The sequence below is a fragment of the Sulfurimonas sp. C5 genome, from assembly GCF_029872055.1.
Lineage (GTDB): Bacteria > Campylobacterota > Campylobacteria > Campylobacterales > Sulfurimonadaceae > Sulfurimonas.
The window spans coordinates 114,689-230,031 of record NZ_JARXNQ010000002.1 but is presented as its reverse complement, the minus strand read 5'-3'; the positions used below and the strand labels follow the sequence as shown (position 1 = coordinate 230,031).

The following is a 115,343-nucleotide window of genomic DNA, read 5'->3' as shown; positions in this document are numbered from 1 at the left end:
TGACATGGATAAAAAAGTAACTACATTCTATGCATGGTCATACAAAAATGGTCAAGAGATTGCTAAAAGTTTAGGTTTCGTTCCACTTCCTGAATCTTTAACAGCTAAAATTGACACATACTGGGCAGAAAAAGGTATTAAATAATACCTTTTTCACCCCCTCCCCTTTTTCGTGTAATCCTCTTGTAATCTTATTTTATATATAATTCCGTAATTTTTTTAATTTTTAGGTTTGTCGATGGAAAAAATATTTCAAAAACTCTCATTGAGTAGTGCTTCTTTAGTTCTCGTTATTCTTATCGGGATATTCATTACTTTATTTCATGCTGCTAAGCCTGCAATAGATGAATTTGGTTTGGGCTTTATAACAGATCCCGATTGGAATAAAGAGGTAGTTATCGACAATGCTCCTGTGACTCCTGCTACAACAACCAATACAGATGAAACTGCTGATGAAGATGATTGGATGTTAGATGATGGCTTACTGAATAAAAATACAAAAACGGTGTATGGTGGATGGATCCCAATTGTCGGTTCAATTCTTTCAACACTTATTGCCCTTATTTTCGCTTTACCTATAGCAATGGGTATTGCCGTATTTTTATCAGAAATTGCACCTAAAAATATCTCAAATATAGTAGGTATTGCCATTGAGCTTTTAGCAGCTATTCCGTCGATTATTTTCGGTATGTGGGGACTTTACTATTTTGCACCTATTATCGCTGATATCGTAGGTGGCTATCAAGTTTCACTTTTAACGGCAGGTCTTGTTCTTGGCGTTATGATCTTACCGTTTATGGCAGCAATCACACGTGATAGTATGAATACTACACCGAGTGTTTTAAAAGAATCCGCGTATGCACTTGGTGCTACAAAATTTGAAGTTATTAAAGATATTATTTTTCCATACTCTAAAGTAGGTATAATAGGTTCAATTATTTTAGCCCTAGGACGTGCTCTTGGGGAAACAATGGCTGTAGCGTTTCTAATCGGTTCTGTTTTTTCTTTACCGGGTGCAATTAACGATCCGACAATTTCTATTCCTGTTGCTATGGCAAATAACTTCGGTGAAGCAAGTGGTATGGGAGAGAGTGCACTGTTTTATTTGGCACTTTTACTTTTTGTGATCAGTTTCTGTGTTATTTCACTTGCGAAATTTTATTTTCTTAGAAAGGCTAAATAATGAGACTTCTTTTAAATAAAATCTTTTTAGCACTCTCTATCCTTTCAGCACTGATAGGTCTTGCATTTTTAGGATGGATTTTAGTTACTCTGTTTATAAAAGGATTAAGTTCTTTTCACTTTAGCCTCTTTTTAAATGACTTGGTTGAAGGTGGTTTACGTAACCTTATTATTGGACAATTGATTTTAGCCGCTCTTGCTTCATTAATCGGTATTCCAATCGGTATGACTGCCGGTATTTATATTCAAGAATACGGTCGTGGAAGATATGCATCTTTCATCAGAGACCTTAGTGATGTGATGATGTCTGCACCTTCAATTGTAATCGGGGCATTCGTATATGCAGTTATTGTTGTACCAACTGGTGGTACAAGTGGATATGCAGGTTCTATTGCACTTGCCATTATGATGATTCCCGTTGTTATTAATACAACCGATTCTATGCTTTCACTTGTCCCTCGTGAACTACGTGAAGCTGGAATTGCACTTGGAGCCAGTAAATACAAAGTAATTATCAACATTGTTATAAAAGCGGCTAAAGTAGGTATAATGACAGGTATTTTACTTGCATTTGCAAGAATTATAGGGGAAACAGCACCGCTTCTTTTTACATCTGAGACATCAAACTATTTTAGCTTGAATCTTACAGAGAGTTTCCCGTCACTTTCGGTAAGTATTTATAACTTAGCGAACGAACCAGAACAATCTAGTAGAGATTTAGCTTGGGCAGCTTCATTTATACTAACAGTTTTAGTTCTGATCATCAATTTAAGTGGTAGATATATCACAAGACATAAGAAATAAGGATATAGCAATATGGCAATTATGAAAATTAAAAAGTTCTCTTTTACATACGCAGGTGTGGATAACCCATCATTAAAAAACATCAATCTACCGATCGAGCAAAATAAAATTACAGCTCTTATCGGTCCGAGTGGTTGTGGAAAATCAACACTGCTTCGCTCGCTAAATAGAATCCATGATCTATACCCTGGAAATAAATATGACGGAAAAATTGAACTTCTTGATCTAGAAAGCGGAAAATACAACAATATCTTAGATATCAAAAAAGAGAATGAATTTATCAAACTTCGTCAACAAGTAGGAATGATTTTTCAAAAACCAACTCCATTTCCAATGAGTATTTTTGATAATGTCGCTTATGGTCTTAAAATTGCAGGTATCAAAAATAAAACAGAACTTCAAGACAGGGTTGAAGCAGCTTTAAAAGGTTCTGCTCTTTGGAAAGAGGTTCACGACAGACTTGATAAGTCTGCAATGGGTCTTTCAGGTGGGCAGCAACAACGTCTTTGTATTGCAAGGGCTGTTGCAGTAAAACCTGAAGTTTTACTTTTTGACGAACCAACTTCTGCACTAGACCCTATTTCAACTGGTGCAATTGAAGAGCTAATTGTAGAGCTGAAAAATGAAGTAAGTATCGCTATCGTTACACACAACATGCAGCAAGCAAGCCGTATCAGTGATTACACTGCATTTATGTATTTAGGTGATTTGATAGAATATGACAAAACAGAAACTATATTCTTAAATCCTACAGAAAAACAAACAGAAGACTATATTACTGGTCGTTTTGGATAAAAAGGAGAGATGAGATGTTACAAACATTTAAAACAAGCGTAAATGAAGTTCAAGAGAAACTTATCAATATTGGAAATGATCTTGTAACGGCGAATGAGATCATCGTTGACGCTATTACAGACTGTAATGTAGAAAAATTCAATAATGCAAGAGATTATATTAAAAACATCTCTTCAAAAACAAATGAAATAGATAACCTGATTATCAAAATTTTAGCTCTATATACACCGGAAGCAAAAGATCTTAGACAAGTAGTGGCTTATTTTAAAATCACTAACGAACTTTCTCGTGCATGTGCAAATACGAGAAGCTTCATCAGAGGTTTTACGGATATTTGTACTGATTTGGAAGAAGATACTATTTCTGAATATGCTATCCCTATGCAAAACTCTACAATCAGAGCTGTTAAAACTGCTGTAAGCATGATAAGCTGTAATGATTCTGATGAATTAAGAGAAAGATATGAAGAAGTGTTAATCGAAGAGAATAAAACTGACGATCTTTACTCAATGATTGAGAAAAATCTAATTCAAAAAGCGGAAACATCAAGTGGAGAATTTGAAAAATACCATAGAATGTTAAGAGCTTTAAGAAAAAGCGAAAAAATTGCTGGCCGTGCTATTTCTATGGCAAATCTCCTGCTCTACGCTAACGTAGGCGGCTCATTACAAGCTTCATAAGACAAGGGTAAAAAGTGCTAAAGTTTCATGAAATAGTTCTAAGAAAATTTTTAGCACTTTTCTTCGTACTCTCTGTAATCATAGGCAGTATCGTCTATTTCTGGGAATACGATTTTTACCTTGAAAACACAAAAAAATCTCTTCTACAAGATATTCAGCTTATTACTCTTCAAATTAATAAAGATACCGATCTTGATAAGCTTGTACAACAGGTCAAAGAACAGCTCGGTATTAGAATAACGATTATCGATGCAGATGGTATTGTAATAGCCGAATCACACAAAGACAAAACCCAAATGGAAAATCATCGTTACCGCGAAGAGATTATGCAAGCCGATTTAGAGGAGTACGGTTTTAAAAAAAGGCACTCAAACACACTGAATCTCGATCTGCTTTATGTAGCAAAAAAATATACTATTCAAGAGAAAACAATTTACGTTAGAATGGCAGTAGAACTTCGAGGAATCATAGAAAAAATGCTTCAGCTTGCTCTAAAAATATTTTCTGCCCTGACACTCTTTTTTATTGCTATCTTTTACGTGACATATAAAATCAATTCCCAAGTTGAACATGAAGTAAGCAACATTATCAATTTTTTAAAATCGATGGTAAAAAAACAAAAATCGACTTTCATTCAATCAGAGTATTCACAGGAATTTGCACTCATTACAAAACTCTTAACAAAAGTTTCTCAAATCATTGTAAAACAAGAGAAGAAAAAATCAAAATATACAAATAAACTCAAAGATCTTAATAAACAAAAAGATGACATTATCTCGGCAATTTCTCATGAATTTAAAAATCCTATTGCCATTGTAAATGGATATTCCCAAACTTTACTTGAAGATCCTAACATTAATCAAAACATCCGACAAAAATTTTTAACAAAGATCCATAATAACGGAACAAAACTGAGTGAACTTATTGATACGCTTCGTCTTTCACTAAAACTCGATTCACATCAACAGTCTTTAAAAGTAAGTACATTCAGTTTAGGTGAACTTCTTGAAGATTGTGCAGAAAATATCAAGATTAACTATCCAGGTCGTGAAATACTTATTAACGGTCCAAAAGAACAACAGATCCATGCAGATCCTACAATGATGAGTATCGTCTTTTCTAATTTAATAGAAAATGCAATTAAATACTCTGAAGATGAAGTCGTCATCAATTTTGATCATTTACATATTGACATCATCGATACCGGAATCGGTATTAGTCAAAAAGACCTTGAAAATATCACTAGCAAGTTTTACCGTGTACATAAAAACACTTGGAACAATTCTCTTGGACTGGGACTATTCTTGGTTGACAACATCATTAAACTACATAGTTTTAAACTCACAATAGCAAGTGAAGAAAATAAAGGTTCCACTTTTACAATCCACTTCTAATCAACTCTTTTTGTAATCCAAATGTAATCTAGCTAGCTTATCATTTCATAATATTTCTAAGGAATAAACATGAAAATGCGTGAGTTTAGCATACAAACTAAGAAGCTGGAATACTTGGGATATGCTCAAGAAGAACTAAGCCTCAATGTTATCGAAGATCATTTGTATTATGAACTTGATGTTCCTCAAGAATATATAAAAAATTTAGAATTAACAGAAAATGCATTGTATATCAAACTGATAGACAAAGTAAGATATTTCAATGAAGATTGGTATGTTAATATTCAAAGAATTGCATAATGATAGATATAGAACAAACGCTGCTAAACAAATACCCAAGACTTAAAAACTCAAAACTTATAAAATCTGCCGTTTCAAAATTTGCAGATTCTGTAATTCACCAAGACGAAATCAACAAATTTATGGAAAAAAATGTTCATCTCGGTAGTTACGAGTTTATTGATGAAGTATTAGAATACTTTAACTTCAATTTCTATGTAAACGATAAAGAGATTGAAAACATTCCTGCAACAGGGCGTGTTGTAATCATCGCAAATCATCCTTTAGGTGCCCTTGATGCACTTTCACTTATCAAACTTGTTTCAAAAGTGAGAAAAGATATTAAGGTGGTAGCAAATGATTTTCTAGATATCTTTGAAAACCTTCGTCCTCTTCTTCTGAATGTCAATGCTTTTACTGCAAAACAGAAGAAGGAATCTATCGAAAAAGTATATGAAGCACTAGAAAACGAAGAAGCAATCATCATCTTCCCTTCAGGTGAAGTAAGTCGTGCTACACCAACAGGAATTAAAGATAAAAAATGGAAGAAAGGTTTTCTAAAATTTGCATATAGAACACACTCACCAATACTTCCTATCTATATCGGCGGGAAAAACTCAAAAACTTTTTATTCGGTTTCTGCGCTAAACAAAAAACTCTCAACTGCACTTCTGCCAAATGAGATGTTCAAACAAAGAAACAATACAATTGAGATGGTTGTTGGTGAACTTATTCCTTCAGAAAACACTATGCCTAAAGGGATTGAACAAGAGCAATTGATCGATCTTTACAAGAAACACCTCTATAGCCTTAAGTCTAAAAAAAACTACTTTTTAACTCAAAAGGCGATAGCCCATCCTGAAAATCCTAAAATGTTAAGAAAAGAGTTAAAAAGCTCTCAACTTCTGGGTGAAACGAAAGACGGAAAGTCTATCTACCTTTATTCAAGTGATGATAAAAACTCTATTGTGATCAATGAGATTGGCCGTTTAAGAGAAGTATCATTTAGAAAAGTTGGTGAAGGTATCAATAAAAAACGTGATATAGACAAGTATGACAGATATTACAAACATATCATTTTATGGGACAATGAAGAGCTTGAAATTGTAGGAGCTTATAGAATAGCAGAGTGTAAAGAGATTGTTGAAACAAAAGGTGTTGAAGCACTTTATACGACAACTCTCTTTGATTTTAATGAAAACTTTTTACCTTATCTAGATGATGCCATAGAACTTGGACGCAGTTTTGTTCAACCTAAATACTGGGGAAGCCGTGCACTAGATTATCTATGGTATGGAATTGGAGCATACCTCAAAAACAATCCACAGATTCACTATATGTTTGGTCCTGTTTCACTCAGTGCAGCCTTACCGAAAACTGCAAAAGACATGATCCTTTATTTTTACGATCAAACTTATAAAGACACACAAAACCTGGTTACTGCAAAAATTCCTTACAACTTTAAAAGTGACAAAGATTTGACTAAAACGCTTACAAAAGAATTCGCTTCAGACGATCAAAAAGAAAATTTTAAAATACTGAAAAGATCTCTGAGTTCTATAGGAGCTAGTGTCCCTACACTTTATAAACAATACAGTGAGTTATGTGAAGAAGGAGGTATACAATTTTGTGCATATAATGTAGATCCTGACTTCTCAGACTGTATTGACAGTTTTATCGTTGTCTCAATCGATAAGATCAAACAAAAACAAAAGGATAGATACTTTGGACTATAAAAGTACCGAATGTCATATCCATGATGATTGTAAAGAAAAACTTGAATTACTGGATATAGCCTTTCAACCGATTGTAAATATAAATACAGGAAAAATATATGCGGTTGAGGCACTCCTTAGAAACTTTAGAGATATTGGCTGTCGTTCAATCTTCGAAGTATTTGACATAATGTATAAAGAGGGACGTCTCTATTGCTTTGATTTAGCCCTCAGAAGAAAAGCGATTAAAAAATTTACTCTAATTGAAAACTATGACAATCTAAAACTATTTTACAATCTTGACAACAGACTTTTTGAGATGTCTGACTTTACTCCCGGAAATACAAGTAAAATTTTACAAGAACTCAATATTAAACAAGAAAATATATGTTTTGAGATCTCAGAACGCCACGAAGTAGCAGATATTTTTGGTATGGAACAAGTACTGCAACACTATAAAAATTCTAATTACTGTATTGCTATAGATGACTTTGGTGTAGGTTATGCAGGTTATAAACTGCTTTTTGATTCTACTCCAGATATTATTAAAATCGATAGATATTTTTTACAAAACATAGAGAAAGATACCAAGAAAAAGATGATGGTAAAAAGTATTACACATCTTGCCATAGATCTGGGAATCAAAGTGATTGCAGAAGGTGTTGAAACTGAAAAAGAATATCTTACCTGTAAAGAGATCGGATGCCATTTTGCCCAAGGATATTTTATTCAAAAACCGACTCTTAATGTCGAAGAAATCCAGAAAAAATATCCTCATGTTGTAGAGGTTATCAAAAACGACAAACGGGAAAAAAAAGGTGGAAATATTCTCAAATACATCGATCATATCGAACCGATAAAATCGAAATATTCAATGCAAAAAGTAGTAGAATACTTTAAAGAAAAAAAGAATATTCCTGTCGTACCTGTAGTCAATAACAGTAACGAGCCAGTCGGCATTTTTTACGAGTCTCAGATCAAAGAGTATCTCTATTCTCCTTACGGTATGTCACTCTTGTTAAATGAAAACAAAGATACTTCAAGGCTAAAAAACTTTATTGTCAAATGTCCTTCTACAGATATTCGCAGTGACATTACAACAATCATTGAACTATACTCAAACAATGCAGAATCAAGCGGTATTATTATCACACAAAATACAAGCTATGTTGGTTTCTTGTCGGCAAGTAACATTATTAAAATAATGCATGAAGAAAATCTGTTAGCAGCACGCGATCAAAACCCATTGACAAAAATGCCTGGTAACAGAGTTGTTGAGAAAACTATCTCTACACTTTCATGCCACAAACCTCATATATTATGTTATTTTGACTTAGATAATTTTAAAGCATATAACGACAAATACGGTTTTAGAAACGGAGATAGGATCATTCAACTTTTTGCAGATATTCTGCAAAAATATCTTCCATCCTCTTTTTTCAAAGGACATATTGGAGGCGATGACTTTTTTGTATGTTCCGAAGTGACTCAAGAGGAAGAATATAAACAGATAGAATCAATCCTTGCTACTTTTGAAAACCAAGCAAAAACATTCTATTCCCCGGAAGATCGCAAGCGAGGTCATATAACAAGTACAGACAGAGAAGGGAAGAAAAAAGAGTTTAAACTATTAAGTGTCAGTGCATCTGTTTTATATGTAAATCCAAATAATTCCTCTCAATATACAAATCTAATTAATAATATTCTTTCCGATCAGAAAAAAATAGCTAAAACAGACCAAAATAGAATAGTTTCATCATCTCTTCTCTAAAAACTACTGATTAATTTTTAAGCAACAAATTTGTCTTAAAATCAAAAAAAAATCCCAAATGATTAAATTTTAATCATTTTAGGGCTAGTGCTTTATTGCAAATTCAGCTATACTAACGGTAGAAAATTTTAGGAGAGAATTATAATGGGAAAATTCGTTAATAGTGTAGAAGAGTTTTTCACATTTTGTGAAGAAAATGACGTTCAGTTTGTAGACTTCAGATTTACAGACATTAAAGGTGCATGGCACCACGTAACTTACAGAATGAGTGCTGTAAGTGCTGATATTTTAAATAATGGTCTTCCGTTTGACGGTTCATCAATCGAAGCTTGGCAGCCAATCAACAAATCTGATATGCTTTTAAAACCAGATGTTCCAACTGCTTTCTTAGACCCTTTTACTGCAGATCCGACTATCATCGTATTCTGTGATGTTTATGACATTTACAAAGGTCAAGCATATGAAAAATGTCCACGTTCAATGGCAAAAGCGGCACTTGCTCATGCTGATTCTTTAGGAATTGCTGATGCTGCATACTTTGGTCCAGAAAATGAATTTTTCATTTTTGACGATGTACGTTTCATCGATAATATAAATGAAGCTGGTTACAAAATCGATACTGAAGAGGGTGAATGGAACTCTCACACTGCATATGAAGATATGTACAATACAGCTCACCGTCCAGGTACAAAAGGTGGTTATTTCCCAGTAGCTCCAACTGATTCAATGGTAGATTTACGTGCTGAGATGATGCAAATATTAGAGCAAGTTGGTTTAGAAGTTGTTCTTGGTCACCACGAAGTTGCTCAAGGTCAAGGTGAAATCGGTGTTGTTTTCTCTGACATTATCGGTGCAGCTGACAACGTTCAAAAATATAAATATGTTGTAAAAATGGTAGCACACCTAAACGGTAAAACTGCTACATTTATGCCAAAACCATTATTTGGTGACAATGGTAACGGTATGCACGTTCACCAATCTTTATGGAAAGACGGTAAAAACTTATTCTACAAAGAAGGTGGTTACGGTAATCTTTCTGAGATGGCTCTTCACTATGCTGGTGGTATCTTTAAACATGCGAAAGCTGTTGCTGCATTAACTAATCCATCAACAAACTCGTACAAAAGACTTTTACCAGGTTTCGAAGCTCCAAGTATCTTAACTTACTCTTCTCAAAACCGTTCAGCTGCTTGTCGTATCCCTTACGGTGCAGGTGAAAAAGCTACTCGTATCGAGATGAGATTCCCGGATTCAAGTGCATGTCCATACTTAGCATTCGCTGCTATGATGATGGCTGGTCTTGACGGTATCGCAAACAAAACTATTCCAACTGGTCCAATGGATATCGATTTATTCGAACTTTCATTAGATGAAATTCGTGAAAAAGGTATCGTTCAAATGCCACACACTTTACGTGAAGCAGTTGAAGGTCTTATCGCAGATAATGACTTCCTTAAACCAGTATTTACTCAAGAGTTTATCGATACATTCCAACACTACCAATTCGAGCGCCAAATTTGGCCAGATGAAGGTCGTCCAACAGCATACGAGTTCAAAACAACTTACCAATGCTAGTTTTTTAGTATCTATATGCAAAATGCATATAGATACGCTTTCTTTTTTTCCACATTTTAGATCTTTTTACTTCTTTTTTAAAATAATTTTTGGTTATAATAATTACTATGAAAAACAATCCATTTAGTAAAGCAAATGACATTGTTATTAAACGTCGTAAAAACCCTAAGGGTGAATATGCACACTTAAATACGACAGAACTTTTAGATGCTGTAAAAAAAAGTGCCCACTCAACACACAGGGCAGATCTTGACATTCTCCTTGAAATCTTCTTAGATCGTTATAATGCCCGCCAAGATGAACTTGATCAACTTAATAAAGAATTGGAACAAAGAATTAAGACAGAAGTTCAAAAAAGTAAAACTTATCATAAACGTTATGAACAGCAAGCCAAAATGGCAGCCATGGGTGAAATGATGGATGCAGTTGCCCATCAATGGAAACAACCTCTCAATGCTCTTTCAATGATGGGTGATCTTTTGGTTTCAGACTATGAATCCGGAGATCTAACATTAGAGTCTCTTAAAGAGATGCGTGAAGATATGCAAGCACAAATAGATCATATGGTAACTACCCTTTCAGAGTTTAGAAACTTTTTCCGTCCAAAAGAGAAAAATGAAACTTTCGGCATTAAACGTTCAAGTCAAAGTGTAACACTTTTGGTAAAAGATGAGTTTTTAAAAAATAATATCAATATTAAAATCCTTCCTGACTATGAACTTCTCATATACGGTAATGAAAATGAGTTTAAGCACCTTGTTTTAAATATTATCAACAATGCAAAAGATGCTTTCAATGAAAGAAATGTCGAAAACCGTGAAATCACTATAGATTTCATGAAAGACGACAAATGCACATATTTAGAGATCAAAGACAATGCCGGAGGAATTCCGGAAAAGATCATTAGAGATATTTTCAAACCAGAAGTTACAACAAAACCTGAAGGTAAAGGAACTGGTATTGGACTTTACATGAGTACCCAGATTGCACAAAAACTCGGTGGTGTTTTAAGTGTAAGAAACGGTGACAACGGTGCTATATTTCAACTAAAAATTCCCCTTCCCCTATAAATTTCCAAATAACTCTTTTTCAAAAACTTTTTTTGCAATAAATCTGTAACCTTATTAGATTACACTTTGCGCATGAAATATAAGTCAATATTTGTATCGGATATCCATTTAGGTACTCGCTTTTCTCAAGCGGATCAGTTCTTAGATTTTCTCAAAAACACAGAAAGTGAAAATCTTTTTTTAGTCGGTGACATTATTGACGGCTGGGCCATCAGAAGAAAATTCAAATGGCATCAAACCCATTCAGATGTCATACAAAAGATCTTGCGTAAGGCAAGAAAAGGGACTCAGGTGTTCTTTATCACAGGTAACCATGATGAATTTTTACGCCCGTTTTCTCCTATATTAATGGGTGAAAATCTCAAAATAATCACTGAAACAGAATACAAAGCTGTCAATAAAAAACGCTATCTCATAACACATGGAGATTTTTTTGACAGTATTACTATGACAAAAAAATGGCTCGCACTACTTGGAGACATGGGATACGATTTTATCCTTTATCTCAACCATATTTTGAACAAGATTCGTAAGCTTTTTAAAATAAAAAAATACTGGTCACTTTCAAAATATGTAAAAGATAATGTTAAAAGTTCTGTGAGTTTTATTACCGATTTTGAAGGAATTTTGGCAAACCATGCACAAAGACAGGGTTTTGAAGGTGTCATCTGCGGACATATACATAAAGCCGAAGCAAAGATGATTGAAAATATTGAATATTTAAACTGTGGTGACTGGGTAGAGTCTTGCAGTTGCATCGTTGAACATTTCGACGGAAAGTTTGAGGTATTACATTGGCACGAGAGATAAAAGAGATAGTATTGGCACTTTCAGGCGGAGGTGCTCGCGGGGCGTATCATTTAGGTGTGTTACATTATCTTGATGAACACAATATTAAAGTAAAAGCGATCTGTGCAACTTCGATCGGTTCAATCGTCGCAACCAGTTATGCAGCGGGTATATCTCCAAAACAGCAACTGGAGATTTTAAAGTCCAAAGAGGTGAAAAAACTTTTTAAATTCAACTGGTTTAAAACTTCTGTTTTTAACATCGATACAAATGCTGCTATACTTAAAAAACTTGTTCCGTTGACTGATATGTCTCAACTAAGCATTCCTGTTTATATCACTGCCGTTGATCTAGACGAAGCACAAGAGAGAGTTTTTAATAAAGGGGATATATATCAGCTTTGTCAAGCATCCTCGGCACTTATACCTTTTTTTCAACCTGTTAAAATTGAGGAAAAAACTTACATTGACGGCGGCGTTTTTAATCACATTCCGATTGCACCGCTTATTAACTGTAAAGTACCTATTCTAGGCGTCAATCTTCATCCATTTGTAAAAAATGTAAACCCTTTGAGTCTTTTTTCTTATTTAAAAAGATCTATAACCTCTACTATGCAGAAAAATACGCAAAAAGCAAAAGAGTTATGCGATTATTTTATAGAATCACCGAAGATTACAGATTATTCTATTTTTTCGCTAAAAAATTTTGATGCCTTATTTGAACTTGGATACCAAGAAGCGAAGAAAACATTATTCAGTGAGAATTGATTAGCGAATAAAACTTGCATATACGATTTTATGAGTATGCAGTCCTTATATTGTCACCATTGTAAAACAGAGTATCAGGTACGTCAAGAAGATTTGAATCTGATGCGACAACATTACGGCAACTTTGATTCTAAAGAGTATAGAGGGGGCTGCTTTTTCAAAAATCTGGGTCGAATTAAGCGATCGATGAAAGCAAGGGAGAAAAATGACGGTTGATGTATGTGTAAGCAACTACGATGATGCGTTTATAAACGGGATAGAAGATATTATAGAAGACACTCTTGTACAGATGTTTGTTTTACATCCAAAAGATTTAAATGAGCTAGAAGAGGTACAGGAGTTATCGGACGAGCATAATAATATTTTTTATGCCCTCCCTTTAGAACTTTTAGACAAAGCATGTAATAAATGTGTCGGTGTATATATATCTACTATTGAAGAGCTTGAAGGTTTGGAAGAGCGTGTACTTATGATCGAAGAATCCAATCTAAATGAAGAATTTTACAAAGCACTGGACAATCATAAAGGGATCATTCTCAATGCTACAAAAGGGCATGAAGAATTAGAAAACTTTTTTGTAAGTATCAGCCCAGGCAGTGTAGATCTCTTTGATAACGATGAACTGAACAAACTCTCTATGAAAAAAATTGTTCTACAAAGCGGCTATCCAAAACATGAGTTTGACGATGTATATACATGTGTTGAAAAAATATCCCATGCAATGTTTCGATCAGAGCAAAGCATCACATTAGAAGCAACAAAAAACACTTTGCAGCTTTTTTCTTTGATGGGATAACATTTACCAAAAAGTTTATCTTTTAAAATGCTAATTTAGATATAAGTGATATTTACTTAAAAATTAGCATTTCAATCTTTACATAAACTTTATTAAAACCACCCATTTCACTTTATCAAAAACTTTTCTAACCTTAGTTTTGCTATAATTCCAAAATTAATAAGATGTGTAAGAGTGTCTTATTAAAAATTTCAAGTTAAAAGAGGTTTCTTATGAAACATATTCCAAGTGGCAAATACCAGCCATATCCAAAAATAGACTTGCCAAATAGACAATGGCCTGACAATACTATTACAAAAGCTCCAATCTGGTGTAGTGTAGATTTACGTGACGGTAATCAAGCACTTATCAACCCGATGAACATGGAGAAAAAACTTGAACTTTTTACACTCTTACTCAAACTTGGATTTAAGGAGATCGAAGTAGGTTTTCCATCTGCATCGAAAGTTGAATTTGACTTCTTACGTAGGTTGGTTGACGACAACTTGATCCCTGATGACGTTACTGTCCAAGTTCTAGTACAAGCTAGAGAGCATCTTATCGCAAAAACTTTTGAAGCGTTAAAAGGTGTAAAAAAAGCGACTGTGCATCTTTACAACTCAACTTCAATCGCTCAAAGAAAGATCGTTTTCGGTAAATCTCAAGAAGAGATCATAGAGCTTGCTTTAGAGGGTGTTGACCTTGTAAAAAAATACGAAGCGGATCACGACGGGAAAATCTTCTTAGAATATTCACCTGAGAGTTTCACGGGAACTGAATTGGAATTTGCTGCAAAAATCTCAAATGCGGTAACTGCTCGTTGGGGGATAAGCGCTGAGCGTCCTGTAATCATCAATTTACCGGCAACGGTTGAAATGGCAACGCCAAATATCTATGCTGATCAAATTGAGTGGATGAGCAGACATTTAGATAACCGTGAACATGTTCTTATCTCTACTCATACGCATAATGACAGAGGTACTTCTATCGCTGCAACAGAGTTAGCACTTTTAGCAGGAGCTGACAGAGTTGAAGGGACACTTTTAAGTAACGGTGAGCGTACGGGTAATGTTGACATCATCACTTTGGCGCTTAACATGACTACTCAAGGTGTTGAGAGCGGTTTAGATTTCTCTAACGTAAACGAAGTTGTAGATGTGGTTGAGCGTGTAACTGAGTTACCGACGCACCCAAGACATCCTTACGTTGGTGATCTTGTATATACTGCATTCTCAGGTTCACACCAAGATGCGATCAACAAAGGGTTGGCATACCAACAGGCAAAAGAGCAACCGTTTTGGGAAGTTCCATACTTACCGATCGATCCTGCCGATGTTGGACGTAACTATGAGTCGATCATCCGTATCAACTCACAATCTGGGAAAGGTGGTGTAGCGTACATTTTAGAGCAAACTTACGGTTACCAGCTTCCAAAAGCTATGCATCCTGAGATCGGTCGTGCTGTACAGACTTTAAGTGATGTAGAGGGTCGTGAATTGTCAGCCGAAGAGATCTACAATGTATTTAAAGCTGAGTACTTTGAAATGGATCAACACATTAAGTTCAAAGACTTCACTTCATCTACTCAGAATAAAGTGGTAACTTGTACCCTTACATACGAGTACAATGGAAAAACTATCGTTTCAGATGGTCAAGGTAACGGACCGATCGATGCGTGTAAAAATGCATTGATGAAAGAGTATAAAAACCAGTTCACTGTAAAATCTTACTCTGAACACTCTTGCGGAGATCAAAGCTCGGCAAAAGCTGTTGCTTACATCGAGATCAAAACGCCTGAAGTTATCTCTCGCTTTGGTGTTGGACGTAATAACGACATCACTATCGCTTCTATCAAAGCGCTTTTCTGTGCGCTTAACAGAACGTTTAACAACTAAAAATTTCTCTAAGAGTTCTTCCTCTTAGAGAATCAAAACGCTAAATTCCATTTAACAAAATATCTTTCCGAGTTTTCATAACTACTCACAACATTACTGTCATAAATCATAGTACCCAAAGTAAAGGTATTATAATCATTCAAGGTATATTTTAACTGTGGTGAATAAAATCTGGATTTAATCCCGTCAAAACTCTCTATATACACACAAGAGCCTTCAAGATAGATATTAAACGGATAAGTTGCCGAAAGTGCACTAAAAAAATGGGCATTCACCATATTTTGTAAAATATCTGTATGTAGATTATTCAGAACATCTTGAGCAGTAAAAATTTTAGACGTGTACAAACCTTCAAGAACGACTGTCAAACCGTTTTCAAAACCGTAATCCAAACCGACTAGTCCTTGAAAAAAGTTTGAATTCTTGTTGTCAAAATAAGCCCCTTCGCTTCGAATTCCCATTCCAATTGAACCTATGCTGCCGTCAATCTCATACCCTGCCATTTTTGTCTCATCGGTACTGATGAGATCTATTGCTACATCAGCAACTTCTAAAAAAGCCTGATAACGAAGTGCATAGGCCGGTTTGTCATTTCGGTCAATAGAAACTATACCGCTTAGATGAGATGTTTCGTCAAAATATCTTGTATAGAGTACACCCATCACCCCAAAAGTCTCATCCGGTTCAAGAGCATAAATATTTATTGGATTATAGATATTTGTAGGCTGCCAAATACGCCCTACTCCCATAGAAATATTTTGCAATCCTACAATCACTCTGTTGTTTTGATCTTCGTACCCTCCGTATGCTCTGTAAACTTTTGCATACGCTTCTCCGCTTTTATATTTAAGATAATCTGTTTGTGTTTTAAAAGGGGTATTTGACTGCACTAGTTTTCTTATGTGATAAAGGTCCGAATCTATATATTTGTTTCCATAGTAATTTACACCGTCTGCTATAAGCGTTGTAAAATAGCCATCTTCTTTCCAATTAAGACTAAAGCGGAGACGATCGTAATTGTAAGTATATGCATCCTCTTTGATCGTAATATTTGTATTTTCTGTTTTAAAATCTATTTCTGCGAAAAGAACTTCACTCGAGAATATCAATAACAGAAAAAATATTTTACTCATCAACTATTTCGCCATCATACATATGAATTACTCGCCTTACGTTTTCTCTTACCATCTCATCGTGTGAAGCGAAGATAATAGTCACACCCTCTTTTTCATTTAAAGAACGCATCATATCTATAAGTATTTGAGAGTTTTTAGAATCCAAATTTGCAGTAGGCTCGTCTGCCAAAATAACTTTCGGTTTACTGGCAACTGCACGTGCAACTGCTACGCGTTGCTGTTCTCCGCCACTGAGATTGTTCGGCAAAGCATCAAGCTTATCTTCAATATCCAGTATTTTTGCCAATTCCTGAACTCTCTGAACTATAAACTCATTTTCAAAACCTCTTAAACGCATAATAAAGGCAATATTTTCACGTACATTTAAAACAGGAATGAGATTATATGCCTGAAAAACAAAACCGATATGTTCAAGTCTAAGAGTTGTTTTTTGCTCTTCATTAAGAGAACTTACCTCATCACTGTCAAAATAGATCTTTCCTTCATCCACATCATCCAGTGCACCGATAAGATTAAGTAAAGTTGATTTCCCGCAACCGGAAGGTCCGCTTAAAAGTGTGAACTCTCCATCTTTGATAGTTATATTGATATTATCTAAAGCATGTACTTCTCTAGGTTCATCTTTATAAAAATATTTATGCAAATTTTCTATACGTATCATTTTTCAACCTTTATAACATCGACAGGATTTAATTTCTTGATCTTTATCAGCGGGATTATAATACTTAATATTGATGCGACCATAATTGCTACGAACGTACTTGTAAAGTAATGGAGTTTTATAGTCCCGTATATCATTGACTCATATCCCCACATCTCCAAAGCATCTGAAAAAGCACTAAAGTCAAGCCCCACCATTTGAAGGTATAATAATAATCCAACTCCAAGTATGCTACCAAAAATATAACCTAAAATACCGACTATCAAAGCTTCTAAAACGATCTGTAAACATACATACTTGTAATAATAACCTACACTCAGCATAATTCCAAACTCTCTTATACGATCTAAAACAGAGACATACATTACTCCAAAAATCCCTACAAAAACAACAGCCATTACTATGGCAAAAGTAATAGAGTTAAAAATCTGCATAATGTCCTGCATTTGTTTCATCATAGGTAACAGATCTAAAAAGCTTTTAACGTCATATTGTTTATATCTTGTCTGTAATTGTTTTACAACCTGTTCATTTGATGCCATTACAGCTATCTGTGTTACTTGATTTGCATGTAAGCCTAAAAGCTTTTGTATCTTTCTTTTATCGACAAAAATAGCACGTGAATCGTAAGCTATGTTTGTTGTTTGTACAATACCGCTGATCTTATAAGCAACGGAAACTATCTCTCCGTTTATATCTTGTGTGGAGAAAACAACTTTTGAACCCAGTTTTACTTTGAGTTTTTTTGCAAGTTCTATCCCAATGAGTGCCGAATTTCTCTGTGTTTTTAATTCCCCTTGTTTTAAAAACTCTCCAAACCTTCCAAACTCTTTTTCTTTTTCCAGGTCTATCCCTACCAGCGTTATAAAAGCAGATTTTCTTGCAGTTGAAAGGAGTCCTTCGGTATCTACACGTGTAACTATCTTCTCAACCCCTTGTGTCTCTTGCAACTCTTCAAGGAGTTGGGAATCTTGTATATTTTTCTTTATCTCTTTATCGGTCAGATACTCTTTTGCATAAAAGCTCACATCACCGCTATATATACGTCTGTTTTTATCGATCATGTTTTCAGACATTCCGTCATATAGACCTTGAATTGAAAGCATCATACTCATACTCACTGCTATCATTACAATAAGTAAGAATGTACGAGATATTCTTGCAAAAGAGTTTTTCCAGGCAAGCTGTAATACTACATTAAACATGATGACTAGCCTCAATAGGAGTAAAAAGATTTACATAGATATACGGATAAAGAATACTCAGACAATTCAATATAAAAATAACTACCGTATTCCAAGCAATTGTAAAAAGATTAAAGTCAAAAGGTATCTCATCTGAAATAACCCCGTAATCTTTATACATCTCTGCTATCCCTTCTATAACAATTGGATGGACAGAGTAGTAGTAACATATATATGCCCCTATCGGTACTGCTATTAAAAGTGCCAATGCAGTTAAGATGAGTATCTCATACCAAAGTAATTGAAACACTTTTTTTCTTGAGAGCCCGATTGAGCGTAGAACACCTATCTCTTTGATTCTTGCACTGACATTAATAAAACCGTAGATCATAATCACAAAAAAGATCACGATCATAAAAAGTGCCAGTGAAATATAACCGAAAATCGAGTCAACCTCCATCGCTTCAACCATCGTCTTCATTAAAGTTTTCCACGTTACAGATTCTAAGGTCTTATCGGAAAGTCTCTTTTCTATCTCTTGGTTTATAGGGTCAACATCTTCAAGCTTATCTACGTTAACAACTATATAGGAAGCTTTATTCTGCGAATACAGTAATGTATCTAAATATTTTTTTGAAATAAATGTAGCACCTCCGTCAAATTCACCCATTCCCGTTTTAAAGACACCGCATAACTTAAAAATGTCAGCCGCAAATCCACCTTCACTGTCACTGCCGATAAACGAAAACTCATCTCCTAGTTTCAAAGAAAGTTTTTTTACAAGATCAACACCCATATATGCACATTTGCCACTTTCATCTGACAGGTACTCACCTTTAATGAGTGCCGATTTAAGCTCACTTATTTTCACTTCTGCTTCGGGTTCAATCCCTACAATTAAAGATGCACTTGAATTGTTTTTGTAAGAGAGCAGTCCGAAAGTTTCATATCTAGCTGCGATATCTTTGACACCCTGAATCGTAATAATCTTATTTTTTAATTTTTGTACATCTTCTAAAAAGTAGTCATATCCCCCTTCATCCCTGTATCCTATTTTATATACCTGTATTGCAGATGTATATATTTTGAGTGAGTTTTTCAGCATAGAGTTATGAGAACCGTCCATCATTGAGACATAAACAATAAAAAGAAGCGTTGAAAGAAGTGTCAGTATAAAAGTGGTGATTGAACGGGATTTATAATAAAGTATATTTTTCAGTGCTAAAGTGAACATAGATATATTCTACACTTTTTATCTAGAAAATCTCTTAAGTGCACTTTTTGTAAAGTATTCTTGCGAGATATCAATATCGTATGCAACCTTGTCTAAAAGAATCTCCGTATATTGATCTTTTTTATCGGCAGGTTCAATCCGCCAATAAGTAGGAATAAAATATTTTCCATATTTTTTTACATCTTTATAGATGAAGTAACGGACAATTTCTCCATCTTCATCATAGTAAGTATCTTTATTTGATGTATATGTGTTCGTATCTATCTCTAAAACTATTTTCCCCCACACTACTGCTGCATCCTCTTTAGGTGTGAGTTCTAAAGTTGTTATATTGTTTTTTTTGGAAAGAATTTTAGGAGTATAGTCTTCCACGATCGAGCTTTGTTTTACTATATCGTCATTGCTGATATCGCTTCCCATCCATTTTTGCAGCATCATCGAAGGGGGAATTTTTATAACCCTTTCAATTTTAGGGACATACTGCCACATATTATTATCGAGATTTAAAAAAGTGATCCCTTCATCTCTTGGAGGATAGGTTATTTTGACAAAACTTTTTTTATTCCCTTCGGCATAATTTTCAAGTTTTATAACCCTTTCGTGTGAATGGGAGACTACTTTCATTGTCAACTCGATATGTATCGTATTTCCACGCATATTATCATCGAGTTTTTTTATAATATCTTCTGCTTCACTTCCGAACAATGAACAATAAAATAAGGAAATGAGCAGTAATGTTTTCATCTTACAAATAGCTCCATAATTTACTCATAAAAATCAAAATAATAATTCCTCTGCGGCATCTGAATGATTTTCAGTTGTCGGTGGTTTTGAGATCTCACTGAAATACTCTTTTTTACCATCAATTGTTACTTCTCTAACACCTTCAGGCATATCAAATTCTCTTTTAATCTGTGGGTAAAGTTCTAAAACTTTTCCAAAAAAGTATCTAAATCCAGGAGCCGCAATTCTACCACCCGTTTCTCTTCTATACATTGGGGTATTGTCATCATTTCCAAACCATACAACAGTTTCAATAGTTGGAGAATATCCGGCAAACCAACCATCCATATTGTTATTTGTAGTTCCAGTTTTTCCTGCTAATTCAATACCTTTTACTCTTGCACCTCTACCAGTACCATGTTGTACGACATCTCTTAAAATCGTTGTCATTATAAAAGCTTGAGTAGCAGGCGATACCACTTCTCTTTTATCTTCTTTTTGGTAAATTTTTTCCTCATTTTTGTAAATTGACGAAATGAGGTGAGTATTTACTTGTGTACCGTAATTTGAAAACGATGTATAATATTGTGCCAGCTGCAGAGGTGAAATAGACATTGTTCCCAAAGAAATAGAAAGATCATTCGGTAGATTTTCTATATTAAACTTTTTTAGTTCTGAGATTAACTGAGGCAATCCTATATCGTTTACAAGATTGATAGTTGCCAAGTTTCTTGAGTGAATTAGTGCTTCTCTTAAAGGGATAAGTCCTTTATAGTTTTTCTCATAATTGTTTGGCTGCCACTTCATCTCTTCGCCATCTTTTTCATAGTCATATGTTTTTGCAATATCTACTAATTGTGTAACACCAGAATATCCAAGGTTTAATGCCACTTGATATATAAACGGTTTAAAAGCAGAACCCGGTTGACGGCGTCCTTGTGTTGCACGGTTGTAAGAAGATACAGTATAATCTACAGAACCTACAAGTGCCAAAATATCTCCACTGCTTGGTTCAATTGAAACAATTGCCCCATTCACTTTTGAAATATTTATATCTTTTGCCAATAAAAGATGATCTTCCCCCTCTTTTTGTTGAGGAGGGTATTTTTCTTCATTTTCTTTATACTTATCAACTCTTTGTAAAAACTGATCATATGCATATGTCAACGACTCTTTTGCCGCATTTTGAAGTTTAAGATCGATTGTCGTATGAATTTCATATCCACCTGTTCTTAAATCTGTTATCCCTAAATCACGCATACGACGTGCAACTTCGTCAACTATAAAAGGTGCTTTGTTTTGTGTAAGTGTATCATCATAAACAACCGGATTTTCTGCAAGTGCTTTTTCATATGTTTCATCATCAATCCACCCAAGGACATGCATTCTTGTTATAACTCTGTTTCCACGTCCCATTGAGATCTCATAGTTTTTTGTCGGAGCATACGATGAAGGTGCTTTTGGAAGCCCTACAAGAATAGCAATCTCTTTGAGAGTTAACTCACTCAGTTTTTTATGAAAATAGCCGTCAGCTGCTGTTTTAATTCCATAATAACCGTGTCCAAAATAGATCTCATTAAGATACCTTTCTAAAATCTGCTCTTTAGTTAAAAGTTTTTCTATTTTTATTGCATAGATAGCTTCTTTAATCTTACGAGAGAGTTTTTTCTCACGTGTTAAAAGAACATTTTTTACCAATTGCTGCGTGATAGTACTAGCACCTTCTACTGCATGCCCTGCTTTGAGTACTTTTATGGCTGCACGAAAAATTGCATCTATATTCACTCCGGGATGTTCAAAAAAAGTTGTATCTTCAATAGCTACCAGTGCTTCTATAACGCGTGGAGGAATCTCTTCAAACGATGCATAGTAACGGTGTTTTTCATCAAATATATTTGCTATTTTTTCACCGTCTTTATCGTAAATTCTTGTTGTTTGTGCAGGTTTATAATCTACCAGTTCAGATACATCGTAGTTAAATTTAATATAGTAATAACCAAATACTAAAAACGGTGATAAAAACCCTAAAATAAAAAGTGTAATTATTATCTTTTTTATCATTTTCTGTATTCCCTGTTTGCAAAATTTGCTTCAATTAATGTTTTTGTATATTCATTTTGAGGATTGTTAACTACATTGGTCATTTTACCACATTCAACCAATTTCCCCAACTTGATCACACATATATCTTCACATAAACTCTGAGCTGAAGCGATATCATGAGTTACAAATAACATTTTAAAATTCTCTTTTTCCTGTAACTCTTTTAGAAGTTCAATTATAGAAATTCTTGTCTGTGGATCAAGTGCAGTCGTCGGTTCATCCAATAGTAAAAGTTTAGGCTTTTGACTAATAGCAATAGCAATTACTACACGTTGCAGCTGCCCGCCTGAAAGTTCCGGAGGAAATCTTTCCAATAAAGCCAAATCAAGTCCAAGCTCATTAAAAAGCTGCTCTATCCTCTCCTTAGGAGCAAAAAACTGTTTTTTTATTTTTGTCAGAGGTGAGAGTGCCGTAAAAGGATTTTGTACAACTAAAGCGACATCACCGCTTCTTCCAATCTTTACATCACTGTCTATTTCAATTTTAGATTGCATTCCGTTTGGCAAAAGTTCTAAAAGAGCTTTTAGTGTTAAACTTTTTCCGCTTCCGCTTTGACCAACAAGTGCCAATGATTTGTTTACTTCAAATGAAATATCAACCAACTTTTTGTCTTGATAATCAATACTGAGTTTTTTAATTTTCACAAGACACCTCGGATTGGATCATTGTACAAACTTTTTGTAAATCTTTAGTACTTTCACCTAACCTTGCAATCACTCTAAGGATTGCACGCTCTACAGTCGGCTGGCGAATTGCACCTATGCTGTAGCCTTGTGCTAAAAGTTTATCCTTAATCTCGATTACTTTACGGTTATCACCTATAACAACAGGGAGGATCAAACCGTCAATTTCAATATTTAATATCTCTTTTACGATAGCTTGACGCTTTTGAATTTCCTCTTTTAGTTCCTCTTTATTCTCAAGTATATATCTTAAGGCATAATGACCTAAAAGCGTATCGTATAAAGAGAGAGATGTTGCGTATATAAGCGGCTTTGCACGGTTGATAAGATACTCGTTAATATGTGCAGAAGATAAAATATACGCACCGAAACTTCCGTACGCTTTGCCTAAAGTTCCCATTTTGATGTGGTTTGATTTAATGTCGATATCATAAAGATCATACACACCCATTAAATTCTCACCAACAACTCCGCTGCTATGTGCTTCATCCACTATTAAAACTGCATTATATTGATCGCAAAGTGAAAAAACCTCTTTTGGACACAGATCACCATCCATTGAGTAGATCCCTTCAACTGCGACGATATTTCTTTTTGCCGTTGAATTTTTTAGTAATCCTTCGAGCTCTGCCATATCGTTGTGTTTGAAAAAAGTAACATTAACATCTTCCAAATTTGTTGCCAATACTCCCGAAGCATGGTACAACTCATCCATAAAGAGCATATCCCCTTTACGCACTAAAGACTCGATTAAAGCTATGTTGGCATTAAAGCCGCTGCCTACTACAACTGCAGCTTCAAACCCGTTTACTTCACATAACTTATCTTCAAAATCTTTATGTATTTGGTGATAACCGTTAACCAGTAAAGAGGCTTTTGAACTGTTAACATCTAAGTTTTCCATAACTTCACATGTCTCTCGATGGAGCTTTTTCTTATGTGCAAGTCCGAGATAATCGTTTGAGGCAAAATCTTTAAACTGATAGTTTAAAACTTCACGTGTTCTGTAACGTCCTGAGCGTTTCAGGGCTTTGAGTTCATTTTCATAGAAATTCATTTACAGACTACTTGATTTCTACCGTTTGATTTTGCTTTATACAAGGCCTCGTCAACTCTTGTTAAAATGTGATCGGCATCTTCACCCTGTACATATTCCGTTACCCCGAAACTCATTGTAATAGGTAAAACAACCTTATGTTCCGCAACACGTTTTCTAATTTTCTCTGCCAGTTTTTCTGCCTTATTGCAATCTGCATACGGAACAATAATAATAAACTCTTCACCGCCGAGTCGACAGAATATATCCGCCTCTCTAATCATAGTAACAATTAATTTTGTGTACTCAATAAGAACATTGTCACCCACTCCGTGTCCATACTGGTCATTCACGTTTTTGAAATGGTCGATATCAGCCATAATGACAGACAATGGAAATTTATAACGTTTAGCAAGAGAGATGCTTTCTTCTATTTTTGTATTGTAAAAACGTCTGTTACCTATATTTGTAAGCGAATCGGTAATCGTAAGCTTCTCAAGTTCAAGCTTGTACATCTCCTCTTTTGTTACATCGGTAAAGACAGCACTATAATAATGTTGCTCTGGAGCAATTAATGACACACCTACAGTAAAATAGTAAATCTTGTCATCATAGTTTATTTTTACCTTATGCATTTTGTCGCGGTTTGCAAGGATATAATCAATCCACAACATCCCTTCCGTTTCTTTATGAACATACCCCTCTTCATTACTGAACAAGTCACATACGCAAGCATATTTTTTTCTAAAATCATCCAGATTTTTTTCTTTGTTAAAGTACTTGAAAAAAGATTGATTCACATCTAATATTGACTTCTTATCGTTAATAATTACAATATTTGTAGAGGAATCTATAATATTTTTGACATATGCTTTTTGTTTCGCCATGATATATAACAATACCATATTTACGATACCTGCTAAAATCAGAATGAAAATAAACCCTATTGCCAGCCATTTAAAAAGAAAAAAATCCTCATCAGTTTTTGATACATTTGCCAAAGACTTGAACATGATGTAATACCCTAAAGTTTTCCCATTATAAGAAACAAGCGGATAGTTTGTTATTATTTGCCCGTTTTCAATTATATAGCCTGATTTAAAATAGTTCTCAATACCATGTTTTTGAAGATACTCTAACTTCTCCTGAGGAGCAGCAAAGTTTGCTACATAATAACCGTCTATAAACTTTTCGGTGAAAGGGTACTGCAGGTTTTGCGTATAGTGTTTATTGAGAACTACAACCGAATCTATATGAAATTTTTCTAATGTAACAGCTATAGAATTAAAATGTGAAATAAGTTCTAAAATACCTACTACTTTTCCATCTTCTATTACAGGTATTGAAGCTTTAATAGTAACGGAAAATTTTCCTGAGCTGAGTGTGTTTGTTACATCTTTTGTGTTTAAAACTTTCAGCAAATCAGGTCGGGCATGTTTTAAATTGTCACCTTTTTTCTTAGTCCAACTTCTATAGATAGAATTTAGATCTTTATCGACAATATGTACCCAGATATTTTTATATTCAGTGTCTTTTCTCAGTCTTGCCACTAGTTCCTTATAAAAAGTATCTTTCACTGTTCTGTTTTTGATCTCTTGAATCAAATGTTTATCTTGTACAAGTACCAGACCAATTGCTGTAGTCGCTTTTTGTTTTTCATATATCATTTGAGCGACACGAGACTTCATACTTTTTTCCTGCGCCTCGTAATTCACCTCTTGAATATAAAGTTTTTTATTGTTTACGTAATAAAAATAGATAAACGAAAAAAATATTAACGTTATTAGAAAAAGTGCTAGGAATATATATATTTTTTTATTACTAAAAATATTCATATTATATAAACCTCTTGAGTACTTCTACACTTAGTCCCATAGCCGTACTCTCATATCCACGTACTTCTTTTATATACGATTTACAAAAACCTTCAACCATACAAGCACCGGCTTTACCACGCCATTCTCCACTTTGAAGGTATGCATCTAAAGCATCTTGATTAAAATCTGCAAAGATATAGTCTGTTTTTGAGATATCTATGATTTTTTGCTTTGTTGAATGATAAATAAGACAGGTAATGATACTCGTAATATTTCCGCTTTGTGTCATTAAAATATTACGGGCATCATCAACACACTTTGCTTTTCTAAGAATTTGATTTTGAGAAGTTACAACCGTATCAGCAACTAAAAGGGGATAATCTTCTATCCCGAAAGCTTTATAATTTGCTTCATATTTTCCTAAAGTTGCCTGATACACAAAGTTTTTTGGAGAAGTTGCGACAATAGTTTCTTCATCGAATTCTACACTCTCTTGGATAAAATCTATCCCTGCGTTTCTTAACAGTAGTGCACGAGTTTCAGATGAAGAAGCAAGTCTAATAGGCATTTCTAAGAGTTACCCCTAAATAAATTGCTACTATTCCTAAAATGATATTTACAGGGACCATATATTTTCCGATAAGCTCTAATGCTCTTTTAGCACCCGCCATGTCACCTGTTTCTATAAGCTTTTGTGCTTTATTCCGTCTTAGGATCATAGCACCCAAGTTCACTGCCATAAGCATCCAAATAACCTCTTTTACATGTACAAGGTTGTAAATATGCATTGCATAATCATCAATTACATTACCGTTTGCATCAACAGCAGCAGCACGAAAACCAAGACCTACTGCCATAATTACCGCAGTGATAATAAGTACTAGAACAAAAGGTGAAACAATCGTAAACAATCTTTTTAAACCGTGTGCAACTCTCGGTAGTCTTTGTGCAGGTTCAAGTTCCATAAATGAATGGTGTGCAGCAAAACGCATTGCGATCATTCCACCAACCCATACAACAGCACTTAAAATATGTAAAAAAACTATAATTGTCTTATGCTCTGCAAAAAGCTCTACTAAAAATTCTTTCATTACCCTAATACCTCTTGAATATATTTAAGTGATGCTTCTTTAGCTTCAGGTACTTTTGTCGTATCTTTTCCACCCGCTTGTGCAAAGTCAGGGCGACCACCACCGCCACCGCCTAAAATCGGAGCGATTTGTTTAATCCAGTCACCTGCTTTAGCACTACAATCTTTGATACCAGCTGCAATTAATACTTTGTCCCCTTTTACTTGGAAAAGCATTGCCGCTACTTTGTCGTGTTGATTTTTCAGTTCATCAATTTTCTCTTTGATATCACCACTTGGAAGCTCATCAACAATAACAGTCACACCGTTAATCTCATCTGCTTTAATCTCAACTTTTGCAGCTTCTTGTGCTTCTTTTACTTCAAGCTTCAACTCTTCAATATTAGATTTAAGTCTGTTAATACCAGCGAGAACATCAAGATTTTTTACTTCCATCTCTACACGTTTAAGTAGCATTCTTTGCTCACAGAAGTAATCGTACGCAGCTTTACCACATACTGCTTCAATACGTCTTACACCTGCACTTACACCGCTCTCTTTTGTAATAATAAAGCTTCCGATATTTGCAGTATTGTCAACGTGAACACCCCCACAGAACTCAACACTAGCTTTCTCAAAGCTAACAACTCTTACTTCATCGCCGTATTTCTCACCGAACTGGCTTTTTGCACCAGAATTTTTTGCTTCCTCAATCGGTAAAACTTCTGTTTTTCTTTCAATTCCACGTGAAATAAGTGCATTTACACGTTGCTCGATCTCTGCTAGCTCATTGTGCTCAACCGCTTTTGGATGTGAGAAGTCAAAACGTAAACGATCAGCTTCAACAAGTGAACCCGCTTGAGAGATATGCTCACCGAGTACATCATAAAGTACTGCATGAAGCAAGTGTGTTGCAGAGTGATGTTTTGTGATCTCATTTCTTGAAATATCTACATGAGAATCAACTACCATTCCTACGCTTAGATCTTTTTTCACTTCGATTGCAGAAAGGTTTAAGTCAAAGAATTTTTTCGTATCTGTTACATCAGCAAACTCTTCAAGTACACCGCTATCTCCACATTGTCCACCACTCTCAGCATAAAAAGGTGTGATATCTAAAAACACCCATCCTTTCTCACCAGATTTCAGTGTATCAACTCTATGGAACTCTTCATTTAAAAGAGCTTTTACTTCACCTGAGTGTTCTGTGAAATCGTAACCAACAAAAACATTCTCACCGAATTCTTCGATCAGTGCTTTAAAGTCACCGTGAGCAGCAGCGTCACCACTCCCTTTCCAGTTAGCTTTTCCAAGTTGTTTTTGCTCATTCATAAGTGTTTCGAACTTCTCAGTATCTAGACCTAAACCTTTTTCACGAAGCATATCTTCAGTTAAGTCTAACGGGAAACCGAAAGTATCGTAAAGTTTAAATGCAACTTCACCTGAGAATACATCTTTTGTATTTTCAAGTTCTTTTTCAAACAATGCAATACCGTTTTCGATAGTTTTAAAGAATCTTGCTTCTTCTAGTTCAATCTGCTCTTTTACAACTTCAGCTTTTGCCTCTAAATAGTCATATTGTCCTTTCATTAGGCTTACTAGAGTATCTACAACTTTGTACATAAATGGCTCTCTAAAGCCTAAAAGATACCCGTGTCTCACAGCACGACGAAGGATACGACGAAGTACATATCCACGCCCTTCGTTTGAGAAATTCACACCTTGAGAAAGTAAAAATACAGTTGTTCTGATATGGTCAGCAATAACACGATAACTTGCTCCCGTAGCATACTCGTATTCGTTACCGATAAGCTCTTCAACTTTTCTGATTAACGGCATGAACAAGCTTGAACCGTAGTTACTAAGAGCACCCTCTTTAATTGCAACAACACGTTCTAATCCCATACCCGTATCAATTGAAGGTTTTGCTAATGGAATTCTTTCTCCGCCTGGAGTTTTCACTTCAAACTGCATGAAAACCAGATTCCAGATCTCTAAAAATCTATCACCGTCTCCACCCATGTAGTCTTCAGGTCCATTAAAATGCTCTTCACCCTGATCGTAAAAAATCTCACTACACGGTCCACATGGTCCAGTGTCACCCATTGCCCAAAAGTTATCTTTGTCACCAAGACGCATAATACGATCTTTTGATACGTATTTCTGCCAAATTTCTTCAGCTTCATCATCACTTTCGTGTACAGTAACCCATAACTTTTCCACAGGCAGTTCTAAAACTTCTGTAATGAACTCCCAACCGTATGCAATAGCTTCCTCTTTGAAATAATCACCGAAGCTAAAGTTCCCCAACATCTCAAAAAACGTATGGTGTCTTGCAGTATGTCCTACGTTTTCTAAATCGTTGTGTTTACCACCTGCACGGATACATGTCTGACATGATGTAGCACGCGGATTTTCTGGAACGGGAACCTCTCCTGTGAAAATCGTTTTAAACGGCACCATTCCGGCATTGTTAAAAAGCAGCGTCGCATCATCCGGAACTAATGGTGCAGAAGCTACTCTTTCGTGTTGTTTCGATTCAAAAAATTTAAGAAACTCTTCTCTAATATCCATTTATGTACTCTTTTTATAAAATTGTGCGATTATATCTAAAAATCCCTAAAATTTAACTCATCTTTGATTTTTAGGGCTTTATAGTGGCTTTCAAAAACCTCTGCAGCTATGCCATTTTCGTTCCTCAAAATTTTTTTATTTTCGTCTAAAATCGGTGTGGTTTTATAACCGCAAGATGGTGATTTTGATTTTAAGACTATTGCATCAACATTTTCATTTTGTTTTATAAATGCTTCGATCTCTTCTGTTAAGAGAGCTGTTACATCCTTATTTGTTTCATCGGTTATTATCCTTTTTTTTCCATCGATTTCGACAACATTTATCCTTTCTCTTGGAGTACCAAACAATGGTGCCTCGGGACAAAAAGGGATAATCTCATACTTATTAAAATAGTTTATAATTGAATCGAATTTTTTTGTTTTTCCGTCATAACGACAAAAGTCACCTAATAAACACGCCGAAATAATCACTTTTTTCTTCATATTTGCACCTAAATTACAGTTTTTTTCGCTATTATCTTGAAATGATTTCTTTTGCACCGATTACAAAAAAGACAGTATCGATACCAAAAACTCTCGGCAACGTTGCCAAAGAGAAAAATATTAGCATAAAAAGTATTGACTTTACACTCGAAACCTATGAAACTTGTATTCGACGAAAAGGTCTGGAAAAAGATATTGTTTTAGAGGATACAAGTAATCTTGATGAAGAGATGTTATTTGATAAAAACGTAAGAATCTATCAACGCTACGATATAAAAATATCTCCTTCCGATCTGGATACATCTACTTATAAAATAAGCTTGGCAGCAAACAAGCAAAAAACAAAAGTGATAGCCGTAATAAAAGCGGGAAGCGTGTTTGCCAAAGATGATAATTTAGCGCAAAAACTTTTAAATGAGATATGGCACAAAAAACTCTCGGCAGGCTTTTTGGTAGGTGTCTTTGAAACAGGTTTACAAAAACAGTTAGAAAAACTCTCTCAAATTTTACCTTACGGTAAAAAACTCCCAAAAGATGTAAAATTCACTGTAGCGACAAGTCTTGATCCAATTTCACCCAACAATGGAAAACTTGAAAAACTTTATCTTCGCGAAGATGAAGAGAAAAATTATATAGACGGCGTGAAAAAAGGCGAGATTATACTACGCTATACAAAACCGAAAAATGGTCGTGGCGGACGTTCTTGTGAAGGTATTTATATTCCAGAAGGTCAAGCTGAAGACTTCACTATTCCTGAAGTTGACGAAACTATTGTTCTCAAAGAGAATAAAGACTATATTGAGTTTTACGCCAATGATAACGGTTTTGTCGAATATACTAACGATTCTCTTAAAATCTCTAAAACGATCCAACTCGAAGGTGCCTGCCAGAAAACAACAGGTAATTTAGATGCAAAAGACCTTAACAATGAAATCAGTGTTGACATTAAACATAACAGAGAAGCATATGATGATGCAATTGGAGCGGGTTTAAAAGTTGATGTAAAAGACTTAAATGTTAATGGCAGTATCGGAGCAAACGTAAATATATCTGCACAAAGTATAAATATTGATGCACAGACACATCAAAAAACAACACTATCAGTTTCAGATAAAGCAAATATAAAACTTCATAGAGGCGATCTCATGACAGACCATGCAGAGATTGAAACTGTAGAAACAGGAAGAATTAAAGCAAATAAATCTATCCATGTAAAAAAAGTTATCGGTGGAGAACTCATTGCCCCTAAAATATATATAGATGAACTGGTTTCCAATGCAAAAGTTATAGCTTCAGAACTTATAGAGATCAAAAGTATCAGAGGTTCAAATAATACTTTAATCATTAATCCTGATAAAATTGATGCTTACCATAAAGAAAAAGAACATCTTGAGGATGAGATTCGAAAACATAAAGAAGAGTATGATGAAGAGGTTGCTTTCATAAAATCAAAAACTAAAGAGCACTCAGAGCAAATCGATAGAATCAAGACATTTCAAAAACGTATTTTAGCGGCTCAAGCTGCTGGAAAAGCACCAACAAAACAGGATATGATCAGAGTTAGAGAATACAAAAGAAAAGCGCAAGAATTACAAGATAGACAAGACGGGCTTAAATATAAAGACCAGGCTATAGCCGAATTAAAACGTGAACTCGACAGGTTACTTGAACAAGATTTACACGCTCAAATAAGAACCAACTCACTCTATGACGGACACACGAAAGTGATATTTGTCGATCCTCAATATGGAGAAGAGATAGTCTATATGCCGCAAGGGAAGGTCGAAGTTATTTCCCTTGGACTCGATAAAAAAGAAAATAGGATAATTAAGACCTAACAGATAACAATTGATTTAATTTCTGTCATCTCTTCAATGGCAAATCTAGGACCTTCACGTCCAACACCACTTAATTTTACACCGCCGTACGGCTGAATATCAAAACGAAGTGTAGGCATATCGTTAATCACAATTCCACCAGCATCCAGTTCATCAATTGCACGGTTTGTAATACTTAGATCATTTGTAAATACTGAAAACTGTAATCCGTAAGGTGAATTGTTCATTCTAGGCAGTGCATCATCAAAACCGTTTACTCTTACAAGTGAAACTATAGGAGCAAATACCTCTTCACATACAATTGCCATAGCATCATGCACTTCCGTCATTACACACGGATAAAAAATGCGCCCTTCACGGTGCGGTGGCAACATCGGTACAGCGCCCTCTTCTATAGCTGATTCTACCCAGTTCATCGCACGTTCACACGCATCATCATCAATAAGCGGTCCCATAAAAGTTTCATCTTCATATGGAGAGCCTACTTTGAGCTTTTTAGTCTCCTCAGCCATAAGCTGAGCAAACTCATCATATACCGAATCATCAACATAAATTCTCTGTAAGCTGATACATACCTGTCCGGAGTTTACAAATGCACCAAGCGCACATCTCTGAGCTGCAAGTGATAGGTCTGCCGTTTTCTCAATGAATGTCGCAGCATTACCGCCAAGTTCCAGTCCAACTTTTTTAATCCCTGCATTTTTTGTAATAATATTTCCTACAGGTACGCTTCCCGTAAAACTGACAACCCTTGGAATTTCCGAAGTAATAAGTGCTGAACCGACTTCTGCATCACCGTAAACAACACTTAAAGCATCTTTGATCGCGTACTCGCTCTCTACAAACAATTTAGCAAATTTATAAGCAGTAAGCGGTGCTTCAGGTGTCGGCTTTAATACAACTGCGTTACCCGCAACAAGTGCAGGTCCCAGTTTATGTGCTACAAGATTTAACGGAAAGTTAAACGGAGTGATAGCTACAACAACACCTACAGGTTCACGACGGAACATACTGAGTGTTTTTTTTCCGCTTGGCATTGCATCCGTATTGATAGTCTCACCGTGCATCGTTCTCATTGTCTCCGCTGAGAGAGTAAGTGTCTCAATACAACGCTCAACTTCAACACGGGCAAATGCTATAGGTTTTCCAACTTCATCCGTAATTGTTTTTGCAATATCTTCTTTGTGTTCTTTTAACTTGCTTACAACATCTAAAATCCAGTTGCATCTTTGAGAGAGAGTTGAAAGTTTTGCAGATTTTGCTGCTGCTTGAGCTATTTGAAGTGCTTTGTGAGCATCTTCGGCATCACAAACAGGAGACTTTGAAACTATCTCACCGTTATATGGTGATTTTCTTTCATTGAAAGTATCTTTTGTGGCTTCTTTAGAGCCGAAAAATATTTTTGCTTCCATCTAATTCCCTTTGATATAATGGAAAAATTATACCATTAAGAATTAAATAAAAGCTTGTAAACTACCAGCCTCTGATAGTTGTATGGCAAGCTACACAGTCGTTTAAAACTTTTCCGTACTTTTCTGTTGCCGTTGTAAACTCATTGTTTTCGATAGCTTTTTTCAAAATTACTAAATCTTCACCAAGATTATCCGTAATGTTTTGCGTTACACGAACTTTTTTATTGTTTGGAATAAAAGTTGTTACATCCACTTTTTTAAAGATTGCATCAGAGTTTTGTAATGTTTCAATACCTTGCATAATGTCTTGTTTTGAATTATACATGAAACCTTTTTGTACTTGCTCCATCCCTTTTTCCATCAACTGCATTGTTGCCGTAATTGTAGTGTCAGCTGCAAAAGTTGCAACAGAAGTCAAAGCCAATGCTAACATTAATTTTTTCATTCAATATCCTTAAGAGTTACTTTTGACAATATTACTCATTTAATAATTAAAAGTTTATAAAGTTATATTTTCAACTAATAATAGTTTGTCGGGAGTTACTACAACGGCATCAAAAACATAGTCACTGTCAAAATTATGTTTTTTCATATACACTTGTGCCGTTTTAATAATGCGAGAGAGCTTTTGAGGTGTAATGTTATATATTGCACTTTCATAGTCTTCACCGCTTTTTACTTCAACAAAATGCAGAGCATTGTCTTTCATAACGATAATGTCTATTTCACCAAAACGACTATAAAAATTTTGCTCTAATATCTCATAACCTGATTCTTGTAAAAAGCTTACAGCTTTACTCTCAGCTATATTTCCCTTTTCCCTGCTCATCATAACCTTTAATTCTTAACTAAGATCAAATTTTTAAGTGTATTAGTATCACTAAGTGCTATACTGATTTACTTCAATACGGAGGATTGCGATGTGTAAATTTAAATCCTTATGCTTATTATACCCGATCCTTTTTCCCGTAGTTGTTTGCGCAGAACATCATACTCCTCAGGAGTTGATGGACGAAGCAGACTGTATGCGTTGTCATGCGATAACTGATTTTCAAGTAAGAGAGGAAAAGGTAAATAGCTTTAAAAAGTTACACCATCAGGTAAAAGTATGTGCAGATAATACTTATGCAGGATGGTTTGAGGAGGACGTTCAAAGCGTCTCAAAATATCTCAACGGGCGTTATTACAAATTTCACCTAAAACCGCTAAAAATATCTAGCGGCAAGGAAGCACTTCAACCTTAATCGATTTGAAGGCTGCAGTTAAGATCAACTCATCTCTGGCATCGCCGAAGAGATTGTTGATCTTAGATTTTGCATGGTGGAATGTACAAAATAAAGTATTTGGTTTAATCTTATCCGTAATCTTTACAGTAAGCGGTGTCGTCTCACCGAACTCACTTTTTAATACCACTTTTTCAGTTGGAAAATCAGCTGCGTCACTCTCACTTACGAGTAAAATATCTTCATCATATCTGTCATTGAGCTTATCTGAACGTTTTGTTTGCGCAGCATTGTTATAGTGTGCCAATGTTCTACCAGTTGTTAAATAGTACCCTGTTAATTTGTTATCAAGAATTTCTTGAACCATATTGCGCGGTTCATATTGTTTATATTTGAAATATCCGTAACCGTCTTCAGTTCTAAAGTCCAGTTGATGTAAGATTGGAGTATCTTCTGTATGTACAGGCCACTGCAATCCACGTTTTCTATGACGCTCTAAACGTGAATACTCTGCCCCGCTAAAACGGCGGTAAGCAACTTCACGTACCTCATCCCAAACATCTTTTGAGCTTTGGTAATTTGCACTACCGCCCATTTTGTTATCGAGTATCTGTAATACTTCCCAGTCATCAGGAAGATCAGATTTTACAAGGGGTTGAGAAAGGTGAAGTCTTCTCATAGCATTTACATATACACCTGTTTTTTCATATGCAGATTTTACACCTACTACGATATCTGCACGCTCTGCTACATCTGTCATAAACAGTTCTTGTACAAAGAGAAGTTCCAGTTCGTTAAACGCTTTATCTATCTTGTTCAGATTAGGATGAATATGTGTTAAATCCTCACCGATGTTAAGAACCGCTTTTAGACGTCCTTCTAACATCTCATCAACTAATTGAGGCGTCATTAAACCTATCTCTTTCGGTTCTTGATAATCAGGATCATAATATGGAAGCATACCCATGTCACACGTACCTTGAACATTGTTTTGTCCACGTAAAGGCATTAATCCTGCTCCGCTTTTTCCAACATTACCAGTCATAAGTGCCAAGTGAGTAATTGCCATTACCGCGTATGAACCGTCAAGGTGTTCCGTAATACCAAGTCCCCAGAAAATCATAGATTTTTTCAGAGCATATTCACGAGCAACTTTTCTGATCATTTTTGCCATATATTCATACCCTGCAATATTTTCAAAATATTCAGGTTTTGCATACGGATCGCTAAGAATTTTTTCTTTAAACTCTAAGAACCCTTTTGTACGATCTCCAATAAAACTATCATCGTATAACTCTTCATCAATGATCGTATATGCAAGCATATTAAGCACCATCAAGTTTGTCTCGTGTGGGATAATTGCCTTATATTTTGCAAAACGGTGCAGTTTAATTTCACGTACGTCAAATACAGCCAAATTATCATGTTCACGGGCTACATCCAAGATACGGTTAGAGATAATCGGGTGTGCTTCAGTTGTATTTGAACCGATTACAATCATAAATTCAACATTGTAAATATCGTTATATGGATTAGTTGCAGCACCCTCACCTATAGTTGCACGCATCCCTTTGAGTGACGGTGAATGACAAACACGCGCACAGTTGTCTACGTGAGGTGAATTTAAAGTATGACGCGTGAACTTTTGGAAAAGATATGATGATTCACAAGAAGTTCTTGCACCCCCGATAGAAGCTACCGATTTTCTGCCGTACTTTTCTTGAATCTCTTTGAGTTTCATTGCACATGCAGTCGTTGCAGCATCTAAATCACACTCATACCATGTATCATCAAAATCTTTAAGTGCCGACGCCACGGCATCTTTAATAGCTGGGTTATTTTCTAAGAAACTTTTTCTAATACGAGGAATGCGCAGTCTGTCTTCAGCATCCACAAAATCGTAACCATACTTCCCTTTTATACAAAGTTTCCCCTGAGAAACCACACCATCAGGATGAGCGAAGATTTTTACAATTTTATTCTCCACAGTATCTACATTCGCTGCTATATCACAACCTACACCACAATATGTACAAACACTGTCTATCGTTTCAATGTTATCCATAACTTTTCCCCACATCATATTCAAAATTTTTAGGTTTAATTCCTAGTTTTATGTCTAGGAAGATTTCTCTGTCAGAATTAAATCTAAAAATTTTATCTATACAAAATATTGATATAATCAGCTTTGGAAGTTTACAATTGTTTCTCTTAAGTATACCTCTAACTATTCAAAGCTATTTTCCTCTAATTAGTTTCTAAGAAAACAGAATCACTATAATTTTTTTTAATGATTTTTTGATACAATTGCCGCATGAAAAAGATACTTTTGATACTTTTTACTTTCGTTATATTCATAATTATAACTATATTTTTTTATTTTAGATATGAAAGTAAAGAGGAAAAACTTAACCATATTTTTGATCAAATAACATCTGAACTCAATGCTCAATTACGTGTAAATCAACTCGGTGCGTTGGAGTTTGCCCTAGTCCTTTCCCAAAACAGTGCACTCGTTAATGCGCTGGATAATGATGATGAAGATCAAGGGTATCGAATCCTTTCTACTATTACAAATGCAATTGAACAATATACACACAAACATGTCCGCTCTCAAGTCATTACTGCCGATTATCTTATCTTTGCACGAAGCTGGGATACCGTTTATGCAGGAATGCCTCTTGGAAACTACAGAACCGACCTAAATTATTTTAAAACACACAATACTCCAAGAACATCTATAGAGGTAGGACGTCGTTTAGGCTTTAAAGCAACCGTGCCCATTTACAAAAACGATACACTACTCGGTTTTGTAGAGGTTATTGACTTTTTTGAACCGATGACCGAACTCTTTAGAACACAAGGTATCGATCTCTATGTACTGATGGATGACAAATATTTTCAGACAGCTATTTTCATGCAAGAGAATAAAACTATCAATCAATACATTATTGCAAATACAAACTACAATGCCAATTATTTAAATGTTCTAAATTCAATCGACTTTAAAACATTAAAAGCAAACAGAATGCTTTACAGCAAAGGACTTCATATATTTTATGAAACCATGAAAAACGGTGCAGGAGATATTATAGGTGCTTTTGTATTTGTTCTACCAAACAAATATCTTGACTATTTTAATGATCCAGAAGATGATATTTCATTTTTAATAAATGTTACCAGAAGCACATTGTACAAAGTTGAAAAAACAAAATACTATAAAGAAGATATGTTTGCAGATTATACTCCTAGAGAACTTCTTTTATTACAGAATGCTATTTCTGATGAAGATAAAAAGAAATATACACAAGAGGCGTATAAAAAGCTTGAAGGCTATTCAAAAGATGAATTGATACAACTTCTTTTGAAAAATAAAATCACACACAGGATCGACGGGAAAATAAAATGAAAATTTTACTATTAGAAGATGAGTATTCATTACGAATCAGTATTAAAGAATTTTTAGAAGATTTAGGCTATGACGTAGAGTGTTTTATGGATGGCTTTGAAGCATACAGTGCTATTCATGAAAAAAGTTATGATCTTCTCCTGTTGGATGTAAACGTTCCTTCTATGAACGGTTTTGAACTGCTTGAAAACCTTCGCAAAAGCAATAGAAAGATTCCAACCATCTTTCTAACGTCAATGACGGATATCCGAAGTCTCAAGGAGGGGTATGAAAGAGGCTGTTGTGACTATATACGCAAACCATTTGATCTTGAAGAGCTGGAAGTGCGTATTAATCAAGCATGCAAAAGTTTTTATGCAGATAATGCAGATATGATTGATCTTGGACATAATGCTTTATATGATATGAACAAAGAGCAATTGTTTGTAAACGATAAAGAGGTAGTGCTGAGAAAAACAGAAAATGACCTTTTAAAAGTACTTATTAAACATAAAAATGCCGTTGTTTCAATTGATATGTTTCAAGATGAAGTATGGGGTGAGTATGTTGAACCGGCGACTATCCGTGTACAGTTAAAAAATCTCCGTCAAAAAATTCCTGAAGGGATTATAGTAAACAGACGCTCGGTAGGATATATAATTGAACGACAATAGATATGCGATTCAAAATGCTCTGTTTTATACATCATTAATTGCTATTATACTTTTAGCACCTCTTGTAATATACCTGCTGTATATGAAAAATATATACTCCATTCAAAATGAAATCTTTCTAAAAGAGAAATCTCTTCTCATTATAAAATCTATGGAAGAGTATGATCAAAACGAAGTTTATTTTGAGTACCCGCGTTTCAACACTTTAAAATCAGGTCTTTACGATGCAAGGTTCAAACCAATTTTCACACTAATAGATTCCAATATACCTGCTTTTAAAAACGGTTATTATACAGAAGGGACACAGGCATATTTAACAATTCAATTGCCAAAATCGAGATACTTCGGGGCAGAATACCTCATACTCAGTAATAAAATTTCCTACTCTACCTTATATATGAATGTTGCCGTCATACTTTTATCAATTACCGTTCTCGTGTTTTTACTCAGTATGCTTTTTCTTAATCGTTTTGCCGAACCCTTTAAAGCTCTCAATAAACAACTTGACAGTTTTATTAAAGATTCTATTCATGAGATCAACACACCCTTATCTATTATTAATGTAAACATTGATCTTTATAATAGAAAAAATGAACCAAATAAATATTTTCAAAGAATTAAAGCAGCGACAAAAGTGCTCTCAAATATTTATGACGATATGGACTACCTTATTAAATATAACCGTTTGGATTATCTTGATGAAGAGATCAATTTAAGCCAGTTCGTAAGAGAGAGAATAGAATACTTTACAGATGTAGCGAGGATGAAAGATATCACAATCAACATGCACCTGCAAGCTCAACTCTTCATTGTTATGAATCCTAAAAAATTACGCAAAATCGTTGATAACAATATCTCCAATGCCATTAAATACTCATTTGAGAATAATATTATCGAAGTCTATCTTTTTACACAGAAAGATGGCTGTTATTTAAGTGTACGCGATTACGGTATCGGTATAAAAGATGTTGATAAGATATTTAAACGTTACTACAGAGAAGACAAAAACAAAGGTGGCTTCGGTATCGGTTTAAATATAGTAAAATCAATTATTGACGAATATGACATCGAATTAGATATAGATTCCAAGCTAAAAAACGGCTCTACATTTACCTATAAATTCCCAACCAAGCTCTGCATCAAAAAATAATTACATAAATTTTTTTTATTTTACACAAATTTTACAGTTCACTGATAAACTTGTTCCTGAAATTGATTAGGAGGAAGGAATCATGCGTAAGAGTCTAACAGCTTCTATACTTCTTGGATGCTCACTTTTTGCTGCTGATTACAGCGGTGTAGTTGAAAATCCAAATGCAAGTAAGATTATTGAAAAAGACCTATTGGCTCCGGCAAAAGAGTATGCAATGCCTCAAGGATGTATAACAAATAATCCCGAAGCTATTGCAAGAGGAAAATTTATTTTTCATAACCTAAACGGTAGTAAAGCTAAAAAAACACCACCAAAAGGGTTAAGTAAAAAAAATAGTGACGGTTCTGCAAAACAGTATGGTAACTGTGTAGCATGCCATAACATTGAAGGTGCTAATGGAGCAGGAAATGTTGGTCCTGATCTCAGCAACTATAAAACTAACTTTATTGATAGCGGTGCAAGAGACAATCAATTTGTTTATCAAAAAATTGCTGATGCACGTGTTGACAATCCGACGACACATATGACTATTAATTTAACAACTGGTTTATTTACTGAAAGAGAGATATGTGACATTACTTCATATATCGTATCACCAAAATAAAAAGGAAGAAAAATGCAAAGAAGAGATTTTTTCAAAAAATTAACATCTGCGGTAGCTGTAGGTGCAGCTTTACCTGTAATGGGTTTTGCAGCTGAAACAAAACCAAAAGGACCAAATGCTTTTACTTATGCACAAGCTTTAGAAGCAATTACTGGCGGAAAAACACCTGTAAAATCAGACAAAATACATCTTAAAGTACCTGAAATTGCGGAAAATGGTGCTGTTGTACCTGTAACTGTAGAAGTAGATTCACCTATGACTGCTGATGATTATGTAAAAGCGATCCATATTTTCGCAACAAAAAACTCTAACGTTCGTTGTTTAGATACATATTTAACGCCTGCAAACGGTAAAGCTATGTTAGCAACACGTGTAAAACTTGGACAAACTCAAGAAGTTGCTGCTCTTGTTGAACTTAGCAACGGTGACTTTTTAGTAGCTTCTCAAAGCGTTAAAGTAACAATCGGTGGATGTGGTTGATTTCAGACACAATGAAACAACAAAAAAATTAAAGGATCTAAAATGGGAAAAATACAATCATTAATTAAAATTAAACCAAAAAAATATAAAGACGGCGATATCGTTAAAGTAAACTTTATGGTTATCCATCCGATGGAAACAGGTATGCGTAAAGATAAAAAAACTGGACAAATTGTTCCTGCAAGTTATATCAACAGCATCAAGTTTGACTATAACGGACAAATCATTACTAACATGACTGTTTGGGAATCTGTATCAGCTAATCCGGTATTTACTACAAATATGAAAATTAACGGTAAAGGGACATTAACTGTTACATTTACTGATAATGCCGGTGAAGTTTATGAAAAAAGTATCAAGATTAAACCTAAAGGATAATCTATGAAAAATTTACTAACAATAACACTCTCTACTGCCCTTCTTGCATCTGTAACATTTGCAGGTGAGCAGTTTGCAATGAGTGATAAAGACCGTGCTCTTTATGCAGAACTTTTAGAAGCAAACCCGGCTGATATCAATGTAGAAACTGGTAGTGGTTTAGTTGAAGAGAACTGCGGCGGTGATGCTGGTCTTGCAAAATTTCTAGGTGTAAGTGAAGACAACTTACCAAAATATATCGCGGGCTTTCCTAGATATATTAAAAAATTAGATATGGTTGCAGGACTTGGTCAAGTAATGCAAGCAATTATGCATGACAATGGTCATAAGCCTTTTGCTCTTAAAAGCAAAGAGATGTTTGACATGATTGCTTACGCTAAATCTTTGGCTAACGATGAAGCAATTAACATCGATGTGAATGCAAATCCTCAAATGAAAGCTGCATATGCACTTGGTAAAGAGGTATTTGAAACAAAAAGAGGTGGTAGAGGATTAGCATGTTTAAGCTGTCATAGCCAAGATGTTATTGGTACAGTTCTTAGAACACAACCTCTTCCGGAACTTGGTCATCCAGGAAATGCAGCTGCTGCAACTTGGCCTGCATACAGAATGACAAAATCGTCATTAAGAACACTTCAACGTCGTTTCCAAGGGTGTATGCAAAATGCACTTTTAGCTGTAATCCCTTTAGGTTCACCTGAAATGGTGGCTTTAGAAGTTTATATAACAGATAAAGCAAAAGGGGCTAAAGTAGCAATCCCTGGACTAAAAAGATAGGATAATATAATGGATATTTCAAGAAGAGATTTTATGCACATCGCAGCAATTTTCGGTTTAAGTGCCGCTGTTGCAGGTTGTGCAAAGCCAAAAGCAGTTTCACAGATATCTCTTAAAGATATCTATGACTTTAATGCTAAAGGGAATGTAACACTTTTACATATGTGTGATTTACATGCCCACTTAAAACCACTTTACTGGAGAGAGCCGTCTACATTAATTTCTGCACCGAATCTTGTAGGGACTCCTGGATTTTTATGTGGTGAAGCATTTGCAAAACATTACGGACTTGAGCCAAGTTCTTTAGATGCTTATTTTGATACTTGTATCGATTTTGAAGCTTTAGCGAAAAAGTTTGGAAAAATGGGTGGTGTAGCTCATATGAAAACTTACTTAGATCGTGTTCGTGCAGAGCGTGGTGCTGAAAATGTGCTGTTCCTTGATTCAGGTGATACTTGGCAAGGTACTGGTGTAGCACTTAAAACTGACGGTGAAGCTATTGTTAAAGCGCAAAATTATCTTGGTGTTGACGTAATGGTTGGTCACTGGGAATTTACATACGGTAAAGAGCAAGTAAGAAAACTGATCGAACAACTTGATGCAAAATTTATTTCTCAAAATGTTGTTGGTGACGATCCGTTCTCTGATGAGTATGAAGAGCTTATTTTTGAACCATACACAATCGAAGAGCGTGGCGGAGCAAAAATCGGTATTATTGGTCAATCGTTCCCGTTCACTTCAACTGCAAACCCTAAAGAGTTTACTCAAGGATGGAGTTTCGGTCTTCGTTTAGATACACTTCAAGAGTATGTAGATGAATTAAGAAATGAACATAAAGTTGATTGTGTCGTTGTACTTTCACATGATGGATTCAGCGTGGATCAAGAGGTAGCTCGTAAAGTTCACGGTATTGACTTTATCTTAAGCGGACATACACATGACCCTTCACCAAAACCGATTACAATCAACAATACTGTTATCGTTATTGCAGGAAGTCACGGAAAATATGTAGGACGTTTAGACCTTGATATTCAAGACGGTAAAGTGAAAGATTACGAGTATAAACTTGTTCCTATCGCTTCCAATCTTATTCCTGCTGATGAACAAGGCGTTAAGTTAATTGATGAACTTTATGCACCGTTTGCTTCAGAGTTTAACGAAGTATTGGGACAAACAAAAAATATTCTTTACAAAAGAGATACATTCTTCTCAACTTTCGATCAACTCATTAATGATGCGATCATGGATGAAATGAAATGTGATATCTCATTTACTCCTGGCTATAGATGGGGTACTACCGTTTTAGCAGGTGAAGATGTTTTAATGGAAAATGTTTATGAGATGTGTGGTATTACATACCCGAACGTTTATACGTTTGAGTTAAAAGGTGCAAAAATCGCTACTTTATTAGAAGATATTGCGGATAATGTATTTAATGCAAATCCACTCTACCAACAAGGTGGGGATATGAGTCGTTTAGGCGGTGTAACATATAGTATTGCCGTTGCAAACAAAGCGGGTCAGAGAATATCTAATCTTAAAGTAGGAGGTAAACCAATAGATCTAAACAAAACGTATGTGGTCTCTTCTTGGGGTGGTAACTTGCAAAATGCAGGTGCAAATCTACGTAAAGATAAGATTAGACCGGTATATGACATTGTCAGAGATTACATTAAACGCCAAAAGGTAATAAATGTAAGCAATAAAGGGAATGTAACACTTGTAGACTATGAGTGTGGATGTCCTGAAAAAGGCTCTCGCGGTTGTTAGATCGTAAGTCTTAAAGGGGTAGGTGTCTAAGGACAAACGAAGCGGCAAGTACCAGTTGCCGCTAGGCAGTGATAGTGTCACAAGGACATTGGTTCATCACCAGTGACATTATAATCGCCTTTTAATAAAAAAAGGATGAAGAAATGGAAAAATGGAATAAAGTAAAGCTCGCTACAGCGGCTACTGCAGCACTACTTGCTTGTGGTACACTTACAACGGCTTCAGCAGATGATGCACAACCAAAACGTTCTCTAAAAGGAAACATGATGGAAGTTTACAATGTACTTCCAAAAAGTGTTGATAGTTTAGATAAAGCCTTTACTGAAGGTGTTTTTTATGGTCGTTTACGTATGAATTCATTCATGTGGGACTGGAAAAATGATGATATTGCCGGAACAGGGAACAAAGATAATAAAGCGTTCGGTATCGGTGGTAGCATGATTTATAAAACTGCACCATTTAAAGGTTTTAGTGCAACTGCTGGTATGTATTATTCAGGAAGCCCATTTTCAGGATTACGTGCAAGCGTAGCTGACTTAGGTTATATCAAAGCAGGTAAAGATACAATTAGCCGTTACGATGCAAAATATAACGGTGACTACTATATGGCTGTTTTAGCACAATCATATCTTCAATATGATTTCTCAAAGACAACAGTAAAATTCGGTCGTCAAATTTTTGAATCATTCTTAACAAAATCAAATGATACAAAAATGATCCCTAATACATTTGATGGTCTTGTAATTGAAACTAAAGAGATTCCACAAACAAGAATCCGTGGTGCATACTTTATGGAACAAAAACTTCGTGACCATTCAAAATTCCATGATGTAATTACTTTTAAAGACTCTTCTGGTGATTCATGGGGTAATAATGATGACTCTGCAATACACAAAGGTTTAAGCTATGCGAACTTTCAAGCAGCGGGTAAAAGTGTAGATCATAAACTAATCGTTGCAGATTTACAAAATAAATCTATCAATAATCTTCAAATTGATGTAACATATGGTTCAGTACCAGATGTTGTTTCATCAATTACAGGTGAACTAAATTATAAAATTGCTCTTGGCAGTGGTTATACTTTAACACCAGGTGTTCGTTATATGAAACAAATGGATAACGGCGGCGGTAAAATTGGTGGTGCTTGTCTTAAAGGTGGACTAGCTGGCTTATATGGTGCTCAAGACGGGTATAAAAAAGCTGAATCACTTGATAGTTCACTTTATATGGCACGTTTAGCATTAACAAATGGTCCGTTAAAAGCACAAATTGCTTACTCTGCAGTTGAAGATGCAGCAGATATCGTAGCTCCTTGGCGTGGATTCCCAACTGGTGGATATACTCGTGCAATGGCACAATATAACTGGTATGCAAATACAAAAACTATGGCAGCAGAAGTAAAATATAACTTTGGAAAAGCGAAAATGATTCCAGGTTTTACTGCTATGGTACGTTATGCAGTGCAAAACTTTGATGATAAAAAACAAGTAGCAGGTGTTCAAGCAGACAGTAATATTATTCATGTAGATTTACTAGAACAAATTACACCTGCTCTTTCAGCAAAACTTCGTGTAGGACTTGTTAGTGCTGATAATAGAGTTGCCGGAAGTAAAGCTGGTAAAGATGTAGACTCTTACAACGAATACCGTTTCGAGTTAAATTATTTATTTTAAAAAGGTTTTATGATGCGCTTGCTTGTGGTTTTAAGTATATTATTCATGTCTTCTCTCCTTGCTTTTGAATACAAACTTCAAGCTAAAAAAGTCAGTAGTAATATCTACTGCTTTTTTGGTGAGCCACAGGCAATCAACTCAAAAAACAACGGAAACATGGTAAATTCATGTTTTGTAGAAATTGGAAATCATTATCTTGTGATTGACAGTGGGCCAACTTATAATTATGCTAAAGAAGCTCACTCGTTAATCAAAAAGATAAAAAACCTTCCGGTGGCTTATGTAATCAATACCCACGTACATGATGACCACTGGTTAGGTAATAGCTATTATAAAAAATTGGGTATAGACATTATAGGTTCTAAAAAATTCCAAGAAGAAGGAAAACTGGAAACAACTAGAATGCAAAGAATGGTTTTACCTGAAGCCTATGAAAATACTACTCAAGAATTTCCCAATATTTTTGTTGATCAAGAAAAAAAACTTAAGATTGATAATCAAGAAATCTTTATATACAGTGTAAATCAAAAAGCTCATACAAAGAGTGATCTTTTAATTTACATTCCAAAACTAAAAGCTATTTTTGTAGGAGACGTAGTCTTTAATGACAGAGTTCCATCATTACGTGATGGTGATATAAATAGATGGATAGAGACATTACAATCTATCCAAGAAGGCAATTATAAATATATTATAGGTGGACATGGGTCTCTCATTAACAAACACTCTATAGATTTTACCTATAATTATCTAGTCGAATTAAAACAAAAAGTTTTAGAAGCGATCGAGGACGGTATCGATATAGAAGATGCAACAACATCTATATTGATGCCAGAGTATAAAAATGTTCACATGTATGATGTACTACATAAACAAAATGTAGAAACTGCCTATAGGACTTTAGAATGGGAACAATAATAAGAATTCTGTTTTGTTTCACTATTGTTACTGCATCTCTTGAAGCATTTCAATGGCTTAGTTATTCAGATGCACTAGAGGTACAGAAAAAGACGAATAAACCCATAATGTTGGATGTAATGAGAGATACTTGCCACTACTGTTTAAAAATGGAAAAAAATGTATTTCAAGATCCTGAAATGGCACGTTGGCTGGAGGAGAGATTTATTCCCGCACAGATTAACCTGGATAATGAAAAACTTCCGCTTGATGAACAAATAATGCTCACGCCTACATTCTTTTTTCTTGATGAGAATGGAAAGATACTGAAAAAAATTCCTGGTTCATGGAATATCCAAGACTTTAAAGATCTTACGAAAGGGATAAAATGATACGTAAAATTATATTAATTGCTTTACTCAGTGTTTTAAGTTATGCTGATACAGTATTTGCAGAACCGAAACCATCACTTGTGCAGCCACGAGAAATAATTTTCTCAATTAATCGCGGTGATGACGAAACTATTCAACATGTTCTCAGCAGTGCAAACAATGTACTGAAATTTTATGGACCGGAAATGGTACATATGCGAATTGTTGCGTATTATCACGGTATTAGAGCACTCCTTAAAAAAGAAAAAGAGATTGCCGTGCGTGTTGATGCTCTTCAACAATACGGTGTTGAATTCGTTGCATGTGAAAACACAATGAGAACAAAACATATCAAAAAAGAAGAACTTATTGATGATGTTGAAATTGTCACTGCAGGGATTGTTGAAATAACTGAAAGAGTCAAAGAGGGATGGATTTATATCGTTCCGTAATTTTACATAAATTTTACACTCAATTGTTAAACTTGCTCTTAATATTACAAGGATAAACAATGAAAAAAATAATTGGATTGATGTTAAGTGTAGCAGTTACACTTATGGCACAAGGTGATCTACATCTTTTTAGTGTAGACAATAAGTCTGGAGCTATTACTCCTAAACAAATTGAAAACAGTTTTGTCAAAAATGGCTTCACAGTAACTTTAAACAACGACATGACAGGTCCGTTTAAAAAACAGTTTCAAAAGAGTGACTTTAAGATTTTTAATCTTATGACAGTAGTTGAGCCAAAACTTGCGGATAAACTATTACGCATAAATGCAAATGCCGGTGTATTTATCCCGATGGGTGTCGGTATCTATCAGGCGAATGATGAAGATACATTACATGTAAGTATATTAACATCTGATGCGCAGGCAAAAATTATCGGTATGGATAACAATGATGTTTTAAAAACTCTTGAAGCAAAAACTATAAAAGCGCTCAAAGAGGCATTACCGAATGCGAAACAGACTTTAAGTGAAGATTCTCTAAAAGAGAGCAGAAATCTTGTAAGTGCCTATGAATATGAACTTGATGATCCGGAAGATTTTGACGATGCAAAAGAAGAGATCAAAATGTCTTTAGAAAGTAATTTTGCGCCAAAAGGTTTTATTATGCCTGCGACACTTGATTATGAACTTGGTGTTTTAGATGAAGAGAAAGAGAGTCCATTTGATTTTTACGAGTCTTATTCGATCTGTAAACTTCCGGTAATTTACACTGTTGCAAAAACACGTCCAGAAGCTGCAGCCTTTGCTCCTTGTACAACCATGTTATACAAGAAAAAAGGTGACGATAAAATCGTTATGGGATTCCCTGCTGTTTACAACTGGCTAAGCAGTGCACACGTTACAGACGATGCAGCGCATAAAGAGCTAATGAAAGCACAAAACGATTTTGAGCAAATCCTTAAGAACATCACTGAATAGGATCAATGATGAAAAAGTTTGTTGTTTTATTATTCTTATTTGTTACATCTTTGCTTGCTGATGAAGCAACAAAAAAAGTTGTATTCGATTTTACAAGCGGGGATTTAAAAACTTTTGAGAAAAAAATTCTCTCTGGTATAGTACACCAAAAAAACCATTATGAAGGCAAACTACAGGAACTAGAAGTTGCTGTAGTTATCCATGGAGACGCTTACAAATTTTTTGTGAAGAATCTGCCTAATACACTTTATAAAAAAAATACAGCTCTTTTAACAAAACAAAAAGAATATGCTAAAAGATTAATCTCTTTAACAGATACGTACGGTGTAGATTTTTTTATGTGTGAAGTGGGACGTAAAGCAAATAAACTTGACAAGAAAGATCTATATGAATTTGTTCAATTTGTTCCTAATTCCACTATAGGGCTTATCGATAAACAAAGCGATGGGTACGCTTATGTACCTATCTCTCGTTAAAAGAATTTACAATCTTTTGACTCAAAAACAAAGGTAATAGATTTAAAAAGCGGATAAAAAAATAAAATCTACGAGGAAAAGCATACTCTGTTTTATTTTTATCTATCGCTTTTTTTATCCGAGCAACTCCCTCTTTCGTTTCAAGTAAAAACGGCATATGAAAATCATTTTTATCAGTTAATTCACTTTTAATAAATCCGGGTAATATGTTGATTACTTTAATTCCAAGCGGTGCATACTTGTAGCGTAGACCCTCAGCATATGCATTTAAAGCTCTTTTAGATGATGAATACACTTTAGAACTAGGCATAGAGAATAAAGATGCCAGTGAAGAGATAAAAACAATTTTTCCACTCTTCTGCTGTGTAAAAATAGGTAATAACACTTCCAAAATTGCATGATTAGCCAAGACATTCACATCATAAAGATTTTTAAACTCATCAATTGTTGGTGTTTGCGTGTGAGAATGTCCTAAAGAGATACCTGCATTTAAAATTACCATATCTACAGCAGTTATAATACGTAATTGCTCTTGTAACTCTTTAAAGTGTGTTACATCGACAATAATAAGTTTGATATTTTTACACAGAGGAAGTAATTCTTGTTGGAGTTGTTGCAGTTTTTCTTCTCTTCGTGCTAAGAGAATCAGTTCGTTTTCTTGTGAAGCATACTGACGTGCAAGTTCAGCACCTAAACCTGAACTTGCTCCAGTAATTAAGATTTTCATCTGTAAATTACACTATCCTGATCATTACAGGTTTAGCGTTTACAAACTCTTGAGCTTCTAATGCATCAATCATAGCTTGTATATCTTTTTCAACTGCTGTATGTGTTGAAATAAGTAAATTTGCAGAGTTATTGTCTGCAGGACGTTGTAACATCGTCTCAATTGATATATTGTTATCTTCAAACAGTTTTGTCAGCTTAGCCAACACACCTGCTTTATCACTTACATTGATACGAAGATAGTATTTAGACGTGATCTCATCAATCGCTTTAAGAGTAAGTGCTTTACCCTCCATAGGACGATCGAATCCAAGCATTGGACGTGATTTTCCACTTCTTGCAATATCGATGATGTTTGCCACAACCGCTGATGCTGTTGCATCACCGCCAGCTCCCGGTCCATAGTAAAGTGTCTCACCTACTTTATCACCCACTACAGAGATACCATTCATTACACCGTCAATTTTTGCGATCATCTCATCTTTATTGATGAGACATGCATGTACACGTAACTCTACTTGAGAATCTGTTTTTTTAGCAATTCCAAGAAGTTTGATAGCATATCCGAACTCTTTTGCAAAAGAGATATCTTCTTGTGTTACGTTCTCAATCCCTTCGATTAAAATATCTTCAGGTTTTGCATCAATTCCGTAAGCGATAGAAGCTAAAATAAGCAGTTTGTGTGCAGCATCATATCCACCTACATCAAACGTAGGATCAGCCTCAGCATAACCTAAATCTTGCGCTTCTTTTAAGATAACATCATAGTCAACGCCCTCATTTGTCATCTTCGTCATCATATAGTTACAAGTACCGTTCATAATACCCATCATAGACTCTATATGGTTTGCAGAAAGACCGTCACGAAGTGCGTTAATGATAGGTATACCGCCCGCAACACTTGCTTCATATTCAAAAGCAAGCTCTCCTGCAATCTCTTGAAGCTCATATCTGTGATATGCTAAAAGTGCTTTATTTGCAGTAACAACTGCTTTACCGGATTTAAGGGCACGTTTGACAACCTCGAAAGGCTCTTCTACGCCACCCATAAGTTCTACGACAATATCTATCTCATCATCGTTTAGGATATCATCAACATTGTTCGTTAAAATGATGTCTAAACCTCTATCTTTATTAAGGTTTTTTACAACACCACTCTTTACAATAATGTCATGTCCAGCACGGGCACTAATTACATCTGCATTGTCTTTTAAAATATTTGCAACGCTTGTACCTACAGTTCCTACGCCTATGATTCCTACTTTTATCACTTATTTATCCTTACACCCATCAAATTGTTTTAAAAACACTTTTATGTTTTTTGCTGCTTGGCGGATTCGGTTATCATTTTCGATTAAAGCGATACGAACATATCCTTCACCATACTCACCAAAACCGATTCCCGGAGCAACCGCTACACCTGCTTCAACGAGTAAACGTTTTGAGAATTCTAATGAACCTAAATGTGCAGCACACTCAGGAATTTTTGCCCATGAGAACATACTCGCTTCGTTTTTCTCAATATGCCACCCTGCACGCTCGAATGCTTCGATCAGTACTTCTTGACGGTGGTTATATTTATCCGTAATGTCTTGTACACATTGTTGGTCGCCGTTTAGTGCGATTGTAGCTGCTACTTGGATAGGTGTAAACATACCGTAGTCTAACCACGATTTGATTTTTTGCAGTGCTCCGATCAATCTTTTGTTTCCAACGAAGAAACCTACACGCCATCCGGCCATATTGTACGACTTACTTAAAGTAAACGATTCAACTGCAACATCTTTTGCACCTTCTACTTGCATAATCGAAGGTGTTTTATATCCGTCAAACGTGATATCACCGTAAGCAATATCTGAGATTACGTAAAAACGTTTCTCTTTGGCCATAGCAACAAGTCTTTCATAAAACTCAACCGTTACTGTAGCTGTACTTGGGTTGTGCGGGAAATTCACTAAAACAAATTTTGGTTTCGGTGAACTCTCTTTAAACACTTTTTCTAAATTTTCAAAGAATTTATCTTCATCTAAACGGTACTTCTCATCAAATTCAATTCCGAACTTAATTACATTTCCACCCGCTAGGATAAAAGAGTATTCGTGGATCGGATAAGTAGGATCTGGTACAACTGCTACATCACCCGGATTAATTACCGCATATGTAAGGTGTGCATACCCCTCTTTAGAACCCATTGTTGCAACACATTCTGTTTCAGGATCTAACTTACAGTCATAGCGTCTTTCATACCAGTCTGCAATCGCTTGTAATAATTTTGGGATACCCTTTGAAGTAGAATATCCATGAGTCTTAGTTTTTTGGGCCGACTCTATTAGCTTTTCACGAATATGTTCAGGCGTGTCACCATCAGGATTACCCATAGAAAAGTCTATAACATCTTTTCCTGCACGGCGCTCTGCCATCTTTATCTCGTTTACCTCAGCAAACACATACTTAGGAAGTCTCTCAACTCTGTTAAAATGAAATTCGTCAAACATTTTATTATGCCCTATTAGAAATATTGGCGATATTTTAGCAAAATATATTTAGAATTATCTTGAGCCTTCGGGATAAAATATCATTTCATCTTTAATATTTTTTAAAGTATACAGATCGGATATTTTCATATAAACACTATTTTTCGGCATTTTAAGCTCTATTGCCCCGTGAACTATATCTTTTTTAATCACTTTTAAAAGGTGTAAAGAACTGTCATAATATGCTATATAAGGGTACCAATGATTTCTATGACTACTTTTAATCATCAATGTTTTTATTTTAGAAATATCCAGCCATTGTTCATATAAAGAACGCTTTAATGTCAATGGTTTTCCATCTTCAAGTTGTTCAACATTCAGCTTTGCATTTGAGATATCGATTAAATATGACCACTCTTTTGCATTTGTTCTTTGAATATCTACAATTTCACACGATTTTTTCTTTAATTCTTTTTGTAAAATCAAAGGATCAGTTGCATATTCCGAAGTCAAATTTACACTCCAGATAAACTCTGTTGCATCCCTTGTAGAAGCGACTGTAACATACTTGTAATATCCCAAGGCAGTTAATGTATCACTAATGATTTTTACAAAAAATATAGGCGAACCGTTTGTTCTAAAATCAAGTCTTATCTCTTGGGGTTTATCAAAAAACAGATCAAGTAAACCGTTATCCTGAAGTGTTTGAATCACTTTAACTGAATCAACTCGATCGTTTTTATAAAAAGCACTTTTTGGATCAAAAATAGCATTGATAAAGTCTTTGTTTTGTGTATATGTTTGAGGGCATAAAAACCCTTTTATTTTCTCCGTTACAGGGTCATCTTTAACAACAACACTTTGAATATCATTATCAAGCCCGATAACTTCTTCAGCAACTAAAGAATATGAGAATAACACCAGTAAAACAAGACTTTTTACCATACATACCCTCTATTTAACCTCTTAAATTCTTTGAATGAAATAGGTTTTAATTCACCGTCTTGATATAGGAACTTTAAGCCTTTTTCCGTTTTATAGCTATACTCTTTGCCGTTCACTTCAAAATCAACATATCCATGTCCTAAAGTGATTAGCCAGTCAATATTTGGATCGAGACTAAACTCTTTTGAAACTACAGTCTGATTTTTTTTGTTTGTCTCTAACTCAATATATCCTATCCAAAGTTTTGTATTTGTTTTAATTACAAAAGACTTTTCTATAGCTTGTTCTTCTTCAACTGATGTATTTTGATCTAATGTTTCTGTTACTGCAACCGTTTCATTTGTTTCTTGAGCTGCTGTATTGTTTACTTCTTCAACAACTTTCTCTTTTACTTTTTGGATAATTTCATTTTCTTGAATTGCAGGTTTTACTGCCTCTTTAGAATCATTATAAAACACAAATAAAAAGATTAAAAATACAATAACGGCAATAATGATATAAAGAGCGTTATGACTTTTTTTAGGCTTTGTATTGATGAAAATACTCTCATCAATCTCCTCTTTTCTCTCTCCGTCAAAATACGTGATACCTTTGAGTTTTATAGCCTTTAATTCTAATCCGTATTCACGTTCTAAAATAGAAATAAATCCTATAAACTGTACTTTGTTTAAACCATCATAACTTTCATGTAAAATAGCTTGAACATGTTCTACAGGAATATGTGTTTTCTCATAAATTTTTTGAGCACCAATTTCACGTAATTTGACTAAAGCTTCATTCATATCTCATCCTATCCATTAAAATAGCACCTGCTACACTCACATTCAAAGAGTCAAAGTCATGTGACATAGCAATACTTACAACATTATCAAGTTTAGAAGAAACTCTGTTGCTCAGACCTTCTCCTTCACTTCCAAGTACCAACACTCTTTTTTTACTTATCTTGGCATCACGAATATCTATACCGCCCATATCTGCACCGTATGTTGAAAATCCGGACATTTTCATATCGTTTAAAACATTGTGAATATTCTGCTCGATCGCAAAAGGCATATCAAAAAGTGCCCCTGTACTTGTTCTGAGTATCGGTTCAATCGGCAATTTTTTTACTCCACATGCCACAATTGCATCAACACCAAGTGCATAAGCACTTCTGATAATAGAACCGATATTACCTATATCGGTTAAACCTGCTAAAACAACAATAAAATCTTTATCTAGAAATGTTTTAAAATCGTGTAGTTGGTAATCTTCCACTTCTGCTAAAAAGCCCTGATGATTGGCATTTTTACTCATTTTAACAGCAGCTTCATTAGGGATTCTTTTGATCTCAAATCCCATTTTCATTAATCGTGAGTACTCTTTTTTATCCAGTTCTTTGGCTAAATAAAGTGTTTTGATCTTATGAGGGTAATGATCAATAAAATAATATATAGGTTGTTTCGCATAAATTAACATGGAGGTATTTTAGCAAAAAATTTTTAATTAGTGTTAATATTTAAAGATTCATCAACCGTTGATAACAAGCTTTTGTATTTTCACCCGTTATTTTTGCTATTAATTTCGCTTGAACTTTTTTTGGAAGGTCTAATTCTAAAATATCTTTTTGAGTAATTGCAGAGCTGTTTTGTTTCTCCCCTGCACGGATCACAACAACCCACTCACCTTTAAAGTTTCCATCAAGAGTTTTCAAAATTTCACTTGCCGTTCCACGCAGATATCTCTGGAACTTTTTAGTGAGTTCTTTTGCCAAAAACAACTCTCTAGAGGGTTCTGTTTTTTCTATTTCACCTAAAAGCTTTTCTATCCTATGCGGTGATTCATATAAAATAGTCGTATAGCCGTTGTGAAGAGCTTCATTAAGCCCTGCTTCACGAGAACTGCCTTTATGGTCTAAAAAGCCTAAAAAGAGCATTTGAGTATTTACAAAACCGCTTGCTACAAAAGCAGTAAGTACTGCATTTGCACCAGGCAAGATGTCGTATTCTATAGAATTTGCAATACAGTAGTCCACCAATACCTGTCCTGGATCACTGATTCCAGGCATTCCTGCATCACTGACATAAACAACGTTTTGCTCAAATATAGATGGATCTAATTTTTCAACAAAAGATTGTTCATTGTGTGAATGTAAAGAGATAAACTCTTGGTTAGGTTTTAATTCAGTATTGTAGCGCTCTTGTAAAATATGAAGAAGTTTTTTTGTAACGCGAGTATCTTCGCAAAGAAGGGTGTCGGCTTGGCTAAGAACCTCTATGGCTCTTAGCGATATATCGCCAATGTTCCCAATCGGAGTTGGAACAAGTGTAAGCAAGATTAGATCTTGATTATTTTTTAGCGTAACGTGCTTTGAATTTCTCGATACGTCCAGCAGTATCTACCATACGCTCAGAACCTGTGAAGAATGGGTGACACTCGTTACAAATGTCAATTCTCATCTCGTCTTTTTGAGATTTTGTTTGGAAAGAGTTTCCACATGCACAAGTAACTGTACAATCAACTAATACTGGGTGAAGATCTTTTTTCATTTTTTTACCTTTTACTACTCGTCGAAGTACGAATAGCTATATATTTTTTAAATCCGTATGGGGGCAGATTTTTAGAAATGGGATTATACCAAAAAAACTTATAAATTACAATATTATCTTTGAAGCAACTGCAAGAACTGCACTCTCAGAACGTAGAACCAAAGGTGTATCTAGACGGAAAACTTCATATTTTGATAAAAGCTCTTTTTCCTCTTTGGAAAATCCCCCTTCACAACCTATTAAAACTGTCGAAATTTCGGCATCTTCTTTCAATACGTTCTCACAGAAATCAAATACTTTCGTATCAGGATTTCCCTCTACAAATTCTTGTACATTTTTTGCCGTAGCAAACTCCATAAAGTCTGTTCTGCCGCATTGCTGATTGGAAGCTTCCAAAATTCTCTCGTAACGCTTGTAGTCAGGTTTGAAATTTTTCTGACTCCTGTCGCAATAGATAAATGTGATCTTTTCAACCCCTATCTCATTCAGGCTAGGCAGTACTTTTTCAACAGATTTTGTATCGATTACACACCAGCCTATATGGAGTGCTTTTTTTGCTTTTACTTCACATACCTGTTCTGAAACAAGTGCAACTTCCAGACTTCTTGGATCTACAGAAACAATTTTATACGTATAAAGCATTTCGGGTGCATTTTTCAAGCGCATTGAGATCTCATCACCCTCTTGATGGCGACGCACTTTTATCAAATATTTATGTAGTTCACCTTTAATTGTAAAGCGCTCTCTTGAGGCATTCTCTTCATAAATAAATATCATGCAAAAAACCACATCCAAGAAGATACAATGATTACCAGTCCCAATTCTACACTCATTATCTTGTAAGCAAACTCTTTATAACGAAGAAAAGTATCCTCATCTTCATCATCTACATGCTTTAAAACTTTTGTTCTATGTATCTCTTTAGTAATCAAATAAACAGAGAGAATAATCATTACGATGTTTTCAGGCGTAAAATGAAGATGCTTTGTTGCCATCATAATCATCCCTGTAAAAATCACTGCTGCTACCAACATTGAGTTTAGTGGTAAAAGGACTATTGAACGTTTTCTTTTATACTGTTCGATATCAGTTGCTTCATAGAGCAGTACAACATTAATAACAATCGAAAAAATTAGAGCCATTACACCCAAAGAGTGAATAGTTACTCCCATGCTATACATTTGTTCCATCTATACCGACTCCGGATTTATAAATTCACTTCCCGCTTTAAGCTTTTCAAGTAAACTACGGTCGTTAAAACTGTTAAGCACTTCATCTGAAAAAACAATCTCTTCAAGTGTAATCTGTCCCATTTGTGCATTGTACGCATCTTCTCTAAAAGCTTGTGCGTATCCTGTATCTGTTTCATGCACTATTATACTGTGAAGTTTAACCTCTTTTTCGCCGTTTATCCCTTTTGTCAAATGGAACAATATATCAATAAGTACGAAAATAACACGGGCAAACTGTTCTGCTGAAGGTGAAACTGGCAACTCTACCCATCTATGGGAATGTTTTTTCATATCAGCTATATATTCTGCATCATCACCATTCCATAAAGTGATAGCATGGTCAAAAGACTCTATCAGATCTTTGATATTTTGCTTCATTAAACCAAAATCATATACCATCTGTCCGTTGTCCAAATAATTTGATTCAAACAGAACTTCAACTTTGTAAGAGTGTCCATGGATCGAAGAGCGGCATTTCACACTTGAACATCCACGAACAATATGTGCATTCTCAAATTTAAACAGTTTACGAATGATCATACGTCACACTCCCTTATTTTCATCCCATATACGTATATGCAGCCTATCACTAAAATTATAGCCTTTATTTTTGCAGTACTCAATTAAGGCGAGAGTATTTTTCTCTACATCTGCCTTATTTCCCCCTAAAGGCATACAATAAACGTCTATAAAAGGGGCATGCTCTGTAATTTGTTCAATCTCATCATCTAGTGCCATATTGATCGAATCTTCGTCAATTGAGAATTTAAAAAAAGCATCTTTTGCATGAGTAGCAATTGAATTTATTACACCGCCACGTAATCTTTTAGCTAGTGATTCCCCTGAATTCTCTAACTTTACAGAGAGTGCAAAAACACACTCTTTATAGACAGGATATTTTTCAAAATCTATCGCTATGGTACCGTTAGTCTCAAACGTGATTCTATGGTTGTTTTCACGCAGTTTCTCTAAAAAAGATACAAAAAGAGGATCGTTTGCATAGATCAAAGGCTCGCCTCCGGTCAATACTACATCTACACCTTCTGGCAACTCATATAGCTCAAGAATATTTAATAGTTGTTCAACAGAATTTATTTCAATCCATGCGTGGGAAAAGTGTTCTTTGTTTACGGCATACACGGTATCACATCCAAGAACTTCTGTACCGTCTTGTGCTTTCTCTTTACATCCAAAGCCTTCACATTTCATATTGCATCCGCCAAAACGGAAGAAAAGGCTTGGGCTTCCTACATAACGCCCTTCCCCCTGTATTGAATAAAAATGTTCAACTAAATAGAGCATTGTACCCCTTTAATCATCCACCAGTCTCATAAAAAGCACGTGTTGAGACCTCGTCATCTTCTCCACCCCAGCGATTTTTTTCAGGTTTGTTTTTCACAACCTCTTTCAGTACCAATGCAGCACCTTTAACATCCCCACGTTTTACAAACTCTGCAATACTCATCGCTTCATCAAAATATAAACATGGTATAAGATGTCCTTCCGCAGTCAGACGGATACGGTTACACTGTTTACAGAAATCATCTTCGTATGGTTCAATGATACCAAATTTATACCCATCTTCCAAAGTGTAATAGTGTGACGGTGAATGTCCGTCAAACCCTTCATCTTTGAAGCTATATTTTTGAGCAATGATATTTAAAAGTTCATCCGATTTCAGACCTTCTATTTTTTCATCGGCATGTTTATTTTCCATATATTCGATAAAACGGATTGTCATACCACGATCTCTACAGTACTCTAAAAGATCTACAATCTCATCTGAGTTGATCCCTTTCATAGGTACCATGTTTACTTTTACTTTTAGTCCTACTTTTAAAGCTTCATCAACACCCTCAAGCACATTTTTAAGTACATCTTTTTGTGCGATCTCTTGTGCTACTTCAGGTTTAAGAGAATCGATACTTACGTTGATACGCTTGAGTCCCGCATCTTTTAACTTTTGCGCAGCACCTTTGAGTAAAAAAGCATTTGTTGTCATTGCAAGATCAATATCTGGCTTATAGTCATAAATCATTTTAATGAATTTATCCAGGTCTTCACGAAGTAAAGGTTCCCCACCGGTGATACGGATCTTTTTTACACCCTCATCCATTGCCACTTTCAAAAATTCAAAAAGTTCTTCAAATGTTAAAAGGTTTTCTTTTGGTACCCATGAAAAAGGTTTTTCAGGCATACAGTAGTTACATCTGAAATTACATCTCTCCGTGACCGATACACGGATATAATCCACTACTCTGTCATAGCTATCTACTAGCATTTATATTCCTATAATTGATAAAAATTTCTATAATCTTTTAGTTTATTTTCTTATAACACTTATTATAAAGCATTCATCTCTTTTGTTTCTATTTCGATTGTACCACACACTATATCATGCAGTGCTTTTTTATCTCTTCTATAAAACGGAGTTAATAATCCTAAAAGAATTGTTGTAGAGAATAAAAACATAATAAATCTGCAAATTGCTCTGAAAAAAGAGATGTTTTTCATTGTTTTATCATCAACGATTTTGATCATATACGCTTTCTTTCCCGGTGTTTGTCCAAATTTTGCAATCAGTACTGCATAGATCACACCATAGATTGAAACTGCTATAAGGGGTGCCAACTGAGAAGCTTGAAACTCCTCTTTTGAGCCCATTACAACATAAGCTATAAAATATAAAATCGGGGTATAGATCATAAACATATCAACTACAAATGCTTTTATGCGATCTGGATAAGAGGCATACTTTAATACTTTTTTCTTTTGTGTATCTTGCTGATTTTTTTTCTGTTTTTTTAGATCTCTAAATCTCATGCGCGCATTATAGCAAAAGGAAACTTTGTAGAAGTAAACAGTGATAAACTTTAAAAAGAATGATTAAGAAGAAAATTCTGCCCCATAAGGGGCAAGCTTTAGTGACCAGAGCGGTCCTAGCGAAGCAAGATGAGCTTAGCTCATTTTGCTATTAAATTAATGTAAATCTCTCCAGATTTGTTTTTTCCATAAGAAAGCAAATAGTGCAAATATAACGATAAAGATCATTACATACTTACCAACGTTCTCTCTCTCATGGCGTTTTGCATCACCAGAATCTTCAAGATACTCAACAACTTTTTCCATTGCATGTTCGTTTACACCAACACGTGGCATTGCAGTACCTTTCAGATAGTTTTGTGGATTTTCCACAAATGTTTCAATGTAATGAGCACCACGAGAACGGATATAGATACTTAAATCCGGTGGTAATTTACCCATATATGCTTTTAAACTGTCTTGATAATCAAGTACCTGTGTTTTAAATTTTAACTCATCTTGCTCTTTTTTGAATGTTGGTGTCTTACCGATTTGTGTCCAACCAGCATAATGGTCAGCATGACATCTACCACATGCTAATTCAAATGCTTGCTCAGATGTAAGTTCCTCTTTTTTCACTGCAACTGATTTTAGGTAAGTAACCATATCAGCTACTTCTTGATCAAGATCTCCACCAGCTCCATAGAAAGGCACCATTGGATGCATTTGACCTTTTTCGGCATCAAATTTATGTTCAACCATTAAAGCGTGTGCAGGGTTTTGAATAAGAGCTGCTAAGAACTTCTCATCATATACAGCACCTGCATTTGAAAGATCCGGTGGGTTTACACCGTAACTTTGTGCAGCTGTTACAGGGTCCATTGGTGCAGGCATACCTGCAACTTCCATAGAGTGACAACCAAGACAAGCTCCCGCACCCATTACAAGCTCTTGCCCGCGAGCAGCGTCACCTTTTTTTGTAAGTTCCGGAAGGTCTTTATATTCAAAACCTTCACTCTCAATATGTTTATGCATTTGCGAGTGTGCAAACGGTTCAACTAAGTAGTAAGTTACAAGAGTAAAGAATACTACAACTGCTAATATTTTAAATTCTTTCATCATATACTCCTATAACGCTTTCTCTTTTTTTGTAATGAACGGTAAAGCTATCCATAATAAAATAAAGACGATAGCAGCAACTAAACCGATAGTACTGAAAATACCTTCAGGCGGTAATTTACCCATACCAGTAAGCACAATCATATCTACAAGCATTAACCAGAACCAGTATTTAAATGCACCGCGGCGAGCAGCCGGAACAGCATTTGGACTTCTGTCTAAGAACGGTAAAGCAAAGAAAATTACTTGAGCAAATCCGAATGCAACTAAACCTGGATCAGCAGGGAACGGACGTAAGATCTCATATGACCATAAAAAATACCACTCAGGGTAAATATGTGCAGGAGTCTTTAATCCATCTGCAGGGTCAAAGTTAACCGGGTCCATTGCAAAGTCATAATGGAAAAACACTAAATAGAAAAAGAATACTAAATAGATTCCAACTACCATCATATCTTTAGACATAAAGTCGTTAGCGAATGCGATAACTTTAGACTCTTTTTTGTTTCCTGCTTTATATTTTGCAGCTTCAGCTTCAAAATCGATCTCTTCACCATCTTGATTGTTAACGTGAGGGATACGAAGTGCAGCAAAGTGAAGTCCGATAAGACCTAAAATTGCTAACGGTAATAAAAGTACATGCAGCATAAAGAAACGGTTTAAGAAAGCTTGAGCCGGAACGTAATCCCCACGAATCCACTCAACTAAACCGTCAGCATGTAATGAACCACCAGCAAAAAGGTTTGTAATAACCATACCAGCCCAGTAAGACATTTGTCCCCATGGAAGCATATAACCAGAAAACGCTTCAGCTGAGAAAGTTACAAACAGAAGCATACCTGAGATCCAGATCATCTCACGTCCCTTTTTATATGAACCGTAATAAATTCCTGTGAACATATGAATATATATAATAAGGAATACTACAGATGCTGCAACACCGTGAATATGTCTCCATAACCAACCGAATTCAACCTCTTTCATAATAGTGTAGTTAACACTGTCAAATGCAGTTGCTACATTTGGTTGATAATACATTAATAAGAAGATACCAGATACTAACAGTAAACCGAATGTTACTGCTAAAATCATCCCCATTGCCCATAAAAAGTTGATATTTTTAGGGATCCAATACTCTTTAGCCATAACACGGCGAACTGTATCAACTGCTAAACGTTGGTTCATCCAATCATGAAGGCTTGTTGCTTTTTCAAAATGTGCCATTTTCTCCCCTTAATTAAAGCGTAACGCCAGTTGCTTTCATATTTTTATACTCTGGTCCCTCTTCACCAAGAACAAGTTTATTCCCATCTATTTTAAATGGAGGAATATCGAGTCCACGCGGTGGCGGTGCTTTTGTAACATCACCAGCAAAATCATATGTACCACCGTGACAAGCACATAAGAATGATTGAGTATCAGAATTGTAACCAGGAATACAACCAAGGTGTGTACAAAGTCCAAGATTTACTAAATACCCTTCACCGTTAATAAAAACAGTACGTGCCTTTTGCTTTTCAGTTAATTTTCCCATCATCTCAGGCGTATACTTAAGAACAAAGATAGGTTTTCCACGCCATTTTTCAGTAACTAATTCATTTTCTTTATATGCCGACATATCCAATGTTGTAAAACCCGCCGCTTTTACACTTGGAAGCATATCCCAACTTTTTTTCATCGCATAAAGTGAAGCAACGGCCCCTACACCCGCTACAGCACCGAATGCTTTTCCCATAAAACCTCTACGGCTACTATCTTTCATATTTCGCTCACTTTCTTGTGAATTTTCAATTCTTATTATATACCAAATAAGTTTTAATTATTTATAAAATTAAGTTTTCTTTTATAAATGACACAAACTTATTGCAATCGGAGGGGATTTTACCATATTTTATCTCATTTATGTGATTTAATGTCTCTTGTAACAGGTTTTGATCAAAATTGTGTATTATCGGAATATTTAACTCTTCAAACTTTTTATTAAAATCTTCCGGATAATCTGCTCTTTGTATATAGATAGGCTTACCACCGGCTGCCAAAGATTCTACAACTGCCTGAGGAGAAGCACTAATGAGAATCTCTGATTCCATAATCATATCATCGTACTCATCAAACTCATAACTGCTTACAAATTTCTCTTTGAGTTCATCTTCATAATCTAAAAAGTAGTAATATCCAAGTTGGAGATGGGGATTGAGTTTTTCTACAAAATTGAAATTTTTCATTAAATCTTTTTCATAGTCATCATCACCGAAAAAGTAAGATATTTTTACAGTTTTGGCTTTTTGTTCAAAATATTTATCTGCAACTACGATTGTATCGTTCTCGATTACAATAAGATTTGAGAAAAACTGTTTCATATCTTCAAGCATAATAGGATTGACTTCAGCAGAGTCTAAAATCAGCTGATCACCCTTGTGAGCAATATTGGCAATGTTTCTTACAACATCGATACCCACTGCTTTATCAATTCCAAAATTTCTTGCTTCTTGTGCTATTCTAAAGTCACTGCATAAAAGGGTAATGTCTGCATTTAAAGATCCTAGTACCGTTACGGCTCTACGAAATCTATCCAGACCTATTCTATGCCCTGTATGTACATAATAATATGTTTTCATATTTATCTCGCTTACTATATTATATAGATACGAAATATTACCCTTTGAAGTTTAATCTAATATTTTATAGATATGTAAAAGTCGAGATCAAAGTTTCCATCTTGTGTCAGATATTTGTTTTGTCTATAAACTGCATATGGTGGTTTTGTTGTTGTTTCGTATTCATTTTTAGGAAGCCATTCATGGTATAACCACTGAATAAAGCGTAACAGATCCCCGCAAGCACCCTCTAGAGTAAATTTTGCATATACACCGCTTGCAATTGTAAACTTAGGTAGTCGGTTATCTTGCAGTTTTTTCCCCTCTTTATCTACTACACATGCTACGTATTGACAGTCTTCCAAAGAGGTAATTGAAGGATTATCGTGAAACAGACTGATCTGTTCATACTCTTCTAGATGGTTTGAATATATCCATGTTTGAATCTTCTGCCATGTCTGGCGTATTGCATCATTATACCCTTGATGACGAATATAATACGCTTTCATCTCCGGCATTTTTACAATTGTAGGACTTAGATGATCAAAATTATCTAAAGTGATCATAGAGTTTCTTGTTTTAAGGGACTGATCGACAATTTTATTTGAATACTCTAAATATCCCCCTTTTCTCCAGACCTTCGGTGTCATAGAAAAACGCTCTTTAAATGCACGGATGAACGATGTCTGAGAAGAATATCCACAAGCATTGGCAACTTCCGAAATAGTAGAGTATCTATTTGTAAGTAAAAGATTAGATGCTTTTTGCAGACGAATCGATTTTATACTTTCATAAATATTTCTATCAAACACCTCTTTGAAAATTTTATGCATATAAAACTTACTGATCCCGTAATTTTTTGCAAGCTCATCCATATTGATATCAGTATCGATATTTGTGTAGATGTAGAACATTATATCGTTGGTAATTTTGATCTTCTGATCTAGAGTTTCTCGTTTCATGAAAATTATTTTAGCAATAAAAAGTAACAAATAGGACAAAAATAGATAATTTTTAAAGCAATATAAGTGAAGAATTGTAACTTTTGAGAAATTATAATGCTGCCATGATTTTTTTAAATGGAGAATACAATGAAAAAAATTTCTAAAGTATTAATTGCAAACAGGGGTGAAATCGCTCTTAGAATCATCCGTGCATGTAAAGAGCTTGAAATCACAAGTGTCGTTGTGTTTTCTGAAGTCGACGTAGACGGCGTATGGGTAAAAAAAGCAGATGAATGCTACCCGATTATGGGAAATCCGGTTGAAGCTTATTTAAACTATGAGAGAATTATCTCTATGGCAAAAAAAGCTGACTGTGATGCTATCCATCCCGGATACGGTTTTTTAAGTGAAAGTGCAGAGTTTGCACAAGCATGTGCAGACAATGACATTATCTTTATAGGTCCCAAACCAGAACATATAGAACTTTTTGGGGATAAAATGGCTTCAAAAGTTGCCATGAAAGAGATCGGAGTGCCAGTCCTTGAAGGAACCGATACGCCTATTCTTGATAAAACTGACGGGGAAAAAATTGCTAAAGAGATCGGCTTTCCTGTAATCATTAAAGCCGCTTTTGGTGGCGGTGGTCGCGGTATGAGAATCGTAAAAACTGCCAAAGAATTCTCTACTGCGTTTGAATCAGCTACAAATGAAGCACTCAAGTATTTTGGTAAGGGGGAAGTGTTCATTGAAAAATATGTAGAAAATCCTCGCCATATTGAAGTACAAGTCATTGCCGACAAATTTGGGAATGTACTTCATTTAGGCGAACGTGACTGTTCAATTCAGCGCCGCCACCAAAAGGTGATCGAAATAGCACCATCTCCTCGTCTTAACGATGCAGTTCGTAAAGAGCTTTATCGTGTATCAACAAAAGCGATGTTCAAACTCGGTTATGAGAGTGTAGGAACAGTAGAGTTTTTAGTTGATGAAGCTGACAATATATACTTTATAGAGATGAATACAAGGGTGCAAGTGGAGCATCCGGTAACTGAAGTTATCTCAGGCGTAGACATTATTCAAAGAATGATTGAAATTGCTGAAGGGGATAAATTACAGTTCTTACAAGAAGAGATCAAATTCCGCGGATATGCGATTGAATTCCGTATAAACGCGGAAAATCCACAAATGAACTTTATGCCTTCAACAGGTACAATTAGTAACTATCTTACACCGGGTGGTCCTGGTGTGAGACTGGACACTAGTGCTTATGAAGGTTATGAAGTACCGTCAAACTATGATTCTATGATCGGAAAGCTGATTGTTTCTGCACTTGATTGGGAAGGTGCAGTAAAAAAAGCCAGACGTGCACTAGATGAATATAATATTGACGGTTTTACAACAAATATCTCACTTCATAGAGAGATCGTCAGAGATGCCGACTTTAAAGCTGGTACGTTTAATACAAGCTACCTCGACAAAAAAATGGACAGCTTTAACCTCAGTGCGAAATCTACTATTGAAGAAGAGGAAAAAAGAACTTCTATGCTTTCTAATCTGATAAAAAAGATTAAGGAGCATAAACTTATTACAAGAAGTTAAATGACACTAACACTCCGCTAACATTTATGTGTCATACTACCACCATCAAAACAAGGAGTCAATATGAAAAAGACACTATTAACTCTAGCTTTGCTAGGTGGTTTAACTTTAAGTTTTGCAGAAGATCCTGCTACGATCGATAAACAAATAACAGAGATCCAAAATGCACCTGCTCAAGAGCGTGTAAGACTAATGAATCAGTTTAAACTCAGAGTTGCTAATATGAACAACGAAGATCGTCAAGCAGCAATTACACAACTGCAACAAAGAATGCGTACAAATACGGCTGAAGGTGTAAATGCAGAACAAGAGATGCAAATGCAGCAATCTCAAGAGATGCTAAAAATTCAAAACATGAACCAACACCGTATTGGGAATCAGTTCCGTCAACAAAATCAAAGTAGTTCATCACCTGCAGGCTCAGTGCCTAAGATGATGGGTGGTCGTTAAACACACTATTAAAACTACACAAGATCGCTTTTTAGCGGTCTCTTGATTAAGGAACATATATGAAAAAATTTTTACTGTTTTTAATATTACTAGTTTTCTCTGGTAACTTGTTTGCATTTGATTCTGATATGGATGGTGTCAGTGATGCAAAAGATAAATGCCCCAATACACCTTTTACAGATCTAGTAGATATTGACGGATGTACAAAGAAGTCACTTACACAAAATTACCATTACGATATTATTGTAGGTTTGAGTTCCACAAGTTCGGACTATACGACTTTAAATAAAACAGATACCCTTGCAACAACTATTCAAGCTGACTATTACTATAAAAACTTCTCTTTTCAAGCAGCAACATCCATATATACAGAACGTGGTAACGGTTACAATGAAAGCGGTTTACAGGACTCGTTTTTAGGTGCGGCGTATCAAGTTTTCCCAACAACAAATTTTGCCGTACGTTTTTCAATCGGAGCTATACTTCCGACATACGATTCCTCACTAAACAACAACAAGACAGATTATACTGCGGGAGTGAATGTAAGTTATAATATAGACAAACTCAATCTTTTCGGCGGTTATGGATATACATTAATCAACGATACAGATTACAGTAATTCTATAATTAGTGTTTACTATCAAAACACACACTCTTACAGCGGAGGTGTTGGATATAATATAACAGACAAGTTATATATGAGCGGTACTTATACTAATAGTGACAGTATCTATGTCGGTGTTGAAAAAGTTGAGACAGCTTCGTTGTATGCTTACTACAGCATAGATAAGAACTGGTTTTCCACTTTTTCTTATGCATACGGAATAAGTGACAGTGCAAGTCAAACATATATTGCCGTAAAACTAGGCTACTTTTTTTAGGCTTTAATAATGAAAAAAAATATACTGCTTCTTGAAGATGATAAAGAACTAGCACTAACTCTAAAAGAACTGCTTGAAGAAAGCAGTTATTCAGTGGAGTTGGTACATAACGGTAATGATGCAATTGATGCAAGTTATGACAACAAGTATGATCTGTATATTTTTGACATTAATGTGCCCGATATGAACGGGCTTGAACTTTTAGAAAGTTTACGCAATGCAGATGATAAGACTCCTGCTATCTTTATCAGTGCACTCATTGATCTCGACTCAATTTCAAAAGCTTTTTCAATTGGAGCAGATGATTATCTGAAAAAACCGTTTTATCCTGAAGAGCTGCTCATCAGGGTAAATGCGAAACTCTCTCAGAAGAAAAAAGAGATTGAGTATGAAAATCTAAGATTTTCTCCTGATTCAAAAACACTTTCAATTGATGGTAAAATTGTACAATTAGGTGAAGTTCAAGAAAAACTGTGTGAACTTTTTATGCAAAACATAGGCAATGTAATTGATAAAACTATTTTACTAGACCAGCTTACACAACCGTCAGACACGGCCTTGCGTGTAGCAGTCAATAAACTAAAACAAACAACACATCTGCCTATAAAAAATATTCGAGGGGTAGGATACATTCTTGAAAAAAGTTGAGTTCAAAGCACTTAGCCGAAGTTTTTTTATCTTCTTTTTTTCACTTGCCACCCTCATTGGAGCACTATTTTTCTTTGAGTACAAAAAAGATGTTGCAACTCTCGATGAAACCATATTTTCAGAGATGAAAATATGCAGTTTCAATCTTCAGTGTCCTAAATTTCAATTTGATTTTGCCCCGCTTAAAGAGGAACAACTCTATAAACTCCATAAAGAAAAAGACACTTTAAGTGGCTACTTTTTGATTCCGAGTTCTACAAAACACTCTTTAAAAATCTATTTGAAAAAAAGTGAATATGAACAAGAGTTGCAAAATTTAGAAATACAATTACTTATACAATTTATTCCCGTGCTCATTATAGTTATACTTCTGTCATTCCTCTTTGCATTTTACACTTTAGCACCGTTAAGAGATGCTTTGAAACTCACAGAAGAGTTCGTAAAAGACATATTACACGACTTTAATACACCTCTGTCAACTCTCAGACTGAACAGTTCAATGTTAAAAAGTGAATTTGGGGAAAGCACAAAAATCTCACGCATAGAAAATGCCGTACAAACTATTTTAAACTTGCAGGAAAATCTGCGGGCTTATCTCAAAAGCCATACAAACCAACAAGAGAGTTTTGATCTTAAAGATATTATTGAAGAGAGAGTTGCGATGATATCAAACAATTTTTCTTCGATCAACTTCCAGACATCTCTAAGTTCGCTGCAACTCCATACTCATAGAGACTCTTTTATCCGTGTTATCGACAATCTACTCTCCAATGCCGCCAAGTACAATAAAGAAAACGGTGAGGTTTTGATCACACTTGAGCACTCAATTTTAAGTATAAAAGATACTGGTCAAGGGATCAAAGAACCAAATAAAATATTTGATCGCTTTTATAAAGAGCATGAACGGGGAATCGGTATTGGTTTGCATATAGTTAAAAAAATTTGTGATGAACTTAACATTCAACTCTCTGTTGAGAGCAAACTCAATGAAGGTTCAACTTTTCAACTTAATTTGCAACATCTTCTGGTTTAAAATATACGTTATGGAGTGTTTATGAACTCCGAAATTTCTTTAAAATATCTATCTATGTCTAAAAATCCGTGATCGCCGCCCTCTTCTATGATCATCCGTGCACCTTCTAATTTTTTCTCCGCTTCACGATAATCAAGAACTTCATCACCCTTTCTTGCTAAGAGCAGATAGTTCTCTTTTTTTACTTTATCAACACTAAACTTTTTCAAACTATTAACCTGAGCTTCTCCCCAGTTAAATGAAAAATTACCGTCATAGTAGCTTTTGTTGCTTCCAATTACTTTTTTTAACGTTTCATACGGCTTGATCGAAGGATTAATAAGCACGGCTTTAAGATTATACTTTTCACTCAAATATATAGCATAATACCCGCCCAAAGAAGAACCCATCAAAACGATCTCTTCATCCTCACATACATGTACAATCTCTTCTAACGTACTTATTGCAAGATCAGGAATAATTGAAAGCGAAGGGGCTAAAAACTTGATGTTTTTATTTTGAAAATACTCTCTAAAGAGTTTTGACTTTCCCCCTTGTCCGCTGCTTCCAAAACCGTGAATATATAAAATCATCTCTTTATCATCCTTTATAACTTTGCGATAGATTCTAAAACTTGATCGGGAATTATACCTTTTTGCAAATCAGCTTCATTAAACTTACCCGTTTTGACTAGCACTGCCTGCAACCCTGCTTTTTGTGCACCATGCACATCCCCTTCTATATCATCACCGATCATCACACATTCATTCGAGCTTAAACCTAAAGATTGACAGGCAAGTTCATAAAACTCTTTGGATGGTTTACCTAACACTTCTGCCCTTTGTCCGGAAGCATATTCCAAAGCACTTACAAAACAACCCGCATCCATACTCAGTTCATTGTCATGATCCTGAAAGTAACGATTGTTCGCAACTGCTATAAGTTTTGCTCCTTTTAGTAAAGTACGAAAAGCCTGATTTAAATTTTCATAGCTGAAATTGTGCTGGGCATCACCGACAACAACATAATTTTTCGGATACTTCTTTAAAGATTCAAAAAACATAACAGCATTGTCTGTCAAAAGAAACTCAGCTGTACTTTTTTGATTTTCCAAAAACATCTTTGTCATATCAAGTGCCGTTATTACTTCTTCTTGTTGAATCTCAAATCCGAGTTCCTGAAGTTTTTTCACTACCTCTACACCTGTTTTTTGTGTCGTATTTGTTAGAAAACGAATCGGATAGCGTTCTTTTATTCTCTTTATAGCATCTATGGCACCCTCTATCGGTGTATCGCCTACATACAATACACCGCCAATGTCACATAGAACTGCTTTTATATTATGGGTAAACATTTCACTTCCCCTTTATTGCAATCATCATAATGGTATTATATAATCTTCTTTCATTATTTTCCAAAGGATTTACACTGAGTGTTTTTGAGACTATTTTAAAAGAACTATACAATTACGCCGATGAAAATGTTGCCAATCAGACAAAAAAATTTTTTAAAACAGGTATCGGCGAATACTCTGAAGGGGATATATTTTTAGGGGTTAAAGTTCCCGTACTCAGAAAACTCTCTAAAAAATATAAACAACTTTCTCTTGATGAAACTATACTACTTTTAAAAAGCGAATATCACGAGAGCAGACTTCTTGCTCTTTTTATACTCATTTTTCATTTTGAAAATGCTTCCAAGCAAAAACAAACCATCTATGAACTCTATCTAAGCCATACGCAGTACATTAATAACTGGGATCTTGTGGATAGTTCTGCACATAAAATAGTCGGGAGCTATCTGTTGGATAAAAATCGGGATATCTTGTATCGACTTGTACAATCAGATTCTTTGTGGGAAAGACGCATTGCTGTTGTAGCAACTTTATGGTTCATCAAACATCTGCAACTCAATGACACTATTAAACTTGCGGAGATGTTGCTAAAGGATAAAGAGGATCTTATTCACAAAGCAGTAGGCTGGGTATTGCGGGAAGTTGGAAAACAGGATAAACAACTCCTGATCAACTTCCTAGAAAAGCACTCTAAAGTTATGCCCAGAGTTATGCTTCGCTACTCTTTGGAAAAATTCTCCAAAGAAGAAAGAAAAAAATATATGTAACTCTGTTTCTATCTTCCGTAGTATGCAATTACAGAAGCTTTGCCTATCGTATGTGCATTAATCATAAAACCGACAAGTCCCGGTAATGCCTCTTCATCTACTCCCAGCTTCTCAATATTTAATGCATGTACCGTAATTACATATTGATGCGGACCATGACCTACAGGTGGACATGCACCGCCAAAGCCACCTTGCCCGTAATCTGTTCGTGTTTGAATAGCACCTTTTGGCATAAGATCTAAACTTATATTGCCGCTGTTTTGTTTTAAACTCGTTACATCTTTTGGAATGTCAACTACAATCCAGTGCCACCATCCACTGCCTGTCGGCGCATCTTTGTCATACATAGTGATTGCAAAACTTTTTGTCCCTGCAGGAGCATTTTCCCAGCTAAGAGAAGGGGAGATATTTTTACCCATACATCCAAAACCATTAAAAACCTGTGCATCTGTCAACTGTCCGCTGAAATCATCACTTTTTAGTGTAAACCCATCTGCAAATATAAATGAAACACTTGCTAAAAGTATAAGAACTATCTTTTTCATCTTCACTCCTTCAATTCAATTTTTATATTGTATACAAATTTGACTATATTGTTCTAAGCGTATTTTATTTTTGTTTGGATTTTTACGCAACTCTTCAGATAATCCTCTAGCCCAAGAGGGTGATGGGGAATAGAGTATGGTAAGTTCGAGTGTTTTGCCGTCTAGTTCTATCTTCTGCATCTCTCTAGATCGCAAATCAAACTTTGTCTTAGTCGCTTTTTGAAAAAGCTCGGCTACGAATCTTCCCGAGAAAAAAAGCCGAAGTGTTTTATATTTGTTTTTTTTCAAAAGTGCCACAACATCAATCAAAACAATATTATGAAGATCACCGTCACTCGCTCCGCAACCTTTTTTACGGCTACACTCATCTATTGTATCAAAAATCCCAATGCTGTTTTGTAAGAAAAAGTTTTGTCTCTGCTCTTTTGTAGTTAGCGGTTGTTCACATTTACAACTTTGTTCTAAAATCTTCCAGAATGCATTGTACTTACTGCCATAGTACCAATCAACATCACCCTCTTGCAGTTTTTTTTGTGCAAAACGTGCCGGAGGTGTATTTCCGACGATCAGTGTTTTTGCCTTTTCAATGTTAAAAGGCTCGTAGGGATGTTTGAAATGACAGTATGTATGAATTTGACTTTTTCTATAATATATTTTCATTTAGCTTGGCTTTTTTATTTCTATCAAAATAAATTGAACTATAATAATAACCAAATAAAAGTGAACGATTAAGGAAGGATTATGGAGTATAGATACATAGGGAAAAGCGGTCTGAGAGTAAGCCCTATCTGTATGGGAACAATGACATTTGGGACACAAACTCCCGATGAAAAAGTGGCATTTGAGATCATGGATAAAGCATATGATCGAGGTGTAAATTTCTTTGATACTGCAGAGTTGTACCCTATCCCGCCAAATGCAAAACTAGCAGGTCTTACAGAAGAGATTGTCGGGCGCTGGCTTAAAACAAAACCGCGTGAGAGTATTATACTTGCTTCTAAAGTTGCAGGAGCTGCAAACGGCTGGTACACGCCACCTGTTCGCCACGGACTCACGGCAATAGACAGCTTTCACATCGAACGTGGAATTGAAGGAAGTTTAAAAAGACTCGGTACTGACTACATCGATCTTTACCAAATGCACTGGCCCGATACTGTTGTACCGATCGAAGAGAGTCTAAAAGCATTTGATCGTCTTGTAACTGCAGGAAAAGTCCGCTACATCGGGACATCAAACGATACTGCTTACGGTACGACAAAAGCACTTATGACTTCTGAGTATAAAGGATATGCAAGATTTCAATCGATCCAAAACAACTTTTCCCTTTTAAACCGTCGTTTCTTAGATGAGCTGGCAACTGTTGCACGTAAAGAGCAAATCTCGCTTTTAGCTTATTCACCTCTTGCTGGTGGTGTGTTAAGCGGTAAATACAATCAAAGCGCTGATGTTCACGGAAGATTTGCAAATTATGTCAAGTCTCCTAACTCAAGACTGAGAACTATGGCTCATCGCTTTTTAAATGATAAAACACTTGCTTCAACACAAAAATATCTCAAAATTGCAAGTGATTTCGGTCTGGATCCAGTAACACTGGCAATAGCGTGGTCAAAACAATTTGACTTTGTTGCTTCAACAATCGTCGGTGCGACAACACCTCAACAGCTCGATGCTTCTTTAGATGCTATGGATGTAGTATTGAGTGATGAGATTCTTGCAGCGTGTGATGCGGTACACAATGAGATTCTTTACCCTATGGGGTAGAAAGTTCTCTTTCTACTCTTGACAAAAACGACCCTTATCTTTAAATTTTGCCTTGTTTTCTTGTTTTTGTAGTTTTTCTATATCTTTAATTGATCTATTTATTTGTAATATTTTATCTCGACTATAATCAGTTTGTTCACAAGCATTTAAAGCTTTTTTGAAATATTCTAAAGCTTTTTTACAAAACTTCTGTTTTTTATAAACAAAAGCTATGTTTTGATACGTTGATATTGTATCAATATGATTGTTTCCTAATATTTTTTCCCTTATCTTTAAAGCCTTTAAATACCATTCTAAAGCTTCTAGGTATTTTCTTTTTGAACTATATACTGTAGCTATATTATTATATGTTGTAGCTGTACTAGGATGATTTATACCTAAAACTTTTTCTTTAATATCTAAAGCTTTTCCATGCCATTCTAATGCATCTTCATCACTGCCTTTTGAAGAATAAGTAGTAGCTATATTATTATACGTCACCGCTATATTTGGATGATTTGCTTCTAACATTTTTTCCTCTATTTCTAAAGCTTTATCATACCATTCCAAAGCTTCTTTATATTTCGTTCTTTGACTATACACTAAAGCAAAACCATTATATGTTATTACAATATCAAGCGGGTTTATTTCTACTAACTTTTTTTCTATTTCTAAAGCTTTATCATACCACTCTAAAGCTTTTTTATAATCTTTTTTGTTAATATATACTGAAGCTATATTGTTATATGTAACTATTTTATCAGGATGGTCTATTTCTAATATTTTTTCCTGTATTACTAAAGCTCTTTCAATCCAGTCTAATGCCTCTTCATATTGTCCTTGTTCATTTAAAATAACTCCTAAAAGGTTATAGCTTTTAGCTATTGATAACTCGTCACTATTTTGGGAACTTTCTCTTATCTCTTTTGCATTATTCTGTATATTCAAAGCAATTTCATAATCTGCTACTCCAAAATATAAATATGTTAAAGAATCTAATAGTCCTGCTATATATCCATCTTTCTGATTTTTATAAAAGCTTAAAAAAGACTCAATAATAGAGATATAATGAGTAAGTAAATTAATTACCAAAGTTGAATCATAAGGATCAATGTAATTTGCTACATTTTCAAATATAGGAATTATTTCTTCATACTCAGGTGGATACGATGTCAATATAAAAGTTTTAATAATCTGATGCAATTTATATTGACCATCTTTATGAATAAGCCACCCTTTATCTACAAGCTGTTGAAGCTGAGTTCTTTCGACTTCAAGCAGCTTATCATATATTTCAAAGCTTATCTCAACCGATGGGAAAATTGAAAGTTTTTGTAAAAGCAGTTTTAACTCTTTATCTTTCTCATTTTCAAACTGTTTATTAAAAATTTTTTTCAAATGCTCATCAAATGTTTGTCTGTCTTTTGACTGAATTTTTGCAATTGTATTGTTTTTTATATCATCTCTTAACTCATTTAAAGTGATATATTTTCTCACCAAAGACTTAGCCATCAGATTTATAAACAGAGGATGGTTGTCAAGATAGTCAAGTATATCTTCAATATCTTCATCGGTTTTATAGATGCTTAAAAAAAGTTCTCTTGCATCTTCTCTTAAAAGTGTTTCTAAATTTAACTGATGGTTTGTATCTATATCTGTTTGTCTACTTGTAATTAACATATCAAAGTTTGTATTTAAAGCTTTTAGTTTTTCAAAATCTTCTATTCTCTCAAGGTTATCTATTAAAAACAGATTTCTTTCAGGATACTCTTGAAGTCTTCTAATAATTGCATCAAAACTATTAAGTTGAAACATCTCTTTAAAATTTATAAGGAAAATATCTTCTAAGGACAACTCTTCATTTGAGAGTTCTATGAAAGCTACTTTTTTATACTCATCTTTATGTTTATGAAAATACTCATATGAGACTTCACTTTTACCTACACCTCCTATACCATTTACAATATAAATAAGTTTATTACTTTGCAGATTTTCTTGTATCGCTTTTAATTCATCAACTCTCCCAATAAAATCAGGATTTCTAGGTGGTAAAGCGGTAAGGTTTTTTTCATCAACTTCTTGTGATCTAGCAATTTCTTTTTTAATCTTTTTATATTCAAATAAAGGATGCCAAGGATAAGCTTTAGCTTTTACTTCATTATTCTCTCCATTTGCCCATATGATTGGCAAAGTATTGTTCGGACATTGATGAGAATATGCTATTAAAAGAGAAGATTCTTTGTATCCTAAGGGATGACTAGGATATACTTTTTCACCTAACTTTTTTATAAGGTCTAACTCTTCTTGAGTCAGCTTTTGTTCCGCATGATGTTTTTGAATATTTTTAGTAGATTGAAAATTTGGCTGTATAAATGCAATATCTGAAAATTCTTCTTGAAATCTTTTAAGTGCAATATCTGTAATAGTGATGCAGATAATAGCGCAGTTCTTTTCATCTATAGACTCTATAATATCTTTAAATTCTGTTACGAACTGATTCCCTGTACCGTGTGTATCATTAAAAAATATAAAAAAATTAGAACTATCTTTTAGTATATCTTCTTTTAATTCTGAAGCTTTAAAAACATTATTCTCATGGATTTTCCACTCTTTTGCAAGATCATAAATAAAACGATTTGAACTATCTGTATTTTCATCTGAACTTACTAAAATAATATTTTTTTTATCTAATTCATATTTGCATTGATCGATTTGGGTTTTATATGTTTTAATAGTATCTATGAGTCTTTTACTATTTCTAAAATCAATGAGGTCAAATAGTTTTAGAGCGAGTTCATACTCTTTTGGATCTTTAAAATTTGAAAACCAATTTACAAACTTTTGTTGATCTAATTCAAATTCTTCAATTTTTTTAACTAAATTTTCTAATTCCTTTTGACCCAATTGACATGCAAGCCAAGGATGAGAAGATAAAATATCGCTCACTATACACCTTTTCACTATTGATAAGGTATTTTATATTGTTATGTCTTAATCTTTTATATTTACAGAAGTGAATTTAAACTAGCGTATATTTTTGCCTGATTACTCTTGTAGGTTTCAAGTTCCTCTTTCCCTATAAGAGTACTTAATTCTTTTTCAATCTCTTCAATGATTTTATTTGCCTCTGCCATTAAATTTTTACTTTTAGCGGTAAAGCTGATCATCTTCTCTTTTTGATTTTTTTCTGTACTCAATTGTACATAATCAAGCTCTTCAAGCTTTTTTATATTTTTATGCATCGCTTGTCTTGAATATCCAAGCTGACGCGAGAGTTCAGAACTTGAGATCTCCCCAGCCTGATCGATATAGGGAAATAGAATGATGAGTGCTTCGCTCAAACCTTCAAAGCCTTGTTGCTGTAATCGCTGTAAAATCACTTTATTAAATATTTTTCCCGTTTCTAATGATAAAAAACATAAAGACATTGTAAACCTAGTTGACATTATTTGTATTTTATTCTATACTTTTGAAGCATATCACGAAATATCAAAGAGAGAAATAAAATGAATTTAACAAATAAAATAGCCTTGGTAACTGGAGCAAACGGCGGATTGGGTTTAGCGATTGTAAAGGCTTTGCTGGAGAATAATATTGAAAAAGTATATTGTGGAGTAAGAGACTTAAAAAATACTCAAAATTTGGAAAAATTATCGGATAAAATTTCACTTATTCAATTAGACCTTTCAGATCACACTATGTTGGAAAACAACTTGGCATCTGTTGAAAATATTGATCTGCTTATCAATAATGCAGGTGTTAACAGCGGCAAAACAATTTTTGAAGATTGCTATGCAGATTTTACGATCAATGTGCAAGGGACGTTAAAAATAACGCAACTCTTATCTGACAAAATAAATAATGGCGGTGCTATCGTAAACATTACTTCTATTTTAGCACTTTGTAATCTTCCTGTTATGGGTCTTTACTCTGCTTCTAAAAGTGCCTTGCATTCACTGACACAGGCAATAAGAGCGCATATGAATTCAAAAGGGATTACCGTACTTGAAGTACTGCCTGGTCCAATCGATACAAAAATGACTCCGGATGAAAGTATGCCCAAGGCATCACCGGAATCTATAGCAGATGAGATTATAATGGCTCTGCAAACAGATCAAACGGAGATCTATCCCGATGAGTTTGCAAAAATGATCAAAGAAGGTCTTACTCATGACCCTAAAAGTGTTACTGATCAGTTTGCACAATCTTTAAGATAAATTTGCAAAACTTTGATTTTCAAGGGATATTTTTTGAAGCTTTTCTAAATTCCCTTGATCTAAAGTCAGCTTTTTAGTTTTTTGTGCAAATGAGATAAGATGTTCATAAGAACTTAGATCTATACTTTTTCCAAATAAAGCAGCATCAGAAATATGTGAAACAATATCATTATGTTCCACCTCATCAAAATGTTTTATAATATTTTGTGCCATTATATGGCTTAGGTGTTCGCCATGCTTTAAAGATTGTAAAACTTTATTCTTTGCAGTATCTTTTTCCAAACCTCTTTCATGAAGTGCTTCAACACTCATACTTGCTAAAGTTTCAGAATTTTTTCTGCTCTCTGAAGTTGTACTTACTTCCCTTACCTCTACAGGTAAAGCGTAAGCAAACGTTATATTTGTTATTAATACTGTAAAAATTATTATTTTTTTATTCATATCTTTTTCTCCTGTTTCATAAAGGTATGTAACAAGTTTAGTAAATCAAAGATAATGAAATATAAACACAATAATTACTTTAAAGGTTTTTAACCCTCCAAAAAGATTCCAATAAAATCTCATCTTTATAATAGATAATACCTTTAAAAACATCACCAACTTTATAGTTTCCAACCCCTTTAGGAGTACCGCTCATAATAACATCACCGTCACATAAACTCATAAAACTCTCAATCTCATTTATCATCACATCAGGCTTATAAATCATTAGATCATACGTAGCTTCCTGTCGAAGCTCATCATTAATATATAGCTCAAATCTAAGCTGTTTTACATCTCCGTGAAATTCAATAAAGTGCCCAAGAACGGCAGAACCGTCAAACGCTTTGGCACGTTCCCACGGCAACCCTTTTTCTTTCATTTTATTCTGTATATCTGCATGTGTCAGATCAAGCCCGAAACCGATTCCCGCTATTTGAGAACTCTCAATTAAAAAACAGATCTCACCCTCAAAACGAGTATCTTCATTATAATAATGCAACTCTTTTGAAAGTGCCGTATTCGGCTTGTTAAATACTACCATGCTCTCTGGTATCTCATTACCGAGTTCATAAATATGCTCTACATAGTTACGTCCTATACAAACTATTTTGCTCGGACATATCTCTTTGTCTTCAAACTTTATTGTTCTCATAAGATCTCTACCTTATTTTTGCATTGTCTTATGCCAAAGATTGTACTATAAAATAATTTAATTTGTTTAAAATCTCCAGCTTTGTATTTTCTCTTTTGCTATAATGAACACACAAACTATCCTTGAGGGTAATAAAAGTATGAAACCTCTCTTTTTAGCTTTAAAAGCCAACCTAAATAACTATGAAAACATACAGTCTGATTTTGCCAATCTTCTTGAAGGAAGATGGGTACCAGATGAAAACCTCCATCTGACGATCAATTATTTTGGAAACAAATATAGTGTAGAAGAAATACTGGAAAAACTGCCGAAATTGATTACCCCTATTCCTACACAAACTCTGTCTGGTTTAGATTATTTTAAAACAAATAAAATTTTATATGCCAAAAGTACAAGTATGGGGATTGCAAGATTAAGCGACTCTATTTCCAAAAAATTCTCTTTGAAACAGACAAAGGAATTTGTCCCACATGTCACTCTTATGAGAATAAAAAATATCACAGATATAGATAGTTTTAAAGAGGTACTTGAAAGTTATAAAAATGAAGATCTCGGTAGCGTTGAAACGACGCTTCATTTGATGGAAAGCGAGATACGCCACCCTGGAGGTGCCGTATACACATCTATTAAGAGTTTTTAGACTGCTTTTTACTTTCCATTTTAATATAGATATGTAAAATTTCAATGGCAGCAGGAGTGATACCACTAATGTTCATTGCTGTTTGAAGTGTCGGCGGGTTGAACTTGCCAAGTTTTTCTTGGATCTCTTTGCTCAGACCGCTCACTTTTGTAAAGTCAAAATCTTCAGGAATTTTCACTTGAAGATATTTTTTCATCTTCTCGATCTCTTCACTTTGTTTTTCAATGTAACGGGCATATTTCCCCTCTACAAGAATCTCCTCTTTGATATACTCATCATACGTTGCAAGTTCAGGAACAAGTTTAACCATCTTTTCAATGTCAAAGCTTTTACGTGCAACTAACTGCTGAGCTGTTGATACATCTTTAATTGGCTCTTCATCCATTGATGCAAGCAGTGCATTCACTTCTTTGTTAGGAGTAAAACGTGTTTCTTCTAAAAGTTTGTAGCCCTCTTGGATATCTTTGTCTTTTTGTTGTACTTTTGCATATGTTTCATCATCTAAAAGACCTATTTCATGTCCGTAGTGGCTAAGTCTCGTATCTGCACTCTCTTCACGAAGAAGTAGTCTGTACTCTGCACGAGACGTGAACATTCTATATGGTTCTTTTGTCCCTTTTGTCACTAGGTCGTCAATAAGTACACCGATGTACGCTTCGTCACGGCGAAGTACTAAAGGCTCTTTCCCTTGAATTGAAAGTGCCGCATTTATACCCGCCATAATCCCTTGAGCTGCAGCTTCTTCATAACCAGTTGTTCCGTTAATCTGACCAGCTAAATAAAGCCCTTTGATCTTTTTAGTCTCCAACGAGTGTTTTAACTCTCTTGGATCAACAAAGTCATACTCGATCGCATAACCATAACGAACGATTTTCGCATTTTCCATCCCTTTAACAGAGTGGATCATGTCACGCTGAACATCAGGTGGAAGTGACGTACTCATACCGTTTACGTATACTTCCGTATTGTCTGCAGTTTGAGGTTCTATGAAAAGATGGTGTCTGTCTTTATCACGGAATCTATTGATCTTATCTTCAATCGATGGACAATATCTAGGTCCCACACCCTCAATTTGACCTGTAAAAAGCGGTGCACGGTAAAAGTTTGACTCAATAATGTTATGTGTCTCTTCATTTGTATATGCAATGAAACATGGAAGCTGTTTTTTCGTACGTCTGAACTCCGCGCGATCAGTTCTAAAAGAGAATGGATTTGGAAGCTCGTCACCGTCTTGCTCCTCCATTACAGAAAAGTCGATCGTAGAACTATCGATTCTCGCACACGTTCCCGTTTTTAGTCTATCCATAATCAGACCAGCTTCTTTTAATGATGCACTTAGCCCTACAGAAGCATTTTCTCCAAAACGCCCGCCTACTTGTTTTGTCTCACCGATGTGGATTACACCGTTTAAGAAAGTTCCCGAAGTGATGATCACTTTTTTTGCACGGTATTCATTTAGAAGTTGTGTAATTACACCTTTAACTTCATTGTCTTCAATAATTAAAGACTCAACCGTCTCTTGCACAAGATCCAAATTCGGTTCGTGAAGTACTTTGTTTCTTGCAATAACACGGTATTTGTCCATATCAATCTGAGCACGGCTTCCACGAACTGCAGGTCCTTTTGTCTGGTTTAGAATTCTAAACTGGATACCGGCTTCGTCAGTAATAAGACCCATCTCACCGCCAAGTGCATCGATCTCGCGAACTAAGTGTCCTTTTGCAAGTCCGCCTACGGCAGGATTACAAGAAGTAGCACCCACGTTTTCAGCGAGCATTGAAACCATTAAAGTTTTATTACCCATACGAGCAGCAGAAAATGCAGCTTCTATACCCGCATGACCACCACCGACAACGATTACATCATATTCCATAAGCACCCTCATTGTACAATTTAGAAAAAATACCAAAGCTCAGGTATTTATTCTAAATCATACTTAAACATTAATTTTAAATGGAATTTTATCATTTTTAAGTATCATTTGCATAATAAAAACTAAACTAATTAGGCTTTTTAAGATGAGTGACGATTTATTTAAAGATTATAAACCGGAAATTTTAGAGTATGATGCTGAAATCGATGGTATGACTGATTTTGAATTAAGAGAAAACAGACTCGAAACAAAAGAGAACCTGTTAGACAAAATTAGAGAAGCAAAAGCAAAAGCTAAAGGGAATCAAACAACCTTTAGACAAAACATTAGAACAGAGAACGAAAAGCAATGATACAAAACGCACATAATGCTTATACTGCCGGTGATTATGAAACGGCTTTTAAACTTTATACTGAACTTGCCGAACAAGGTAATCCTGATGCACAGGCATCTTTAGGATATATGTACCAAATGGGGCAAGGGTGTGAACAAAATAATGAAAAAACATTTGAGTTCTACACAAAAGCTGCAGAAGCGAAACAGCCATACGGACTTTTCAACCTTGCTATTTTATATGCAAACGGTTTAGGCGGTGTAGAACACGATCAGTTCAAAGCACATGAGCTTTTTATGGAGGCTGCAATCCGTGAAGTACCTCAAGCACAATACGAAGTAGCACTTATGCTTGAGCGCGGTCTTGGATGTGTACAAAACTATTCAGAGGCTGCATTTTGGTATGAAGAAGCTGCAAAACGCGGTAATCTTGAAGCATTTAACAACCTGGGGACTCTATATAAAGATGGTCTGGGTGTAAATCAAGACGATGCAAGATGTTTCATCTGTTTCTCACGCGCGGCTGAAGGCGGTCTGGCACAAGGTCTGTACAATCTAGGTCTGCTGTACGATCAAGGGATCGGTTGTGAACAAGACAACGACAAAGCGCTTGACCTTTGTAGAAAAGCTGCATACAAAGGGCATGAACGTGCAAAAGAGATCATCCGTGGTCTACAAGAAGACGGAAAGATAGTGTTCTAATGTTCACAGGCCTAATCAGAGAAGTTGCAACTGTTAAAAGTTTTGTAGGAAGTAAACTCTGCATCCGCTCATCGCATAAAGCAAAACTTGGCGACAGTATTGCGATCAACGGTGCATGTTTAACCGTAATTGAAACTTCTCATGACGGCTTTTGTGTCGAACTCTCACCAGAGAGCCAAAAACTTCTAGCAATCGAGAACTACAAAAACGAAGTACATATCGAACCTGCAATGGCGATGGGTGATCGTTTTGAAGGGCACATTGTTCAAGGGCATGTCGATACAATCGGTGAAATAACAGATATCAAAGACAACGGCAACTCATTCGATGTTTTTGTAAAACTGGACAAAAAATTTATCCCTTATATCGTACCAAAAGGCTCAATCACAATTGACGGTGTAAGCCTGACAATCAATGAAGTTTTCAATGACAGCTTCCGCCTTACGATCATTCCCCACACAATGAAAGAAACACTCTTTAAAAACTACAAAAAAGGCTCACGTGTAAATATAGAAACAGATATGTTTGCACGCTACATCGCACATATTCTCAAACATCAAACATCTCAAGATTCCCTTACTTGGGACCAAGTTGATTCGATTACATCTCTATATTAATGAAACAAAAAGTTTTAAAAGAGTTCTTTGGGCATAACAGCTTTAGAGAACTTCAAGAAGAAGGTGTTGATGCGATCTTGGAAGGTCGTGACCTTTTAATGATTCTACCGACCGGTGGTGGAAAAAGTTTAGTCTATCAACTCCCTACAATGATGATGTCAGGAGTTACAATTGTTATTTCTCCGCTTATTGCCCTTATGCAGGATCAAGTAGCTTCTCTGCAAGCACAAGGGATCTCTGCTGCAATGCTTTCATCAGCTCAGAACTTTGATGAGATTGAGGAGACAATAAGAGCTTTATACGCCAACAAACTCAAGTTTTTATATCTCTCACCTGAGAGACTGAATAATCCTCATACACTAGAGATACTTCGTAACATTGAGATCAATTTTTTTGTAATCGATGAAGCACACTGTATCTCTCAATGGGGACATGAATTTCGCGATGATTACCGTTCTTTAGGGCAATTAAAATATAACTTTCCAGATAAAGTAATTGCAGCATTTACAGCTACTTCAACGCATCATGTAACAGAAGATATTCTAAGAGAATTGCAACTACAAAATCCTCTGCTTCTTAAAGGAAAAATATTTCGTAAAAATCTTTTTATCTCTGTAGAGAGACGAATATCAAACGGTCAGGCACAACTCAAAAATTTTCTATTAAATCATAAAGAAGAAGCCGGAATCATCTATGTAAGTTCAAGAAAAAAAGCGGAAGATCTCAGCTCTTATTTGAATCAGGCAGGATATAAAACACTTCCCTATCATGCAGGGCTACCTCAGCATATTCGTGAACACAATTTCAAACTTTTTGTAAATGATCGCGTAAACATTATGGTCGCTACAATTGCTTTTGGTATGGGTATTGATAAGGCTGACATCCGTTTTGTAGTGCATATGAGCCTGCCGAAATCTCTAGAAAACTATTACCAAGAGATAGGGCGTGCGGGACGTGACGGAGAAAATTCAGAAGTATTACTACTTTTTAATGCGGGCGATATTATGCAGCATAAACGCTATCTTGATGAGATTGCCGATCCAATTTACAAAGAACACTTGGCAGAAAAGATCAATACTATCTATAAATATGCGACAAGCGAGCTTTGTTTTCATCAGCAGTTGGCTTCTTACTTTAATGATGCGATCGAAGAGTGTGGTGAAAGATGTGAAAACTGTTTAAGCGATGATGAGAGCAGAGATATTACAAAAGAAGCACAAATGCTACTCAGCTGTATTTATAAAACTGATCAGACATTTGGGAAAAACTACATTATCGATGTACTTCGGGGTTCAACAGATCAAAAACTATTAGCCAATAAAGCAGATAAACTTTCAGTTTATGGAATTGGCAGTCATCTTGGCAAAAAAGAGTGGTTTGTCATTGTAGAGCGTCTCATAGAGTTGCAAATCATCACTTTAGGGGAGTTTCAAGCACTCAAACTCACTCAAGAAGCTGCAAATATTTTACGATCGCAACAAAGTGTTTCGATCAAAGCTTCACGTCTTAATAGTTTAGAAAAGCACAGAGCAAAACAACAAGAGGGTGAGTTCGATTATGACCGTTCTTTATTTGAAAGGCTTCGTGAAAAACGTAAAGAGCTGGCAGAGGAGCTTGAAGTACCTGCATATATAATTTTCAGCGACAAAACATTAAAACATCTTGCAAACGAGATGCCGACATCAAAAGAGGAGATGTTAGAGGTTAACGGTGTAGGAATTAAAAAATATCAACAATACGGTGAAGAGTTTTTAAACATTATCAACTCTTAAAACTTCATACTAAAACCAACTCCTATATTATACCCCTCTATCGATTCTGACTGTGCAGAACTCACTTCAACAAAAAAACGTTCTATATAATCATATTGATTCGGGACATAAAGATACATAGTACCACTCATAGTTGTATAACGGTCTACTCCTGTAGTATTTACAACCGTCCCATTCAAAAAATATTCATATACCCGTCCTTCAAACGTTAAATAGTTTGTACCAAAATCAAAAATACTGGGTGTTTCAAAACCTGTAGAAAAGCTCATCACAGATGATTCACTCCTAAAACCGTCTAATTCCCCTAATGAAAAATTTGTTTTTGTTTCATAAAGTTTGTATTCGAAGTCGGCATATATTTTATACTCGTTAAACACATCCATGTAATTGAGACTTGCTTCAAATTCATATGTAAGATTTGTATTAAAATCATTACCAAATAAATTTTTTACGGTATTTTGAACATTTGCTTCTCCCAACTTCACAGCCGATCGGGAATAAAGTATTTCACCACCTATAGAAGCACTGAATCCATGCCCAAATATGTATCTTATACCTCCTCCCAAACCACCTATATAGGTATCAATACTTGTACCGTAAGCAATCACTGATTCATAAGGCTGAAGTGTATGTTGGCTCACTGATACCCGGCTAAAACTCAAATCACCTTTTATATAATAATTCCAAGCACTTTTTGAAGGAAAATCATATCTGATTGGAAGATGATATATCTCTAATGATATTCCTCTATTTTTAAAATGGTAAATTCCAGAATTTAATCCTTTTTGGGATGAAAAGATCAATATGGAATTAATATTTGCTTTCCCTACTTCTTGCACATCTGCTTGTAGAATCAATGAAATCCAAAAGGTTAAAACAAAAGCAAGAAGAAGTTTCATTTAATCTCTTAACGGTTCCACATCTGGATTACACTGAAGCTTATGTTCCACATCCACTTCTTCATAACCTTCTATATTAGACAATGAAGCTAAAGTTGCACTTCTAAAATCTTCACCTTTATTGAGATAAACGTGAAAACCATTTAGATGTAATGCCAGCCTTGTTTTTAGCGCTATCGAATAAGTAGTCAGTACACCCTCTTTTTTTATCGCTTTTGCAATGTCTGCAAAATACTCCTGTGTCCAAAGAATAGGATTAGCAGAGGGGCTAAAAGCATCTTGATAAACAATATCAAACTGGTTTTCAAATCTTTTGATATACTCTCTTGCATCCCCTAAAAACAGTTCTATGGAAAATTCTTCATCTTCATACCAGCCCTGCTCGCTGAGATCCTCAATTACATTTGAAAAACATTCAAACTCTTCAGGATACGTAAAATCTTTTAAAGAATGTACAAGATCACTGTCAAGCTCTGGAGAATAGATATATAACTTACAGTTTAAACCATTTTGTTGGTGATACCATAATGTTGCCAACGTATTAAAACCGAGTCCAAAACATATGTCTAAAATATGCAGTTCACTTTTATTTTTGTGGATGGTGAAAGCTGGAATTACATGTTTTTGTAAACTTTCCTTAAGTGCACCGTCTTTTGTAGAGTGATAATGTTCATCATATTCTCTAGAATATGCCGTATAACTACCATCTTCACTTAAAACTAATTTATGCATCTCATCATCGAAACTATTCAAACTCACTCACTTTCAAAATTTAACTAAAAATAACAATAATGTTAATGATATTATAAGCTATATTGATTTATTATACTTATAATTTTAACAAAAAAAGGGGTAAAATGAAGATTTTAGGGAAACTTTTACTTGGTTTAGGACTATTGGCAACACCATTATTAGCAGGCAGTAATAATAGTGTTATAGCAGCGATGGGCGGAGTTGTTATATTATTTTTTCTAGTATATCTTGCTCTTATTATTCTGTTCTTACTATCACAAAGCTCTTTTGCAAAAGTAATGACTACATCAAATCCTATGAACAATACTAGCGGTGTTTGGATCTGGACACAACTTATTCCAATTTGGTCACTTGTTGCTATTCCTGTAACACTTTTAAAACTCAATACTCAGTTTCAAGCTTTTGTTGCAGAAAGAAATCTAACTTTTAACGATATTAAAATGTATAGTAACGTTTGGGGATGGGTTTGGTACGGAAGCTCTATTGCTAGTTTTATTTTCCCATTATTCGGTCTTGTTGCTTTAGTTGGTCTTATCGGTTTTTGGGTACACATCAGTAATGTTAAGAAAAGCATCTTAATGCTAAATGCTGCTCCTGTAACAGTAAATGCTGAAGCTGCTCAAGAATAACTCTATAATGGCAAAGAACTCTATTTTTTTCTAAATAGAGTTCCGCTTTCATACTTCTCAGAAAATAAAAAATCTTTTGCAGCTTTAAGATCAAATCCACTACATAAGAACATACTTCTACCGTTATCCATCATGTATTTTGCAGCTTTTAGTTTTGTTACTATGCCGCCAGAGGCGAATTCATTGTTTGGGGAATGTTCTTGATTAAGATCTTCATTTGTAATTTCATTCACCTCTTGTAAAAGTTTGGCATTTGGATTTTTTTTCGGATTTTCTTCATAGTAACCTTGAATATCACTAAGAATTATAAGCGTATCTGAATTTGTATAATGTGCTACGTGTGCTGAGAGTTGATCATTATCTCCAAAAAGTTGATCTGGGATAGTAGAAATATCATTTTCATTTACAATCGGTATAATGCCGTTTGCCAATGCACTATCTATAATATCTTGAAAAATTTTCGTATGTACTCGGGAGTCAAAATCCTCCTCCGTTAAAAGAATTTGTGCAATATCTACGCCGTATATATCAAACTTGTTTTTATAACTATGCATGAGAATCGGTTGTCCTACTGATGCCAAAAGTCGTTTGCTTACTGCTTTCTTTCTATCAATTTTAAGTGCCGTATACCCCGAAGCTACCGCTCCTGATGTTACAAGGATTACTTCATATTTTTTTCTTGCTTCTGCGATTAGTGAAACAAGATTTAACATCCTCTCTTTAGCTACTTCATCTCTATTTGTTAAAACACTACTCCCTACTTTAAATACTATTCTTTTCAATTATTTATCCTTTCAGCCGTTTTGTTCAATATAACATATCAAACTTAGTATGAAGTAAAAGAAGACTCTCAGGCTATTTGTTGTAAATATTTTTTAGTTTAATTTTGTTATTTTACATATTTTATTGTATACTATAACCAATTTTAACAAAACATTAGGGCTGCTTATACAGTAATTAAGAAAAAGTAATTATTTCTGAGGTTTTTCAAAAAATCTTGAAGGAGGCATTTGAGTGGAAAACACAGCTACACGTATTATTTCAAAAACTGCAAATACTCCTTTCATCCCTGAAAACAACGATGATACATTACCCGCTGAATTTCTCCAACGTATTGTTAAACGTCTGGAAGAAAAATTTGTATTTTACAGTCATGACCTCAACAGCAATAAACTTTTGTATCTTTCCGGTGCAGTCGAACACATCTTTGGTATTTCCAGACAACAAGTATTTGATTCTTATTGGATTAAATACATTAACTGGTCTGATGAATCCATAACTACATGTTTTGAATTTTTTAAAACTCTTCAAGAAAAAAAAGTAAAGCATAACTATATGGAGATAGACTTCACACATCCAGACGGTTCACAAAGATATATTTCTGTTCACAGTTATATCGATGTAAACCAAGAAGGGATACCTGTTATTGAGGGGATTATTGAAGAGATTACAGATCGTAAACTTCTTGAAAAAGAGATGAACTACTTGGCAACTCATGACTCGCTAACATGCCTATGTAATAGAAAAACAATTGAAAGTCGTTTAGAAAAAGATTTATTGGAAGCAAAACGATATAACCATCCAATATCATGTATTCTTTTAGATGTCGATCATTTTAAAAATATCAACGATAGACACGGTCATTGTGCAGGAGATTTTGTACTTCAAGAATTTTCAAAAATCCTTAATATTACAGTGCGTGAAACAGATTATGTCGCACGTTACGGTGGTGAAGAGTTCTTAATCGTATTGCCTTTTACAGAAAATACTGAAGCGGAAATACTGGCACAAAGGCTACTAGCAAGTATTGTAAAAGATCCTATTGCTGTCGATGAAACAACAAGACTCTTTATTACAGCCAGTTTAGGGGTTGCTTCTTATCCCAAAGATGCAGATTCCATGGAGGCTTTAATATCTGCTGCAGATTCAGCTATGTATGACGCCAAGAACTCTGGACGTAATAAAGTTGTCCTCTATGAAAATAATTAAGTAATAATCATATTATTACTTTATTTCTGCCGCTCTCTTTAGCAATATACAATTTCTCATCAGCTTTTTTAATAGTCTCTAAAATATCATCTGTATCATTATGCATTTGACATCCAAAACTACAAGTTACAGAACCGACATCTTGAAACTCAGACTTTTGAATCTCTACCCTTAAATGTTCCGCTATGTTTTGTAAAGACTCTTTTGTATCCACTTCAGTTATTATGACAAACTCTTCTCCGCCCCATCTTATAACTTTATCATTTAATCTTGTATGTTTATTTACAATTGAAGCTACTTGTTGTAGAACCTTATCTCCTGCATCGTGTCCGTAAGTGTCGTTCACCCTTTTAAAATGATCTATATCAAAGAAAATTATTCCTGTTTGCATATTATGATTTTGTTGCATTTGTAAAATCTTGCTTATATTTTTATTGAAATATATTCTATTGTAAAGCTGTGTTAATTCATCAACACTCGCTTCTTTTTTAAGTTCAAGTTTCTCCACCATACTATCTGTGATATCAATAAAATTCACTATATATTCATGCTCACCGAAATTATTTATCGAAACGGCAAAAGCATGCGGTTCAACACTGTAGTTAAGCATTGACACTACCCTTTGTCTTCCACTAAGATTTAGAAGACTTTCAATCCAATGTGCTTCACCCTCTTTCACCTTACCTAAGTGAAAGAAGTTTTCTTGTTCTATAAATCTTTCACATATACAGTCATAGTCTTCTCTAAAGGCTTCTAAACTTTCATATCCAAAAAAGTCTAATAATGTTTTATTTACAAACTTAAGTTCTTTTCCGTCAGTCAATATCACGATTGAATTCTGTGTATCAATAACATCTTGCAGTTTATGTTGCAATTCATATTGAGCATTCACCATCTCTGTAATATCTGAGATATAGCCTATAAAGTAGTCAATTTTACCGTCCTCATCTTTTTTGACAACTGTATAATCTACTACCCATTTGAGCTCACCAGATTTTGTCACTACACGATACGGTTCATGTGTAAAGTAATCCACTTTGTTTTCTTTTGCACTTTCAACTTCATTTGCAACCCGTGCAAGATCATTTTCATAAACACATTTTTGATATGCAAGTGAGCCGTTAGAAAAATCTTCCTGAGTATAGCCGAGCATCTTTTCAACATTTTTAGATACATATTCAACAGTCCAAATTTTGTCATCACGCCATTTAAATAAAGTAGAATCTCCAATATCAAATAAAGATAATAACTCTTTTTGTTCATTTACCAAATTTTCAATTTTTTCCTGATGTTCCAAAAGGCACTGTTGCGCTTCAAGTTCCTTAATTTTGAACCTTGTTAAAATCAAAGATATAAAAATTTCTATTAACAAAACAGGTATTATAAAAATGAGATTTAATTTAAATATATTGTATAACTCATTATATATCCCGGCATATGTATGATATGCGATTAAATACCAGTATCTATCACTTGTAACTGACCTGTTTGGACTAATGACACTTACAGGATCATACGCAATGTAATGCGCATAACTGTTATCAAATTCCAAGACATTACTTTTAGCTTCTAAAATTTTCTTCCATCCATTAGGATAATCATTTGAAAACCGATTCTCACTTTTGTTAAACATAAAACCAAATTCTCTATTTTTATCTACTCCAACCAGGTAATAACCCTCTTTGTTTAACAATAAATTATTTAAATGTTTCTCTGATTTTTTAATAGAGTCCAAGAGTGTTTGTGCACAATAATTAACTACAACATACCCTTGTTTTACACCATTTACAAATACAGGTTCTGCAAAGCGGATCATAGGTCTATAGGGCTCTTCAATCTTACCGTATTCTATGTTTAGGTCTAATGCTGAAACATAAATCTCATTTTCTTGCAGTTTTGATGCTTCTAAATAATAATATCTTGAGCTTTTATCTTGAAGATCCGTTTTTTTAACTACTTGTTCATTAATCCAATCAACACGTACTATCTCTTTACCGTCCAGGCTTAAGTATCTTAACTGTTGGTAGTGATGATGGTTTTTTGCAAATAAGAAAAAATTCGTTTCAATTTTCTTAATAAACTCAGTATCATTATTTTTAATTTTTGTTTCTACATACTCAACCATATAATCAAGGTCCATCTCGACATGAGCAAGTGTAGCCGTAATATTTTTTGTTTTCTGTTTGAGAACTGTATCAAGAAGATTGTCTGTTTCGCGTATGATTGAAAGATAAGAGTTGTAAAGAAAAATGGAATATATTACAAGTGAAACAGTAATGATTGAACCAAATATTTTAAAAAATAACTTGTAAGGGTTCTTGCCGTTTTTCAAACAGTTCATATATTCTCTTTTTATTAATGTTAGATTATTCTATCATAGATAGAATTAAAAATTTTTATAATCCGTTGCCCCACATATGTAGCTTTTTTGCCATTACTAAATCATAGCCTTCAACTACGTTATCTATGTAATTTGGACTACGAAATTCAAACCTGTCAAGCATATCAATTGTCGCTTCTATATCCATGTTCCCTTTTTTTTCCATAATAATAATATGTGCGGCATTAGCTAAAGTCGTATAGGCAATTTTCACAAGTTGTTCCGGTTTTGTATGTTGTGAGAGAATTTCTTGAAAAATAACGACATCATTGTCTCGAGGCAGTGCCCGAAAAGGTTTTAAAAAATTATCAACTTGTTGTTTTTTTTCAACATTAAGAGCACCAAAAGAATCCTGATCTTCTGTGTAGTAAACAACTCTTAGTTCACCGTTAACCTTTTGCATCAATTCACCAAGAGCCGTAGTAGTATCGTCAGGATTAGTGGTAACTTGCATATAGCAGTTACCCGGAAGGGGATTAAATAGTTTTAAAAACTGATCTAAATCCATCAATATGACCCTTAAACCGCCATATCATGTAGTTCACGGAATAAAAACGCTTCTACAATATCGTCTATACTTCTCTGCGTATGTGCAACAAGGGGCATCATATTGTATTCTAAAAACGGCATAGGGTTTTCAAAATCATTGATTAGAACTACCGCTTCAGAAAGGTTGTCAAATGCATCAAATGCATCTGCATGTAAGATCTCTACAACCTCTCCTGCTTCAATAAGAATCTGTGCCCAAACCTTAACATCGGCTACACTTACTAGTGATGCTTCTTGAACATCATCACTATCCATTGGAAGAACAATATACATCTCTATTTTTTCCCTACTTTTTTCAAATTTAATTTTAATTTTTCATTATCCATTACACCTATTTTATGGCTCAGTACATCAGATGCTATCTTTTTAGCATTTTTAAGTGAGTGCATTTTATACGTACCGCACTGATATACATTGAGTTCAGGAATATCTTTTTCAGATTTAACGCTTAGTACATCTTCCATAGATTCTTTCCATGCTTTTGCCACTTTTTTCTCTGAAGGTGTACCGATTACAGACATATAAAAACCAGTTCTACAACCCATTGGAGAGATATCTATAATCTCTACTTTTTTAGAATTTAAATGATCTCTCATAAAACCGGCAAAAAGATGCTCTAATGTATGTAATCCTTTCCCATCCATTTTATCTACATTTGGCTTGTAAAAACGGAGGTCAAAAACAGTAATCTTATCTCCAGATGGTGTTTTCATCCCCTTAGCACGACGAACTGCAGGTGCTGGCATGATTGTGTGATCAACCGTAAATGAATCTAATAAAGGCATAATTACTTCCCTTTTATTTTTTAGGTATTTTATCGTCTTTTTGATTTATATAACTGAGGATTGAAACTAATTATGTAAAATAAGCACTAACATATCCAACGACACTCTCAGTATCGTTACTCACATCAGCACTCGTTCTATAATCAATAATATGCGGCTGCATAGAGAATTTTTTAGCACTTGTAAGTAAAGCTTTCACCCCTATCATACCACAAGCTTCACACCCCTCTTCCAATTTCTCCAGATTTAAGTTCTCAATCGCATTTATACAGATCTGATCGCGTAAGTTTGCCTCTTTTAAAGTATAAAAATGACTTAGGTCCGTACTTATAATTATCCCTATATCATTTTGTTTTAATAAATAATCTATGATATGCGATACACTCTCTGTATCTACACTTGAATACACCAGTTCTACAAGTGTTGCATCAGGAATATAATGTTTTAAAAAGGGGAACTGTACCTCTGTTGAATGTTCATGATGTGCTTCAGGTACACATCCGATCTGAAAGTTCTCCTGCAAAGCTTTTACAATCTCTTGGTCACATTTTAAAGCTCCAAAAGGTGTATCATACTCTTCAAACTCACATAAACTTATTCCGTTGAATCCTATACGATGAGATGGACCAATGACAACAAACCTTTTTATAGCTGAATTTTGTAAAATTCTATATGCAATATTTGCAGTAAACCCTGAATATATATATCCTGCATGTGGTACTATCACAGCCCTACTGCATGTATCTATGAGCGAAAAGTGTTTTTCAAAAACCTTATTGAAATACTTTAAATAACTCTCAATTTCCTCGTTCGATGCCGGATAAAAACTTCCTGCTACACTCATTGCCCTTTTCATTGCCAAACTCCTTCAATAGGTTCGCCACATTCGCAACATCGAGACTCTTCCAAACAAACTATCTCCGTACTGTACCCTTCTCTTTCTATAACTCGTGCCCCACATTTTGGACAATAGGTACTACCGTCATTAATTACATTTCCTAAGTAGACATATTTTATCCCATAGCTGTGAGCTATCTCTTTTGCTTTGTTTAGTGTTTCTATTGGTGTACTCGGAGTATCCATCATCTTATAATCGGGATGAAAAGCACTAAAATGCCAGGGGATATCTAAACCCAGTTTTGTTGAGATAAACTCTGCCATATTATTTATCTCCTCTTCAGAGTCATTAACTCCGGGAATTAAAAGCGTTGTGATCTCAAGCCATATATCACTTTTTGCAAAACGTTCTAGGGAATCAAGAACTCCGTCTAGATTTGTTTTGAGTACTTTTTTGTAATAATCATGCGAGAAGCTTTTAAGATCTATATTTGCCGCATCAACCCAACTCTTCATATCTTCTAATACTTCATGAGATTCATATCCACTGGATACAAAAACATTTTTCAAACCGTTTTGCTTTGCCAGTATTCCTATATCTTTTGCATATGGATACCAAATGGTTGGTTCATTGTATGTGTAGCTGATACTTTGTGTTTTGTGTTCGAGTGCTAGAGCTACTATCTTTTCAGGAGGATAATCTGCAGCTTCGTTTACATCTGTAGTTTGGGAGATTTCATAATTCTGACAAAACGGACATCGGAAGTTACATCCGACCGTACCAAGAGATAATGAGCGTGAACCTGGTAAAAAGTGATACAGCGGTTTTTTCTCGATTGGATCTATATGCAAAGCACTTGGATGTCCGTAAGTCTTATTTACAAGTTCTCCGTCAATATTATAATTAATTCCACATATCCCGTGTTTATTCTCTTTTAATGTGCAGTAGTGCTGACACAAAACGCATATGATAGAATGTTCATCTTTAGATCGGTAGTATTGCATCGAATTTCTCCTCTATAGTTTCTACTCTATATCTATAAATTTTTGGATGATTTAAATAAACTGAAGGTGTTAGATTTGCCTTGTACGCAAGATGTTCTAAAAATAATTCCGGAGTTTGGAGCTGTTCCCAAACCTGTGGTAAGAATGTCCCCTGATATCCGTTATGATTAATAATGAGTCCGTCTTTGTTTGGTTCAAGTTTCTCAAGAAGATCAGTATAGTCACTGTACTCTATCAATTCAGGCGAACTAAGCAGTGAAATTTCGAGATTAATATTATGGAGTTCCTTAAACTCTAATGGGGAAAATCTAGGATCAGAAAATGCAGCTGCATACGCATTATCAATAAGATCTCTAAGCAGTGTTTGATGAGCTATTATAGAACCTATACAGCCTCGTAAATCTTTATGGGAATGTAAAGTAACAAAACAAGCCCCCTTTTTTTCTAAAAAAGGATATTTATCGATTACATCTTTTAAATCAAAACTATAACTTTGATCCAACTCTTCCAAAATAGCACTTTTTGCAATGCGTAACAGTACGGGGTCTAACATAAAGAACCTCCAATTTGGAGCTATATGAAAATATTATAGTACAAAAATTGAAAAAAAGAAAATTTTATAAGTTTTACAATACGAAAGAAGTTTTAGATTTAGTAAGAATTGTGTTAAAGTAGCAAAAGGCTAGACTAAAAGTCTGCCGTTTGCTACTTGGATGCAAGGTTTGCCAAGATTAAACTTCGCTATTATACGCGAGCTTCTTCACGGCGGTTTAAGTATGCCCAGTTAGCATCTACTCTCTCTTGCCACTCTTTGATAAGGTATTTATACTCATCTTTAAATAAGTGTTTGAAACGACCTTGTGCTGCAAGATACTCTTCAACCGGTACTACGTTTTTAGGACGGTAAGTGATGTTTAACTCATGTCCGTCAATGATTTCATATAGTGGGAATACTAATGAATCAGTTGAGAGGTCTGTTAACATCATTGTGTCTTTTGGATCGAATTTCCACTCAGTTGTACAAGGTGATACTGCATTGATAAATACAGGACCGTCAACTGCAAAACCGTGTTGGATTTTCTTAACCATATCTTTCCATTTATTTGGAGCAACTTGTGCAGAATATGGGATACCGTGAGCAGCCATAATAGCTACCATATCTTTTTTATTTTGTTTCTCACCATAAGATACACGACCAGCTGGTGTTGTAGTATTACTACCACCGATTGGTGTAGAAGATGAACGTTGACCACCAGTATTTGCATATACTTCGTTATCTAAAACAACGTGCATGATGTTGTGACCACGTTCCATACATCCAGAGATCCATTGGAAACCGATATCGTAAGATGCACCGTCACCAGCGAAAGATACGAATTTAGGGTTACGATCAGGTTGTTTTAGACGACCTTTTGTTTTAAGTGCTTTATACATAGCTTCAGCACCTGCAACTGCAGTTGAACCATTCTCGAAACCGATGTGGATCCAAGAAGCATCCCATGATGTATATGGGTAAACTGCCGTACATACTTCAAGACATCCTGTTGAAGCTGAAAGTACTAAGTCATCGTTTGTAGCATTTAAAACTTCACGAACGATGATAGAGTGAGCACAACCAGGACAAAGAAGGTTTGCACCTTCAAATCTGTCTGCAGAAGTTGAGAACTCTTTTAAGTTTTTAATTTTTTTCATTTCACTCATGATACAATCCTATAAAAATGATAGTTTCGGTCCACGAACACCGATAAACTCTTGTAATGGAGTAGTAACTTTACCCGCATCTACATTTGCTTGAAGCTCAGTATATAGGTCTGTTAAATGTTTCTTAGTTAAGTCACGACCACCAAGACCATAAACTTTACCAGAAAGCATTGGACGAGTTTCTAGGTTATATAAACAACCTGAAATTTCGTTAAATAACATACCTGGAGCACCATTTGGAGAAGAACGGTCAAGTGTTGCAACAGCTTTACAACCTTTAAGCGCTTCTTGGATCTGCATAAATGGGAATGGACGGATTACACGTAAGCCAACTACACCTGCTTTGATCCCTTTTTCTCTCATTTCAGTTGCAACTTCACGAGCAGTTTCAACTGAAGTACCCATACAAACTACTGCTACATCAGCATCGTCCATATCGTATTTTTCAACAATGTTGTATTTACGACCTGAAAGTTTTTCAAATTCATCAAATGCAGTTTGAATTTTTGGTAATACTTTAGTCATAAGGTCGTTGTGTTGACGAGCTTTATGCTCAAAGTGCCAGTCTTCTTCTGTTTGAACACCGTGAGTAACAGGATGCTCAAAGTCAAGCATATCGTTCATTGGTTTAAAGTCACCAACAAAACCGTATGCATCATCATCTTTTAAAGTACGTACACCTTGTGCAGTATGTGAAGTCATGAAACCATCTTGGTGAACCATAGCAGGTAATCTCACATCATGGTCTTCAGATACTTTGAATGCAATGAAGTTTAAATCATATGCATCTTGAGGACAATAAGCATCAAACTGAATCCAACCAGAGTCACGGCCAAGATACATATCTGAATGGTCACCGTTAACGTTAAGTGGAGCAGCAAGTGCACGGTTTACAACGTTAAGTACGATTGGTAAACGCATACCAGATGCTTGGTATAAAGTTTCAACCATTAAAGCGAAACCTTGAGAAGAAGTTGCAGTAGCAACACGCCCACCAGCAGCTGCAGCACCGATACATCCTGACATAGCAGCATGCTCAGACTCAACCATAACGTATTCACCCTCTACATAGTTATCAGCAAGGAACTTCGCGTATCCTTCAACAATTGGAGTAGATGGAGTAATCGGGTATGCAGCAACAACATCAATTTGACATTGTCTCATAGCTTGAGCAGCTGCAAAGTTACCATCCCATACTTCAACTTCTCTTAATTCCATTTTATCAAATGCCATTTAATTCTCCTTGCTTTCTTTCTCTGGCCATCTAGCAATTTCAGTCTCTTCGTCTGCATGCTCTGGGAACATTAAAAGTGATTTAGGGTTTGTAGGACAAACCTCAACACAGATACCACACCCTTTACAGTGATCCATATCTACACCAACCATTTTTTTATCTCTAGAAATAATAGAGATATCCGGACAATAAATCCAACAAAATTGACAATCAATACAATAGTCTTTGTTGAAAACCGGTTTTTCAATTCTCCAGTCTGCAACCGAAGCAGTAAACGAGTTACTTTTAGAGTAATTACGATCCTCTTGTAAAGTTCCGGCGATATCGTCGATACCACCTTCGAAAGAACGTAACATAGCTCCTATTTCAAATTCATTCCAACCTGTATTTGCCATTATACGCTCCTTATTTTACTTCATCATATGCACGCTGAATAGCGATCATATTTGCATCAACAATTTTTTGTGGTAATTTTGCAAGAACTCTTATCATACTTTCTTTAAAGAACTCTATATCATACATACCAGAAATCTTCATTAATGCACCTAACATCGGTGTATTTGGGATAGGACGACCGATTGTTTCTTGTGCAATTTTGATACAGTCAACAGTATAAACTTCTTTATCAGCTAATTTTGGTTGAGAAGCTTTTAACTCTTCAGTAGTCATGTGAGTTGTAATAATATACTTTGTTGTATCTTTATGGTTGATAGTTACATCAGATGTGTAAACTAATGCCGGGTCGATCACTAATACATAATCAGGTTCCATGTATTTCTCGTGATTCATAATCACACTGTCATCAACACGATTATATGCAGTCATTGCCGCACCGCGTTTTGCCGAACCATAAAATGCGAATGCCTGTACATGTTTACCAGTTGTAGAAATAACGTCCGCTAAACCTTTAGCACCTGTAACGGCACCTTGACCAGCACGACTATGCCATCTGATTTCTAGCATAAATTCTCCTTAATCTTTCCCGAGAAAAGCTGACTTTTCTCAATACTTTTAGATGGTAGTATTTTAGAGAAGATGCACTTAAATATAGCTTGAAAATATAATATATATTAGTTTACAAGTTTTTAGTGTGTTTCTTTTACACGCTTTAAATATTCTATAGCTTCAAGAGAGTTATTAAATATTGTTGAAGTATATTGTTTTAGGGTATTTTCCATACCGTATCCACACAACACACCAATCCCGTTAACCAAGGCATTCTGCGCACTTATGAGGTCTAATTCCGTATCACCGATCATCCAGATATCTTTAGTTGTTATATCTTCGAAAGCAGACAAAGCTTTTTGAATAGGTTCGGCGTGAGGTTTTGGATTTTCTACATCTTCACGCCCGATTAATACTCGAAATTTATCCATTACGCCAAAATGTTCCATTAAAACTCTAGAATATTTACCTGTTTTTGTTGTCACGATACCCAGTTCGGCAAATTCGCTCGCTAATAATATTGCTTCTCTTGCCAAAGGTAAAAGTTCCGTTTTTTGAGTAGAAATTTTTCTATAATGTTCTTTATAAGTATCTACAAAATCCCATACCTTTTCCTCTGGTGCTCCAAGCTCGGCAAACATTACATCTAAGGGATGTCCGATAAGTGCTTTGATCTCTTCATCACTCGGATGAGTATGATTATGAGTTTCAAATGAATGATGGAAACCTTCTAAAATAGCTTCTGTAGAATCTATAAGGGTTCCGTCCAAATCAAAAAGTATTATCAAATTATTTCTCCCATTCTATATAGTTGTGCCATATACCGCCTAGTGCAGGCTTAATGTTTTTAATATCTTTATTTACTGCTGTTATCGAGTTTGGAATATATAAAAAAAGATACGGATTGTCATGGGTGATGATAGAAAACATTTCCTGCCAGCTTTTTGCCAATGCTTCTCTGTCAACCATAGACTGAGTTTTTTCAATCATCGAATCAATCTTTTTATTTTTATACCCTACAAGATTAAAACCGCCTACTTTATCGTTATCGCTATGCCAGAACATATATGGATCCGGTGTAGGTGATAATCCCCATCCAAGTAGTACCGTGTCAAACTTATGCGGGAAAACGACAGTGTTTAAAAAAGCCTGCCACTCCATTACACGCAGTTTTACAATAACCCCAGCACGAGCTAACTGGTTCTGTAGGATCTCTGCCGCATATGGTCTTATAGAACTTGAATTGGATGTTGCGATCTCAAAAGTAAAAGGGTTTTTCTCATCATAGCCTGCACTTTTGAGTAAGCGTTTTGCTTCATTTATATCTTGTTTCGGTGCTTTTACGTTTTCGTTAAACGCTGCACTACCAGGTAAAAAAGGTCCTGTACAAACTTTTGCATGTTGAAAAAAAAGAATATCTACAAGTTCTTGTCTGTTAATTGCTAGAGAAAGTGCTTTACGAACATTGGGGTCTTGAAACTTCTTTTTTCTTAGGTTAAACCCTAAATATGTATATGATAAAGCGATCTTTTCATAAATATTAAACTTCTCGAAGAACTCTTTGTTTAATTGTCTTTCATACGCCATTGGTTCAAGTGAACCAAGGTCAAGCTTTGCAGATTTCAGCATCAAAAAACTTGTCATTGAATCTGCAATCACATGAAAAGCAATCTTGTCAATTTTTGCCCGGCCTTCAAAGTATTCATCAAAAGCACTCAGTTCAATGTCTTTAGAAAACTCCAGCTTCTCAAGTTTATAAGCTCCTGTTCCAATTGGATGAGTATTGAACTTAGAATTCATAATATTTTGGTCATCTTTTAAAATATGTTCGGGGATTATACCCATCATCCAAGTCTCTAATGCTTTGAAATAAGGTTTTGTATATTTGACTTCAACTGTATATTTATCGAGAACTTTTACATCTGAAACAAATCTAAATCCTGCGCTATATGGTGAAGATATTTTATCTGAGATCAAAGTTTTATAAGTAAAGAGGACATCTTTGGCGGTGAACTCTTCACCATCATGCCACTTTACTCCATGCTTCAACTCAAATACCAGTGTTTTATTATCTTTGAAATAATAATTTTTTGCCAGATCGCCAATTATCTCTTTGTTATCTTTGTCATATTTGAGAAGTCCATTGAAAATAAAACCCGCTATCTCTCCTGAGCTAGAGTCTGTTGCAAGTAAAGGATTCAGCCTTGAAGGGTTTGCTGAAGTTGCAAGATGAAGTGTTGATGCTAATAGATTAAATGTAAAAATAAATATTATAAGAAATTTCATTGGAGAATTATATACAAAAAATTTAAAAGGGAAAATAGAAAGAAAGGATATCCAGAGAAAATCCTCTGGATAGAAAAGTGTTCGAAAAAACGATTAACGTTTTGAGAACTGGCGAGAACGACGTGCTTTTCTTTTACCTGGTTTTTTACGTTCAACAACACGTGAATCACGAGTCATCATACCTTCAGGTTTAAGGATAGCTTTTAACTCTGGGTTAAATTTTACTAAAGCACGAGAAATTCCGTGACGAAGTGCGTCAGCTTGACCACCGAAACCACCACCTAAAGTAGTTGCTACGATATCTACAGCTTCATCTTGTTTAGTAATGTTTAATGGTTGTTTTACACGAAGTTTTTTCGCTTCAAGACCACCTAAAAACGCATCTAAAGAAAGACCGTTTACAGTGATTTTACCGCTACCTGGAGTTAACCATACTTTTGCTACTGAGCTCTTACGACGACCTGTTGCATAAATTTTGTTTGCCATTATATTAGTCCTTACTTAGCAATTTGTGCAGTGTGAGGATGTTCAGCACCTGCATAAACTTTTAATTTTTTAAGCATTTTTGCACCAAGCTTAGTTTTAGGAAGCATACCGCGAGTAGCTAATTTGTATAGTTTCTCAGGGTTTTTCTCTAAAAGCTCAGTCATTTTAACGCTTTTTGTGCTACCGAAGTAACCAGAGTGTGAGTGGTACTCTTTGTTAGCAATTTTGTCTAAACCTTTGAATGTAGCTTTAGAAGCGTTGATGATAACTACATAGTCACCACAGTCAATATTTGGAGTATAACAAGGTTTGTTTTTACCACGAAGGATAGTTGCAACTTCAGTGATTAAACGACCAAAAGTTTTACCCTCTGCATCGATTAAAACCCATTTTTGATCGATTTGTTCAGCAGAAGCAATTTTAGTAAATTTCATTCTTGAACCTTTCAAGTTTTATATTTTAGTGGTGGAAGTATAGTCATAAAAACTTATATTTTGTTTAAATTAAGTAATTTTTAATAAAGTTTTACTTAATTTCAGTTTTCATTAAGCTGTAGTGATTTTCTCTAAAATTATACTCAAAAATCACCAATATTACAAATTGTAACATATCGTTATATTTTAAAAGATATAATGAACTTTTTTACAATATCGTTATATTTTTTTGTATACTACGAAAAATTACCTCTATATAGGACACGATATGTTTATAATAAAGAAAAAACTACACTTATTAAGTACAATCACATCTATCGCACTCTTATCTGGTGCTCTTCAAGCAAATGAACCTGAAGTTCGTTCTGCGATTAAAGCAAATGGACAAATGGTCTATTTTGAGAAACAAAAAAAAGCGAATAGTTTGACTGATATGCTTAAAGAAGGAAATTTTTATGGAAGACTACGTAATAACAATTTCTACTTTTGGTACGATGACTCTACAAGCAACACTCATTTTATTAGTGGACTAGGTGCTAGTCTTGTTTACAAAAGTGCAGACTATAATGGTTTTGATTTTACAATAGCAGGATATGGTGCACGTGCTTTTTTTAGTGAAACACAGGATAATGTAAATACTATTAAAGCAGGTAAAGATCTATTCAGCCGTTTTAACTATGTAAATACTGGTTCAAAATCTCTTTATACATTTGCTCAAGCAAATATTGCGTATAAAATTTCAAAAACAAAACTAATTGCAGGTAGACAACTTGTTGAAACTTTTTATACAAAGTCTAATGATACAAAAATGATTCCAAACAGTTTTGACGGTGTTGTTATTGAGTCAAAAGATATTCAAGATTCAAAACTAAAAGTTGCTTACCTTGCTAAACAAAAACTTAGAGATCATCAAGATTCACATTCGGTTTTAATGTACGGTGATGCAAGTTCTTCATCATCAATTCATCCTGAATGGAATCAAAATGATGATTCGGCAATGCATAAAGGTTTAACATATACAGCATTAAGCACAGCAGGAAAATCAACAAGTGCACCGCTTATCGTACTTGATTTTCAAAACAACTCTGTAAAAGATCTACAAATCAATTTTGCATCGTACGTAGTTCCTGAACTTCTCTCACAAACAATGGGTGAAGTAAACTACAATATGAACCTTGGAGGTTTTTCTGTTACTCCGGGTGTGAGATATATCCACCAGTTTGATAACGGTGCAGGTGCTGTCGGCGGCGCTTCACTTACTGGAAGCACAAGCGGATATAAGAGTCCTAACTCTTTAAAAGCGGATATGATTGCAGCGAGAATCGTAACAAAAATTGATGATTATAAAATCAATTTAGGATATACAAATATTTTAGATAAAGCGGATCTTGTAACTCCATGGAGAGGTTTCCCGACTGCAGGCTATACAAGAAGTATGGGTATTTATAACTGGAGAGCAAATACAAAAAGCTATAGACTTGAACTTGTAAAAGGTGATAACAAAACAGGTATTTACAAAAACGGATTTTTCCAAACATCTGTTTTATATGTAGACGGAGATAAAACAAAGTCAGAAAGTGATAAAATGTTTTACTATTTCGGATATATTAAAAACCTGGCATCAGCTCCTCAGTTCCAATACCGTTTTAGACTTGGTTATAACGACTACATTAAAGATGACAAGACTAAAACAGATTTTATTGACTCGAGATTAGAGTTAAATTATACATTCTAGGAAACCATATGAGTAACTTTATAGCTGAGATCACTGAGATAGAGTCCATTCAAACTCTTCACCGTGTCCAACTTTTATGTAAAGAGCATACACTCTCCATGATCTCCTTGGAGCTTACTCCCCACATCCAAGTGGGCACAAAAGTACAGCTTTATGTAAAGTCTACAAATATTATTATCTCTCGAGAGAAAAACAGCGATATCAGTATTGCAAACCAGTTGAAAACGACTATACTCTCGATCAATTACGGCAGTGTTTTAACAACGCTTAAACTTGATTTTTCAGGTATTATTTTAGAATCTATGATTACAACTAAACAGGCAAAAAAACTCAATTTACAAGAGAGGGGAATAGTCTATGCATTCATTAATGAAAGTGACCTTTCTCTTTCTTTAGTGGAGTAATAGATGTTCGGTATTGATTTTGAACCATTTTTTCTTTCGTTTAAACTTGCAGCTATTACAACATTGGTGCTGTTTGTAATCTCACTTCCTTTTGCATGGTATCTTTCGCAAACCCGCTCGAAAATCAAACCATTTTTAGAAAGTGTAACGGCTCTTCCTATAGTGCTGCCACCTTCCGTACTCGGGTTTTATCTTTTAGTGGCACTCTCACAAAATTCACCTATAGGCGCTTTCTTTGAAAATGTTTTTGATGTAAAACTTGTGTTTTCATTTACCGGTTTAGTGATTGCAAGTGCTTTTTATTCTATGCCATTTATGCTCCAACCTTTACAAGGTGGATTTGAATCTTTAAATAAAAACATGATTGAAGCAAGTTATATAGCTGGAAAAAACAAAACTCAAACTCTTTTATATGTAGCATTGCCAAATATCAAGCCGGCACTCCTTACTGCTCTAATAGTCACATTTGCTCATACTGTAGGTGAGTTTGGTGTCGTACTTATGGTTGGTGGAAGTATTCCTGGTGAGACGAAGGTTGCATCAGTTGCGATCTATGAAATGGTAGAGATTATGGACTATTCAATGGCTCATATCTATTCGGCAATAATGGTTACTATTAGCTTTGTAGTACTGTTAAGTGTTTATATTTTTAATCGCAGATATCAAAAGAAGATCGGTATACATTAATGGTTCAATTAAATATAACTAAACAACTTCAAGGCTCTCAGGGAGATATGCAGCTCCTTGTGGATCTCAACATCAAACAAGGGGAGTTTGTAGCCCTCAGTGGAAAAAGCGGGAGCGGTAAAACGACACTGCTTAGAATTCTTGCCGGTCTTGAAGAAGCACAGGGAAATATTACTGTCGATCAAAACAGCTGGCTAGATCAAAAACACAAATTACCACCGCAAAAGAGAGAGATAGGTTTTGTATTTCAAGACTATGCACTTTTTCCTAATATGAGTGTACTTGAGAACCTTCTATTTGTTCAAAAAGACAGAGAACTTGCAGAACATCTTTTAGAAGTAACGGAACTGACAGAACTTCAAGACAGACTGCCAAACCAACTCAGCGGTGGGCAAAAGCAGCGTGTGGCACTGTGTCGATCACTGATGAACAGACCAAAAATTCTTTTACTTGATGAACCGCTCTCAGCACTAGATCCGACAATGCGTACAAAACTGCAAAACGAGATTTTAGCCTTACATAAAGAGTTTAACATTACGACGATCATGGTAAGTCACGATCCAAGTGAGATCTATCGTTTAGCTTCTCGTGTCATAGTATTGAATCACGGTTCAATTGAAGCTGACGGTATACCGAAAAATATCCTTTTAAAAACACAGGGAAGTGCTAAATTTTCATTTCACGGAGAGCTTTTAGACATCATTAAGGTGGATGTCATCAATGTTGCCGTCATCTCGATCGGACAACAGCTTGTGGAAGTAGTTGTAAGTGATGAAGAGGTAAAAAATCTTCAAATAGGTCAAGTGCTAAGTGTCAGTACAAAAGCATTTTCACCGATGCTGAACAACTAAACTTTTACGATCTTTACATCATCACTTAAGAGGTAGCACAAATACCCTTCTACCTCTTGATTTGTAATCTCTTCAACTGCTTTGATATAACTTTTTACCTGTTTTATATATTCTTTGTGAAAGTGTTCACCCGTCTTGTAATCAATAATCATCCATTTGTCCTCTTTTTTTACAAGCAGGTCTATATAACGCAGATTATTTTTATATTTAAGCCCTTTTTCTTTGTAACACTCACCATGCACAAGTTCTGCAAACTGATTATTTTCTAAAAGCTGTTTTACTCTTTTTTCGATTTCGGCAAACTCGTGTTCCTCTAAAGCAAAACCGAATTTGTTTTCCGTCATAGAGAGCGCACTTGGCAATGACTCTGTAGTAAACTCCTCTAGCATCTCCAAAGTATAGTGGGTTGCCAAACCGAAGTTGATACTTGCTAAGTCTTCCTCTTTCTCCTCTTCATATGCCAAAATCTCAACTTGCGTGCCGTAATAAAAGTCTCGGTAGTTCATCTTTTCATAGACTACTGGTGCTTTTTGCTCTTTTGGTGCAAGTTTTAAAGTGCCGAAACTTCCGTCTGAGAGTTCCAAAAGGTCAAAAAGGGAATCTTTTGTTTTTTTGATGATAAACAGGTTTTCTCTCGCCCTTGTAAAGGCAACATACAAACCGTTTAAACTGTCTTCTTCGATCAGAGTTTTCTCTTTTGCAAGCGCTTCTGCGTATTCAGGATCAAGTAAATCTCTATTTTTAATACGCAAGTAGATACTTTGCAGCTCAATTCCCTCATATTTGTAAATGATGCTGTCTCTAGGTGCAGGAGCTTTTTTAAGTCTGTCCATCACGATAACGTGCTCGTACTCGAGACCTTTAGACTTATGGATAGTAAGCACCCTCACCCCGCTGATGTCACTTGCCGCTGCAGAGATCTCAAGACGTTCATATTCAAAAAGCAGTGCCTCAATATCTTGATAATTTTGCAGTGCTGTAATAAAGCGCATCAAGTGAAAATCATCTTCAAACAGTTTATATTTATCGATAGCAGATTTTACTACATCAACCAGTTTTACCCTGCTAAAATCAACTCTTTCTATCACTTCAACTTCACGCCCAAGCAAGGCAAAAAAGTTATGTTTGTAAATCTCTTCTTGAAAATAGAGATATTTCAAGTATTCAAGAACTGCTTTTACGGCTCTTTGATTAATTAGCTTAGTTGTAGTCTCAGTTACAACATCAATCTTCTTCTCAGTTAAAAGATTTTTGATCTCTTCCCCGTCACCGTTTGTCGCACAGAGTATTGCGATCTCATCTACATCTGCACCTTTTTCTAAAAGTTCCTGCACTTGAGTGAGTGTTGCCTCTAAAACTTCATCATCTGTCGTAATTGAAACATAACCACCTGTAACATCTTCACGTACTAACTGCGGTGTGTAGTTTTTAATCTTGTTTATAAAAGTGTTGTTGACAAACTCTACTACTTCTTTTTGTGAACGATAGTTCACACGCAGTTTTTCGATCTGTGTATTGTTCTGTTTTGCAACCTCACCAAATAAAGCCGAAACACCACCACGGAACCTGTAAATAGACTGCTTTACATCCCCAACGAAAAAGAAACTGCCGTTTTCAGCTACACCGTTTCCTGATGTGATTTCATTAATGAGCGGCTTTAAAATTTCGTATTGAATGATACTCGTATCTTGAAACTCATCAAGCAGCATATGCTCGATCGTTGCATCTATTCTAAAATATAAAAACTCACTGTCATCCAGACGATGTAGTATCTCATATACTAACAGTGTTACGTCAGAGAAACTCAGTTCACTGTCATCTACATAAAGTGCTTTTTTCGATTTTTTATAGATTGCAACAAGTTCATTAAGGGCATAAAAAAAGTTTTGCTCTTTTTGGGCAAAATACTCCTGCACACACTCCTGAATAATCGTCAGGTTATAATCCATATCTGGCGTAAAACACTTTTTAAATACCCAGTAATCCAAAGTATCTTTATACACCCAGGTGGTATTTAACAACTCTTCAAAACTATCCAGATTTACAGCTTTTTGCAAAGTAGCCGATGCCCCTTTACAAGAAGCTACAATCTTTTTAATATTCTCTAACGCTTCGAGTGCCCTCGCCTCATAACTTTTCTCATACAAACGTTTATAACTAAAGTTAGCAAGTTCCTCTTTTTTCTCATAAAACTGATTTAAAAGACTGAAAATATCGGTAACTCTTTTTTTTGATTCAAGTGAAAGTTCGATCAGAGTATTTCGTTTATTTGCCACACTTACTTCAGATAAAAATCTGCTTAGAAGTTTTAGCTCATGTTGAGAAGATGCGGTTGTAAAGTCAGGCATCAAGGAGGTGTATAGTGAAAACTTGCGAAGTACTTTTGTAAAGAAACTGTCAATCGTCATAATCTTCGTATTTGCGTTTAGAAACTCTTTTAGGATCTGATCTCTTTGCGCAAGAAGCTGCTCTTGTGAAAAACCTGTCACTTTTACAATCTCGCAAAGTTCACCTCTGCTTTCAAGCTCTTCAAGTGTCTCGACAATACGCTCACTCATCTCTGCTGCCGCTTTGTTGGTAAAAGTAAGTGCTAATATTTTGCTTGGATCAGCCCCTTGAAAAAGCAATGACAAGTAACGCACGACAAGCATAAAAGTCTTTCCGCTTCCCGCACTTGCTTCATAGGCTAAATTATTTATAAATCCAGACATAGCTACTCTCTACCACACATAATTTTATAAGGGCAATACAAACAGTTCTTTGTATCTTCACATTTCTCAACTTCGATCGACTCCACCATTAAAAGGTCTTTAATGTTTGCCTGCAGGAGTGCCATCTTCTCATCCAAAAAGGTTTCATTCACGATCTTGCACTCTTTGAGATCATAAAAACCGCACTCAGACACATTACCCAGTTTAGAAGCCAGCAATGTATAAAACTCTAACTGAAAGTCTGTCGCTTCAGTGACACTGTTTTTAGTGTACATTGCATAAGAACCCGTTTTATAGTCAAGTACACTTAACTCTCCATCACGTACGTCTACTCTATCAATGATACCGCTGAGTATTACACCCTCATACTCCACCTCTAAAGGTTTTTCAGTAGCAAGTACGCTATAGCCCTCTGCAAAGCGTTTGATCTCAGTTTTACAAAATTTCTCCAAGATCTTTTTTTGCATTGCGATCTGATAGCGGATAAACTCGTTATCCTCGCAAACGCTGTCAAGCTCTTTTTCAAGATCACGCTGTAGTTCGTTTAGATCACTGTAAAAACTTTTTTTAGTGTATAAACTGCATAATGCACGGTGAACGTGGTCCCCTATTTCATACTCCTCCGGAATATCTTTTGGAATCTTATGGTCATTCAATCTTTGAACATATTGCAAATAAAATTTGCGTTTACAAGTAAGATAAGTTTTTAATTTCGTATTTGAAAGTTTTTGATTTCTAAAACTGTACGGCACTACAATATTTTCTTCATTTTGCTCTTTTGAAGTGTTTCTTTGAAAGAGTACAGATGCGTACTGATGCTCATCATAGTTTTTTGTTTCATTGATGTGGAGTTGTTTTAAAAATCTGCTCGGATTTGCATCGGCACTTTTTACATACGAGATTGCAACTTCTTTAGCGTTTAATATCAACATATTGTAATAATGTTTTTGGAGGTTTTCGCGATCATTCATTGTAGGAAGCTGTGCATATTCTCTAATCTTTGTGTTTAGAAACATATCTTTATCGCTTTTTTTAGGAACTACACCTTCATTGAAATCTACAATAATTACACCGTCAAATGCAATTCCACGACTCTCTAAAACTCCCATTACAGTAATCTTACCGCCTCGCACATCATCAATAGAACTTTTAGCAAGTCTTTGCATAAACAAGTTTAAAATAGATTTTGAACCCATATCCTGCATGAACGGCAATACTTTTAAAAAGCTGTACAACTCTTGATCATAGATCTTTAACTCTGTTTTATCACCGATAAACTCTCGAATCTTGTAAAAACACTCCTCAATCACTTTAAAATCATTACGGGCAGCATACATCTCCAAAATAATCTCTGTAAGTTCTCTGCCAAAACGTCGAGAACGATGTGTATTTTCCTGAGAGTCCTGCTCTAATGCTTTTACATTTGCATCAAGTAGTGTATAAATCTTGCTCTGTTTAAAAGAGCTCCCCATTGCAAAGTTAAAGTTTGATTTCTCATCAAAACTTTTTAGTAATTCCGCTTTAGATTCGTTCGGAAGTATTACTGCAATCTTTTCAGGCTCATGTCTCTTTTGAATGAATTCGTACACTTTCTTTTTTATAAATGCTATCTGTAAAAGGTCCTCACTGAAACTTTCACACGACACATTTTTAATGGTTTCGATTTTTGTTTGTGCAATTATTGCTTTTGTTGTCAGATTTAAAAGATATTCATAGCCGCTTTGAAGTTCAAAACCAAACTCTTCAAACTTTTGCTGCATCTTATGATTAAAAGGTGTGGCAAAAAACCTTATCTGTAACTCAAGCTGCAGGGCAGTTTGTTCCAGAAGTTCTATTTCAAAGTTTGTGAGATATCCGTCTAAATTGATCGTAACACTTTTCGTAGCTTTTAAAAATCCCTGGTTAAAACTATACAGCTTCGGCAAAAAGATTTTATCTAGTACTTTCTTTTCGTTACACAAAGCTTCATATCGATGATATAACTCTTCTAAAATTGTAATATGTTCTTCATATTCTGCGTATAAATCCGCATTACGTAGATTGTTGATATCATATAGTTCTGCACTCAACTCTTCAAAAAATTTAAAAATATAAGAGCTGTTTTTTGTAAATGTAAAAAAATTACGTTCAATCTGAAGTTTTTCAAATGCTTTAAAATCAGATGCCTGAAGCAATAATAATATACGACTGTCATCATCTATATATTTATACCCATGGACTATGCATAACTTTGATATAAACTCACTCATAGTTATATAGCTTGGTAAGAAAAGTGTTTGATTTTTGTTTTTTAGTTGCTCGTGCCTGATAGCACGAGAAGAAGAAAAAACTATGGTTGTATTATCCATAGTTAGAATTCAAATACCTCTTTAATGCGAGTATCTGCTTTTAAATTATAAAATCTGTAGTTCTCACCAACTTTTACTTTAGCAATCAGATTCCATACACCAACTTTAGGAAATTGTGCACCCTCGAATGTATATACGCCATCTTCAACCGTAAAACTTTTAAGTTCTTGGTTAAACTTTGCCGTTTCCGGTCTACTGATATCCACTAAAAGCTCCGCATCATTTACTGCATTGCCCTCTTTATCAGTCACTTTGTACTTAATTTGCGGGTTATCCCCACCTATACCTTCTGTAAGATATGCAACATTGTATTTTTTATCAAATGCAATACGTGCATAAATCAGTTCATTTGCTCTTGCATCAGCATCTTGATACTTACTTAAATATGCATTACTCTCTTGAATATCTGCTTTACTTGTAACCATAATAGTTGCAACACACATTCCAAATACTAATGTGATTGAGCCGCCAACTATATAAGGCCATATTTTACCGCTACTCTTTTGACTCATTTTTCAGCCTTCTAAGTTCTATCTTTTTTCTAATGTATAGAACTATACCATATAAAACAAAACCGTAGAAAAACAACTTCACCCAAAATAATGCTTCTTGATTCGCATCACCCGGATCGTTTTCAAGTGTGATACCTTTTGAAGCAGCCACTTGATGCGCAATATCTAAATAACCGTTATACATAGAAGCGGCATATTTTCCTACTATTTGCTCATTTTTTGCTTTACCTGCTAAAAGAGGTAAAATCGAACCTCCGTACTCAGTTCTCAGTTGATTAAAATGCTCCCAACTATCTGCATACATCATAGCAATAATATATGCTTGAACAATTGACGTGGTAGGACTCAAAACTTGTCCTCTATTAAAATATTTATATAAAGCCGGATCGTTTACTTGTATATCTACTTGTGTATCCATCTCAGAAAAAACTAAAAGAATAGTCGGTTCTTTAAAAGTAGCTAGTAATTCTTGTTCATACTTATACATATCTTGACCATCTGGGAGCTCTTTAAGCATCAAAAGTCGTAAAGCGACTCCTGTTTTAGCATATAATTCACTTCCTAAGAGTTCAATATCTTTTGTAAAAGGTTCTCTGTGAACAACTTCATCTTTATATAAATATTCTGCAATTAATTGTGATTGAAAAAAAATAATGAGGATGAGGGCGTAAAGCCCTCTGTGTAGTTTACTCAAAGAAACTTCCTACCCAATATATAAGTGGTTAGGAGTTACAACAGCGTAAAGTGTATAAATAGCCATTACTACAAGGCTCCAAGAAATAACTTTTTCCATCTCTCTCCCCCTTCTTATTTTTTCACTGAAACTGAAACGATATGGTCTTCAGCTTTTGATGTAGTGTGACCTTCACCAAAACCGATTCCTGAACCGATTGAAGTTTCATTTTTTACTTCGTAGAAGTTTTCTGCGTTTGCATTTTGTACACCTAAACCAGCAATAGTTAAACCAACTAAAATGCTTAGTAGTAGTACAGTTGCTATTAACATACCTGTTACACCGTCAAGGGCGAAAACACTTCTATTTTCATTCATGTTATTCTCCTTCTAAATCATCAGTATCAGGTAATCCTGCACTAATGTAAGCAGCTGCAGCTTCTCTTTGTTTTTGGTTAAGTCTTGCAAAAGATGGCATTGCACCAATAGCACCTTTTTTACCATGTGCTAATACGTTTTCAACTAATGTAGTATCGAAAGCAGCAATGTTTGGACCCATATATTCAACACCTTTACCGTCTGCACCGTGACACATTGCACAAGTACCAGCAAAGATATCAGCACCTTCACCTGTCATACCATTAGCAACATAAGCTGCAACAGTATCAATTTCTGCATCTGTAAGAGCAGCATTAGTATTAGCATTAAACAGACCGTTACGATCAGGCATCATTGAACCTTCACCAAGAATTCCGTAAGCAGAACCGTTATTGATTACATGTTTTACGTTTTCAGCACTAATTCTTTCATGAAGATTAGCAGCTTTTCCGTTTAAACCTTTACCATCTGCACCGTGACATACTTTACACTCTGCAATAAACACAGACTCACCCATTTTAATGAGTTCGTTCCCTTTAATGTCTGCATATTTTTTAGAGAATTTAGCATCGTGTGCTTTTGCATCTTCATTATATTCACCGATTTGAGAATATGCATTTACCGGATATAAAACCGTAAAGTATGCCATACCCCAAATGATAAGAGCCATAAACATAATAGCCCATCCCATTGGAACTGGGTTTTTATATTCACCGATATCATCCCAATTTTCTTCTGCCAATTCACCAGTTGCAGTATCAGTTTGCATTTGGCGAACATACTTAATAACTACAAATACTGTAATTATTACAAGCGCAACCGCACCTGCAGCAGCAAGCATATTGACGATATCACCATTTAATCCACCCTTAGAACCACCAACAGATAAGTATGTTAGTGCAAGCATAAGAGCAGCAAAGATAATTCCCCCAAGCGTTAGCTTATTCATATATCTCTCCTATTTATCTTCTTTTTCAGATACAGACTTCACCGGAGTGTCTACTATATCATCTTTAAGTGCCATATTACTGTAGTCTTCATAATCAACACCCGACTCATCTTTTTTATTTTTATATAGATGGTAAATATAAGCATATAAACCTACTGTCAAAAACACTGTAAAGAAAAAGTAAGCATAACCTTGAATTTCAGTAATATTCACACTCAACCCTTTATTTTAAACTATTTAAATATGCAATTAAAGCAACGATTTCTGGAATATTACCAGCTTCTACTGCTGCTTTAACTTTTGGATCTTTCATATCCGCTGCAATAACTTTTGCTTCTTCTAAAGCCATAGCTCTAGCATCTGCTAAATCTTTACCCATAGCTACTGTTACAGTACCACCGTCTTTTGTAGGAACTGCTTTGTTATATGGAACTGAGAAAACTTTAGAAACTGTAACTTGTTCAGCATATGCAGTATCGATATTTGCTAAATTGTCAAACATCCAAGGGTATCCAGGCATAATTGAACCAGGAACAACCGATACAGGATCTTTCATATGATGCTCATGCCAGTCAGTAGTTCTATAGTTACCAACACGCATTAAGTCTGGACCAGTTCTTTTAGAACCCCAAAGGAATGGTCTATCATACGCATATTCACCGCTTAAAGAGTAGTGACCGTAACGGTCAGTTTCAGCTTTAAATGGACGAATTAATTGAGAGTGACAAGCATTACAGCTGTTTTTAATATAAACATGACGACCAGCTAATTCAAGAGTTGAATAAGGAGCTGTACCAACAAGTGGACGAGATGCCTGAGTAAAACTTGGAACAATCTCGATTAAACCAGCGAAAGCAATAACAACAAATACACCTACCGCGAATAAGAACGGGTGTTTTTCTAACCAATGAAACATAATATAATCCTCCCTCTCTTAAGCGCCCATAGGCGATGCATTTTTAAGCTCAGCCTCTTCAACAGGACGAGCAGACATTGTTTTGTAGATGTTATAAGCAAACATAACAAAACCGATTAAGTATAATGTACCACCAACAGCACGGATAGTATAGTATGGGTGTAATACAGTAACTGTATCGATGAATGAGTAAGCTAAGTTACCGAACTCATCGTGAGCACGCCACATCATCCCTTGAGTAATACCTGCAATCCACATTGAAGTGAAGTATAAAACAACACCTAAAGTTTGGATCCAGAATTGTGTAGCCATTAACTTTTTAGAATAGATTTCACGTTTGAATACACGTGGAGCCATATGGAAAAGTGAAGCCATAATCATGAATCCAACCCATCCAAGAACACCGTCGTGAACGTGACCGATAATCCAGTCTGTAAAGTGAGCGATAGCATTAACAGATTTAATAGCTTGGATTGGACCTTCTAATGTAGAGAACATATAGAATGTTGAACCAAGAACCATGAACTTAATTAATGGAGACGCTGCAACTTGTTGCCACTCACCCTTCATTGTAAGAAGCATATTGATTGCTGAACCCCAAGATGGCAAGATAAGGATTACAGAGAAAATTGAACCCATTGTTTGCATCCAGTCAGGAACTGTTGAATATAATAAGTGGTGACCACCAGCCCATAGATAAACGAACATTAATCCCCAGAAAGAAAGTAAAGAAAGTTTATAAGAATAAACTGCTTGACCAGATTCTTTTGGTAGGAAGTAATAGATCATTGCAACGATAGGTACTGTAAAACCAAATGCAACCGCATTGTGACCGAACCACCATTGTACTAACGCATCATTTGTACCAGCATACATTGATACAGAGTGATACCAATCACCGATACCACCAGAAATAAAGTAAGTTGGAACTTCCATGTTGTTGAACAGGTAAAGCATAGCGATACCTAAGAACATAGCAATATAGTACCAAACTGAAATGTATAAACTCTTCTCACGGCGAATACCGATAAGACCGAAAATACTGATACCAGAAAGTACCCATACAACAACAACAGCGATATCGATAGGCCATTCAAATTCAGCATACTCTTTTGAAGTAGTAACACCAGCTAATAATGAAACAACAACTGCTACAACAACTAAAAGATAAATGTAAAAGTGAAGTTTACCAATAGCCATTAAAAATTTTGATTCTGCCATTGATACTTTTAGTACACGTTGACCAACATAATACCAAGTAGCCCAAATACCACTTAATGTAAACCCGTAAATAACTGCATCTGTATGCAGTGGACGAAGACGACTAAAGTTAGTAAATTCAGCTAACCCACTTCCTAAAATAGTGTTAACACCAGGAAAAGCAAGTTCAAATGCTAAAATTACACCGATGAGCATCCCTACAAATCCTAAAAGAACTGTAGTAAGCATAAACATCTTTGCAACCGTATAGTCGTACTCTAATGGACGATTCTCCATATATAGCCTCCTTAAGATTCAAAGCAATTAAGTTTAACTTTACTTTAAAAAGCAAAATTAAGCCAATTAACACTGTATATTAACAATACAAATGTTTAAAATTTCTTAAAGTTAATATATTTGTAACAATTTATTAACTTTTTGTTTACTTTGTAATTTTTAGAAACACTTAAGGTATAATTAATTTTTAAGGATTAGATAAGTTTTATTAATAAAACTTATCTTTTGATGAGAGAGAGGAATTCAGAGAAGATGTATCTGCTTTCTTTTGGACCAGGGCTAGACTCCGGGTGATGTTGTACAGAGAAGATTGGTTCGTCTTTATATTTTAGACCTTCAATCGTACCGTCAAAAAGGTTTGTATGTGTTACTTCTGCAATTTC

Annotated in this window: 124 protein-coding genes (2 of these 124 running past the window's edge); 51 read left to right on the top strand and 73 right to left on the bottom strand. The window is 35.1% G+C overall.

What is annotated here, in order from left to right:
* From pstS to leuA, 16 genes are all read left to right on the top strand, one after another.
* Positions 1 to 145, top strand: partial view of a phosphate ABC transporter substrate-binding protein PstS gene (gene pstS, locus P6N22_RS05470; RefSeq protein ID WP_280330929.1) — the final stretch only. 860 nt of this gene lie to the left of the window's left edge; only the last 145 of its 1,005 coding nucleotides appear in the window; its start codon lies off the left edge, out of view; its stop codon occupies positions 143 to 145.
* A 93-nt stretch (positions 146 to 238) separates the two neighbouring features.
* On the top strand, positions 239 to 1,183 hold the full coding sequence (gene pstC / locus P6N22_RS05465) for a phosphate ABC transporter permease subunit PstC (RefSeq protein WP_280330927.1): 945 nt from the start codon (positions 239 to 241) through the stop codon (positions 1,181 to 1,183).
* Entirely contained in the window at positions 1,183 to 1,986 is an 804-nt protein-coding gene (pstA, locus tag P6N22_RS05460) for a phosphate ABC transporter permease PstA (protein WP_280330925.1), read from the top strand. Before pstC ends, pstA begins: the two co-directional genes overlap by 1 nt.
* A gap of 12 nt (positions 1,987 to 1,998) precedes the next feature.
* On the top strand, positions 1,999 to 2,781 hold the full coding sequence (gene pstB / locus P6N22_RS05455) for a phosphate ABC transporter ATP-binding protein PstB (RefSeq protein WP_280330923.1): 783 nt from the start codon (positions 1,999 to 2,001) through the stop codon (positions 2,779 to 2,781).
* A 14-nt stretch (positions 2,782 to 2,795) separates the two neighbouring features.
* The gene (locus tag P6N22_RS05450) at positions 2,796 to 3,461 is read left to right on the top strand and encodes a PhoU domain-containing protein (protein WP_280330921.1); all 666 of its coding nucleotides are present in this window, start codon (positions 2,796 to 2,798) and stop codon (positions 3,459 to 3,461) included.
* 14 nt (positions 3,462 to 3,475) lie between these two features.
* Entirely contained in the window at positions 3,476 to 4,855 is a 1,380-nt protein-coding gene (locus tag P6N22_RS05445) for an ATP-binding protein (protein ID WP_280330919.1), read from the top strand.
* Between the two features lie 69 nt (positions 4,856 to 4,924).
* Positions 4,925 to 5,155 carry a hypothetical protein gene (locus P6N22_RS05440; protein ID WP_280330917.1) on the top strand — a complete coding sequence of 77 codons (231 nt, stop codon included), beginning with the start codon at positions 4,925 to 4,927 and terminating at the stop codon, positions 5,153 to 5,155.
* Complete coding sequence (locus tag P6N22_RS05435) at positions 5,155 to 6,870, top strand: GNAT family N-acyltransferase (RefSeq protein ID WP_280330915.1); 1,716 nt, start codon at positions 5,155 to 5,157, stop codon at positions 6,868 to 6,870. The genes P6N22_RS05440 and P6N22_RS05435 overlap by 1 nt, the downstream gene beginning before the upstream one ends.
* Complete coding sequence (locus P6N22_RS05430) at positions 6,860 to 8,620, top strand: bifunctional diguanylate cyclase/phosphodiesterase (protein ID WP_280330913.1); 1,761 nt, start codon at positions 6,860 to 6,862, stop codon at positions 8,618 to 8,620. Before P6N22_RS05435 ends, P6N22_RS05430 begins: the two co-directional genes overlap by 11 nt.
* Positions 8,621 to 8,764: 144 nt before the next feature.
* A complete protein-coding gene (gene glnA / locus P6N22_RS05425) occupies positions 8,765 to 10,195 on the top strand; it encodes a type I glutamate--ammonia ligase (protein WP_280330911.1) in 1,431 nt (476 codons plus the stop codon).
* A gap of 107 nt (positions 10,196 to 10,302) precedes the next feature.
* A complete protein-coding gene (locus tag P6N22_RS05420; protein WP_280330909.1) occupies positions 10,303 to 11,265 on the top strand; it encodes a HAMP domain-containing sensor histidine kinase in 963 nt (320 codons plus the stop codon).
* 72 nt (positions 11,266 to 11,337) lie between these two features.
* A complete protein-coding gene (locus tag P6N22_RS05415) occupies positions 11,338 to 12,075 on the top strand; it encodes a UDP-2,3-diacylglucosamine diphosphatase (protein ID WP_280330907.1) in 738 nt (245 codons plus the stop codon).
* Entirely contained in the window at positions 12,060 to 12,821 is a 762-nt protein-coding gene (locus P6N22_RS05410) for a patatin-like phospholipase family protein (RefSeq protein ID WP_280330905.1), read from the top strand. The genes P6N22_RS05415 and P6N22_RS05410 overlap by 16 nt, the downstream gene beginning before the upstream one ends.
* Positions 12,822 to 12,851: 30 nt before the next feature.
* On the top strand, positions 12,852 to 13,037 hold the full coding sequence (locus P6N22_RS05405) for a hypothetical protein (RefSeq protein WP_280330903.1): 186 nt from the start codon (positions 12,852 to 12,854) through the stop codon (positions 13,035 to 13,037).
* Entirely contained in the window at positions 13,027 to 13,617 is a 591-nt protein-coding gene (locus tag P6N22_RS05400; protein ID WP_280330901.1) for a hypothetical protein, read from the top strand. Before P6N22_RS05405 ends, P6N22_RS05400 begins: the two co-directional genes overlap by 11 nt.
* Positions 13,618 to 13,829: 212 nt before the next feature.
* Positions 13,830 to 15,491, top strand: a complete 1,662-nt coding sequence (gene leuA, locus P6N22_RS05395) for a 2-isopropylmalate synthase (RefSeq protein ID WP_280330899.1) — start codon at positions 13,830 to 13,832, stop codon at positions 15,489 to 15,491.
* A gap of 32 nt (positions 15,492 to 15,523) precedes the next feature.
* On the opposite strand, the gene P6N22_RS05390 is transcribed toward leuA, so the two are convergent.
* The 13 genes from P6N22_RS05390 to P6N22_RS05330 all read right to left on the bottom strand — a co-directional run bounded on the left by P6N22_RS05390 (position 15,524) and on the right by P6N22_RS05330 (position 30,193).
* Positions 15,524 to 16,624: a hypothetical protein gene (locus tag P6N22_RS05390; RefSeq protein ID WP_280330898.1), complete on the bottom strand. Its 1,101-nt coding sequence runs from the start codon at positions 16,622 to 16,624 to the stop codon at positions 15,524 to 15,526.
* Positions 16,617 to 17,288 carry an ABC transporter ATP-binding protein gene (locus tag P6N22_RS05385; RefSeq protein ID WP_280330896.1) on the bottom strand — a complete coding sequence of 224 codons (672 nt, stop codon included), beginning with the start codon at positions 17,286 to 17,288 and terminating at the stop codon, positions 16,617 to 16,619. Before P6N22_RS05385 ends, P6N22_RS05390 begins: the two co-directional genes overlap by 8 nt.
* Positions 17,285 to 18,493: an FtsX-like permease family protein gene (locus P6N22_RS05380; RefSeq protein WP_280330894.1), complete on the bottom strand. Its 1,209-nt coding sequence runs from the start codon at positions 18,491 to 18,493 to the stop codon at positions 17,285 to 17,287. The genes P6N22_RS05385 and P6N22_RS05380 overlap by 4 nt, the downstream gene beginning before the upstream one ends.
* Positions 18,486 to 19,706, bottom strand: coding sequence for an FtsX-like permease family protein (locus tag P6N22_RS05375; RefSeq protein WP_280330892.1), 1,221 nt, complete (start codon positions 19,704 to 19,706; stop codon positions 18,486 to 18,488). Before P6N22_RS05375 ends, P6N22_RS05380 begins: the two co-directional genes overlap by 8 nt.
* Positions 19,707 to 19,724: 18 nt before the next feature.
* Entirely contained in the window at positions 19,725 to 20,450 is a 726-nt protein-coding gene (locus P6N22_RS05370; RefSeq protein WP_280330891.1) for an outer membrane lipoprotein-sorting protein, read from the bottom strand.
* A gap of 33 nt (positions 20,451 to 20,483) precedes the next feature.
* Positions 20,484 to 22,490 (bottom strand): PBP1A family penicillin-binding protein, encoded by a 2,007-nt coding sequence (locus tag P6N22_RS05365; protein ID WP_280330889.1) that lies wholly within the window; start codon positions 22,488 to 22,490, stop codon positions 20,484 to 20,486.
* Positions 22,487 to 23,176 carry an ATP-binding cassette domain-containing protein gene (locus tag P6N22_RS05360; protein ID WP_280330887.1) on the bottom strand — a complete coding sequence of 230 codons (690 nt, stop codon included), beginning with the start codon at positions 23,174 to 23,176 and terminating at the stop codon, positions 22,487 to 22,489. The genes P6N22_RS05365 and P6N22_RS05360 overlap by 4 nt, the downstream gene beginning before the upstream one ends.
* Positions 23,166 to 24,272: a pyridoxal phosphate-dependent aminotransferase family protein gene (locus tag P6N22_RS05355; protein WP_280330885.1), complete on the bottom strand. Its 1,107-nt coding sequence runs from the start codon at positions 24,270 to 24,272 to the stop codon at positions 23,166 to 23,168. The genes P6N22_RS05360 and P6N22_RS05355 overlap by 11 nt, the downstream gene beginning before the upstream one ends.
* Entirely contained in the window at positions 24,269 to 25,939 is a 1,671-nt protein-coding gene (locus P6N22_RS05350; protein WP_280330883.1) for a diguanylate cyclase, read from the bottom strand. Before P6N22_RS05350 ends, P6N22_RS05355 begins: the two co-directional genes overlap by 4 nt.
* Before the next feature lie 148 nt (positions 25,940 to 26,087).
* Positions 26,088 to 26,636: a septum formation inhibitor Maf gene (gene maf, locus P6N22_RS05345; RefSeq protein WP_280330881.1), complete on the bottom strand. Its 549-nt coding sequence runs from the start codon at positions 26,634 to 26,636 to the stop codon at positions 26,088 to 26,090.
* Positions 26,626 to 27,159, bottom strand: a complete 534-nt coding sequence (locus P6N22_RS05340) for a hypothetical protein (protein WP_280330879.1) — start codon at positions 27,157 to 27,159, stop codon at positions 26,626 to 26,628. Before P6N22_RS05340 ends, maf begins: the two co-directional genes overlap by 11 nt.
* Complete coding sequence (gene alaS, locus P6N22_RS05335; protein WP_280330878.1) at positions 27,159 to 29,711, bottom strand: alanine--tRNA ligase; 2,553 nt, start codon at positions 29,709 to 29,711, stop codon at positions 27,159 to 27,161. Before alaS ends, P6N22_RS05340 begins: the two co-directional genes overlap by 1 nt.
* Positions 29,712 to 29,746: 35 nt before the next feature.
* A complete protein-coding gene (locus P6N22_RS05330; RefSeq protein ID WP_280330876.1) occupies positions 29,747 to 30,193 on the bottom strand; it encodes a DUF523 domain-containing protein in 447 nt (148 codons plus the stop codon).
* A gap of 41 nt (positions 30,194 to 30,234) precedes the next feature.
* Between P6N22_RS05330 and P6N22_RS05325 the strand changes: the two genes are divergently transcribed.
* Positions 30,235 to 32,031, top strand: coding sequence for a flagellar assembly protein A (locus P6N22_RS05325; protein ID WP_280330874.1), 1,797 nt, complete (start codon positions 30,235 to 30,237; stop codon positions 32,029 to 32,031).
* On the opposite strand, the gene P6N22_RS05320 is transcribed toward P6N22_RS05325, so the two are convergent.
* The 3 genes from P6N22_RS05320 to P6N22_RS05310 all read right to left on the bottom strand — a co-directional run bounded on the left by P6N22_RS05320 (position 32,028) and on the right by P6N22_RS05310 (position 34,272).
* Positions 32,028 to 33,443 carry an aldehyde dehydrogenase family protein gene (locus tag P6N22_RS05320; RefSeq protein WP_280330872.1) on the bottom strand — a complete coding sequence of 472 codons (1,416 nt, stop codon included), beginning with the start codon at positions 33,441 to 33,443 and terminating at the stop codon, positions 32,028 to 32,030. The genes P6N22_RS05325 and P6N22_RS05320 overlap by 4 nt on opposite strands.
* A 61-nt stretch (positions 33,444 to 33,504) precedes the next feature.
* The gene (locus P6N22_RS05315; protein WP_280330870.1) at positions 33,505 to 33,888 is read right to left on the bottom strand and encodes a cytochrome C; all 384 of its coding nucleotides are present in this window, start codon (positions 33,886 to 33,888) and stop codon (positions 33,505 to 33,507) included.
* Positions 33,889 to 33,942: 54 nt separating this feature from the next.
* Positions 33,943 to 34,272 (bottom strand): YraN family protein, encoded by a 330-nt coding sequence (locus P6N22_RS05310; protein WP_280330869.1) that lies wholly within the window; start codon positions 34,270 to 34,272, stop codon positions 33,943 to 33,945.
* A 178-nt stretch (positions 34,273 to 34,450) separates the two neighbouring features.
* Here P6N22_RS05310 and P6N22_RS05305 point away from each other — a divergent pair, with 178 nt between their 5' ends.
* Positions 34,451 to 34,687, top strand: a complete 237-nt coding sequence (locus P6N22_RS05305; RefSeq protein WP_280330867.1) for a hypothetical protein — start codon at positions 34,451 to 34,453, stop codon at positions 34,685 to 34,687.
* Here the strand turns inward: P6N22_RS05305 and P6N22_RS05300 are convergent.
* Positions 34,659 to 36,731 carry a molybdopterin-dependent oxidoreductase gene (locus tag P6N22_RS05300; protein ID WP_280330865.1) on the bottom strand — a complete coding sequence of 691 codons (2,073 nt, stop codon included), beginning with the start codon at positions 36,729 to 36,731 and terminating at the stop codon, positions 34,659 to 34,661. The genes P6N22_RS05305 and P6N22_RS05300 overlap by 29 nt on opposite strands.
* Positions 36,732 to 36,980: 249 nt before the next feature.
* Between P6N22_RS05300 and P6N22_RS05295 the strand changes: the two genes are divergently transcribed.
* The 14 genes from P6N22_RS05295 (at position 36,981) to P6N22_RS05230 (ending at position 48,736) form a co-directional block, all read left to right on the top strand.
* Complete coding sequence (locus P6N22_RS05295; RefSeq protein ID WP_280330863.1) at positions 36,981 to 38,075, top strand: hypothetical protein; 1,095 nt, start codon at positions 36,981 to 36,983, stop codon at positions 38,073 to 38,075.
* Positions 38,072 to 38,728: a response regulator transcription factor gene (locus tag P6N22_RS05290; RefSeq protein ID WP_280330862.1), complete on the top strand. Its 657-nt coding sequence runs from the start codon at positions 38,072 to 38,074 to the stop codon at positions 38,726 to 38,728. Before P6N22_RS05295 ends, P6N22_RS05290 begins: the two co-directional genes overlap by 4 nt.
* Positions 38,715 to 39,878, top strand: coding sequence for a HAMP domain-containing sensor histidine kinase (locus P6N22_RS05285; RefSeq protein WP_280330860.1), 1,164 nt, complete (start codon positions 38,715 to 38,717; stop codon positions 39,876 to 39,878). The genes P6N22_RS05290 and P6N22_RS05285 overlap by 14 nt, the downstream gene beginning before the upstream one ends.
* 82 nt (positions 39,879 to 39,960) lie before the next feature.
* On the top strand, positions 39,961 to 40,485 hold the full coding sequence (gene soxX, locus P6N22_RS05280) for a sulfur oxidation c-type cytochrome SoxX (RefSeq protein ID WP_280330858.1): 525 nt from the start codon (positions 39,961 to 39,963) through the stop codon (positions 40,483 to 40,485).
* 12 nt (positions 40,486 to 40,497) lie between these two features.
* Positions 40,498 to 40,965: a thiosulfate oxidation carrier protein SoxY gene (gene soxY, locus P6N22_RS05275; RefSeq protein ID WP_280330856.1), complete on the top strand. Its 468-nt coding sequence runs from the start codon at positions 40,498 to 40,500 to the stop codon at positions 40,963 to 40,965.
* 42 nt (positions 40,966 to 41,007) lie between these two features.
* On the top strand, positions 41,008 to 41,343 hold the full coding sequence (gene soxZ, locus P6N22_RS05270) for a thiosulfate oxidation carrier complex protein SoxZ (protein WP_280330855.1): 336 nt from the start codon (positions 41,008 to 41,010) through the stop codon (positions 41,341 to 41,343).
* A gap of 3 nt (positions 41,344 to 41,346) precedes the next feature.
* Positions 41,347 to 42,120, top strand: a complete 774-nt coding sequence (gene soxA, locus P6N22_RS05265) for a sulfur oxidation c-type cytochrome SoxA (protein WP_280330854.1) — start codon at positions 41,347 to 41,349, stop codon at positions 42,118 to 42,120.
* Between the two features lie 9 nt (positions 42,121 to 42,129).
* Entirely contained in the window at positions 42,130 to 43,890 is a 1,761-nt protein-coding gene (soxB, locus tag P6N22_RS05260) for a thiosulfohydrolase SoxB (protein ID WP_280330852.1), read from the top strand.
* A gap of 143 nt (positions 43,891 to 44,033) precedes the next feature.
* On the top strand, positions 44,034 to 45,563 hold the full coding sequence (locus P6N22_RS05255; RefSeq protein WP_280330850.1) for an OprD family outer membrane porin: 1,530 nt from the start codon (positions 44,034 to 44,036) through the stop codon (positions 45,561 to 45,563).
* A gap of 9 nt (positions 45,564 to 45,572) precedes the next feature.
* A complete protein-coding gene (locus P6N22_RS05250) occupies positions 45,573 to 46,481 on the top strand; it encodes an MBL fold metallo-hydrolase (protein WP_280330848.1) in 909 nt (302 codons plus the stop codon).
* Positions 46,469 to 46,852, top strand: coding sequence for a DUF255 domain-containing protein (locus P6N22_RS05245; RefSeq protein WP_280330846.1), 384 nt, complete (start codon positions 46,469 to 46,471; stop codon positions 46,850 to 46,852). Before P6N22_RS05250 ends, P6N22_RS05245 begins: the two co-directional genes overlap by 13 nt.
* Positions 46,849 to 47,283 carry a DsrE family protein gene (locus P6N22_RS05240; RefSeq protein ID WP_280330844.1) on the top strand — a complete coding sequence of 145 codons (435 nt, stop codon included), beginning with the start codon at positions 46,849 to 46,851 and terminating at the stop codon, positions 47,281 to 47,283. Before P6N22_RS05245 ends, P6N22_RS05240 begins: the two co-directional genes overlap by 4 nt.
* A 59-nt stretch (positions 47,284 to 47,342) precedes the next feature.
* Complete coding sequence (locus P6N22_RS05235; RefSeq protein ID WP_280330842.1) at positions 47,343 to 48,260, top strand: DUF302 domain-containing protein; 918 nt, start codon at positions 47,343 to 47,345, stop codon at positions 48,258 to 48,260.
* A gap of 8 nt (positions 48,261 to 48,268) precedes the next feature.
* Entirely contained in the window at positions 48,269 to 48,736 is a 468-nt protein-coding gene (locus tag P6N22_RS05230) for a DsrE family protein (RefSeq protein WP_280330840.1), read from the top strand.
* Here the strand turns inward: P6N22_RS05230 and P6N22_RS05225 are convergent.
* The 19 genes from P6N22_RS05225 to P6N22_RS05135 form a co-directional block, all read right to left on the bottom strand.
* Positions 48,723 to 49,463 (bottom strand): SDR family NAD(P)-dependent oxidoreductase, encoded by a 741-nt coding sequence (locus P6N22_RS05225; RefSeq protein WP_280330839.1) that lies wholly within the window; start codon positions 49,461 to 49,463, stop codon positions 48,723 to 48,725. The genes P6N22_RS05230 and P6N22_RS05225 overlap by 14 nt on opposite strands.
* Before the next feature lie 7 nt (positions 49,464 to 49,470).
* On the bottom strand, positions 49,471 to 50,733 hold the full coding sequence (locus P6N22_RS05220; RefSeq protein WP_280330837.1) for a homoserine dehydrogenase: 1,263 nt from the start codon (positions 50,731 to 50,733) through the stop codon (positions 49,471 to 49,473).
* Positions 50,734 to 51,957, bottom strand: a complete 1,224-nt coding sequence (locus P6N22_RS05215) for an LL-diaminopimelate aminotransferase (RefSeq protein WP_280330835.1) — start codon at positions 51,955 to 51,957, stop codon at positions 50,734 to 50,736.
* Positions 51,958 to 52,011: 54 nt separating this feature from the next.
* Entirely contained in the window at positions 52,012 to 52,881 is an 870-nt protein-coding gene (locus tag P6N22_RS05210; protein ID WP_280330833.1) for a hypothetical protein, read from the bottom strand.
* Complete coding sequence (locus P6N22_RS05205) at positions 52,875 to 53,663, bottom strand: hypothetical protein (protein WP_280330831.1); 789 nt, start codon at positions 53,661 to 53,663, stop codon at positions 52,875 to 52,877. Before P6N22_RS05205 ends, P6N22_RS05210 begins: the two co-directional genes overlap by 7 nt.
* Positions 53,656 to 54,339: a 23S rRNA (guanosine(2251)-2'-O)-methyltransferase RlmB gene (rlmB, locus tag P6N22_RS05200; protein ID WP_280330829.1), complete on the bottom strand. Its 684-nt coding sequence runs from the start codon at positions 54,337 to 54,339 to the stop codon at positions 53,656 to 53,658. Before rlmB ends, P6N22_RS05205 begins: the two co-directional genes overlap by 8 nt.
* Before the next feature lie 40 nt (positions 54,340 to 54,379).
* Positions 54,380 to 55,195, bottom strand: coding sequence for a 16S rRNA (cytidine(1402)-2'-O)-methyltransferase (gene rsmI, locus P6N22_RS05195; protein WP_280330827.1), 816 nt, complete (start codon positions 55,193 to 55,195; stop codon positions 54,380 to 54,382).
* 13 nt (positions 55,196 to 55,208) lie between these two features.
* Positions 55,209 to 55,409 carry a 50S ribosomal protein L31 gene (gene rpmE, locus P6N22_RS05190; protein WP_280330826.1) on the bottom strand — a complete coding sequence of 67 codons (201 nt, stop codon included), beginning with the start codon at positions 55,407 to 55,409 and terminating at the stop codon, positions 55,209 to 55,211.
* A 105-nt stretch (positions 55,410 to 55,514) separates the two neighbouring features.
* Positions 55,515 to 56,186, bottom strand: a complete 672-nt coding sequence (locus P6N22_RS05185) for a 16S rRNA (uracil(1498)-N(3))-methyltransferase (protein ID WP_280330824.1) — start codon at positions 56,184 to 56,186, stop codon at positions 55,515 to 55,517.
* Positions 56,183 to 56,599, bottom strand: a complete 417-nt coding sequence (locus P6N22_RS05180) for a hypothetical protein (RefSeq protein ID WP_280330822.1) — start codon at positions 56,597 to 56,599, stop codon at positions 56,183 to 56,185. Before P6N22_RS05180 ends, P6N22_RS05185 begins: the two co-directional genes overlap by 4 nt.
* Positions 56,600 to 57,181, bottom strand: coding sequence for a 6-carboxytetrahydropterin synthase (locus P6N22_RS05175; RefSeq protein ID WP_280330820.1), 582 nt, complete (start codon positions 57,179 to 57,181; stop codon positions 56,600 to 56,602).
* Positions 57,182 to 57,184: 3 nt separating this feature from the next.
* Entirely contained in the window at positions 57,185 to 57,943 is a 759-nt protein-coding gene (locus P6N22_RS05170) for a 7-carboxy-7-deazaguanine synthase QueE (RefSeq protein ID WP_280330819.1), read from the bottom strand.
* Between the two features lie 13 nt (positions 57,944 to 57,956).
* Complete coding sequence (moaA, locus tag P6N22_RS05165) at positions 57,957 to 58,922, bottom strand: GTP 3',8-cyclase MoaA (RefSeq protein WP_280330817.1); 966 nt, start codon at positions 58,920 to 58,922, stop codon at positions 57,957 to 57,959.
* Positions 58,923 to 58,984: 62 nt separating this feature from the next.
* Positions 58,985 to 59,464 (bottom strand): RDD family protein, encoded by a 480-nt coding sequence (locus P6N22_RS05160; RefSeq protein ID WP_280330815.1) that lies wholly within the window; start codon positions 59,462 to 59,464, stop codon positions 58,985 to 58,987.
* A gap of 156 nt (positions 59,465 to 59,620) precedes the next feature.
* A complete protein-coding gene (locus P6N22_RS05155; RefSeq protein ID WP_280330813.1) occupies positions 59,621 to 60,562 on the bottom strand; it encodes a c-type cytochrome in 942 nt (313 codons plus the stop codon).
* Positions 60,563 to 60,571: 9 nt separating this feature from the next.
* On the bottom strand, positions 60,572 to 61,786 hold the full coding sequence (locus tag P6N22_RS05150) for a cytochrome bc complex cytochrome b subunit (RefSeq protein ID WP_280330811.1): 1,215 nt from the start codon (positions 61,784 to 61,786) through the stop codon (positions 60,572 to 60,574).
* A gap of 13 nt (positions 61,787 to 61,799) precedes the next feature.
* Entirely contained in the window at positions 61,800 to 62,324 is a 525-nt protein-coding gene (petA, locus tag P6N22_RS05145; RefSeq protein ID WP_280330809.1) for a ubiquinol-cytochrome c reductase iron-sulfur subunit, read from the bottom strand.
* 61 nt (positions 62,325 to 62,385) lie between these two features.
* The gene (locus P6N22_RS05140; RefSeq protein ID WP_280330807.1) at positions 62,386 to 63,180 is read right to left on the bottom strand and encodes a hypothetical protein; all 795 of its coding nucleotides are present in this window, start codon (positions 63,178 to 63,180) and stop codon (positions 62,386 to 62,388) included.
* A 56-nt stretch (positions 63,181 to 63,236) separates the two neighbouring features.
* Complete coding sequence (locus P6N22_RS05135) at positions 63,237 to 64,121, bottom strand: GyrI-like domain-containing protein (RefSeq protein WP_280330805.1); 885 nt, start codon at positions 64,119 to 64,121, stop codon at positions 63,237 to 63,239.
* Positions 64,122 to 64,250: 129 nt separating this feature from the next.
* Between P6N22_RS05135 and P6N22_RS05130 the strand changes: the two genes are divergently transcribed.
* From P6N22_RS05130 to P6N22_RS05110, 5 genes are all read left to right on the top strand, one after another.
* Positions 64,251 to 65,702 (top strand): acetyl-CoA carboxylase biotin carboxylase subunit, encoded by a 1,452-nt coding sequence (locus P6N22_RS05130; protein ID WP_280330804.1) that lies wholly within the window; start codon positions 64,251 to 64,253, stop codon positions 65,700 to 65,702.
* A 63-nt stretch (positions 65,703 to 65,765) separates the two neighbouring features.
* The gene (locus P6N22_RS05125; protein WP_280330802.1) at positions 65,766 to 66,152 is read left to right on the top strand and encodes a hypothetical protein; all 387 of its coding nucleotides are present in this window, start codon (positions 65,766 to 65,768) and stop codon (positions 66,150 to 66,152) included.
* A gap of 59 nt (positions 66,153 to 66,211) precedes the next feature.
* Entirely contained in the window at positions 66,212 to 67,033 is an 822-nt protein-coding gene (locus tag P6N22_RS05120) for a DUF3187 domain-containing protein (RefSeq protein ID WP_280330800.1), read from the top strand.
* Positions 67,034 to 67,042: 9 nt separating this feature from the next.
* On the top strand, positions 67,043 to 67,681 hold the full coding sequence (locus tag P6N22_RS05115; RefSeq protein ID WP_280330799.1) for a response regulator transcription factor: 639 nt from the start codon (positions 67,043 to 67,045) through the stop codon (positions 67,679 to 67,681).
* Positions 67,668 to 68,714 (top strand): HAMP domain-containing sensor histidine kinase, encoded by a 1,047-nt coding sequence (locus tag P6N22_RS05110; protein WP_280330797.1) that lies wholly within the window; start codon positions 67,668 to 67,670, stop codon positions 68,712 to 68,714. The genes P6N22_RS05115 and P6N22_RS05110 overlap by 14 nt, the downstream gene beginning before the upstream one ends.
* A gap of 8 nt (positions 68,715 to 68,722) precedes the next feature.
* On the opposite strand, the gene P6N22_RS05105 is transcribed toward P6N22_RS05110, so the two are convergent.
* Positions 68,723 to 69,286: a YqiA/YcfP family alpha/beta fold hydrolase gene (locus P6N22_RS05105; RefSeq protein WP_280330795.1), complete on the bottom strand. Its 564-nt coding sequence runs from the start codon at positions 69,284 to 69,286 to the stop codon at positions 68,723 to 68,725.
* Positions 69,287 to 69,300: 14 nt separating this feature from the next.
* The gene (locus P6N22_RS05100; protein ID WP_280330793.1) at positions 69,301 to 70,047 is read right to left on the bottom strand and encodes a TIGR01458 family HAD-type hydrolase; all 747 of its coding nucleotides are present in this window, start codon (positions 70,045 to 70,047) and stop codon (positions 69,301 to 69,303) included.
* A 29-nt stretch (positions 70,048 to 70,076) separates the two neighbouring features.
* Between P6N22_RS05100 and P6N22_RS05095 the strand changes: the two genes are divergently transcribed.
* Entirely contained in the window at positions 70,077 to 70,814 is a 738-nt protein-coding gene (locus P6N22_RS05095) for a DNA alkylation repair protein (RefSeq protein ID WP_280330792.1), read from the top strand.
* A gap of 8 nt (positions 70,815 to 70,822) precedes the next feature.
* Here the strand turns inward: P6N22_RS05095 and P6N22_RS05090 are convergent, their stop codons facing one another.
* Together P6N22_RS05090 and P6N22_RS05085 are read right to left on the bottom strand one after the other, a co-directional pair.
* Positions 70,823 to 71,359 carry a YbhB/YbcL family Raf kinase inhibitor-like protein gene (locus P6N22_RS05090; protein ID WP_280330790.1) on the bottom strand — a complete coding sequence of 179 codons (537 nt, stop codon included), beginning with the start codon at positions 71,357 to 71,359 and terminating at the stop codon, positions 70,823 to 70,825.
* A 15-nt stretch (positions 71,360 to 71,374) separates the two neighbouring features.
* A complete protein-coding gene (locus P6N22_RS05085) occupies positions 71,375 to 72,019 on the bottom strand; it encodes a hypothetical protein (RefSeq protein WP_280330788.1) in 645 nt (214 codons plus the stop codon).
* An 81-nt stretch (positions 72,020 to 72,100) separates the two neighbouring features.
* On the opposite strand from P6N22_RS05085, the gene P6N22_RS05080 reads away from it, so the two are divergent.
* Positions 72,101 to 73,120: an aldo/keto reductase gene (locus tag P6N22_RS05080; RefSeq protein ID WP_280330787.1), complete on the top strand. Its 1,020-nt coding sequence runs from the start codon at positions 72,101 to 72,103 to the stop codon at positions 73,118 to 73,120.
* A gap of 12 nt (positions 73,121 to 73,132) precedes the next feature.
* Here the strand turns inward: P6N22_RS05080 and P6N22_RS05075 are convergent, their stop codons facing one another.
* Both P6N22_RS05075 and P6N22_RS05070 read right to left on the bottom strand, forming a co-directional pair.
* A complete protein-coding gene (locus P6N22_RS05075) occupies positions 73,133 to 76,045 on the bottom strand; it encodes a tetratricopeptide repeat protein (protein ID WP_280330785.1) in 2,913 nt (970 codons plus the stop codon).
* 59 nt (positions 76,046 to 76,104) lie between these two features.
* Positions 76,105 to 76,545, bottom strand: a complete 441-nt coding sequence (locus tag P6N22_RS05070) for a helix-turn-helix domain-containing protein (protein ID WP_280330783.1) — start codon at positions 76,543 to 76,545, stop codon at positions 76,105 to 76,107.
* Positions 76,546 to 76,605: 60 nt separating this feature from the next.
* Here P6N22_RS05070 and P6N22_RS05065 point away from each other — a divergent pair, with 60 nt between their 5' ends.
* Positions 76,606 to 77,316, top strand: a complete 711-nt coding sequence (locus P6N22_RS05065; protein ID WP_280330781.1) for an SDR family NAD(P)-dependent oxidoreductase — start codon at positions 76,606 to 76,608, stop codon at positions 77,314 to 77,316.
* Here the strand turns inward: P6N22_RS05065 and P6N22_RS05060 are convergent.
* Positions 77,308 to 77,757 (bottom strand): hypothetical protein, encoded by a 450-nt coding sequence (locus tag P6N22_RS05060; protein ID WP_280330780.1) that lies wholly within the window; start codon positions 77,755 to 77,757, stop codon positions 77,308 to 77,310. The two genes, P6N22_RS05065 and P6N22_RS05060, sit on opposite strands and share 9 nt — an antisense overlap.
* 79 nt (positions 77,758 to 77,836) lie before the next feature.
* Positions 77,837 to 78,451 carry a fumarylacetoacetate hydrolase family protein gene (locus P6N22_RS05055; protein ID WP_280330777.1) on the bottom strand — a complete coding sequence of 205 codons (615 nt, stop codon included), beginning with the start codon at positions 78,449 to 78,451 and terminating at the stop codon, positions 77,837 to 77,839.
* Between the two features lie 139 nt (positions 78,452 to 78,590).
* Between P6N22_RS05055 and thpR the strand changes: the two genes are divergently transcribed.
* Positions 78,591 to 79,091: an RNA 2',3'-cyclic phosphodiesterase gene (gene thpR, locus P6N22_RS05050; protein WP_280330775.1), complete on the top strand. Its 501-nt coding sequence runs from the start codon at positions 78,591 to 78,593 to the stop codon at positions 79,089 to 79,091.
* Here thpR and mnmG read toward each other — a convergent pair.
* Entirely contained in the window at positions 79,078 to 80,964 is a 1,887-nt protein-coding gene (mnmG, locus tag P6N22_RS05045) for a tRNA uridine-5-carboxymethylaminomethyl(34) synthesis enzyme MnmG (RefSeq protein ID WP_280330773.1), read from the bottom strand. The two genes, thpR and mnmG, sit on opposite strands and share 14 nt — an antisense overlap.
* A 145-nt stretch (positions 80,965 to 81,109) precedes the next feature.
* Between mnmG and P6N22_RS05040 the strand changes: the two genes are divergently transcribed.
* Genes P6N22_RS05040 through recQ form a run of 4 tightly spaced genes read left to right on the top strand, consistent with a single transcriptional unit; the run spans position 81,110 to position 84,388 of the window.
* Complete coding sequence (locus P6N22_RS05040; RefSeq protein WP_280330771.1) at positions 81,110 to 81,316, top strand: hypothetical protein; 207 nt, start codon at positions 81,110 to 81,112, stop codon at positions 81,314 to 81,316.
* Entirely contained in the window at positions 81,313 to 81,999 is a 687-nt protein-coding gene (locus P6N22_RS05035; protein WP_280330770.1) for a tetratricopeptide repeat protein, read from the top strand. The genes P6N22_RS05040 and P6N22_RS05035 overlap by 4 nt, the downstream gene beginning before the upstream one ends.
* Positions 81,999 to 82,616, top strand: a complete 618-nt coding sequence (gene ribE, locus P6N22_RS05030) for a riboflavin synthase (RefSeq protein WP_280330768.1) — start codon at positions 81,999 to 82,001, stop codon at positions 82,614 to 82,616. The genes P6N22_RS05035 and ribE overlap by 1 nt, the downstream gene beginning before the upstream one ends.
* Positions 82,616 to 84,388: a DNA helicase RecQ gene (recQ, locus tag P6N22_RS05025; RefSeq protein WP_280330766.1), complete on the top strand. Its 1,773-nt coding sequence runs from the start codon at positions 82,616 to 82,618 to the stop codon at positions 84,386 to 84,388. The genes ribE and recQ overlap by 1 nt, the downstream gene beginning before the upstream one ends.
* Here the strand turns inward: recQ and P6N22_RS05020 are convergent.
* Both P6N22_RS05020 and P6N22_RS05015 read right to left on the bottom strand, forming a co-directional pair.
* On the bottom strand, positions 84,385 to 85,287 hold the full coding sequence (locus P6N22_RS05020) for a hypothetical protein (protein WP_280330765.1): 903 nt from the start codon (positions 85,285 to 85,287) through the stop codon (positions 84,385 to 84,387). The genes recQ and P6N22_RS05020 overlap by 4 nt on opposite strands.
* Positions 85,288 to 86,046: an MnmC family methyltransferase gene (locus tag P6N22_RS05015; RefSeq protein ID WP_348542135.1), complete on the bottom strand. Its 759-nt coding sequence runs from the start codon at positions 86,044 to 86,046 to the stop codon at positions 85,288 to 85,290.
* 98 nt (positions 86,047 to 86,144) lie between these two features.
* Between P6N22_RS05015 and P6N22_RS05010 the strand changes: the two genes are divergently transcribed.
* On the top strand, positions 86,145 to 86,669 hold the full coding sequence (locus P6N22_RS05010) for a hypothetical protein (protein WP_280330761.1): 525 nt from the start codon (positions 86,145 to 86,147) through the stop codon (positions 86,667 to 86,669).
* A 20-nt stretch (positions 86,670 to 86,689) separates the two neighbouring features.
* Here the strand turns inward: P6N22_RS05010 and proB are convergent, their stop codons facing one another.
* Positions 86,690 to 87,451 (bottom strand): glutamate 5-kinase, encoded by a 762-nt coding sequence (gene proB, locus P6N22_RS05005; RefSeq protein WP_280330759.1) that lies wholly within the window; start codon positions 87,449 to 87,451, stop codon positions 86,690 to 86,692.
* 232 nt (positions 87,452 to 87,683) lie between these two features.
* On the opposite strand from proB, the gene P6N22_RS05000 reads away from it, so the two are divergent.
* On the top strand, positions 87,684 to 88,658 hold the full coding sequence (locus P6N22_RS05000; RefSeq protein WP_280330757.1) for a sensor domain-containing diguanylate cyclase: 975 nt from the start codon (positions 87,684 to 87,686) through the stop codon (positions 88,656 to 88,658).
* Positions 88,659 to 88,665: 7 nt separating this feature from the next.
* On the opposite strand, the gene P6N22_RS04995 is transcribed toward P6N22_RS05000, so the two are convergent.
* From P6N22_RS04995 to rplM, 15 genes are all read right to left on the bottom strand, one after another.
* Positions 88,666 to 90,999 carry a diguanylate cyclase gene (locus P6N22_RS04995; protein WP_280330755.1) on the bottom strand — a complete coding sequence of 778 codons (2,334 nt, stop codon included), beginning with the start codon at positions 90,997 to 90,999 and terminating at the stop codon, positions 88,666 to 88,668.
* Positions 91,000 to 91,054: 55 nt separating this feature from the next.
* A complete protein-coding gene (locus P6N22_RS04990; protein WP_280330753.1) occupies positions 91,055 to 91,546 on the bottom strand; it encodes a hypothetical protein in 492 nt (163 codons plus the stop codon).
* Positions 91,547 to 91,557: 11 nt separating this feature from the next.
* Positions 91,558 to 91,860: a hypothetical protein gene (locus tag P6N22_RS04985; RefSeq protein WP_280330752.1), complete on the bottom strand. Its 303-nt coding sequence runs from the start codon at positions 91,858 to 91,860 to the stop codon at positions 91,558 to 91,560.
* Between the two features lie 2 nt (positions 91,861 to 91,862).
* Positions 91,863 to 92,372 (bottom strand): S-ribosylhomocysteine lyase, encoded by a 510-nt coding sequence (gene luxS, locus P6N22_RS04980; RefSeq protein WP_280330750.1) that lies wholly within the window; start codon positions 92,370 to 92,372, stop codon positions 91,863 to 91,865.
* A 70-nt stretch (positions 92,373 to 92,442) separates the two neighbouring features.
* Complete coding sequence (gene amrB / locus P6N22_RS04975) at positions 92,443 to 93,228, bottom strand: AmmeMemoRadiSam system protein B (protein ID WP_280330748.1); 786 nt, start codon at positions 93,226 to 93,228, stop codon at positions 92,443 to 92,445.
* A complete protein-coding gene (gene amrS, locus P6N22_RS04970) occupies positions 93,225 to 94,214 on the bottom strand; it encodes an AmmeMemoRadiSam system radical SAM enzyme (RefSeq protein ID WP_280330746.1) in 990 nt (329 codons plus the stop codon). Before amrS ends, amrB begins: the two co-directional genes overlap by 4 nt.
* Positions 94,195 to 94,767 (bottom strand): AmmeMemoRadiSam system protein A, encoded by a 573-nt coding sequence (amrA, locus tag P6N22_RS04965; protein ID WP_280330744.1) that lies wholly within the window; start codon positions 94,765 to 94,767, stop codon positions 94,195 to 94,197. The genes amrS and amrA overlap by 20 nt, the downstream gene beginning before the upstream one ends.
* Positions 94,768 to 94,958: 191 nt before the next feature.
* Positions 94,959 to 95,915: a thiamine pyrophosphate-dependent enzyme gene (locus tag P6N22_RS04960; protein WP_280330742.1), complete on the bottom strand. Its 957-nt coding sequence runs from the start codon at positions 95,913 to 95,915 to the stop codon at positions 94,959 to 94,961.
* 9 nt (positions 95,916 to 95,924) lie between these two features.
* Positions 95,925 to 97,148 carry a 2-oxoacid:ferredoxin oxidoreductase subunit alpha gene (locus P6N22_RS04955; protein ID WP_280330741.1) on the bottom strand — a complete coding sequence of 408 codons (1,224 nt, stop codon included), beginning with the start codon at positions 97,146 to 97,148 and terminating at the stop codon, positions 95,925 to 95,927.
* The gene (locus P6N22_RS04950; protein WP_280330739.1) at positions 97,149 to 97,544 is read right to left on the bottom strand and encodes a 4Fe-4S dicluster-binding protein; all 396 of its coding nucleotides are present in this window, start codon (positions 97,542 to 97,544) and stop codon (positions 97,149 to 97,151) included. It abuts the gene before it with no gap.
* A 10-nt stretch (positions 97,545 to 97,554) separates the two neighbouring features.
* Positions 97,555 to 98,112 (bottom strand): pyruvate flavodoxin oxidoreductase subunit gamma, encoded by a 558-nt coding sequence (locus P6N22_RS04945; protein ID WP_280330738.1) that lies wholly within the window; start codon positions 98,110 to 98,112, stop codon positions 97,555 to 97,557.
* Between the two features lie 122 nt (positions 98,113 to 98,234).
* Entirely contained in the window at positions 98,235 to 98,882 is a 648-nt protein-coding gene (locus P6N22_RS04940; protein WP_280330736.1) for an HAD-IA family hydrolase, read from the bottom strand.
* A 1-nt stretch (position 98,883) separates the two neighbouring features.
* A complete protein-coding gene (locus tag P6N22_RS04935) occupies positions 98,884 to 100,380 on the bottom strand; it encodes a peptide-binding protein (RefSeq protein ID WP_280330734.1) in 1,497 nt (498 codons plus the stop codon).
* A 93-nt stretch (positions 100,381 to 100,473) separates the two neighbouring features.
* The gene (rpsI, locus tag P6N22_RS04930; protein ID WP_280330732.1) at positions 100,474 to 100,866 is read right to left on the bottom strand and encodes a 30S ribosomal protein S9; all 393 of its coding nucleotides are present in this window, start codon (positions 100,864 to 100,866) and stop codon (positions 100,474 to 100,476) included.
* An 11-nt stretch (positions 100,867 to 100,877) separates the two neighbouring features.
* A complete protein-coding gene (gene rplM, locus P6N22_RS04925; RefSeq protein WP_280330731.1) occupies positions 100,878 to 101,300 on the bottom strand; it encodes a 50S ribosomal protein L13 in 423 nt (140 codons plus the stop codon).
* A 268-nt stretch (positions 101,301 to 101,568) separates the two neighbouring features.
* Between rplM and P6N22_RS04920 the strand changes: the two genes are divergently transcribed.
* Genes P6N22_RS04920 through P6N22_RS04905 form a run of 4 tightly spaced genes read left to right on the top strand, consistent with a single transcriptional unit; the run spans position 101,569 to position 104,977 of the window.
* Complete coding sequence (locus P6N22_RS04920; protein ID WP_280330729.1) at positions 101,569 to 103,035, top strand: OprD family outer membrane porin; 1,467 nt, start codon at positions 101,569 to 101,571, stop codon at positions 103,033 to 103,035.
* An 8-nt stretch (positions 103,036 to 103,043) separates the two neighbouring features.
* Positions 103,044 to 103,439: a TOBE domain-containing protein gene (locus tag P6N22_RS04915; protein ID WP_280330727.1), complete on the top strand. Its 396-nt coding sequence runs from the start codon at positions 103,044 to 103,046 to the stop codon at positions 103,437 to 103,439.
* A gap of 3 nt (positions 103,440 to 103,442) precedes the next feature.
* Positions 103,443 to 104,126 carry a molybdate ABC transporter permease subunit gene (gene modB / locus P6N22_RS04910; protein WP_280330725.1) on the top strand — a complete coding sequence of 228 codons (684 nt, stop codon included), beginning with the start codon at positions 103,443 to 103,445 and terminating at the stop codon, positions 104,124 to 104,126.
* The gene (locus tag P6N22_RS04905; protein ID WP_280330723.1) at positions 104,126 to 104,977 is read left to right on the top strand and encodes an ATP-binding cassette domain-containing protein; all 852 of its coding nucleotides are present in this window, start codon (positions 104,126 to 104,128) and stop codon (positions 104,975 to 104,977) included. Before modB ends, P6N22_RS04905 begins: the two co-directional genes overlap by 1 nt.
* Here P6N22_RS04905 and P6N22_RS04900 read toward each other — a convergent pair.
* The 10 genes from P6N22_RS04900 to carA all read right to left on the bottom strand — a co-directional run.
* Positions 104,974 to 107,688 (bottom strand): RecB-like helicase, encoded by a 2,715-nt coding sequence (locus tag P6N22_RS04900; RefSeq protein WP_280330722.1) that lies wholly within the window; start codon positions 107,686 to 107,688, stop codon positions 104,974 to 104,976. The genes P6N22_RS04905 and P6N22_RS04900 overlap by 4 nt on opposite strands.
* A 2-nt stretch (positions 107,689 to 107,690) precedes the next feature.
* Positions 107,691 to 110,036 carry a PD-(D/E)XK nuclease family protein gene (locus P6N22_RS04895; protein WP_280330720.1) on the bottom strand — a complete coding sequence of 782 codons (2,346 nt, stop codon included), beginning with the start codon at positions 110,034 to 110,036 and terminating at the stop codon, positions 107,691 to 107,693.
* Positions 110,037 to 110,038: 2 nt separating this feature from the next.
* Positions 110,039 to 110,548, bottom strand: a complete 510-nt coding sequence (locus P6N22_RS04890) for a FixH family protein (RefSeq protein WP_280330719.1) — start codon at positions 110,546 to 110,548, stop codon at positions 110,039 to 110,041.
* Complete coding sequence (locus P6N22_RS04885; RefSeq protein ID WP_280330717.1) at positions 110,532 to 111,242, bottom strand: 3-dehydroquinate dehydratase; 711 nt, start codon at positions 111,240 to 111,242, stop codon at positions 110,532 to 110,534. Before P6N22_RS04885 ends, P6N22_RS04890 begins: the two co-directional genes overlap by 17 nt.
* Before the next feature lie 113 nt (positions 111,243 to 111,355).
* Positions 111,356 to 111,598 (bottom strand): DUF4006 family protein, encoded by a 243-nt coding sequence (locus P6N22_RS04880; protein WP_280330715.1) that lies wholly within the window; start codon positions 111,596 to 111,598, stop codon positions 111,356 to 111,358.
* 1 nt (position 111,599) lies between these two features.
* Positions 111,600 to 112,547 carry a c-type cytochrome gene (locus tag P6N22_RS04875; protein WP_280330713.1) on the bottom strand — a complete coding sequence of 316 codons (948 nt, stop codon included), beginning with the start codon at positions 112,545 to 112,547 and terminating at the stop codon, positions 111,600 to 111,602.
* A gap of 9 nt (positions 112,548 to 112,556) precedes the next feature.
* A complete protein-coding gene (locus P6N22_RS04870) occupies positions 112,557 to 112,760 on the bottom strand; it encodes a cytochrome c oxidase, cbb3-type, CcoQ subunit (RefSeq protein ID WP_280330712.1) in 204 nt (67 codons plus the stop codon).
* A gap of 10 nt (positions 112,761 to 112,770) precedes the next feature.
* The gene (gene ccoO, locus P6N22_RS04865) at positions 112,771 to 113,463 is read right to left on the bottom strand and encodes a cytochrome-c oxidase, cbb3-type subunit II (RefSeq protein WP_280330710.1); all 693 of its coding nucleotides are present in this window, start codon (positions 113,461 to 113,463) and stop codon (positions 112,771 to 112,773) included.
* Positions 113,464 to 113,481: 18 nt separating this feature from the next.
* Positions 113,482 to 114,960, bottom strand: a complete 1,479-nt coding sequence (gene ccoN, locus P6N22_RS04860; RefSeq protein WP_280330708.1) for a cytochrome-c oxidase, cbb3-type subunit I — start codon at positions 114,958 to 114,960, stop codon at positions 113,482 to 113,484.
* 218 nt (positions 114,961 to 115,178) lie between these two features.
* Positions 115,179 to 115,343, bottom strand: the end of a protein-coding gene (gene carA / locus P6N22_RS04855) for a glutamine-hydrolyzing carbamoyl-phosphate synthase small subunit (RefSeq protein WP_280330707.1). The gene runs 972 nt beyond the window's last position; only the last 165 of its 1,137 coding nucleotides appear in the window; the start codon falls outside the window, past its right edge; the stop codon is at positions 115,179 to 115,181.

What these genes read in the sequence shown, in the direction of transcription:
- pstC (WP_280330927.1), top strand. Translation starts at nt 239, where the DNA reads ATGGAAAAAATATTTCAAAAACTCTCATTGAGTAGTGCTTCTTTAGTT.
- pstA (WP_280330925.1), top strand. Translation starts at nt 1,183, where the DNA reads ATGAGACTTCTTTTAAATAAAATCTTTTTAGCACTCTCTATCCTTTCA.
- pstB (WP_280330923.1), top strand. Translation starts at nt 1,999, where the DNA reads ATGGCAATTATGAAAATTAAAAAGTTCTCTTTTACATACGCAGGTGTG.
- P6N22_RS05450 (WP_280330921.1), top strand. Translation starts at nt 2,796, where the DNA reads ATGTTACAAACATTTAAAACAAGCGTAAATGAAGTTCAAGAGAAACTT.
- P6N22_RS05440 (WP_280330917.1), top strand. Translation starts at nt 4,925, where the DNA reads ATGAAAATGCGTGAGTTTAGCATACAAACTAAGAAGCTGGAATACTTG.
- P6N22_RS05435 (WP_280330915.1), top strand. Translation starts at nt 5,155, where the DNA reads ATGATAGATATAGAACAAACGCTGCTAAACAAATACCCAAGACTTAAA.
- glnA (WP_280330911.1), top strand. Translation starts at nt 8,765, where the DNA reads ATGGGAAAATTCGTTAATAGTGTAGAAGAGTTTTTCACATTTTGTGAA.
- P6N22_RS05420 (WP_280330909.1), top strand. Translation starts at nt 10,303, where the DNA reads ATGAAAAACAATCCATTTAGTAAAGCAAATGACATTGTTATTAAACGT.
- P6N22_RS05415 (WP_280330907.1), top strand. Translation starts at nt 11,338, where the DNA reads ATGAAATATAAGTCAATATTTGTATCGGATATCCATTTAGGTACTCGC.
- P6N22_RS05405 (WP_280330903.1), top strand. Translation starts at nt 12,852, where the DNA reads ATGAGTATGCAGTCCTTATATTGTCACCATTGTAAAACAGAGTATCAG.
- P6N22_RS05400 (WP_280330901.1), top strand. Translation starts at nt 13,027, where the DNA reads ATGACGGTTGATGTATGTGTAAGCAACTACGATGATGCGTTTATAAAC.
- leuA (WP_280330899.1), top strand. Translation starts at nt 13,830, where the DNA reads ATGAAACATATTCCAAGTGGCAAATACCAGCCATATCCAAAAATAGAC.
- P6N22_RS05390 (WP_280330898.1), bottom strand. Translation starts at nt 16,624, where the DNA reads ATGAGTAAAATATTTTTTCTGTTATTGATATTCTCGAGTGAAGTTCTT.
- P6N22_RS05385 (WP_280330896.1), bottom strand. Translation starts at nt 17,288, where the DNA reads ATGATACGTATAGAAAATTTGCATAAATATTTTTATAAAGATGAACCT.
- P6N22_RS05380 (WP_280330894.1), bottom strand. Translation starts at nt 18,493, where the DNA reads ATGTTTAATGTAGTATTACAGCTTGCCTGGAAAAACTCTTTTGCAAGA.
- P6N22_RS05375 (WP_280330892.1), bottom strand. Translation starts at nt 19,706, where the DNA reads ATGTTCACTTTAGCACTGAAAAATATACTTTATTATAAATCCCGTTCA.
- P6N22_RS05370 (WP_280330891.1), bottom strand. Translation starts at nt 20,450, where the DNA reads ATGAAAACATTACTGCTCATTTCCTTATTTTATTGTTCATTGTTCGGA.
- P6N22_RS05365 (WP_280330889.1), bottom strand. Translation starts at nt 22,490, where the DNA reads ATGATAAAAAAGATAATAATTACACTTTTTATTTTAGGGTTTTTATCA.
- P6N22_RS05355 (WP_280330885.1), bottom strand. Translation starts at nt 24,272, where the DNA reads ATGAATTTCTATGAAAATGAACTCAAAGCCCTGAAACGCTCAGGACGT.
- P6N22_RS05350 (WP_280330883.1), bottom strand. Translation starts at nt 25,939, where the DNA reads ATGAAGTCTCGTGTCGCTCAAATGATATATGAAAAACAAAAAGCGACT.
- maf (WP_280330881.1), bottom strand. Translation starts at nt 26,636, where the DNA reads ATGCCTATTAGACTTGCTTCTTCATCTGAAACTCGTGCACTACTGTTA.
- P6N22_RS05340 (WP_280330879.1), bottom strand. Translation starts at nt 27,159, where the DNA reads ATGAAAGAATTTTTAGTAGAGCTTTTTGCAGAGCATAAGACAATTATA.
- alaS (WP_280330878.1), bottom strand. Translation starts at nt 29,711, where the DNA reads ATGGATATTAGAGAAGAGTTTCTTAAATTTTTTGAATCGAAACAACAC.
- P6N22_RS05330 (WP_280330876.1), bottom strand. Translation starts at nt 30,193, where the DNA reads ATGAAGAAAAAAGTGATTATTTCGGCGTGTTTATTAGGTGACTTTTGT.
- P6N22_RS05325 (WP_280330874.1), top strand. Translation starts at nt 30,235, where the DNA reads ATGATTTCTTTTGCACCGATTACAAAAAAGACAGTATCGATACCAAAA.
- P6N22_RS05320 (WP_280330872.1), bottom strand. Translation starts at nt 33,443, where the DNA reads ATGGAAGCAAAAATATTTTTCGGCTCTAAAGAAGCCACAAAAGATACT.
- P6N22_RS05315 (WP_280330870.1), bottom strand. Translation starts at nt 33,888, where the DNA reads ATGAAAAAATTAATGTTAGCATTGGCTTTGACTTCTGTTGCAACTTTT.
- P6N22_RS05310 (WP_280330869.1), bottom strand. Translation starts at nt 34,272, where the DNA reads ATGAGCAGGGAAAAGGGAAATATAGCTGAGAGTAAAGCTGTAAGCTTT.
- P6N22_RS05305 (WP_280330867.1), top strand. Translation starts at nt 34,451, where the DNA reads ATGGACGAAGCAGACTGTATGCGTTGTCATGCGATAACTGATTTTCAA.
- P6N22_RS05300 (WP_280330865.1), bottom strand. Translation starts at nt 36,731, where the DNA reads ATGGATAACATTGAAACGATAGACAGTGTTTGTACATATTGTGGTGTA.
- P6N22_RS05295 (WP_280330863.1), top strand. Translation starts at nt 36,981, where the DNA reads ATGAAAAAGATACTTTTGATACTTTTTACTTTCGTTATATTCATAATT.
- P6N22_RS05290 (WP_280330862.1), top strand. Translation starts at nt 38,072, where the DNA reads ATGAAAATTTTACTATTAGAAGATGAGTATTCATTACGAATCAGTATT.
- soxX (WP_280330858.1), top strand. Translation starts at nt 39,961, where the DNA reads ATGCGTAAGAGTCTAACAGCTTCTATACTTCTTGGATGCTCACTTTTT.
- soxY (WP_280330856.1), top strand. Translation starts at nt 40,498, where the DNA reads ATGCAAAGAAGAGATTTTTTCAAAAAATTAACATCTGCGGTAGCTGTA.
- soxZ (WP_280330855.1), top strand. Translation starts at nt 41,008, where the DNA reads ATGGGAAAAATACAATCATTAATTAAAATTAAACCAAAAAAATATAAA.
- soxA (WP_280330854.1), top strand. Translation starts at nt 41,347, where the DNA reads ATGAAAAATTTACTAACAATAACACTCTCTACTGCCCTTCTTGCATCT.
- soxB (WP_280330852.1), top strand. Translation starts at nt 42,130, where the DNA reads ATGGATATTTCAAGAAGAGATTTTATGCACATCGCAGCAATTTTCGGT.
- P6N22_RS05255 (WP_280330850.1), top strand. Translation starts at nt 44,034, where the DNA reads ATGGAAAAATGGAATAAAGTAAAGCTCGCTACAGCGGCTACTGCAGCA.
- P6N22_RS05250 (WP_280330848.1), top strand. Translation starts at nt 45,573, where the DNA reads ATGATGCGCTTGCTTGTGGTTTTAAGTATATTATTCATGTCTTCTCTC.
- P6N22_RS05245 (WP_280330846.1), top strand. Translation starts at nt 46,469, where the DNA reads ATGGGAACAATAATAAGAATTCTGTTTTGTTTCACTATTGTTACTGCA.
- P6N22_RS05240 (WP_280330844.1), top strand. Translation starts at nt 46,849, where the DNA reads ATGATACGTAAAATTATATTAATTGCTTTACTCAGTGTTTTAAGTTAT.
- P6N22_RS05235 (WP_280330842.1), top strand. Translation starts at nt 47,343, where the DNA reads ATGAAAAAAATAATTGGATTGATGTTAAGTGTAGCAGTTACACTTATG.
- P6N22_RS05230 (WP_280330840.1), top strand. Translation starts at nt 48,269, where the DNA reads ATGAAAAAGTTTGTTGTTTTATTATTCTTATTTGTTACATCTTTGCTT.
- P6N22_RS05225 (WP_280330839.1), bottom strand. Translation starts at nt 49,463, where the DNA reads ATGAAAATCTTAATTACTGGAGCAAGTTCAGGTTTAGGTGCTGAACTT.
- P6N22_RS05215 (WP_280330835.1), bottom strand. Translation starts at nt 51,957, where the DNA reads ATGTTTGACGAATTTCATTTTAACAGAGTTGAGAGACTTCCTAAGTAT.
- P6N22_RS05210 (WP_280330833.1), bottom strand. Translation starts at nt 52,881, where the DNA reads ATGGTAAAAAGTCTTGTTTTACTGGTGTTATTCTCATATTCTTTAGTT.
- P6N22_RS05205 (WP_280330831.1), bottom strand. Translation starts at nt 53,663, where the DNA reads ATGAATGAAGCTTTAGTCAAATTACGTGAAATTGGTGCTCAAAAAATT.
- rlmB (WP_280330829.1), bottom strand. Translation starts at nt 54,339, where the DNA reads ATGTTAATTTATGCGAAACAACCTATATATTATTTTATTGATCATTAC.
- rpmE (WP_280330826.1), bottom strand. Translation starts at nt 55,409, where the DNA reads ATGAAAAAAGATCTTCACCCAGTATTAGTTGATTGTACAGTTACTTGT.
- P6N22_RS05185 (WP_280330824.1), bottom strand. Translation starts at nt 56,186, where the DNA reads ATGATATTTATTTATGAAGAGAATGCCTCAAGAGAGCGCTTTACAATT.
- P6N22_RS05180 (WP_280330822.1), bottom strand. Translation starts at nt 56,599, where the DNA reads ATGGAACAAATGTATAGCATGGGAGTAACTATTCACTCTTTGGGTGTA.
- P6N22_RS05175 (WP_280330820.1), bottom strand. Translation starts at nt 57,181, where the DNA reads ATGATCATTCGTAAACTGTTTAAATTTGAGAATGCACATATTGTTCGT.
- P6N22_RS05170 (WP_280330819.1), bottom strand. Translation starts at nt 57,943, where the DNA reads ATGCTCTATTTAGTTGAACATTTTTATTCAATACAGGGGGAAGGGCGT.
- moaA (WP_280330817.1), bottom strand. Translation starts at nt 58,922, where the DNA reads ATGCTAGTAGATAGCTATGACAGAGTAGTGGATTATATCCGTGTATCG.
- P6N22_RS05160 (WP_280330815.1), bottom strand. Translation starts at nt 59,464, where the DNA reads ATGAGATTTAGAGATCTAAAAAAACAGAAAAAAAATCAGCAAGATACA.
- P6N22_RS05155 (WP_280330813.1), bottom strand. Translation starts at nt 60,562, where the DNA reads ATGAAAGAATTTAAAATATTAGCAGTTGTAGTATTCTTTACTCTTGTA.
- P6N22_RS05150 (WP_280330811.1), bottom strand. Translation starts at nt 61,786, where the DNA reads ATGGCACATTTTGAAAAAGCAACAAGCCTTCATGATTGGATGAACCAA.
- petA (WP_280330809.1), bottom strand. Translation starts at nt 62,324, where the DNA reads ATGAAAGATAGTAGCCGTAGAGGTTTTATGGGAAAAGCATTCGGTGCT.
- P6N22_RS05140 (WP_280330807.1), bottom strand. Translation starts at nt 63,180, where the DNA reads ATGAAAACATATTATTATGTACATACAGGGCATAGAATAGGTCTGGAT.
- P6N22_RS05135 (WP_280330805.1), bottom strand. Translation starts at nt 64,121, where the DNA reads ATGAAACGAGAAACTCTAGATCAGAAGATCAAAATTACCAACGATATA.
- P6N22_RS05130 (WP_280330804.1), top strand. Translation starts at nt 64,251, where the DNA reads ATGAAAAAAATTTCTAAAGTATTAATTGCAAACAGGGGTGAAATCGCT.
- P6N22_RS05125 (WP_280330802.1), top strand. Translation starts at nt 65,766, where the DNA reads ATGAAAAAGACACTATTAACTCTAGCTTTGCTAGGTGGTTTAACTTTA.
- P6N22_RS05120 (WP_280330800.1), top strand. Translation starts at nt 66,212, where the DNA reads ATGAAAAAATTTTTACTGTTTTTAATATTACTAGTTTTCTCTGGTAAC.
- P6N22_RS05115 (WP_280330799.1), top strand. Translation starts at nt 67,043, where the DNA reads ATGAAAAAAAATATACTGCTTCTTGAAGATGATAAAGAACTAGCACTA.
- P6N22_RS05105 (WP_280330795.1), bottom strand. Translation starts at nt 69,286, where the DNA reads ATGATTTTATATATTCACGGTTTTGGAAGCAGCGGACAAGGGGGAAAG.
- P6N22_RS05100 (WP_280330793.1), bottom strand. Translation starts at nt 70,047, where the DNA reads ATGTTTACCCATAATATAAAAGCAGTTCTATGTGACATTGGCGGTGTA.
- P6N22_RS05095 (WP_280330792.1), top strand. Translation starts at nt 70,077, where the DNA reads ATGGTATTATATAATCTTCTTTCATTATTTTCCAAAGGATTTACACTG.
- P6N22_RS05090 (WP_280330790.1), bottom strand. Translation starts at nt 71,359, where the DNA reads ATGAAAAAGATAGTTCTTATACTTTTAGCAAGTGTTTCATTTATATTT.
- P6N22_RS05085 (WP_280330788.1), bottom strand. Translation starts at nt 72,019, where the DNA reads ATGAAAATATATTATAGAAAAAGTCAAATTCATACATACTGTCATTTC.
- P6N22_RS05080 (WP_280330787.1), top strand. Translation starts at nt 72,101, where the DNA reads ATGGAGTATAGATACATAGGGAAAAGCGGTCTGAGAGTAAGCCCTATC.
- P6N22_RS05070 (WP_280330783.1), bottom strand. Translation starts at nt 76,545, where the DNA reads ATGTCAACTAGGTTTACAATGTCTTTATGTTTTTTATCATTAGAAACG.
- P6N22_RS05065 (WP_280330781.1), top strand. Translation starts at nt 76,606, where the DNA reads ATGAATTTAACAAATAAAATAGCCTTGGTAACTGGAGCAAACGGCGGA.
- P6N22_RS05060 (WP_280330780.1), bottom strand. Translation starts at nt 77,757, where the DNA reads ATGAATAAAAAAATAATAATTTTTACAGTATTAATAACAAATATAACG.
- P6N22_RS05055 (WP_280330777.1), bottom strand. Translation starts at nt 78,451, where the DNA reads ATGAGAACAATAAAGTTTGAAGACAAAGAGATATGTCCGAGCAAAATA.
- thpR (WP_280330775.1), top strand. Translation starts at nt 78,591, where the DNA reads ATGAAACCTCTCTTTTTAGCTTTAAAAGCCAACCTAAATAACTATGAA.
- mnmG (WP_280330773.1), bottom strand. Translation starts at nt 80,964, where the DNA reads ATGGAATATGATGTAATCGTTGTCGGTGGTGGTCATGCGGGTATAGAA.
- P6N22_RS05040 (WP_280330771.1), top strand. Translation starts at nt 81,110, where the DNA reads ATGAGTGACGATTTATTTAAAGATTATAAACCGGAAATTTTAGAGTAT.
- P6N22_RS05035 (WP_280330770.1), top strand. Translation starts at nt 81,313, where the DNA reads ATGATACAAAACGCACATAATGCTTATACTGCCGGTGATTATGAAACG.
- ribE (WP_280330768.1), top strand. Translation starts at nt 81,999, where the DNA reads ATGTTCACAGGCCTAATCAGAGAAGTTGCAACTGTTAAAAGTTTTGTA.
- recQ (WP_280330766.1), top strand. Translation starts at nt 82,616, where the DNA reads ATGAAACAAAAAGTTTTAAAAGAGTTCTTTGGGCATAACAGCTTTAGA.
- P6N22_RS05020 (WP_280330765.1), bottom strand. Translation starts at nt 85,287, where the DNA reads ATGAAACTTCTTCTTGCTTTTGTTTTAACCTTTTGGATTTCATTGATT.
- P6N22_RS05010 (WP_280330761.1), top strand. Translation starts at nt 86,145, where the DNA reads ATGAAGATTTTAGGGAAACTTTTACTTGGTTTAGGACTATTGGCAACA.
- P6N22_RS04995 (WP_280330755.1), bottom strand. Translation starts at nt 90,999, where the DNA reads ATGAACTGTTTGAAAAACGGCAAGAACCCTTACAAGTTATTTTTTAAA.
- P6N22_RS04990 (WP_280330753.1), bottom strand. Translation starts at nt 91,546, where the DNA reads ATGGATTTAGATCAGTTTTTAAAACTATTTAATCCCCTTCCGGGTAAC.
- P6N22_RS04985 (WP_280330752.1), bottom strand. Translation starts at nt 91,860, where the DNA reads ATGTATATTGTTCTTCCAATGGATAGTGATGATGTTCAAGAAGCATCA.
- luxS (WP_280330750.1), bottom strand. Translation starts at nt 92,372, where the DNA reads ATGCCTTTATTAGATTCATTTACGGTTGATCACACAATCATGCCAGCA.
- amrB (WP_280330748.1), bottom strand. Translation starts at nt 93,228, where the DNA reads ATGAAAAGGGCAATGAGTGTAGCAGGAAGTTTTTATCCGGCATCGAAC.
- amrS (WP_280330746.1), bottom strand. Translation starts at nt 94,214, where the DNA reads ATGCAATACTACCGATCTAAAGATGAACATTCTATCATATGCGTTTTG.
- amrA (WP_280330744.1), bottom strand. Translation starts at nt 94,767, where the DNA reads ATGTTAGACCCCGTACTGTTACGCATTGCAAAAAGTGCTATTTTGGAA.
- P6N22_RS04960 (WP_280330742.1), bottom strand. Translation starts at nt 95,915, where the DNA reads ATGAGTGAAATGAAAAAAATTAAAAACTTAAAAGAGTTCTCAACTTCT.
- P6N22_RS04955 (WP_280330741.1), bottom strand. Translation starts at nt 97,148, where the DNA reads ATGGCATTTGATAAAATGGAATTAAGAGAAGTTGAAGTATGGGATGGT.
- P6N22_RS04950 (WP_280330739.1), bottom strand. Translation starts at nt 97,544, where the DNA reads ATGGCAAATACAGGTTGGAATGAATTTGAAATAGGAGCTATGTTACGT.
- P6N22_RS04945 (WP_280330738.1), bottom strand. Translation starts at nt 98,112, where the DNA reads ATGCTAGAAATCAGATGGCATAGTCGTGCTGGTCAAGGTGCCGTTACA.
- P6N22_RS04935 (WP_280330734.1), bottom strand. Translation starts at nt 100,380, where the DNA reads ATGAAATTTCTTATAATATTTATTTTTACATTTAATCTATTAGCATCA.
- rpsI (WP_280330732.1), bottom strand. Translation starts at nt 100,866, where the DNA reads ATGGCAAACAAAATTTATGCAACAGGTCGTCGTAAGAGCTCAGTAGCA.
- rplM (WP_280330731.1), bottom strand. Translation starts at nt 101,300, where the DNA reads ATGAAATTTACTAAAATTGCTTCTGCTGAACAAATCGATCAAAAATGG.
- P6N22_RS04920 (WP_280330729.1), top strand. Translation starts at nt 101,569, where the DNA reads ATGTTTATAATAAAGAAAAAACTACACTTATTAAGTACAATCACATCT.
- P6N22_RS04915 (WP_280330727.1), top strand. Translation starts at nt 103,044, where the DNA reads ATGAGTAACTTTATAGCTGAGATCACTGAGATAGAGTCCATTCAAACT.
- modB (WP_280330725.1), top strand. Translation starts at nt 103,443, where the DNA reads ATGTTCGGTATTGATTTTGAACCATTTTTTCTTTCGTTTAAACTTGCA.
- P6N22_RS04905 (WP_280330723.1), top strand. Translation starts at nt 104,126, where the DNA reads ATGGTTCAATTAAATATAACTAAACAACTTCAAGGCTCTCAGGGAGAT.
- P6N22_RS04900 (WP_280330722.1), bottom strand. Translation starts at nt 107,688, where the DNA reads ATGTCTGGATTTATAAATAATTTAGCCTATGAAGCAAGTGCGGGAAGC.
- P6N22_RS04895 (WP_280330720.1), bottom strand. Translation starts at nt 110,036, where the DNA reads ATGGATAATACAACCATAGTTTTTTCTTCTTCTCGTGCTATCAGGCAC.
- P6N22_RS04890 (WP_280330719.1), bottom strand. Translation starts at nt 110,548, where the DNA reads ATGAGTCAAAAGAGTAGCGGTAAAATATGGCCTTATATAGTTGGCGGC.
- P6N22_RS04880 (WP_280330715.1), bottom strand. Translation starts at nt 111,598, where the DNA reads ATGAATGAAAATAGAAGTGTTTTCGCCCTTGACGGTGTAACAGGTATG.
- P6N22_RS04875 (WP_280330713.1), bottom strand. Translation starts at nt 112,547, where the DNA reads ATGAATAAGCTAACGCTTGGGGGAATTATCTTTGCTGCTCTTATGCTT.
- ccoO (WP_280330710.1), bottom strand. Translation starts at nt 113,463, where the DNA reads ATGTTTCATTGGTTAGAAAAACACCCGTTCTTATTCGCGGTAGGTGTA.
- ccoN (WP_280330708.1), bottom strand. Translation starts at nt 114,960, where the DNA reads ATGGAGAATCGTCCATTAGAGTACGACTATACGGTTGCAAAGATGTTT.